General features: G+C 29.4%; 120 protein-coding genes, 1 tRNA gene, 1 other RNA gene and 1 pseudogene (1 of these 123 running past the window's edge). 62 read left to right on the top strand and 61 right to left on the bottom strand.

What is annotated here, in order from left to right:
• The 5 genes from L8V77_RS00615 to L8V77_RS00595 form a co-directional block, all read left to right on the top strand.
• On the top strand, positions 1 to 448 hold the 3' portion of the coding sequence (locus L8V77_RS00615) for a 2-oxoglutarate:acceptor oxidoreductase, gamma subunit (protein ID WP_039626146.1). Its footprint begins 110 nt before the window's first position; the window shows 448 of its 558 coding nt (coding positions 111-558); its start codon lies off the left edge, out of view; the stop codon is at positions 446 to 448.
• 83 nt (positions 449 to 531) lie between these two features.
• Positions 532 to 2,241, top strand: coding sequence for an acetolactate synthase large subunit (locus L8V77_RS00610; protein ID WP_263706211.1), 1,710 nt, complete (start codon positions 532 to 534; stop codon positions 2,239 to 2,241).
• A complete protein-coding gene (gene ilvN / locus L8V77_RS00605) occupies positions 2,238 to 2,705 on the top strand; it encodes an acetolactate synthase small subunit (protein WP_263706209.1) in 468 nt (155 codons plus the stop codon). Before L8V77_RS00610 ends, ilvN begins: the two co-directional genes overlap by 4 nt.
• Entirely contained in the window at positions 2,702 to 3,661 is a 960-nt protein-coding gene (gene lpxD / locus L8V77_RS00600) for a UDP-3-O-(3-hydroxymyristoyl)glucosamine N-acyltransferase (protein WP_263706208.1), read from the top strand. Before ilvN ends, lpxD begins: the two co-directional genes overlap by 4 nt.
• The gene (locus tag L8V77_RS00595; protein ID WP_039618362.1) at positions 3,654 to 3,878 is read left to right on the top strand and encodes a hypothetical protein; all 225 of its coding nucleotides are present in this window, start codon (positions 3,654 to 3,656) and stop codon (positions 3,876 to 3,878) included. Before lpxD ends, L8V77_RS00595 begins: the two co-directional genes overlap by 8 nt.
• Position 3,879: 1 nt before the next feature.
• On the opposite strand, the gene ccsA is transcribed toward L8V77_RS00595, so the two are convergent.
• The 6 genes from ccsA to ftnA form a co-directional block, all read right to left on the bottom strand.
• The gene (gene ccsA / locus L8V77_RS00590; RefSeq protein ID WP_263706206.1) at positions 3,880 to 6,579 is read right to left on the bottom strand and encodes a cytochrome c biogenesis protein; all 2,700 of its coding nucleotides are present in this window, start codon (positions 6,577 to 6,579) and stop codon (positions 3,880 to 3,882) included.
• A 9-nt stretch (positions 6,580 to 6,588) separates the two neighbouring features.
• Positions 6,589 to 7,188 (bottom strand): SoxW family protein, encoded by a 600-nt coding sequence (locus tag L8V77_RS00585; RefSeq protein WP_263706205.1) that lies wholly within the window; start codon positions 7,186 to 7,188, stop codon positions 6,589 to 6,591.
• Positions 7,189 to 7,244: 56 nt separating this feature from the next.
• Positions 7,245 to 9,263, bottom strand: coding sequence for a rhodanese-like domain-containing protein (locus tag L8V77_RS00580; RefSeq protein WP_412175125.1), 2,019 nt, complete (start codon positions 9,261 to 9,263; stop codon positions 7,245 to 7,247).
• Positions 9,264 to 9,358: 95 nt separating this feature from the next.
• Entirely contained in the window at positions 9,359 to 11,296 is a 1,938-nt protein-coding gene (locus tag L8V77_RS00575) for a cytochrome c family protein (RefSeq protein ID WP_263706203.1), read from the bottom strand.
• Between the two features lie 181 nt (positions 11,297 to 11,477).
• Positions 11,478 to 12,113 (bottom strand): helix-turn-helix transcriptional regulator, encoded by a 636-nt coding sequence (locus L8V77_RS00570; protein ID WP_120759114.1) that lies wholly within the window; start codon positions 12,111 to 12,113, stop codon positions 11,478 to 11,480.
• Positions 12,114 to 12,219: 106 nt separating this feature from the next.
• Entirely contained in the window at positions 12,220 to 12,714 is a 495-nt protein-coding gene (gene ftnA, locus L8V77_RS00565; protein WP_263706201.1) for a non-heme ferritin, read from the bottom strand.
• Positions 12,715 to 12,820: 106 nt separating this feature from the next.
• On the opposite strand from ftnA, the gene L8V77_RS00560 reads away from it, so the two are divergent.
• Complete coding sequence (locus L8V77_RS00560; RefSeq protein WP_263706200.1) at positions 12,821 to 14,869, top strand: KAP family NTPase; 2,049 nt, start codon at positions 12,821 to 12,823, stop codon at positions 14,867 to 14,869.
• Positions 14,870 to 14,917: 48 nt separating this feature from the next.
• Positions 14,918 to 17,349, top strand: a pseudogene (locus L8V77_RS00555) (hypothetical protein).
• Here L8V77_RS00555 and L8V77_RS00550 read toward each other — a convergent pair.
• A complete protein-coding gene (locus L8V77_RS00550) occupies positions 17,338 to 18,573 on the bottom strand; it encodes a sensor histidine kinase (RefSeq protein ID WP_263706199.1) in 1,236 nt (411 codons plus the stop codon). The pseudogene L8V77_RS00555 and the gene L8V77_RS00550 overlap by 12 nt on opposite strands.
• Positions 18,574 to 18,629: 56 nt before the next feature.
• Entirely contained in the window at positions 18,630 to 19,289 is a 660-nt protein-coding gene (locus L8V77_RS00545; protein ID WP_263706198.1) for a response regulator transcription factor, read from the bottom strand.
• A gap of 84 nt (positions 19,290 to 19,373) precedes the next feature.
• Here L8V77_RS00545 and L8V77_RS00540 point away from each other — a divergent pair, with 84 nt between their 5' ends.
• The 15 genes from L8V77_RS00540 (at position 19,374) to msrA (ending at position 33,913) form a co-directional block, all read left to right on the top strand.
• Complete coding sequence (locus tag L8V77_RS00540; RefSeq protein WP_263706197.1) at positions 19,374 to 20,357, top strand: substrate-binding domain-containing protein; 984 nt, start codon at positions 19,374 to 19,376, stop codon at positions 20,355 to 20,357.
• Between the two features lie 14 nt (positions 20,358 to 20,371).
• Positions 20,372 to 21,286: a phosphate ABC transporter permease subunit PstC gene (gene pstC / locus L8V77_RS00535; protein WP_263706195.1), complete on the top strand. Its 915-nt coding sequence runs from the start codon at positions 20,372 to 20,374 to the stop codon at positions 21,284 to 21,286.
• Positions 21,283 to 22,365, top strand: a complete 1,083-nt coding sequence (gene pstA, locus L8V77_RS00530; RefSeq protein ID WP_263706193.1) for a phosphate ABC transporter permease PstA — start codon at positions 21,283 to 21,285, stop codon at positions 22,363 to 22,365. The genes pstC and pstA overlap by 4 nt, the downstream gene beginning before the upstream one ends.
• A gap of 1 nt (position 22,366) precedes the next feature.
• Entirely contained in the window at positions 22,367 to 23,107 is a 741-nt protein-coding gene (gene pstB / locus L8V77_RS00525) for a phosphate ABC transporter ATP-binding protein PstB (protein WP_263706192.1), read from the top strand.
• Between the two features lie 167 nt (positions 23,108 to 23,274).
• Positions 23,275 to 24,591: an MATE family efflux transporter gene (locus L8V77_RS00520; RefSeq protein WP_263706191.1), complete on the top strand. Its 1,317-nt coding sequence runs from the start codon at positions 23,275 to 23,277 to the stop codon at positions 24,589 to 24,591.
• Positions 24,567 to 25,232 carry a M48 family metallopeptidase gene (locus tag L8V77_RS00515; protein WP_263706190.1) on the top strand — a complete coding sequence of 222 codons (666 nt, stop codon included), beginning with the start codon at positions 24,567 to 24,569 and terminating at the stop codon, positions 25,230 to 25,232. Before L8V77_RS00520 ends, L8V77_RS00515 begins: the two co-directional genes overlap by 25 nt.
• A gap of 73 nt (positions 25,233 to 25,305) precedes the next feature.
• Complete coding sequence (pepE, locus tag L8V77_RS00510) at positions 25,306 to 26,127, top strand: dipeptidase PepE (protein ID WP_263706188.1); 822 nt, start codon at positions 25,306 to 25,308, stop codon at positions 26,125 to 26,127.
• Positions 26,128 to 26,228: 101 nt separating this feature from the next.
• Positions 26,229 to 27,743, top strand: a complete 1,515-nt coding sequence (locus L8V77_RS00505; RefSeq protein WP_263706187.1) for a hypothetical protein — start codon at positions 26,229 to 26,231, stop codon at positions 27,741 to 27,743.
• Entirely contained in the window at positions 27,724 to 29,922 is a 2,199-nt protein-coding gene (gene hypF / locus L8V77_RS00500) for a carbamoyltransferase HypF (protein WP_263706186.1), read from the top strand. Before L8V77_RS00505 ends, hypF begins: the two co-directional genes overlap by 20 nt.
• Positions 29,923 to 29,985: 63 nt before the next feature.
• Entirely contained in the window at positions 29,986 to 30,720 is a 735-nt protein-coding gene (gene hypB / locus L8V77_RS00495) for a hydrogenase nickel incorporation protein HypB (protein WP_263706185.1), read from the top strand.
• A complete protein-coding gene (locus tag L8V77_RS00490; RefSeq protein ID WP_039618343.1) occupies positions 30,720 to 31,001 on the top strand; it encodes a HypC/HybG/HupF family hydrogenase formation chaperone in 282 nt (93 codons plus the stop codon). Before hypB ends, L8V77_RS00490 begins: the two co-directional genes overlap by 1 nt.
• Positions 30,988 to 32,079, top strand: coding sequence for a hydrogenase formation protein HypD (gene hypD, locus L8V77_RS00485; protein WP_263706184.1), 1,092 nt, complete (start codon positions 30,988 to 30,990; stop codon positions 32,077 to 32,079). Before L8V77_RS00490 ends, hypD begins: the two co-directional genes overlap by 14 nt.
• A 1-nt stretch (position 32,080) precedes the next feature.
• Positions 32,081 to 33,052: a hydrogenase expression/formation protein HypE gene (gene hypE, locus L8V77_RS00480; RefSeq protein WP_263706183.1), complete on the top strand. Its 972-nt coding sequence runs from the start codon at positions 32,081 to 32,083 to the stop codon at positions 33,050 to 33,052.
• Entirely contained in the window at positions 33,052 to 33,417 is a 366-nt protein-coding gene (locus tag L8V77_RS00475) for a hydrogenase maturation nickel metallochaperone HypA (RefSeq protein WP_039641489.1), read from the top strand. The genes hypE and L8V77_RS00475 overlap by 1 nt, the downstream gene beginning before the upstream one ends.
• Positions 33,407 to 33,913 carry a peptide-methionine (S)-S-oxide reductase MsrA gene (gene msrA, locus L8V77_RS00470; RefSeq protein WP_263706181.1) on the top strand — a complete coding sequence of 169 codons (507 nt, stop codon included), beginning with the start codon at positions 33,407 to 33,409 and terminating at the stop codon, positions 33,911 to 33,913. The genes L8V77_RS00475 and msrA overlap by 11 nt, the downstream gene beginning before the upstream one ends.
• On the opposite strand, the gene L8V77_RS00465 is transcribed toward msrA, so the two are convergent.
• From L8V77_RS00465 to L8V77_RS00435, 7 genes are read right to left on the bottom strand one after another with little or no spacing between them, the layout of a single operon-like run.
• Positions 33,910 to 34,110, bottom strand: coding sequence for a DUF2892 domain-containing protein (locus L8V77_RS00465; protein ID WP_012661495.1), 201 nt, complete (start codon positions 34,108 to 34,110; stop codon positions 33,910 to 33,912). The two genes, msrA and L8V77_RS00465, sit on opposite strands and share 4 nt — an antisense overlap.
• Positions 34,111 to 34,167: 57 nt before the next feature.
• The gene (locus L8V77_RS00460; protein ID WP_263706180.1) at positions 34,168 to 34,773 is read right to left on the bottom strand and encodes a Crp/Fnr family transcriptional regulator; all 606 of its coding nucleotides are present in this window, start codon (positions 34,771 to 34,773) and stop codon (positions 34,168 to 34,170) included.
• Between the two features lie 39 nt (positions 34,774 to 34,812).
• The gene (gene tpx / locus L8V77_RS00455; protein ID WP_012661493.1) at positions 34,813 to 35,337 is read right to left on the bottom strand and encodes a thiol peroxidase; all 525 of its coding nucleotides are present in this window, start codon (positions 35,335 to 35,337) and stop codon (positions 34,813 to 34,815) included.
• Between the two features lie 54 nt (positions 35,338 to 35,391).
• Complete coding sequence (locus L8V77_RS00450) at positions 35,392 to 37,419, bottom strand: ATP-dependent helicase (RefSeq protein ID WP_263706179.1); 2,028 nt, start codon at positions 37,417 to 37,419, stop codon at positions 35,392 to 35,394.
• A 7-nt stretch (positions 37,420 to 37,426) separates the two neighbouring features.
• On the bottom strand, positions 37,427 to 38,668 hold the full coding sequence (locus L8V77_RS00445; RefSeq protein ID WP_087700579.1) for an ArsS family sensor histidine kinase: 1,242 nt from the start codon (positions 38,666 to 38,668) through the stop codon (positions 37,427 to 37,429).
• Positions 38,665 to 39,339, bottom strand: a complete 675-nt coding sequence (locus L8V77_RS00440) for a response regulator transcription factor (RefSeq protein ID WP_120759067.1) — start codon at positions 39,337 to 39,339, stop codon at positions 38,665 to 38,667. The genes L8V77_RS00445 and L8V77_RS00440 overlap by 4 nt, the downstream gene beginning before the upstream one ends.
• Before the next feature lie 12 nt (positions 39,340 to 39,351).
• Positions 39,352 to 40,770 (bottom strand): DegQ family serine endoprotease, encoded by a 1,419-nt coding sequence (locus tag L8V77_RS00435; RefSeq protein ID WP_263706176.1) that lies wholly within the window; start codon positions 40,768 to 40,770, stop codon positions 39,352 to 39,354.
• A 150-nt stretch (positions 40,771 to 40,920) separates the two neighbouring features.
• Between L8V77_RS00435 and L8V77_RS00430 the strand changes: the two genes are divergently transcribed.
• The 17 genes from L8V77_RS00430 to L8V77_RS00350 all read left to right on the top strand — a co-directional run bounded on the left by L8V77_RS00430 (position 40,921) and on the right by L8V77_RS00350 (position 55,890).
• On the top strand, positions 40,921 to 41,793 hold the full coding sequence (locus L8V77_RS00430; protein ID WP_263702619.1) for a J domain-containing protein: 873 nt from the start codon (positions 40,921 to 40,923) through the stop codon (positions 41,791 to 41,793).
• A gap of 12 nt (positions 41,794 to 41,805) precedes the next feature.
• Complete coding sequence (locus L8V77_RS00425) at positions 41,806 to 42,180, top strand: heat shock protein transcriptional repressor HspR (RefSeq protein ID WP_039668403.1); 375 nt, start codon at positions 41,806 to 41,808, stop codon at positions 42,178 to 42,180.
• 24 nt (positions 42,181 to 42,204) lie between these two features.
• Entirely contained in the window at positions 42,205 to 43,830 is a 1,626-nt protein-coding gene (locus L8V77_RS00420) for a cation:proton antiporter (protein WP_263663303.1), read from the top strand.
• Complete coding sequence (locus L8V77_RS00415; protein ID WP_263682261.1) at positions 43,827 to 44,159, top strand: hypothetical protein; 333 nt, start codon at positions 43,827 to 43,829, stop codon at positions 44,157 to 44,159. The genes L8V77_RS00420 and L8V77_RS00415 overlap by 4 nt, the downstream gene beginning before the upstream one ends.
• Positions 44,156 to 44,782, top strand: coding sequence for an HAD family hydrolase (locus L8V77_RS00410; protein WP_263706173.1), 627 nt, complete (start codon positions 44,156 to 44,158; stop codon positions 44,780 to 44,782). Before L8V77_RS00415 ends, L8V77_RS00410 begins: the two co-directional genes overlap by 4 nt.
• A 4-nt stretch (positions 44,783 to 44,786) precedes the next feature.
• A complete protein-coding gene (locus L8V77_RS00405; protein WP_039618310.1) occupies positions 44,787 to 45,050 on the top strand; it encodes a DUF2018 family protein in 264 nt (87 codons plus the stop codon).
• Positions 45,051 to 45,079: 29 nt separating this feature from the next.
• On the top strand, positions 45,080 to 45,487 hold the full coding sequence (locus tag L8V77_RS00400) for an exporting protein (RefSeq protein WP_263679458.1): 408 nt from the start codon (positions 45,080 to 45,082) through the stop codon (positions 45,485 to 45,487).
• Between the two features lie 47 nt (positions 45,488 to 45,534).
• Positions 45,535 to 46,428: a polyprenyl synthetase family protein gene (locus tag L8V77_RS00395; RefSeq protein ID WP_263706172.1), complete on the top strand. Its 894-nt coding sequence runs from the start codon at positions 45,535 to 45,537 to the stop codon at positions 46,426 to 46,428.
• The gene (gene hemA, locus L8V77_RS00390; RefSeq protein ID WP_263706170.1) at positions 46,428 to 47,735 is read left to right on the top strand and encodes a glutamyl-tRNA reductase; all 1,308 of its coding nucleotides are present in this window, start codon (positions 46,428 to 46,430) and stop codon (positions 47,733 to 47,735) included. The genes L8V77_RS00395 and hemA overlap by 1 nt, the downstream gene beginning before the upstream one ends.
• Positions 47,722 to 49,422, top strand: coding sequence for a proline--tRNA ligase (locus tag L8V77_RS00385; RefSeq protein WP_263706390.1), 1,701 nt, complete (start codon positions 47,722 to 47,724; stop codon positions 49,420 to 49,422). The genes hemA and L8V77_RS00385 overlap by 14 nt, the downstream gene beginning before the upstream one ends.
• Positions 49,419 to 49,814 (top strand): FxsA family protein, encoded by a 396-nt coding sequence (locus L8V77_RS00380; protein WP_263706168.1) that lies wholly within the window; start codon positions 49,419 to 49,421, stop codon positions 49,812 to 49,814. Before L8V77_RS00385 ends, L8V77_RS00380 begins: the two co-directional genes overlap by 4 nt.
• Complete coding sequence (gene hemC, locus L8V77_RS00375; protein WP_263706167.1) at positions 49,805 to 50,731, top strand: hydroxymethylbilane synthase; 927 nt, start codon at positions 49,805 to 49,807, stop codon at positions 50,729 to 50,731. The genes L8V77_RS00380 and hemC overlap by 10 nt, the downstream gene beginning before the upstream one ends.
• On the top strand, positions 50,732 to 52,525 hold the full coding sequence (locus L8V77_RS00370) for a menaquinone biosynthesis decarboxylase (protein WP_263706166.1): 1,794 nt from the start codon (positions 50,732 to 50,734) through the stop codon (positions 52,523 to 52,525).
• Positions 52,526 to 52,646: 121 nt separating this feature from the next.
• Complete coding sequence (locus L8V77_RS00365) at positions 52,647 to 52,988, top strand: FlaG family protein (protein WP_263706164.1); 342 nt, start codon at positions 52,647 to 52,649, stop codon at positions 52,986 to 52,988.
• A gap of 2 nt (positions 52,989 to 52,990) precedes the next feature.
• Positions 52,991 to 55,288 carry a flagellar filament capping protein FliD gene (fliD, locus tag L8V77_RS00360; protein ID WP_263706162.1) on the top strand — a complete coding sequence of 766 codons (2,298 nt, stop codon included), beginning with the start codon at positions 52,991 to 52,993 and terminating at the stop codon, positions 55,286 to 55,288.
• Positions 55,289 to 55,306: 18 nt separating this feature from the next.
• On the top strand, positions 55,307 to 55,678 hold the full coding sequence (fliS, locus tag L8V77_RS00355) for a flagellar export chaperone FliS (RefSeq protein WP_263663313.1): 372 nt from the start codon (positions 55,307 to 55,309) through the stop codon (positions 55,676 to 55,678).
• Positions 55,654 to 55,890: a hypothetical protein gene (locus tag L8V77_RS00350; RefSeq protein ID WP_263706161.1), complete on the top strand. Its 237-nt coding sequence runs from the start codon at positions 55,654 to 55,656 to the stop codon at positions 55,888 to 55,890. The genes fliS and L8V77_RS00350 overlap by 25 nt, the downstream gene beginning before the upstream one ends.
• Here L8V77_RS00350 and rnpB read toward each other — a convergent pair.
• The 8 genes from rnpB to L8V77_RS00310 all read right to left on the bottom strand — a co-directional run bounded on the left by rnpB (position 55,885) and on the right by L8V77_RS00310 (position 62,141).
• An RNA gene (gene rnpB / locus L8V77_RS00345) (RNase P RNA component class A) lies at positions 55,885 to 56,209 on the bottom strand. The two genes, L8V77_RS00350 and rnpB, sit on opposite strands and share 6 nt — an antisense overlap.
• Positions 56,210 to 56,235: 26 nt before the next feature.
• On the bottom strand, positions 56,236 to 56,775 hold the full coding sequence (locus L8V77_RS00340; RefSeq protein ID WP_263706160.1) for a hypothetical protein: 540 nt from the start codon (positions 56,773 to 56,775) through the stop codon (positions 56,236 to 56,238).
• A complete protein-coding gene (locus L8V77_RS00335; protein WP_263706159.1) occupies positions 56,738 to 57,748 on the bottom strand; it encodes a hypothetical protein in 1,011 nt (336 codons plus the stop codon). Before L8V77_RS00335 ends, L8V77_RS00340 begins: the two co-directional genes overlap by 38 nt.
• Positions 57,738 to 58,610: a GTPase Era gene (era, locus tag L8V77_RS00330; RefSeq protein WP_263706158.1), complete on the bottom strand. Its 873-nt coding sequence runs from the start codon at positions 58,608 to 58,610 to the stop codon at positions 57,738 to 57,740. Before era ends, L8V77_RS00335 begins: the two co-directional genes overlap by 11 nt.
• The gene (gene hslU / locus L8V77_RS00325) at positions 58,607 to 59,926 is read right to left on the bottom strand and encodes an ATP-dependent protease ATPase subunit HslU (protein ID WP_263663317.1); all 1,320 of its coding nucleotides are present in this window, start codon (positions 59,924 to 59,926) and stop codon (positions 58,607 to 58,609) included. The genes era and hslU overlap by 4 nt, the downstream gene beginning before the upstream one ends.
• A complete protein-coding gene (gene hslV / locus L8V77_RS00320) occupies positions 59,923 to 60,465 on the bottom strand; it encodes an ATP-dependent protease subunit HslV (RefSeq protein WP_133318899.1) in 543 nt (180 codons plus the stop codon). The genes hslU and hslV overlap by 4 nt, the downstream gene beginning before the upstream one ends.
• Complete coding sequence (rplI, locus tag L8V77_RS00315; protein WP_263679411.1) at positions 60,465 to 60,908, bottom strand: 50S ribosomal protein L9; 444 nt, start codon at positions 60,906 to 60,908, stop codon at positions 60,465 to 60,467. Before rplI ends, hslV begins: the two co-directional genes overlap by 1 nt.
• Before the next feature lie 12 nt (positions 60,909 to 60,920).
• Positions 60,921 to 62,141, bottom strand: a complete 1,221-nt coding sequence (locus L8V77_RS00310) for an argininosuccinate synthase (RefSeq protein ID WP_263706155.1) — start codon at positions 62,139 to 62,141, stop codon at positions 60,921 to 60,923.
• Positions 62,142 to 62,254: 113 nt separating this feature from the next.
• Between L8V77_RS00310 and L8V77_RS00305 the strand changes: the two genes are divergently transcribed.
• The 5 genes from L8V77_RS00305 to L8V77_RS00285 are packed head-to-tail and all read left to right on the top strand — an operon-like array spanning position 62,255 to position 65,496.
• Positions 62,255 to 62,503: an RNA-binding S4 domain-containing protein gene (locus tag L8V77_RS00305; protein WP_039618276.1), complete on the top strand. Its 249-nt coding sequence runs from the start codon at positions 62,255 to 62,257 to the stop codon at positions 62,501 to 62,503.
• Entirely contained in the window at positions 62,500 to 62,907 is a 408-nt protein-coding gene (tsaE, locus tag L8V77_RS00300; RefSeq protein ID WP_263675275.1) for a tRNA (adenosine(37)-N6)-threonylcarbamoyltransferase complex ATPase subunit type 1 TsaE, read from the top strand. Before L8V77_RS00305 ends, tsaE begins: the two co-directional genes overlap by 4 nt.
• Positions 62,900 to 63,625: an LPS export ABC transporter ATP-binding protein gene (gene lptB, locus L8V77_RS00295; RefSeq protein WP_039618272.1), complete on the top strand. Its 726-nt coding sequence runs from the start codon at positions 62,900 to 62,902 to the stop codon at positions 63,623 to 63,625. The genes tsaE and lptB overlap by 8 nt, the downstream gene beginning before the upstream one ends.
• Entirely contained in the window at positions 63,625 to 64,872 is a 1,248-nt protein-coding gene (locus L8V77_RS00290; RefSeq protein WP_263706152.1) for an RNA polymerase factor sigma-54, read from the top strand. Before lptB ends, L8V77_RS00290 begins: the two co-directional genes overlap by 1 nt.
• A 6-nt stretch (positions 64,873 to 64,878) precedes the next feature.
• Positions 64,879 to 65,496: a YggS family pyridoxal phosphate-dependent enzyme gene (locus L8V77_RS00285; RefSeq protein ID WP_263706151.1), complete on the top strand. Its 618-nt coding sequence runs from the start codon at positions 64,879 to 64,881 to the stop codon at positions 65,494 to 65,496.
• Here L8V77_RS00285 and L8V77_RS00280 read toward each other — a convergent pair.
• The 9 genes from L8V77_RS00280 to L8V77_RS00240 all read right to left on the bottom strand — a co-directional run bounded on the left by L8V77_RS00280 (position 65,489) and on the right by L8V77_RS00240 (position 72,607).
• Positions 65,489 to 66,520 carry a UDP-N-acetylglucosamine--N-acetylmuramyl-(pentapeptide) pyrophosphoryl-undecaprenol N-acetylglucosamine transferase gene (locus L8V77_RS00280; RefSeq protein WP_263706150.1) on the bottom strand — a complete coding sequence of 344 codons (1,032 nt, stop codon included), beginning with the start codon at positions 66,518 to 66,520 and terminating at the stop codon, positions 65,489 to 65,491. The genes L8V77_RS00285 and L8V77_RS00280 overlap by 8 nt on opposite strands.
• The gene (cysE, locus tag L8V77_RS00275; RefSeq protein WP_263706149.1) at positions 66,517 to 67,122 is read right to left on the bottom strand and encodes a serine O-acetyltransferase; all 606 of its coding nucleotides are present in this window, start codon (positions 67,120 to 67,122) and stop codon (positions 66,517 to 66,519) included. The genes L8V77_RS00280 and cysE overlap by 4 nt, the downstream gene beginning before the upstream one ends.
• The gene (gene speA / locus L8V77_RS00270; protein ID WP_039628312.1) at positions 67,119 to 68,948 is read right to left on the bottom strand and encodes a biosynthetic arginine decarboxylase; all 1,830 of its coding nucleotides are present in this window, start codon (positions 68,946 to 68,948) and stop codon (positions 67,119 to 67,121) included. The genes cysE and speA overlap by 4 nt, the downstream gene beginning before the upstream one ends.
• Positions 68,945 to 70,171 carry a histidine--tRNA ligase gene (hisS, locus tag L8V77_RS00265; protein WP_263706147.1) on the bottom strand — a complete coding sequence of 409 codons (1,227 nt, stop codon included), beginning with the start codon at positions 70,169 to 70,171 and terminating at the stop codon, positions 68,945 to 68,947. Before hisS ends, speA begins: the two co-directional genes overlap by 4 nt.
• Complete coding sequence (gene tmk / locus L8V77_RS00260; RefSeq protein WP_263706145.1) at positions 70,164 to 70,748, bottom strand: dTMP kinase; 585 nt, start codon at positions 70,746 to 70,748, stop codon at positions 70,164 to 70,166. The genes hisS and tmk overlap by 8 nt, the downstream gene beginning before the upstream one ends.
• Entirely contained in the window at positions 70,739 to 71,218 is a 480-nt protein-coding gene (gene coaD / locus L8V77_RS00255) for a pantetheine-phosphate adenylyltransferase (protein ID WP_080956334.1), read from the bottom strand. The genes tmk and coaD overlap by 10 nt, the downstream gene beginning before the upstream one ends.
• Complete coding sequence (locus L8V77_RS00250; RefSeq protein WP_263706144.1) at positions 71,218 to 71,796, bottom strand: UbiX family flavin prenyltransferase; 579 nt, start codon at positions 71,794 to 71,796, stop codon at positions 71,218 to 71,220. The genes coaD and L8V77_RS00250 overlap by 1 nt, the downstream gene beginning before the upstream one ends.
• The gene (gene flgA / locus L8V77_RS00245; protein ID WP_263706142.1) at positions 71,793 to 72,461 is read right to left on the bottom strand and encodes a flagellar basal body P-ring formation chaperone FlgA; all 669 of its coding nucleotides are present in this window, start codon (positions 72,459 to 72,461) and stop codon (positions 71,793 to 71,795) included. The genes L8V77_RS00250 and flgA overlap by 4 nt, the downstream gene beginning before the upstream one ends.
• A 71-nt stretch (positions 72,462 to 72,532) precedes the next feature.
• A tRNA-Gly gene (locus tag L8V77_RS00240) sits at positions 72,533 to 72,607 on the bottom strand.
• A 110-nt stretch (positions 72,608 to 72,717) separates the two neighbouring features.
• Between L8V77_RS00240 and L8V77_RS00235 the strand changes: the two genes are divergently transcribed.
• Positions 72,718 to 73,014, top strand: a complete 297-nt coding sequence (locus L8V77_RS00235) for a hypothetical protein (RefSeq protein ID WP_087700600.1) — start codon at positions 72,718 to 72,720, stop codon at positions 73,012 to 73,014.
• Between the two features lie 30 nt (positions 73,015 to 73,044).
• Here the strand turns inward: L8V77_RS00235 and L8V77_RS00230 are convergent, their stop codons facing one another.
• Together L8V77_RS00230 and murA are read right to left on the bottom strand one after the other, a co-directional pair.
• Entirely contained in the window at positions 73,045 to 74,205 is a 1,161-nt protein-coding gene (locus tag L8V77_RS00230) for a molybdopterin molybdotransferase MoeA (protein ID WP_263706141.1), read from the bottom strand.
• Positions 74,202 to 75,458 carry a UDP-N-acetylglucosamine 1-carboxyvinyltransferase gene (gene murA, locus L8V77_RS00225; RefSeq protein WP_263706140.1) on the bottom strand — a complete coding sequence of 419 codons (1,257 nt, stop codon included), beginning with the start codon at positions 75,456 to 75,458 and terminating at the stop codon, positions 74,202 to 74,204. The genes L8V77_RS00230 and murA overlap by 4 nt, the downstream gene beginning before the upstream one ends.
• Positions 75,459 to 75,544: 86 nt before the next feature.
• Here murA and L8V77_RS00220 point away from each other — a divergent pair, with 86 nt between their 5' ends.
• Complete coding sequence (locus L8V77_RS00220; RefSeq protein ID WP_263706139.1) at positions 75,545 to 76,402, top strand: DMT family transporter; 858 nt, start codon at positions 75,545 to 75,547, stop codon at positions 76,400 to 76,402.
• Between the two features lie 2 nt (positions 76,403 to 76,404).
• Here L8V77_RS00220 and L8V77_RS00215 read toward each other — a convergent pair whose 3' ends face one another.
• The 3 genes from L8V77_RS00215 to L8V77_RS00205 are packed head-to-tail and all read right to left on the bottom strand — an operon-like array spanning position 76,405 to position 78,569.
• Entirely contained in the window at positions 76,405 to 76,773 is a 369-nt protein-coding gene (locus tag L8V77_RS00215) for a hypothetical protein (protein WP_263706136.1), read from the bottom strand.
• Between the two features lie 45 nt (positions 76,774 to 76,818).
• Positions 76,819 to 77,886 carry a tyrosine-type recombinase/integrase gene (locus L8V77_RS00210; protein WP_263706134.1) on the bottom strand — a complete coding sequence of 356 codons (1,068 nt, stop codon included), beginning with the start codon at positions 77,884 to 77,886 and terminating at the stop codon, positions 76,819 to 76,821.
• A complete protein-coding gene (locus L8V77_RS00205; protein ID WP_263706133.1) occupies positions 77,886 to 78,569 on the bottom strand; it encodes an aspartate/glutamate racemase family protein in 684 nt (227 codons plus the stop codon). Before L8V77_RS00205 ends, L8V77_RS00210 begins: the two co-directional genes overlap by 1 nt.
• Before the next feature lie 94 nt (positions 78,570 to 78,663).
• On the opposite strand from L8V77_RS00205, the gene L8V77_RS00200 reads away from it, so the two are divergent.
• Positions 78,664 to 78,861 (top strand): molybdenum cofactor biosynthesis protein, encoded by a 198-nt coding sequence (locus L8V77_RS00200; RefSeq protein WP_263679393.1) that lies wholly within the window; start codon positions 78,664 to 78,666, stop codon positions 78,859 to 78,861.
• A gap of 421 nt (positions 78,862 to 79,282) precedes the next feature.
• Here L8V77_RS00200 and L8V77_RS00195 read toward each other — a convergent pair whose 3' ends face one another.
• Complete coding sequence (locus tag L8V77_RS00195; RefSeq protein ID WP_263706132.1) at positions 79,283 to 79,774, bottom strand: SixA phosphatase family protein; 492 nt, start codon at positions 79,772 to 79,774, stop codon at positions 79,283 to 79,285.
• Entirely contained in the window at positions 79,771 to 80,301 is a 531-nt protein-coding gene (locus tag L8V77_RS00190; protein WP_263706131.1) for a rhomboid family intramembrane serine protease, read from the bottom strand. Before L8V77_RS00190 ends, L8V77_RS00195 begins: the two co-directional genes overlap by 4 nt.
• A 114-nt stretch (positions 80,302 to 80,415) precedes the next feature.
• Between L8V77_RS00190 and L8V77_RS00185 the strand changes: the two genes are divergently transcribed.
• The gene (locus L8V77_RS00185) at positions 80,416 to 80,826 is read left to right on the top strand and encodes a PepSY-like domain-containing protein (protein WP_263663340.1); all 411 of its coding nucleotides are present in this window, start codon (positions 80,416 to 80,418) and stop codon (positions 80,824 to 80,826) included.
• Positions 80,827 to 80,830: 4 nt separating this feature from the next.
• Here L8V77_RS00185 and L8V77_RS00180 read toward each other — a convergent pair whose 3' ends face one another.
• The gene (locus L8V77_RS00180) at positions 80,831 to 81,799 is read right to left on the bottom strand and encodes a DUF3298 and DUF4163 domain-containing protein (protein ID WP_263706130.1); all 969 of its coding nucleotides are present in this window, start codon (positions 81,797 to 81,799) and stop codon (positions 80,831 to 80,833) included.
• Entirely contained in the window at positions 81,800 to 82,213 is a 414-nt protein-coding gene (ybeY, locus tag L8V77_RS00175; protein WP_263706129.1) for an rRNA maturation RNase YbeY, read from the bottom strand.
• Positions 82,214 to 82,265: 52 nt separating this feature from the next.
• Here ybeY and queC point away from each other — a divergent pair, with 52 nt between their 5' ends.
• Both queC and L8V77_RS00165 read left to right on the top strand, forming a co-directional pair.
• A complete protein-coding gene (gene queC, locus L8V77_RS00170) occupies positions 82,266 to 82,931 on the top strand; it encodes a 7-cyano-7-deazaguanine synthase QueC (protein WP_263706128.1) in 666 nt (221 codons plus the stop codon).
• Between the two features lie 62 nt (positions 82,932 to 82,993).
• Positions 82,994 to 83,566, top strand: a complete 573-nt coding sequence (locus L8V77_RS00165; RefSeq protein ID WP_263663344.1) for a YceI family protein — start codon at positions 82,994 to 82,996, stop codon at positions 83,564 to 83,566.
• Positions 83,567 to 83,609: 43 nt separating this feature from the next.
• Here L8V77_RS00165 and L8V77_RS00160 read toward each other — a convergent pair whose 3' ends face one another.
• The 6 genes from L8V77_RS00160 to mobB all read right to left on the bottom strand — a co-directional run bounded on the left by L8V77_RS00160 (position 83,610) and on the right by mobB (position 88,789).
• Positions 83,610 to 84,353 carry a substrate-binding domain-containing protein gene (locus L8V77_RS00160; RefSeq protein WP_263663345.1) on the bottom strand — a complete coding sequence of 248 codons (744 nt, stop codon included), beginning with the start codon at positions 84,351 to 84,353 and terminating at the stop codon, positions 83,610 to 83,612.
• Positions 84,354 to 84,415: 62 nt separating this feature from the next.
• Positions 84,416 to 85,357: a hypothetical protein gene (locus tag L8V77_RS00155; RefSeq protein ID WP_263706127.1), complete on the bottom strand. Its 942-nt coding sequence runs from the start codon at positions 85,355 to 85,357 to the stop codon at positions 84,416 to 84,418.
• Positions 85,358 to 87,244, bottom strand: a complete 1,887-nt coding sequence (gene metG, locus L8V77_RS00150) for a methionine--tRNA ligase (RefSeq protein ID WP_263706126.1) — start codon at positions 87,242 to 87,244, stop codon at positions 85,358 to 85,360.
• 13 nt (positions 87,245 to 87,257) lie between these two features.
• Complete coding sequence (locus tag L8V77_RS00145; RefSeq protein WP_263663348.1) at positions 87,258 to 87,452, bottom strand: hypothetical protein; 195 nt, start codon at positions 87,450 to 87,452, stop codon at positions 87,258 to 87,260.
• Entirely contained in the window at positions 87,452 to 88,300 is an 849-nt protein-coding gene (locus L8V77_RS00140) for a class 1 fructose-bisphosphatase (protein ID WP_263706125.1), read from the bottom strand. The genes L8V77_RS00145 and L8V77_RS00140 overlap by 1 nt, the downstream gene beginning before the upstream one ends.
• 9 nt (positions 88,301 to 88,309) lie before the next feature.
• Positions 88,310 to 88,789 (bottom strand): molybdopterin-guanine dinucleotide biosynthesis protein B, encoded by a 480-nt coding sequence (gene mobB, locus L8V77_RS00135; protein ID WP_263706124.1) that lies wholly within the window; start codon positions 88,787 to 88,789, stop codon positions 88,310 to 88,312.
• A gap of 86 nt (positions 88,790 to 88,875) precedes the next feature.
• Here mobB and L8V77_RS00130 point away from each other — a divergent pair, with 86 nt between their 5' ends.
• Positions 88,876 to 89,370, top strand: coding sequence for a hypothetical protein (locus tag L8V77_RS00130; RefSeq protein ID WP_263706121.1), 495 nt, complete (start codon positions 88,876 to 88,878; stop codon positions 89,368 to 89,370).
• Here L8V77_RS00130 and L8V77_RS00125 read toward each other — a convergent pair.
• The 3 genes from L8V77_RS00125 to gltX are packed head-to-tail and all read right to left on the bottom strand — an operon-like array spanning position 89,258 to position 92,480.
• On the bottom strand, positions 89,258 to 90,895 hold the full coding sequence (locus L8V77_RS00125; RefSeq protein ID WP_263706119.1) for a lytic transglycosylase domain-containing protein: 1,638 nt from the start codon (positions 90,893 to 90,895) through the stop codon (positions 89,258 to 89,260). The genes L8V77_RS00130 and L8V77_RS00125 overlap by 113 nt on opposite strands.
• Complete coding sequence (locus tag L8V77_RS00120) at positions 90,896 to 91,183, bottom strand: YggT family protein (protein ID WP_012661430.1); 288 nt, start codon at positions 91,181 to 91,183, stop codon at positions 90,896 to 90,898.
• Between the two features lies 1 nt (position 91,184).
• Positions 91,185 to 92,480, bottom strand: a complete 1,296-nt coding sequence (gene gltX / locus L8V77_RS00115; protein ID WP_263682298.1) for a glutamate--tRNA ligase — start codon at positions 92,478 to 92,480, stop codon at positions 91,185 to 91,187.
• 133 nt (positions 92,481 to 92,613) lie between these two features.
• On the opposite strand from gltX, the gene L8V77_RS00110 reads away from it, so the two are divergent.
• Positions 92,614 to 93,036 carry a PepSY-like domain-containing protein gene (locus L8V77_RS00110; RefSeq protein WP_263706116.1) on the top strand — a complete coding sequence of 141 codons (423 nt, stop codon included), beginning with the start codon at positions 92,614 to 92,616 and terminating at the stop codon, positions 93,034 to 93,036.
• Between the two features lie 20 nt (positions 93,037 to 93,056).
• Here L8V77_RS00110 and L8V77_RS00105 read toward each other — a convergent pair whose 3' ends face one another.
• From L8V77_RS00105 to L8V77_RS00085, 5 genes are all read right to left on the bottom strand, one after another.
• Positions 93,057 to 93,590, bottom strand: a complete 534-nt coding sequence (locus L8V77_RS00105; protein ID WP_263706115.1) for a HyaD/HybD family hydrogenase maturation endopeptidase — start codon at positions 93,588 to 93,590, stop codon at positions 93,057 to 93,059.
• On the bottom strand, positions 93,587 to 94,279 hold the full coding sequence (gene cybH, locus L8V77_RS00100) for a Ni/Fe-hydrogenase, b-type cytochrome subunit (RefSeq protein ID WP_263663354.1): 693 nt from the start codon (positions 94,277 to 94,279) through the stop codon (positions 93,587 to 93,589). The genes L8V77_RS00105 and cybH overlap by 4 nt, the downstream gene beginning before the upstream one ends.
• 15 nt (positions 94,280 to 94,294) lie before the next feature.
• On the bottom strand, positions 94,295 to 96,010 hold the full coding sequence (locus L8V77_RS00095; protein ID WP_263706113.1) for a nickel-dependent hydrogenase large subunit: 1,716 nt from the start codon (positions 96,008 to 96,010) through the stop codon (positions 94,295 to 94,297).
• Positions 96,011 to 96,012: 2 nt separating this feature from the next.
• The gene (locus L8V77_RS00090; RefSeq protein ID WP_263706112.1) at positions 96,013 to 97,152 is read right to left on the bottom strand and encodes a hydrogenase small subunit; all 1,140 of its coding nucleotides are present in this window, start codon (positions 97,150 to 97,152) and stop codon (positions 96,013 to 96,015) included.
• Between the two features lie 159 nt (positions 97,153 to 97,311).
• Entirely contained in the window at positions 97,312 to 99,885 is a 2,574-nt protein-coding gene (locus L8V77_RS00085; RefSeq protein ID WP_263706111.1) for an ATP-dependent Clp protease ATP-binding subunit, read from the bottom strand.
• A 207-nt stretch (positions 99,886 to 100,092) separates the two neighbouring features.
• Here L8V77_RS00085 and L8V77_RS00080 point away from each other — a divergent pair, with 207 nt between their 5' ends.
• From L8V77_RS00080 to L8V77_RS00035, 10 genes are read left to right on the top strand one after another with little or no spacing between them, the layout of a single operon-like run.
• Positions 100,093 to 101,409 (top strand): S41 family peptidase, encoded by a 1,317-nt coding sequence (locus tag L8V77_RS00080; RefSeq protein ID WP_318529526.1) that lies wholly within the window; start codon positions 100,093 to 100,095, stop codon positions 101,407 to 101,409.
• Position 101,410: 1 nt separating this feature from the next.
• Positions 101,411 to 102,124 carry a phosphoribosylaminoimidazolesuccinocarboxamide synthase gene (purC, locus tag L8V77_RS00075; protein WP_149062286.1) on the top strand — a complete coding sequence of 238 codons (714 nt, stop codon included), beginning with the start codon at positions 101,411 to 101,413 and terminating at the stop codon, positions 102,122 to 102,124.
• A gap of 8 nt (positions 102,125 to 102,132) precedes the next feature.
• Positions 102,133 to 102,369 carry a phosphoribosylformylglycinamidine synthase subunit PurS gene (gene purS, locus L8V77_RS00070; protein WP_263706110.1) on the top strand — a complete coding sequence of 79 codons (237 nt, stop codon included), beginning with the start codon at positions 102,133 to 102,135 and terminating at the stop codon, positions 102,367 to 102,369.
• Complete coding sequence (gene purQ / locus L8V77_RS00065) at positions 102,366 to 103,016, top strand: phosphoribosylformylglycinamidine synthase subunit PurQ (protein WP_263706108.1); 651 nt, start codon at positions 102,366 to 102,368, stop codon at positions 103,014 to 103,016. The genes purS and purQ overlap by 4 nt, the downstream gene beginning before the upstream one ends.
• Positions 103,010 to 104,215: an SH3 domain-containing protein gene (locus L8V77_RS00060; protein ID WP_263663359.1), complete on the top strand. Its 1,206-nt coding sequence runs from the start codon at positions 103,010 to 103,012 to the stop codon at positions 104,213 to 104,215. Before purQ ends, L8V77_RS00060 begins: the two co-directional genes overlap by 7 nt.
• Entirely contained in the window at positions 104,193 to 104,882 is a 690-nt protein-coding gene (locus L8V77_RS00055) for a lysophospholipid acyltransferase family protein (protein ID WP_263706106.1), read from the top strand. Before L8V77_RS00060 ends, L8V77_RS00055 begins: the two co-directional genes overlap by 23 nt.
• Positions 104,879 to 105,247 (top strand): fluoride efflux transporter CrcB, encoded by a 369-nt coding sequence (gene crcB, locus L8V77_RS00050; RefSeq protein ID WP_263706105.1) that lies wholly within the window; start codon positions 104,879 to 104,881, stop codon positions 105,245 to 105,247. The genes L8V77_RS00055 and crcB overlap by 4 nt, the downstream gene beginning before the upstream one ends.
• Before the next feature lie 11 nt (positions 105,248 to 105,258).
• Positions 105,259 to 107,088 carry a molecular chaperone HtpG gene (htpG, locus tag L8V77_RS00045; RefSeq protein WP_263706104.1) on the top strand — a complete coding sequence of 610 codons (1,830 nt, stop codon included), beginning with the start codon at positions 105,259 to 105,261 and terminating at the stop codon, positions 107,086 to 107,088.
• A complete protein-coding gene (locus L8V77_RS00040; protein ID WP_263675485.1) occupies positions 107,085 to 107,420 on the top strand; it encodes a rhodanese-like domain-containing protein in 336 nt (111 codons plus the stop codon). The genes htpG and L8V77_RS00040 overlap by 4 nt, the downstream gene beginning before the upstream one ends.
• A 2-nt stretch (positions 107,421 to 107,422) precedes the next feature.
• Positions 107,423 to 107,797, top strand: coding sequence for a rhodanese-like domain-containing protein (locus L8V77_RS00035; protein WP_263706102.1), 375 nt, complete (start codon positions 107,423 to 107,425; stop codon positions 107,795 to 107,797).
• 12 nt (positions 107,798 to 107,809) lie between these two features.
• Here the strand turns inward: L8V77_RS00035 and mog are convergent, their stop codons facing one another.
• Genes mog through L8V77_RS00005 form a run of 6 tightly spaced genes read right to left on the bottom strand, consistent with a single transcriptional unit; the run spans position 107,810 to position 115,179 of the window.
• Positions 107,810 to 108,337 (bottom strand): molybdopterin adenylyltransferase, encoded by a 528-nt coding sequence (gene mog, locus L8V77_RS00030; protein WP_263706100.1) that lies wholly within the window; start codon positions 108,335 to 108,337, stop codon positions 107,810 to 107,812.
• 2 nt (positions 108,338 to 108,339) lie between these two features.
• Positions 108,340 to 109,938: an AAA family ATPase gene (locus L8V77_RS00025; protein WP_263706099.1), complete on the bottom strand. Its 1,599-nt coding sequence runs from the start codon at positions 109,936 to 109,938 to the stop codon at positions 108,340 to 108,342.
• Complete coding sequence (gene mtaB, locus L8V77_RS00020; RefSeq protein WP_263706098.1) at positions 109,928 to 111,184, bottom strand: tRNA (N(6)-L-threonylcarbamoyladenosine(37)-C(2))-methylthiotransferase MtaB; 1,257 nt, start codon at positions 111,182 to 111,184, stop codon at positions 109,928 to 109,930. The genes L8V77_RS00025 and mtaB overlap by 11 nt, the downstream gene beginning before the upstream one ends.
• Entirely contained in the window at positions 111,181 to 112,710 is a 1,530-nt protein-coding gene (locus tag L8V77_RS00015; protein ID WP_318529525.1) for a mechanosensitive ion channel family protein, read from the bottom strand. The genes mtaB and L8V77_RS00015 overlap by 4 nt, the downstream gene beginning before the upstream one ends.
• Positions 112,707 to 113,765 (bottom strand): 3-dehydroquinate synthase, encoded by a 1,059-nt coding sequence (aroB, locus tag L8V77_RS00010; RefSeq protein WP_263706097.1) that lies wholly within the window; start codon positions 113,763 to 113,765, stop codon positions 112,707 to 112,709. Before aroB ends, L8V77_RS00015 begins: the two co-directional genes overlap by 4 nt.
• Before the next feature lie 7 nt (positions 113,766 to 113,772).
• Complete coding sequence (locus L8V77_RS00005; protein WP_263706095.1) at positions 113,773 to 115,179, bottom strand: COG3400 family protein; 1,407 nt, start codon at positions 115,177 to 115,179, stop codon at positions 113,773 to 113,775.
• Between the last annotated feature and the right edge of the window lie 164 nt (positions 115,180 to 115,343).

Raw genomic sequence — 115,343 nt, 5'->3', positions numbered from 1 at the left:
TACTTATACTTCTCAAGTTAGAGGTGGACCAACTAAGGTTGATATTATCATTGATGAAAGTGAAATCTTTTTTCCTTATGCAGTAGAAGGTGAAGTTAGTTTTATGCTTTCAACTGCTGATAAGGGTTATCATAGTTTCAAAGATGGTGTTTGTGATGGCGGTGTTATAGTTGTAGAGCCAAATTTAGTTCATCCAAGCAAAGAAGATTATGCTAGATGGAAAATTTTTGAAATTCCTATTATTACTATAGCTAAAGAAGAAGTAGGGAATGTAGCCACTCAATCAGTTGTTGCTTTAGCTATAGCTGCTTATATGAGCAAATGTATTGATATTGATGCATTAAAACAAACTATGCTTGATATGGTACCTGCAAAAACTAAAGAAGCAAATGCAAAAGCTTTTGATTTAGGTATAGAATACGCTAAAAAAGCACAAGTAGTTTCTTGATTTTTCAAGAAACTCTCCTTATAAAATAATATTTATTAAATTATCGTTATAATATTTTCCATTTTAAGCAAAAAGGTAAAATAATGAAAGAGCTAAATGGCTCGCAAATGATTTGTGAAGCATTAAAAGAAGAAAATGTTAAAGTAGTTTTTGGTTATCCTGGTGGTGCGGCTTTAAATATTTATGATGAAATTTATAAGCAAACTCATTTTAAACATATCCTAGTTAGACACGAGCAAGCAGCCTTACATAGTGCTGATGCTTATGCTAGAATGAGTGGTGAGGTTGGTGTGGCAGTAGTTACAAGTGGACCTGGTTTTACCAATACAGTTACAGGCTTGGCTACTGCTTATAGTGATTCTATACCTTTAGTTTTAATTTCAGCTCAAGTTGCAAATTCTTTAATAGGAACCGATGCTTTTCAAGAAATCGATGCTATAGGTATTTCAAGGCCTTGCGTAAAACATAATTATTTAGTAAAAAATATTGAAGAATTACCTAAAATTTTAAAAGAAGCTTTTTACATTGCAACAACAGGTAGAAAAGGGCCTGTGCATATTGATATACCTAAAGATGTTACTGCAGCTATAGGTGAATGGCATTATCCTAAAGAAATTTCTATGAAAACTTACAAGCCAACCTATAAAGGAAATATTAAGCAAATTAAAAAATTAGTAAGTTTGATTAAAAATGCTCAAAAACCTTTATTTTACCTAGGTGGAGGTTGTGTAGCTTCTAATGCTAGTGATGATTTAAGAGAATTAATTCATTTTTGTCAAATTCCTGCAGTTGAAACTTTGATGGCTCTAGGGACTTTAAGAAGTGATGATGAACTTAATTTAAAAATGGCAGGTATGCATGGGAGTTATTGTGCAAATATCGCTTTAAGTGAGTGTGATTTACTTATTGCTGTGGGTGCTAGGTTTGATGATAGGATTACTGGTAAAACAAGTGAGTTTGCTAAGGGTGCAAAAATCGTTCATATTGATATAGATCCAAGCTCTATTTCTAAAATCATCGAAGCGCATTTTCCTATAGTTGGGGATATTAAAAGTGTTATTTTAGATACCTTAGAAGAATTAAAAAAAGAAAGTTTTGATAATACAAAATACCAAGAATGGTTTAAAACTTTACAAAGATATCAGCAGTTATATCCTTTAATCTATGAAGATAGTGATGAAGTTTTAAAACCTCAATGGGTTATAGAAGAATGTGCTAGATTAGCTCCTGATGCAAGGATAATTACTGATGTAGGACAGCATCAAATGTGGGTAGCACAATTTTATCCTTTTAATTATGCAAGACAACTTGCAACAAGCGGTGGGCAAGGAACTATGGGTTATTCTTTACCAGCTGCACTTGGAGCTAAATTAGCTGTGGGTGAAGAAGTGGTGGTAAATTTCGTAGGCGATGGTTCTTTTTTAATGAATATACAAGAGCTAATGACAGCAAGTGCTTATGGAATTAAAGTGATTAATATTGTTTTAAATAATTCTTTTTTAGGTATGGTAAGACAATGGCAAAGTATGTTTTATAAAGAAAGATTTTCTAATACAGATTTAACAAGTCAACCTGATTTTATTACTATTGCTAAAGGTTTTCATTGCGAGGGTTGTAATGTCTCTAACAAAGAAGAATTTCAAAAAGCTTTCAAAGCAGCCTTAGAATCTAAAAAAACTTACATTTTAAATGTGGCTATAGATCGTTATGAAGATGTATTACCTATGGTGCCTGCAGGTGGAGCTATTTATAATATGATTTTACCTAGCTATAAAAACAAGGATAAAAAATGAAAAGAAGAGTAATTTCTGTCATTGTATTAAATGAGCATGGGGTATTATCACGCGTTGTTGGGCTTTTTTCGGGGCGTGGTTATAATATAGAGTCTCTTACAGTTGCACCACTTGATGATAAAGAATTCTCAAGGATAAATATCGTTACTTTAGGCGATGAAAAAGTTTTTGAGCAAATTATTAAACAACTTCATAAACTCATACCTACTTATAAGGTAATTGATTCTAGTGATTTTATAGAAAAAGAAACAGCTTTGGTAAAGATTGCTTTAAATGAAAATTTTGCAGGCTTAGATGCTATATTAAAAACTTATAATGGCAGTGTGACTTATAGTGATGATGAGTTTATTATAGTAATGGCAAGTGATGATGCAAAAAATATCGATAACTTTTTAAAAACTATGAAAAAGTATAATCCTATTAGTGTAGTTAGAAGTGGTTCTATTTTAATGGAGGTAAAATGAAAATTAGTGAAATTGCTAAATTTTTAGGTATAGAATATTGTGGAGAAGATATAGAAATTACAGCTTTAAATTCGTTAAATAATGCAAGTTTTACTGAACTTAGTTATTGTGATGGAGAAAAAAACTCTAAAAAAATCGCAAGTAGTGGAGCTGGGGCTATATTAATCTCAAAAGAATTTGAAAATTTAGTTTCAAAAGATTGCATTAAGTTAGTCGTTGATAACCCACATTTATCTTTTGCGCTTTTAAGTAAGCTTTTTGCTAAACCTTTAATCTCTAGTGAAAAGAAAAATTCTAAAATCGCTAAAAGTGCTAAGATTATGCCAAATGTTTATATAGGCGAAAATGTCCAAATAGCTGATCATGTAGTGATAATGGCAGGTGCTTATATAGGCGATAATGTAAGTATAGGTGAATATACTATAATCCATCCAAATGCTGTGATTTATAATGACACTAAAATAGGTAAAAAATGCCATTTGCTGGCAAATTGTGTTATAGGTAGTGATGGTTTTGGTTATGCGCATACAAAAAATGGCGAGCATTATAAGATTTATCATAATGGAAATGTTATTTTAGAAGATTTTGTAGAAGTTGGAGCTTGTACGACTATTGATAGAGCAGTTTTTGAAAGCACTATCATAAAGCAAGGCACAAAGATTGATAATCTTGTTCAAGTAGGGCATAATTGTGAAGTAGGGGAGAATTGTCTTATAGTAGCTCAAAGTGGAATTTCAGGTTCAAGTATTTTAGGTAAAAATGTCACTATGGGTGGACAAAGTGCTACAAGCGGGCATTTAGAAATAGGAGATTTTGCAACCATAGCCGCAAGAGGCGGGGTCACTAAAAATTTAGAAGGTGCTAGGGTTTATGGTGGTTTTCCTATCATGCTTCAAAAAGATTGGTTAAAATTTCAAGCAAAAATTATCACAGCTTTTAGGGATAAACATGAGTAAAAAAGTATTTAAAACTATAGAATTACATGGTAGTAAAAGTGGAGAAATAAGCCTTTGTAATCTTTCTAATCCTTATGGTATAGGAAGCAATGATGTCTTAAGTATAGGTGTGGCTTTAAAAAAGGAAAATGGAATAGATTGGAAAGTTCATATTCCTTATGAAAATTTAAAAGATCTTATCCTAGCACTTCAAGAAATAGAAAAAAGCAAAGCCTAGTTTAGAAACTAGGCGTATTTAAATCCCGTTTTCTTCCTGCGCTAATAATTAAAACAAAATTAAGCACAATCAAAACATATATAAAAGTTGGTATAGGGAAGGCGTCGCCATTTGCATAAGAATGAAGCCCAGAAAGGTAAAAATTTACTCCAAAATAAGTCATTAATATACTATAAAAGGCTAAAACACTAGCACTTGCAAAAACAAAAATAAAATAAGTTTTGAAAATAAATCTTAAATGTAGTACCATGGTATAAACTACAATAGAAATCAAAGCCCAAGTTTCTTTTGGATCCCAACCCCAATATCTTCCCCAGCTTTCATTAGCCCAAACTCCGCCTAAAAAATTTCCTATCGTAAGCATTGCAAGTCCTATTATCATAGACATTTCATTAACGCAGTGTAGTTTGGTGATATTTAAATCTATATTTTTATTTTTACCTCTTAAAGTAAAAAGAATTAAACTCAAAATCCCTATAATAAAACAAAGTGCTAAAAATCCATAGCTTGCTGTTATAATAGAAACATGAATATTAAGCCAATATGATTTTAAAACAGGTATTAAATTTCCAATTTGAGGATCCATAAAGCCAAGATGAGCTACAAAAAGCGAAATGCCTGCTAAAAAGCTCGCACCACATAAGGCTAAGAGTGATTTCTTAAAAAATATCACAGCACTTATCGCACAAGCAAAAGCTATGTAAATCATGCTTTCATAAGCATTACTCCAAGGAGCATGCCCACCTACATACCAACGAATGATTAAAGCTAGTGCATGTATGATTACACACATGCTTAAAATGATGTAAAAAAATCTATATACAAAAGTCGACAAAGAGATATTTTTTAATATAGTATAAAAACTTAAAAAGAAAAACACTAATGCAAAGCTAATATAAACAAAAGTTAGATTATCAAAGATATTATAATGATTAAGCAGTATTTCAAGATCTAATCTTTCTTTTGGCGGTAAAACACTACTTCCATAGTGATTTTGAAAATCTTTTAAAGATTGCAAAAATTCATTTGCATCTTGCCATTGATTATTTTCAACACCATTGCGAACTTGTAAAAAATAGCTAACTAAAAGCATTTGTAAACGCTCTACATCTTCTTTTGCAAAAGGTAAAATTTGCACCGGAGAATACCACTTTAAACTTTGCTCATTAATATCAGGAAAAATAGTTAAAGCTTGACCGCTATAAATATAATATGCATGATTTATTTTTTCATCTAAGGCTAGCAAATCTTTATCGAAGTTAGTTCTTAGTGAGGGCTTTTTGCGGTTAGCTTCCTCAACATAATTACTAAGTTTATATACTCCATTATCAAACACATTATCAAATGCTATGTATTTTTCATTTATATCTGCGCCTATTAATTCTCTTAGCTTGCTTGTTTTTGTAGCTATCATTTTGATTTTTCTAAATTCTTTAGGATAAATCATCATTGCTAGAAAAATTTGATCATAGTGAAGATTTAAAAATTTTTCTTTTTGAGTGATTTTATAAACAAATTCCATTGCCAAAGTATCTAAAGGTTTGATTCTACCATTATGATCTTGCACAAGTAATCTTGCAAAATTTAAAGAATGTTCATAGGAATTTTTTTGCAAATTTGAGATTAAATTTAAAATTTCATTTTTATTTTCTTGTGCAAAAAGCGAAGTTTGTAAATTTGCAAAAAGCAAAATAAACAATACAAAACTTTGGCCTTTTTTTAAATAAATGCTTAAACGATGAAATCTTGAGTTTTTGTCAAATAAAACCCATAAAAATCCCAAAATCAATAAAGTATAACCTATATAAGTAGGGATTTTACCAGGATCTTTATTGACTGAGAGTATAGTGCCTTGCTCATCTTGATCATAAGAACTTTGAAAAAATCTATATCCACCATAATCAAGAACATTATTCATAAAAATATCATAATCTAACTCAATATTGTTTTGCTTATCTATGATTTGAATTTTTGAAGTATAAGAAGATGGACTCATAGAGCCTAAATAACGCTCTAGTATAAAATCTTTTAAGTGTAATGCAAAAGGAAGTTTGATTTCTTTAGGCCCCCAATTGATAGTAAAATCTTTTCCCTGTAAGTTAAAATGCATTGCTTGTTTGTTTGTAAAATTTGGATTTAAGATTATTTGTGTATTTGCTTTTTGATAATTAATGTTTAATTTTAAGCTAGCAGGTGTAATAGAATCTTTTTGCGGAGTGTATTTGATGGAGCTTATGATTAATTTTTCACCATTTAAGTCTATAGTTTTTTCAAAATGCTTTTGAGTTAGCGGGGTAAAGCTAATAGGAAATTCAAAACTAGCATTAGTATCAAAATCAGTAATTTTTATAAATTCTTCCCTAGTAACTATGGTGTTAGAGCTTTGATTTTCTCTTATATGCATTCCACCTTCTAAGCCAAAATATCTAGTAAGTCCAGCACCGATTAAAATCACTATAAAAGATAAATGTAAAAGCAAGATAGAGTATTTTTTCTTTTGAAAAAGCTTGTTATAAAATATTACTCCGATTAAATTTAAACCTAGTAATAAATGTAACATATCAAACCAAGCATTATTATAAATCAAAGCTTTAGCCGCGCTAATACCAAAATCATTTTCTATAAAGGTCGCCACAGCACAAGCTATGGCGTATATACTCATTAGCAAAAAACTCATTGCAAAAGAAAAAAAATACTGCATTTTTAACCCTTAAATATTATTTTCTTTATAAAAATGTATAAGTTTTTGCGCTATGGCTGCTTCATCTAAATTTTGATTTTCTTTTTGGTTTAAAAACTCCATTGTAGCGCTTAATCTTTTTGCGCTAATAAAACCAGGATAATTTAGCAAAGTTTGGCTGTTTTTGTTTAAAATTACAATGGTAGGGGTGGCTACTATATTATAAATACTAGAAAGTTCAGCTGTACTTAAGTCACTTTTATGGTTTTTATAAAATGTATGAATTTTTTTATAGCTTATATTTATATAATATGAGCTGTATTTTTCTTTTATAAGTTCTTGTATTTTTTTATCATTTTTAATTTCTTCTTTTAATTTATCACAATAAAGGCAGTGATTTGCGCTAAAAATGATTAAAATATTTTTATCATCACTTTTTATATTTGTATTATCTTTAAATAAATGAGCTATTTCTTCATAAGATTTTTTATCTAAATCATTTGCTTTTTGCAAATTTTCTTTAGAAAATTGTGTGCCACTTGAGATTAAATTAGAATCAAGTTTTTCTTCATTAGAACAAGCTATAAAAAAAATACTTAAAAAACTAAGTGTGAGTATTGTTTTAAACATTTAAAATCCTTGAAAAAGTTAGGAAAAGTCCTTATTCGCTATTATAGCGAATAAGGTTATAAGATAGTGTTAAAGAAAGTATAAAGCATTAAAAATAAAAATACCAAACCAGTGATTAGCATTGCAAATCCTGCAAGTTTAGCTAGCCATTGATATGCTTTGAAGTTACTTTTATTTTCATATAAAGTGCTTAATTTTCCACTTTCTTTTAAGCGTTTATACCATACGCTTCTTTCTTGTTTAATCTCTTCTTCACTAACATTTCCTGAGAAAATCACCATATCCATAGGGAAGCGATCTGCTCTAAAATGTGTATTAAAGAAGTGAATTGCAAAAATAAATCCTGTAGCAAGTAAAGCTTCATCAGAGTGAAGTAGGGTTGCTAAGTTGATTGCTTCACCTGGTAAAAATTTACCAAAGAAAGCAGGAAACCATAAAATAAGCCCTGAAATACCAATGATAAACATACCCCAAAATACTGCTAAATAATCAAATTTTTCCCAATAAGTCCAGCGATCAAATTGCGGTCTTGGACCAAAGCCAAAGAACCATTTAAAATGATCTTTCATATCTTTAAAATCTTGCCAATTTGGCATTAAAGAATCAGGCCCAAAAGTAGCTTTTAAAACTTTCATAAAGCTTATTTTACCAGTGATTGGATCCCTTGCTATATCACGGCGTTTCCAATTTACGATGATGATTTCTCCAATGTGAGAGAAAAATACTGCAAACATTACTATGGCTGAAATATGATGTATGGTTGCTGCGTTAATGATATCTCCACCCATTAAATCAATCATAGGCTTAGCCCACGCTGAATCATAGAATTTTTGCGGTAAGCCTGAGAATGCAAGACCCAAAAAGCTAGCTGCCATAAAGAAATGCTGAATTCTATGGAAAGTGCTAAATCTTCTTACTCTTACTTTATCTTCATGTGCTGCTTTTCTTGCTTCTTTCCATTCTTTAGGATATTTTATACGCATAGCAATTAAACGCAAGCACCAAAGTATAGTATGGGCTCCAAAGAAAACAAACACAGAAATTACCAAAATAGTCATGAATATATAAGCACCATGCAACCCAGGATATTTTTCGCCATCGCTATGATCAGCATGTGCCATCCAATTTACGAAATTTTCATTTGCATTTGGATGGCATGATTTACAAGTTTGAACACGATTAATTGGCGAGAGAGTTGAGCTTCTTTCACTTGATTTTAAAATATTGTGTTTGCCATGACAATCAGAACAAGTAGCAACACTTGGAGTTTCACCTGGAGTGCTTAAAAACATGCCTTTACCATGGAAAGTCATATGAAAAGTCGCGCTTTTTTGTTTATGGCATTGTGCGCATTTTTGATCGACTAATTGTTTTTGTGAATAAATTCCTGAATGTTTTGGGGTAATATGAATAGAGTGACAAGTCGCACAAGATGGTTTTTCTTTTTTCTTTTGCATATCTTGAGCAGGTAAAAACTCTTGCACTCCATGAGCGCTTTTTGCTAAAGCATTGCTTGCTTTTTCATGGCAAGTTGCACATTTTTGATTGATTAAGTTTTTACTTGCTGCAATATCAACTCTAATGCCTTTGCCTTTTTGAGCATGACAATCACGACAAGATGGGGTATTGCTAAATTTAAATCTTGAGTGAATAGTATCTTTAAACTCGATAATTTCTTTAGCTTTTTCCCATTTAACTGTGTCTATTTTTTCAACTTTTCTACCTGAAGTTATCCATGATTCAATGCCATCAAGCATTACAATAGAGTTCTTATAGCCAAGTTCTATAGCAACTGCAGCAGCTTGAGAAGCTTCAAATCTAAAACGATTTAAACCATAAAATACTAAATTTGCATTTTTATCATTAGGTAGTAAATTTTGCCAATTTTCCACATAGGTTGATATGGAATTAGGTATATAGCCATTAGCTTGTCTATCTTGCTCTGAATTGACATCAAAAAAATAAGTATTGTTTTGATCTAGCATTTCTTGAGCTTGCGCTAAGCTAATGCTTTTTACACCTTCTATTGAGCCTATTTCTCCATTAGCCTCAGCAAAAATAAATCCTGATGGCATAAAAAGAGTAAAAAGGACAATAAAAAGTCGAGTGATTAAATTTTTCAAGACTAGCTCCTTATTTTAAGGAAGAATTTTTCATTCTTCCTTTGTTTTTATTTACCATTTAGGATATTTTGTGCTTCTTGGATGTAAATTAAAGCTTCTTCTATGATTTTCTTAGAATAAGCAGGTCCATGAACACCCCAAGAACCATCTTTTTCTAGTCTATCAGCTATGGCTTGAGCTTGATTAGTTAAGCTTAGCACTTTTGATTTTTGCTCTACTGAAAGTTTGGTTTTTTCAGCAAAAGTTTTATCAATATTTGCTATGCCTTTTCTGATTTTCTCATAGCCTTCTTTAACAGGGTTTTGCCACTGCATTACTTTATCATAAATCATTTCTTGATTGCTAAAGTGAAGTTTTTCAGGCAAGGTTGATTGCACAGGGCTATGACAACCACTTGCACCAGGACCCATTAGATTAATATCACTAAAACTAGTTCTACCACAACTCCACATTAAATCAAGGAAAAATCTACCTTCATCATCTCTAGCTATAGTCCAACCACCAACTTTAGGTGATCTTTCTTTGCCTTCTGGTGGGTTAAGTGTTTTTGCGGTTTTGTCTACTTTGATATTCCAAATATGTGAAGCTCTAACATTATCAAAACCACCTTTGTCAGGGTTTTGAACTGCTCCAAAGTTTTCACAACTCATCATATTTGGCATGTGACAAGCTGTACAGCTATCTTTTGCGTGAATTCCACCTTTTTTAAAAAAACTAGCTTGGGTTTCATGGCAATCTTTGCAAGTTTTTTTAAGTTTTGTTTTAGTATAACCGCTTTTCCAATCATTAAAAGTTACTTCGTGTGGATCATGACAAGTATTACATCTCATACCCTTATCATAGTGTGCTGAAGAATACATTTGAGCACCTTCTGTACCACATGCAGGACAACTTGATTTAAAATACGCATTGAAAGGTTTTCTAGGATTGATTTTAGCATCGGTTTCATTATATGAAAATCTTTGATGACATCTTTCGCAATTTGATGGCATCCCCGCACCTCTTGCTCCATAAAGATGTGCTCCAGCTCCGTGGCATTCTTCGCAAGTAATACCTTTTGAGATGGTATGTTTTTGAAGTTCTTTTGGATTACCTAGTGCTTTGTAAAATTCTTCCTTGCTTTTAAAGTCAAATTTAAAAGTATGACATGTTTCACAATATGCAGTAGCAGGCTGGAAAACTGCTTTTTCTTTATAAGTTGCAGCATAAGAGTTTGTCCCCCATACTTGAGAACCATTTCCTCCAAAATCTTCCATTTTGGTAGGAAAACCAGGTGCAAATGCAGCTATTTTTTGTGCCATTTCAGGAGTTAAAAACTCACTCCAAAGTCTTGAAAATTGATTGCCTCCAGCGGTTAATTTACCACTTAAATCACTCAAATTTCCATCTTCAACATGGTAGGTTCCACGCACAAGCCATCTATCTATAAAACCATATTTTGTTCTTGGTGTTCCAATGAGAGCATAAACATCATTTGGATAAATTCCATCAGGTAAAATAGTAGCTTGAGAGTTATACATAGGTTTTTTTAAACCTTCAGCTCCACCAACTTCTTCCATTTCATGCGGAAAACGCACGGTTTTTGCATGGCGAGAACGCTCCCAAGAAGCATATTGAGCAGGGTGACACTCACCGCATTTTTTTGGGCCTACAAATTTGTTTGGAAAATCCAAAAAAGATTCATAAGGCAAGTGATAAGTAATAGAAGCTTGTTTTAAATCATGCTCAGTAGCAAATTTAGCCCCATTTTGATTTAAAACCCAGTTTTCTGTTCTATCACTATGAGTAAATTTACCTACCAAACGCCCTTCTTTTTCATATTTAAAAATAGGGTGATGTTTGTAAAGATAGTCAAAAAATGCATCCTCTTGAGCTACATAACCATCAAGAGTTCTAGGCTCTGAAGAAGCAAAAGCTTGCGAACTTAAACTTATACCTAAGGCTAAACAGGCATAGGTAGCAACCTTAGCTAATTTGTGTTTCATAACTTCCCTTTCGCGTGTTTTGTTAAAAGATAAAAATACTCTTATTTATTATCTATTAACTATTAAAGTATAATTGTGACTATTTTTTAATAAAAATTAACTTAAAATATATTTATATTTATTTTTTATTAATTTAAATAATAAAAATTATCATATAGAAAAAGAAGATATTTGCTACATACTAAATTCTACTTATAGTCCCCACTACCTTACCCACGATTAAAAAATCGCCATTTTGATAATGTACATCTGCATAACTTAGATTAAAAGAGTGTAGATAAACTCCGCCTTTATTGCTTTTAAAAATTTGTTTGATGAATAAACCATCTCTAGTATTTACTGCAAAAACCCCACCTTCTTTAAAGCTTTTGCTTTTATCTACTAAACACAAAGAATCATCTTTGATTTCAGGTTCCATGCTATCGCCTATACATGGGATGATATCACAATCTTTTGAGCCAAAAAAATCACTGAGTTTTTCATCTATAATCACTTCAGAAAAACTTACATTATCATTTAAAGCCCCACCTCCCATAGAAGCATTAACATCATAATATTTTAAAACATTATAGTTTAGATCAAGTGATGGAGTATTGCTCTCAAGAGAGTCTTCATAAAAAAATGCATTGATATTGATATTTCTTTCATTTAAAAAATGAAGTATTTGTTTATAAGGTATGGAATTTCTAAATTTCATACTATAAAAGGTATCAGGATTGATATTTAGCATTTTGGCTACATCAGAATCTTTGGCATTTTTTATGCCTTCTTTTTGGAGTATAAATTTAAGTTTATCAGTAATTTCATTCATTTGCATAAAAATCCTTTTAAATAAAAAGTATTTTAGCAAATTTACTTTTATTTTGCAAGAATTATTTTAAATTAAAAGATATTTAGCTTCCAAATTCATGGAAGCTAAAAAATTATTTATTGATTAAGCTTTTGATGTATTGATCTACCATATATAAGCCATTGCCATTGTCGCTTATGAGTTTGATTTTATCTACTATACCTCTAAAAAGTGCTTCTTCTTCGTGTTGTTCGCTTACATACCATTGCAAGAAATTAAAAGTTGAATAATCTTTACTTGAAAGCATAAAATCTACAAGATTATTAATAGAAGCGGTAATGCTTTGCTCATGCTCAAAAGTTTTTTCAAACACATCAAGCAATGATTTAAAATCATTATCAGGTTTTTTAACTTCTTTTAATTCTACTTTAGAATCAGTTTCATTCAAATAAGTGATGAGTTTTCTAGCATGATCACTTTCTTCTCTTGCATGCTCAAACAAAAATGCCCCAGCACCATCAAAACTATGCTCATAGCACCATGAACTCATACTCAAATACAAATTTGCTGCATACATTTCTTTATTAATTTGCTCATTTAATAAAGCTACTACTTCTTTAGATAGCATTTTTTTCTCCTTTTTTAATAATGATTTTATAATGATATATTTTAAAGTTTAATTTATACTAAATTTATATTTTATGTATAATTACGCTAAAAAATAAAGAGTAAAAATGAAAAATAAAACTTTTAAAGTTGATAAAGCTATCACAAGCAAAAATGAAGACTTGTTTGGTAGAAAAAAAATCGCCATGGCGTTAGCAAGAACTATAAAATATTATAAAGATAAAGACAGTGTTTCTATAGGTATTATAGGGGATTGGGGTAGCGGGAAAACTTCATTTATAAATATGGTTTTAGAAGATTTTAATGATGATAAAAAATTCATTATAATAAATTTTAACCCTTGGAATATTTCCACTAGAAAACAGCTCATTAGTGATTTTTTTACAAAACTTTCTATTGAAATTGGAAGAAAAAATACTTCTAAGCGGTATAAAAAATTGAGCAATGGTTTAAAAGTTTTATCTTATACATTTAAACCATTTAAATTTATACCTGGATTAGATGCTTTTGCTAGCATTGCTTCTGAAATAAGTGATAATATTAGCAATGCTCTTCAGGAAATAGCTGAGATGGCAGAAAAAAATTTAGATACCACCAAAGAAGAAATCAATAATGCAATTAAAAAAATAGATAAAAAAATTATTATAGTTATAGATGATCTTGATAGATTAGCCGATACAGATATACAAGAAATTTTTCAACTTGTTAGATCTATAGCAGATTTTAAAAACACCATGTATATTCTTGCTTATGATAATGAAATAGTCACTAAAGCCTTAGACAAAATCCAAAAAGATAAAGGCGAAAGATATATAGAAAAAATAGTGCAAGTTCCTATAGTGCTACCTAAATTAAATAAAGCTAATTTAACAGCGATTTTTATGCAAAAAATCGAACAATTTAACTTTACTTATGAAAAATTCGATAAGAATGAATTTATAGAGAATTTAAATACAAATAATTTTGTAGGTGCTTTTGAAAATATAAGAGATATCAATAGATACTTAAATGTTTTAAAATTTGAAATGAGCGCTATAAAACAAGAGTTATATTTGTATGATTTTGCCGTGATTACTTTGTTTAAAGTTTTTGAACCAAAATTTTATGGGTTTATTTATAATCACTTTGAGATTTTTGCTGGAACTGCTTTAGCTAGTTATGAGATCGACAGAGAAGAACAAAAATATATATATGTTAAAATGATTGATGAACAAATGGAAAGTTTAAATAAACTAAATAAAGAAATTGTTAAAAATTTATTAATTTTTGTATTTCCTAGAATAGAGCAGTTATACAATAGATTTTATACTTCAAAAAATGAAGTAGAATATACATACAAAAATAGGATAGCTTCGCGGAAACATTTTCAAGATTATTTTGTGTTAAATTTTGCAGAAAATGTTATTAGAAAAGAAACAATAGATAAAATTTTAAAGGCAAATTCACACCAAGAGTATGATGATATTTTTAATGAGTATGATTTAAAAGAACTTGAAAGATTTAAACAATTAACTTTTAAAATGAGCATTTATGCCAAAGACTTTAAAAGCAGTGAATTTATTTATTATCTTTGGAGTATTTTTGATGAATTTTATGAAGAAAAAGATTTTTATTACTTTAATAAATGCAGAGCTTATTTGGAGATATTTTTTATTCTTAAAGAAAAGGAAAATATAGTTAGCGATAAATTGCTTGATGATACCTACTCACTAGATGCAAGAATGTTATTTATATATAGTTACAATTATTTTATGAAAGAAAAAGAGTATTTATGTGAGAAAGAATTAAAAATATTATTAGACAAATTACTTCAAGAAGATAGTGAAAAAGTAAAAGAAAAAATATCAACACATGTCCGTGTTTGTGAGAAAAAATATAACAAATATTTTGAAAATACTTTTAAAATTTTTGTACAAAATTCAAAAATATTTTTCTTGATTTTGGAAAAATTTGCGAGAAAGGAAGATGGTGGTCAAAAATATATAAGTCAAAACTTATCAGATTATTTTACTAATTATAGTGAGCTAAAAACTATGATCGAAGAAGCTTTTAAAAATTCTACTGATGAACAAAAAGAGCTTATAGAATTTTATAAAAATGACTTGCAAAAAAAAGTTTTGCGGTATATTAATCCAAGAGGATATGTTGAAAAATAATATTCTTTTGTTTAAAATTGCAAATTTATTTATTATCAAAGGTTAAAAATGCAAGAATGGTTAAAAGTAGATGAAGAAACTTTAAAAAACAAAGTGCGTGAAGTGTATTTTTCAAAATTTTCTATAGTTGGTTCTAAGATAGATTTTATCATCACGCAAAAGCACAAAGACTTAGGCGAGATTAATTTATTTTGGGCTGAAGCTAAGCAAGGCATAAGTGATATTAAAAAATCATTCATTCAGCTTATTTTAACCATAGGAAAGCATAAATTTCACGCCGAGCAAACACCTGCTTTAATAGGTGCATTTGATGCTGAAAAAATCGCATTTTTATCTTTTTCTAAAATTCAAGAAGTTTTTTATAAAAACGACATAGATTGGAGTGTAATGCCAAGTGATCACACAAGCGAGCAGTTTTTAAAACTTTTAAAAGAATTAGATGAAATTTTAAACGAAGCTTTGATTTTTTACTATGAGAAAAATGATGAAGAATTAAAAAATTTCATAAAAGAAAATTTAACAAACGAAAACATAAGCAAATTTAAAATCGACAAAAACAACTTTGTAAGCATATATCACAAATGGAGCAAAAGTGTAAAAGAAAGCATAAGTATAGATTGGGACTTAGCCAAGAAAAACGGCATTATCGATGCGGACTTTTACCTAGCTGATTTACTCTCAAACGAAAATCAAACCATAGTAGAAAAGCTTTTTGCTATTTTAAATAAAGATCATTATGAATTTAATGCCAAAAAGACAGATCTAGGCTCTATCGCTACAGAAAAAACGGGCTTTAAAGACAATCAAAAAGCACATAAAGATTTTTGGGCTATTTATGAGCGTCCGCCTTTGGAGGAATTTTGGGATTATATGATAGAGCGTAGGGATTTGCTTGTAGATCAAGACATTAGAGAAAGAAAGGGGGCGTTTTTTACTCCAAGAATTTGGGTAGATAAGGCTTGTGAGTATTTATCAAAGGCTTTAGGCAAAGACTATGAAGAGAAATACTATATATGGGACTGTGCTGGTGGGACAGGAAATTTACTAGCAAATTTCACAAATGCAAAAAATGTTTTTTGCTCTACCATAGATAAAGCAGATGTTGATGTGATACATGAGCGTATAAAAAATGGTGCAAATTTATTTGAAAATCATGTTTTTCAATTTGACTTTTTAAATGATGAATTTTTTGATAAAGTAGATGATAAAGGCAATGTCATTTATAAATCAAAACTACCTTCAAATTTACAAGAAATTTTAAAAGATGAAAACAAACGCAAAAACTCATCATTTTTATAAATCCACCTTATGCAGAAGCGGCCACTTCAACTCAAATTACAAAAACTGGAAAAAATAAAGCAAAAGTGGCAAGAGAAAATAGAATTTGTGAAAAATACAAAGAAATCTTAGGTAAAGCTAACAACGAACTTTTTGCACAATTTTATATAAGAATATATTGTGAGATCGATGGAGCTGTACTAGCTACTTTTTCTACTTTAAAATATGTAAATAGTTCTAATTTTTCTAAATTTAGAGAAACTTTTAAGGCTAAATTTTTAAAAGGCTTCATAGCACCTTCTTATACTTTTGATAATGTAAAAGGAAAATTTCCTATAGGATTTTTAATATGGGATATGAGTCAAAAAGATGAGCTTAAAAAGGTAAGGCTTGATGTGTTTAATGAAAATGGAAATTTTTTAGGTAAGAAAATTTTTTATTCTTACGAGAAAAGTAAAAAGTTAAATGAGTGGTATAAAAATTTTTATGTTAAAAATAATGAAATAGCTATCATGAATACAAGAGGCAATGATTTTCAAAACACTAACTATATTAGAATTACAACACTAAACAATTACAACCATACAAATATAATTAGTTATCAAAATTTGATACAAACTTCCATTTATTTATCTGTGCGTCATGTTATACCTGCTACTTGGATAAACGATAGAGATCAGTTTTTATACCCAAACAAAGCATATCAAAACGATAAAGAATTTCAAAGTGATTGCTTAGCTTTTATGCTTTTTCATGGGCAAAATCGCATAAGTGCAAAAGAAGGTGTAAATCACTTCATACCTTTTAGCGAGAAAGAATTAGGCATTACCCAAGAAGCATTTAAGAGTGATTTTATGTATAAATTTATAAATGGCAAGATAAAAAATGAAGATGTTTTATTTGATGATACACTAGGCAAGGTGGAATTTTCTAATGAAGCAAAAGAACTTTTAAAAGCAGGTAAAGAGCTTTTTAAGTATTATCACACACATAAAGAAAAGGCAGGGTATTTAGTAAATGCTTCTTTGTATGATATAAAAGAATTTTTTCAAGGTAGAGATGAAAAGGGAAAAATGAACATGCCTAGCAAAGCAAAAGATGAGCATTATAAAATTTTACTTAGTGATTTGAATTTAGCTTTGGATGTTTTAGCTAAAAAAATCGAACCAAAAATTTATGAATATGGTTTTTTAAGAGAGTGATTGGCTAATACTAAAAGAAAATATGCTACCTTTTTGTGGACTAGATTGAATTTTTAAAGAGCTTTTGTGTAATGTGAGTATTTTTTTAACTAAAAACAATCCTAGTCCAAAAGAGTTATTTTGTGTTGAGTTTGCTTTGTAGAATTTTTTTGTTATAAATTTAAGGTGTTTTTCTTCTATGCCTACACCTTGGTCTATGATAGTAAAATTTTGATTTTTTATGATGATTAACACCTCTTTTTTGCTGTATTTTAAGGCATTGTCTATTAGATTAATGATAACTTGTTCTATGAGAAATTTATCCGCTATGATAAAGCTTGTTTGGCCTTGAATTTTCAACCTATCATCTCTAAAACTTTCTAATAAATTTTTACTTAAAGCATATAGGTCGAATTTTTCTAAATTTAAAGAATCAAAATTAAGATTAAAAACAAAATTGAGTTTATGTGTTAGTTGGTTGATTTTTACGCTTTGTTTGTGAATTTTTTCAAGTAAAAATAATTTCATATTTCCATCATTAGTTTCTTTTAAAGATTGCAAGCTCAAATCTATAACGCTTATAGGGTTTTTAAGCTCATGTGATATAGCGCTGATTACATTGCTTAATTGGGTGTTTTTGGTTTGAATTTTCTTAGCTTGTTTTTTGTTTTTTAATTCTTGCTTGATGAGTAATTTTTTAATTTTCAATAAGCGTAAATTTAAATTTTTTAATTCATAAACGAAATTATATTTTAAAATGAAATTAGTATTTGATTTTATACTTTTAACAAACAATAATAATTCTTGAAAATAATTTTTGAAAAAATAAAACACAACAAAATAAAACACAACAAGTACAAGTAAAAAGAAAGAAAAAATAATAATATTTTTAATCCAAAAATTTTGCACTAAAGAATGTATTTTAGGATATACAATGATGATGTATTGATAGTTTTTATAAGCATAAGCTTTAAAATAAATTTCTTTTTGCTTATAAAAATCATGGGTAAAATTAGACTTAAAATGTTTTAGAAAATAAGAATAATCTTTTAATGATGAAAAAATATCATCATTTTGTTTAATGATAAAATCTGCTCTAGTATTTTGAGAAAATTGCTTGATATTATTGGAATTTAGTGTATCTAATAACTGAAATTGTAAAACATCATTGAGTGTTTTTAGTTTTTGCTCATAAGTATTTTTTACCGTAGTATTGATATAGCTTTCATTGAAAAAATAAAACAATATAAAAAAAGCAATACAAAAAAATCCAAGTGTAAAAAGGAAAAATGTTTTTATTTTTAGCACAATTTATAACCCACCGAGCGCACTGAAATGATATTTTCCTTAATTTGTGGAATTTTTTGTTTTAATCTTAAAATAGCTGTATTGATTGTCTTATCGCTTGTTGTGTCATTTTTCCATACTTGCTCACTTAAAAATTGACGGCTTAGAAGTTGATTTTTGTGATTAAAAAAACACTTGAGTAGTTCTACATCTAGGGTTGATAAATTTTCAAATGTATTTGTTTGATAAATTAATTTTCTTTCTTCTATATATAAAGTAAAATCTTGATAAGAAATTTGTTCTTTTGGAGTTTTATTTCTTTTAGTTACAGCTTTGATTCTAAATAAAAGTTCATTAAAATCAAAAGGTTTGCATATATAATCATCACAGCCTTGCTCAAAACCTTCTAAAATATCTTTTTGTAAAGTCTTTGCACTAAGAAAAATCACAGGCTCCATATAACCTTTTTTTCTTAATTGTTTTATCATCTCTACACTATCGCCACTTGGTAAATTTCTATCCATGATGATTAAGTCTATTTCGTTTGTATCTAGAAAGGTTTCTAAGTCAAAAAAATCAAAATAACTATAAATTTTTATATTTTCTTGACTAAGTTTTAAACTAATTAACTCATTTAAATCTTTATCATCTTCTATCAAAATAACATTTAGCATATAAAATTATATCAAAAAATACATGTATCCAAAATGTTTCCAAGTTTTTTTAAATTTTCATTACTTTTTAACTAAGGAGAAAAAATGAAAAAACTTTTGGCTTTAAGTGTAGCTACTTTTGTTAGTCTAAACGCAGCAGAATTAAAAATAGCAGGTTCATCTACTGTCTATCCTTTTACTTCTTTTGTTGCTGAAGAATATGCTGTTATAAAAAATACAAAAACACCTATAGTTGAAAGTCTTGGCACAGGCGGTGGTTTTAAAGTGTTTTGCGAGGGAATTACTGATATTTCTAATGCTTCAAGAGCAATTAAGCCAAGTGAATTTGAAACTTGTAAAAAATCAGGTGTGAGTGATATAGTCGGTATTATGATAGGTTATGATGGCATAGTTTTAGCTCAAAATAAAATCAATGAACCGTTAAATATAAGCTTACATGAGTTATTTTTAGCTTTGGCCAAAGAAATTCCACAAGATGGAAAATTAATCCCAAATCCTTATACAAATTGGCAACAAATCAATAAAAATTTACCAAATAGAAAAATTACAATCTATGGTCCTCCATCAAGTTCAGGGACAAGAGATAGTATAGAAGAGCTTGTAATGGTAGATATTTCTAAAAAAATTCCTGAATACAAAGGTGCATATAAAACTATACGCCAAGATGGAGCATTTATACCAAGCGGTGAAAATGATAATTTAATTGTTTCAAAACTTTCTGTTGATAAAGAAGCTTTTGGGCTTTTTGGATACGGATTTTTAGCTAGCAATGATGATAAAATTAATGCTGCTTACATTGATGGTGTAAAAGCTGATGAGAAGAATATTTCCGAAGGAAAATATAAACTAGCTCGTTCTTTATTTATATATATGAATGCTAAGAAAAATCCAGAAGTATTTGAATTTGCAAAAATTTACATGAGTGATGATTTAGCTAAAAGCGGGGCAGAATTAGAAAAAATAGGATTAGTTCCTTTGGATGAAAAAACTTTAAAACAAACCCAAAAACATATAGAAGAAAAAGGTTTATTAACTGATGAGCTTGTTAAAGCAGGGAAAGTTTTTTGATTTAGGATGAAAAATTGATAAAAGAAAAAATAATAAAATTAACACTTTTTCTTTGTGCTTTTGTTAGCGTAGTAGTAAGCTTTGCTATTATGCTAACGATTTTAATCGAGGCTTTAAAATTTTTTCAAAAAGAAAGTGTATTAACTTTTTTATTCTCAAGTCAGTGGGCAGCAGATGCTGCATTTGTAGGTGCTGATGGAAGTAGTAAGCATGGGGTTTTTGGTGCTTTGAGTTTATTTTGGGGAACTTTTTATATTTCATTAATAGCAATGCTAACAGCCTTACCTTTAGGTGTAATGTGTGCTATTTATCTTGGAGTATTTGCAGGTAAAAAATCTAAAAACTATTTAAAACCTATTTTAGAAATCATAGCAGGAATTCCTACTGTAGTTTTTGGATTTTTCGCAGCCATAGTTGTAGCTCCTTTTATAGTGTGGTTTTTTTCTCTTTTTGGTATCAAAGCTAGTTTTCAAAGCGCCCTAGGTGCAGGTTTTATCATGGGTATTATGATAGTTCCTATAGTAGCTTCACTCTCACAAGATTGCATTGAAGCTGTAAGTTCAAAAAGGATAAATGGAGCTTATGCTTTAGGTATGACTAAAAAAGAAGTCGTATTTGCAGTAATTTTACCAGAAGCAATGCCAGGTATAGTTGCAGCTTGTCTTTTAGGACTTTCAAGAGCTTTAGGTGAAACGATGATTGTTGTTATGGCTGCTTCATTGCGTCCAAATTTAACAATGAATTTTTTAGAAGATATGACAACAGTGACTGTAAAAATAGTAGAAGCATTAAGTGGTGATCAAGCTTTTGATAGTTCTTTAGCTTTAAGTGCATTTTCTTTAGGGCTTGTGCTTTTTATTATCACATTAATCATTAATATTTTTAGCGTTTATTTGATCAATCGCTTCCATAAAAGGAAAAATTTATGAAAAGACTTTTTAAACAAAGAAAAAAAGCTTCAAAAAATTTCAAAAGATTCTGTAAAATAGGGCTTTATATAAACCTTATTTTTCTTTGTATTTTTTTATCAAGTGTAGGGTATCTTGGGATAGGAGCTTTTAAGCAAACTTACATTTATGCCCATGCTGATAGAAATAGCCCTTCATATGAGCTTTTATCGCGCGCTGAACAAAGGAAAATAAGAACTGGTCAAATCAAAGAAAAATCTTGGCTTTTAGCAAATTCTGAAGTTGATCAATATATGAAAAAAAATTACAATAAACTAAGCGATGAACAAAAAAAATTAGTTGATGAATTAGTTCAAAAGCAAGAAATTAAACTAAGTTTTAATACAAATTTTTTCCTTAATGGAGACTCTAAATCACCTGAAAATTCAGGAATTTTTGCTTCTGTGGTTGGAACTTTGCTTGTAATGTTAGTATGTATGGCTGTGAGTATCCCAATAGGAGTTGGAGCAGCTATTTATTTAGAAGAATTTGCTCCGCAAAATGTATTTACGCATTTTATAGAAGTATGTATAAATAATTTAGCTAGCATTCCTAGTATTTTATTTGGACTTTTAGGTCTTGGAGTGTTTATTAATCTTTTTGGCATGCCTCGTTCTAGTGCTTTGGTTGGGGGATTGACTTTGGCTATTATGAGCTTACCTATTATTATTGTTTCAACCAAAGCTGCTTTAAAAAGCGTGGATATTAATATGAAAAATGCAGCATATGCTTTAGGAATGACTAAAATTCAAATGATAAAAGGCATTATGCTACCTTTAGCAATGCCTATGATATTAACAGGTTCTATTTTAACTCTAGCAGGGGCTATTGGCGAAACTGCACCTTTGATGATTATAGGTATGATAGCTTTTATACCTGATGTGGTAAATAGTGTTTTTGCACCAACAAGTGTTTTGCCTGCTCAAATTTTTTCATGGTCAGCTATGCCAGAGCGTGCATTTTTAGAAAGAACAGCAGCAGGGATTATAGTGCTTTTATCTCTTTTGGTGATTTTAAATTTAGCAGCAATACTTTTAAGAAGATATTTTCAAGGAAAATAAAATGATAGCAAAAACAACAAATTTAAATTTATTTTATGGTAAAAAACAAGCTTTGTTTGATATAAATATGGAAATTCAAAAAAATAAAATCACAGCTTTAATAGGTGCTTCAGGCTGTGGAAAATCCACATTTTTGCGTTGTTTTAATAGGATGAATGACAAAATAGCAAAAATCTATGGTCTTGTTGAGATTGATGGAAAAGATGTTAAAAATCAAGATTTAGTTGTGCTTAGAAAAAAAGTCGGAATGGTATTTCAACAACCTAATGTTTTTGTAAAAAGCATTTATGATAATATTTCTTATGCTCCAAAACTTCATGGGATGATTAAAAACAAAGATGAAGAAGATGCTTTGGTGGAAGATTGTCTTAAAAAAGTAGGGCTTTTTGAGGAGGTAAAGGATAAACTAAAACAAAATGCTCTAGCACTTTCAGGTGGTCAGCAACAACGCCTTTGTATAGCAAGAGCTTTGGCTATAAAGCCAAAATTATTACTTTTAGATGAACCAACTTCTGCACTTGATCCTATATCTTCAAGCATTATAGAAGAGCTTATTAAAGAATTAAGTCATAATCTTTCCATGATTATGGTAACACATAACATGCAACAAGGTAAGCGCGTGGCTGATTATACTGCGTTTTTTCATTTAGGAGAACTTGTAGAATTTGGAGAGAGTAAGGAATTTTTTGAAAATCCTAAAGAAGAAAAAACAAAATCTTATTTAAATGGAGCTTTTGGATAATTTTTATTTATTTAGAAATTTTGATGATATAATTAATCAAAATTTCTAAAATACATTTGTTTATTCTTGAAATCAGCAAAATTAAAAATATATTCATCTTTAAAAAAGTAATTTTTAAGTAAAATTACTTTTTACTTTCAAAAAAAATATTAACAAAAAGAGCATTTATGGCAAACAAACAACTTTCGCTTAAACATCTTAGTATGCCTATATTACTTGAAATGTTTTTAAGGTATTTTTCTTTGATTATCAACACCGTTATGGTTTCGCAGTATTCTAACTTTTTAGTTGGAGCTATGGGTGCGGGTAATCAAGTAGCAGATTTATTTATCATCATTTTTAGCTTTTTAAGTGTGGGTTGTAGTGTAGTGATAGCCCAAGCTTTAGGGGCTAAAGATTATACTCTAGCAAGAAAGGCAATTCATCAAAGTTTATTTTTAAATGCTTTGCTTGGTTTTGTGTGTGGAGGTTTGATTTTATGGCATGGAGAGTTTTTACTCTATCTTTTACAAATTCCAAATGAACTTTTAAAAGACAGTGAAATTTACTTGCATATGCTTGGAATTTGTTTGTTTTTTGATGCTATGGGTATAGTTTTGGCTGCTATTATTAGGGTGTATAATATGGCTTATTGGGTTATGTTTACTACCTTATTGATGAATGTTGTGATATTTATAGGAAATTTTTATGTATTACATTTTACTAAGCTAGAGCTTTTTGGAGTAGGACTTAGTAATATACTTGGGCGTTTGGTAGCCTTTAGCATGCTTATAGCAATACTTAGTTTTAAGCTCAAAATTCATCTTAAAATTAAAGAGATGATAAACCTTGAAAAAGTGGTACTTAAAAAGATTTTTAATATCGGTGGTTTTGCAGCAGGAGAGCATTTGATATGGTTTATACAATACACCATAGCTTTTGCTTTTGTAGCAAGCTTGGGCAAAGAAAATTTAAGTGTTCAAACGATTTATTTTCAAATTTCTTTACTTATCATGCTAGTAGGGCAAGCTATAAGCGTAGCCAATGAAATTATCATAGGTAAATTAGTCGGCGCAAAATACTTAAATGTGGCCTATAAACATACATGGATAGCTTTATATTTTAGCGTGGTAGCAAGTGCTTTTGTAGCTTTACTTAATTATGTTTTGCAAGATTTTACCATGGGTGTGGTAAAGCTTGAAGAAAGTTTAAAAGAACTTATGATACCACTTTTTACTCTTTCAATTTTCTTAGAAATCTCAAGAACTTTTAATATAGTCATGGTGAATTCACTAAGAGCAAGTGGTGATGCGAGGTTTCCGTTTTTAAGTGGAGTTGTATTTATGCTTGGAGTTTCTTTACCGGTTGGCTATGTGCTTTGTTTTTATGCTGGACTTGGAATTTTAGGAGTTTGGATAGGTTTTTGTGCAGATGAGTTTTTGCGCGGTATAGTAAATTCATATAGATGGAAAAGTAAAAAATGGCAAGGCAAAGCACTAGTATAAAAGGAATTTTAGAATTTAAAGAATTTCGTTTTGCTTTTGAAAAGAAAAAACTTAAATATCTAAGACTTAGGATAGACAGGGATTTAAATTTCAAACTTAGCATACCGCTATATTATGAACAAAGAGATGTTTTAAGATTTTTAGAAAAAAATGAAAGCTGGATTAGAGCTAAAGAAAAAGAACTTTCTTTAAAAAGAGTAGTTTTAGCAAGTGATGAGTTGTATTTTTTAGGTAAAAAATACAAGTTAGTTTTTAACGAAAATCATAAAAAAGTTCTCATAAAAAAAGATAAAATCTTTGCAAAAAATCAAAAAGCCTTAGATCTTTTTTTAAGGCGTAGTGCTAGGGTGATTTTTGAATATCTTATAAAAAAATGGCAATTTATCCACAAGAGAAAGGTACAAAGAATTTGTATTAAAGAAATGATTTCAAGATGGGGTTCTTGCAATCATCAAAAAGCATATATAAACTTAAATTTAAAACTCATGCAAAAACCTATAAAAGTTATAGAATATGTGATTTTACATGAACTTACACATTTAATCTACCCACATCATCAAAAAGAATTTTATGATTTTTTATATAAATTTATGCCTGATTACAAGACAAGAGAGGTTTTTCTAAAAAGTCTTATTTTTTAACAAAAATTTATTTTAATTTAAAAAATCATTTATTAAAATAAATTGTTTTTAAATATCTTTTAAAGGAAAAACAATGAAAAGAAGAAATTTGTTAAAAGTAGGTGCTCTTGGTTTAGCTGCTATGCTTTTTAGCGGTGTGGCTTTAAATGCTAATGATGTGGTTGATTTTCCAAAAGATAAGCAAAAAGCTTTATTGCTCTCAAGTTCAGGCTATAAAGACACTGGGTATTTAAACCATGCTTTACCTTGGCTTAAAGAATTTGTTGAAAAAAATAACTTAAAAGGTAAAAAAGTAGCATTTATACCTTATGCAGGTGTTAGAAAAACTTATGAACAATATGAAGCACAAGTTGCTAAAGCTTTAGAAAGTTTAGGACTTCAAATAATTAGTGTACATAGAGGTAATGCTGTTGATATTGTTAAAAGTGCTGATGCTATTTTTGTAGGAGGCGGAAATACTTTTGAACTTGTAAATCAACTTTACAATAATAACCTAGTTGAACTCATTGCAAAAAGAGTAAGCGAGGGTGTGCCTTATGTTGGCTGGTCAGCAGGCTCAAATGTAGCAGGTGCAACTATGATGACAACTAATGATATGCCTATAGTTGAACCAAAATCATTCAACACTTTTAATATCTTCCCTCATCAAATCAATCCACATTTTATCTCAGGTAAGCCAGTAGGACATAATGGTGAAAGTCGTGAGGAAAGATTAGAAGAGTTTTTGATTGTTAATCCTAAAGTAGTTGTTTATGCTTTGCCTGAAGGTGTTGCATTGTTACTTGATGGCAAAAAAGCAAAAGTTTTAGGTATGGATAAAAATGCTCCACTTTTAAAACTTGAAAACAAAAAAGAAATTCAAAAAATCGCTATCGGTTCTGAATTTAACTACTAAAATAATAAGCTATCTATATTTTAGATAGCTTGTTTAAGCTTTCCTTAGAATTAAAATTGTTATATTTATGCTTTAAAAAATTTAATTTTAAGGTTTTTAACTTGCTTTTAGAAATTACTTTTGATTATAAATCTAAAAACGATATTTTTGAGTATTTGTTAGCTTATTATGCTAAAGATTATGTGTATGATTATGAGCAAAAAGATGAAAAAATCATCATTAAAATTAAAGGCGAAAAAGATGAAATTCAAGCCTTTTGTTCTAATTTAGAAAATATCAGCCATAGTGTTTTTTTAAACAAATTTGACTTAAAAGTTATAGAAGAAGATTTTACACCTATAAAAAAAGAAAAAACTTTCACCAAAAGAAGTTTTTTAACAAGACTCAATGCAAATGCTTATACTAATGGCGAGCTTGTAGAAAATGAATGGGATGTTTTTGTAGAAGAAGAGTTTAAGATAGAAGAGGATTTTATAAAAATCACTAAAGAAAATTTCTGCGATAATTTAAAAAAAGCCTTGGAAAAATTAAAAAACAAAGAAAAAATATATTTTAAAAACTCAAAAGGAATATATGCTTTTGAAATTTTTAATGAAGCATTAGATGATTTTTTAATGCCAAGCGATCCAAAGCATATCAATGTGTTTTTTTCTTGTAATAACGAGCAGTTTAAAATTTTAGCAGGGGTTGAAAAACCTCTAATGAAGCTTAAATTTAATGCTATTTTTAGACAAAATCATCAATTAAATCATGAATATTTTAAAATAAAAATATATGATAATCTTTTCTTATTTGCCTTATGTTTTGAGCTTGAAAAAGAAGGAATTAAGTTTTTAAATTTTAAAAAGCTAGAACATTTTGAAGATGATTTTGAAGTGGCTTTAATCGAAAATGAGCTAGTAGTTTGTAGGGGTTATGATTATATTTTACCTGAGTTTAAAAATTTGATTTTTCAAAAAGAAGATAAAAATTTTGCAAGAATTTCTTGTATATTGTCTGATTTTAAAGACAAAAAGCCTTTGCTTTTAGAACTTAGTAAAAAATATGATGATATTATTTTACTCGATAAAGAAATCAATCTTTTAAAACTAAATTTACCAAAAAGCTTTGATGAGTTTTATGAAACTATAAGTCAAGATGATGTTGCTAAGAGATTATTAGCTAATTATGAAAAAGAATTTATCCTAGTGCGAAAAGAACTAAATATGGCTAATAATTTTTTTAATCTTTTTGGCATGGTAGGGATGATTTTAGAGCTTGGTGAAGACGAGAAAAAAGCAGCATTAGCGCTTTTAGCTTTAGCAGATGAGAGTAAAATGGCAAAAGGTGTTAGGATAGATTTTAAGCTTAATGAGCAAAAAGAATTTGATTATACTAAGACCTTAAGAAGCGTGATGAGTTTTAAGCTTGCTGGAGTAGAAAATCAAATCATAGCCTTAGGTGTTGTTGAGAGTTTGGCGTATTTTTTAAGAGATTTATTTGATGATTTAAAGGCTAAAGAGCAAGTTGATTGTGCCGTGCTTAGTGGGAGCTTGTTTGAACATAAAAGCCTTAGTAAAAATGTATTTAAACACATACCATTTTTTAAGTTAAGCGATGTCCCACTTTGGATATGAAATTCACATTAAAGGGCTAGTGCAAGGCGTTGGCTTTCGTCCTTTTGTTTTTAATATAGCTAAAGAGCTTAATTTAAAAGGTGAAGTTTATAATAATAGCTTAGGCGTTGTTATAATCCTTGAGTGTAGCAATGATGAATTAGAAATTTTTAAAGAAAAACTTTTTGCTAATTTACCACCTTTAGCTAGGATAGATGATTTTAGCTTTTCTTATAAAAAACTTCAAAAAACTTATAATGAATTTAGTATAAGTACTTCACAAGATAGTGAAAAATTTAGCCCGATTTTAAGTGATTTTGCTCTTTGTGAGGATTGTTATAATGAATTTTATGATGAGAAAAATCCGCGTTTTAAATATCCTTTCATCACTTGTACAAATTGTGGGCCAAGATTTTCTATTATAAAAAAACTTCCATATGATAGAGTTAATACGACTATGGATGAGTTTAAAATGTGTTCTTTTTGTCAAAGCGAGTATGAAGATCCTACTAATCGTCGTTTTCATGCCCAACCACTCTCATGCCCAAAATGTAAAATTACTATTTTTTTAAAAGATAAAAATCAAAATATTTTAGCCAAAGATGAAAAAGCTTTTATCTTGCTTGCAAAGCTTTTAGAAGAAGGTAAAACCATAGCTTTTAAAGGTATGGGTGGGTTTCATTTAATTTGTGATAGTACAAATGAAAATGCTATAAATGAACTTAGAATACGTAAAAATCGCTCTAAAAAGCCTTTTGCTATTATGGTAAAAGATCTTAAAATGGCTCAAGAATTAGCTTTTATTAATGAAGCTGAGGCAAAACTTTTAACTTCAAATTTAAAACCCATAGTTATTTTAAATAGCAAAAATATCCATAAAAGCTTAGCACCAGATACTAATAAAATAGGTATTATGTTAGCTTATATGGGAACGCATTTAATGCTTTTTGAACATTTTAAAAAACCTATCATTGCAACAAGTGCCAATTTAAGCTCACAAAGCATTATTTATGAAGAAACAAAACTTTTAGAGCAACTTAGTGATGTGTTTGATTTTTATCTTGATTATGATAGAGCAATACACAATTCAAGCGATGATAGCATTGCTCAAGTTATTGGTAAAGAAGTAATGTTTTTAAGGACTTCAAGGGGTCTTAACCCACTTTATATCAATACAGCAGATATTTTTAATGCAAAAGAAAATATTCTAGCTCTAGGAAGTGAGTTAAAAAACGAATTTGCTTGTTTTTTTAAAAATCAAATTTTCATTTCTCCTTATATAGGCGATATGAAAAGTTTAGACATACAAGAGAGATTTTTTAAAATTTTAACTTTCTTTCAAAACTCTTATAAACTAAATTTTGATCAGATTTTAAGCGATAAACACCCACAATTTAACTATGTAAAAGAATTTAAAGATTATAAAAATTTTCGCGTGCAACATCACTATGCACATTTGTGTGCTTGTTTATTTGAACACAAAATTTACAAAAATGATGTTTTAGCTTTTGTTTTTGATGGAACAGGTTATGGAAATGATGGAAAAATTTGGGGTGGTGAGATTTTTAGAGCGAATTTAAAAAACTATGAAAGGTTAAATCATTTTAAAAATTTCAAACTAATTAATGCAGATATTAAAAATATCACAAATTTAGCTTTAGCTTTGATTTTTGATTTTAATTTGGAAAACAAAGCTAGCGAGTTTTTAGCTAATTTTTCTCAAGTAAAATTAAACAATCTTAAAAAAATTCACACTCAAAGCTCTTTATATACGAGTTCTCTTGGCAGGATCATCGATGCTTTTGGCGCTTTTGCTTTTGATATACAAAAGCTTGATTATGAAGCACAAATTGGACTTTTGATGGAAAAATATTATGATAAAAATCTTGATTATAGTTACAAATTTGATATCCATGAAAAAGAAATTTGCTTTAAAAATGCCTTTTTGCAAGCTTTAGAAGATAAAGATAAAATTAAAATTAGCACAGGTTTACTTAATGGCATTGCAAATTTAATTATAGAATATTCAAAAGATTTTAAAGAAGAAGTGCTTTTGTGTGGTGGGGTATTTCAAAATAAAACCTTACTTGAAATTTTAGATCGAAAAAAATTCACTTATAAGACTTCTTTGCAATTTCCTTGCAATGATAGCTCTATTGCACTTGGGCAACTTGTGCATTATTTATCTTTAAAAACTTAATAAAACTCATATTTTTTTAATACTTTTTTATATACAATAAAATAAAAATATAAAGGAAAGATTATGTGTAAAGATTGTGGCTGTTCTATTAATGGACATGAACATCATCATGATCACCATCATGAAAATCCAGCTTTAAAAGATGAAAAAACTATTAATGTTATTAGTAAAATTTTATCAAAAAATGATCATCAAGCAGCTCATAATAGAGAGCATTTCAATAAGTATAATACTCTTTGTATTAATCTAATGAGTTCTCCAGGAAGCGGTAAAACAACACTTTTAGAAGAAACTATAAAAACTTTAAAAGGTGATTTAAAAATAGCCGTGGTTGAAGGGGATTTAGAGACTAATAATGATGCAAACCGCATTATCAAAGCAGGAGGCTTAGCTCATCAAATCACCACAGGACAAACTTGTCATTTAGATGCTTTTATGGTGCATGAAGCTTTACATCATTTTAAACTTAGCGAACTTGATATAGTATTTGTTGAAAATGTGGGAAATTTAGTATGTCCTGCAAGTTATGATTTAGGCGAACATTTAAATGTAGTTTTACTTTCAGTAACAGAAGGTAGCGATAAGGTAGAAAAATATCCAGTGATGTTTAGAAAGGCTGATTTATTAGTCATTACTAAAGCCGATTTAGCTCAGCATTTTGACTTTGATTTCAAAGCAGCTTCTATGGCTGCTAAAAGACTAAATCCTAAAATAGATATTATGATTTTAGATAGCAAAACAAAAACAGGATTTGATCTTTGGATAAATTATCTAAAAATGAAAAAGGAGCTTAGCTAATGTGTCTTTCTATACCTTCTAAAATTTTAGAAATTGATGAGCTAAATTCAGCTATAGTAGAAACTTTAGGGGTTAAAAGAAGGGTGAGTTTAGACTTGATAAGCGAACCTTTAAAGGTAGGCGATTATGTGCTTATACATGTGGGTTTTGCTATGGAAAAAATCGACACTCAAGCTGCGCAAGAGAGTTTAAAAATTTATACTGATATAGCAGAGAAAATGCAAAATGGGCAAATTGATGAAAACGAAGGCGATATGGGGTTAAAAAATGGATTTAATTAATGATTTTAGAGATAAAGAAAGAATTTTAGCCCTAAAAGAACTTATTGCTTCTAAAATTACTAAGCCTATTAATATCATGGAAATTTGTGGTGGACATACGCATAGTATTATGAAATTTGGTTTGCCTGATTTATTACCCAAAGAAATTAATTTTGTTCATGGCCCAGGCTGTCCTGTGTGTGTTATGCCAAGAGAGCGTATTGATGTGGCTTTAAAGCTTGCAAGTATGCCAAATGCTATCTTTTGTGTATTAGGCGATATGCTTAAAGTGCCAGGAAGTTATGAAAGCTTAATTGATCTTAGAGCTAAAGGGGCTAATATTAGAGCACTTTATACACCTTTGGATGTGATAGATATAGCCATAAAAAATCCTGAAAAAAATATAATCTTTTTTGCCATAGGTTTTGAGACAACTACACCTATGAGTGGGGTGATTATAGAAAAAAGTATAGCCTTAAATTTAAAAAATCTATTTTTTCATATTAATCATGTATTAGTTCCACCTGCAGTAGAAGCTATCATGCAAGATGAAAATGTAAAAATTGACGCCTTTTTGGGGCCTTCTCATGTAAGCGTTATCACAGGGTCAAACATTTATGAACCTATTGCTAAAAAATACAAAACTCCTATAGCAGTGAGTGGTTTTGAGCCAGTTGATATAATGCTTAGTGTGTTAAATATAGTAGAGCAAATGAATGCAAATACTTTTGAAGTTTATAATGAATATCACAGAGTAGTTAGTAAAGAAGGAAATTTAAAAGCTAAGGCTTTAGTAGAAAAATACTTTAAACCTTGTGATTTTGAATTTAGAGGTCTTGGAGTGATTGTAAATGGTGGGCTTTGTTTAAAAGATGAATTTGCGCACTTAGATGCTAGCAAAGTGTTTGATTGTAAAGTGCAAAGTAAAGATGAGAGTAAAGCTTGTATTTGTGGTCAAATTTTAAGAGGCTTAGCTAAGCCTTATGATTGTAAGGTGTTTGCAAAAGCTTGCACTCCAAAAAATCCTATAGGTAGCTGTATGGTTTCTAGTGAAGGAGCTTGTGCGGCTTATTATAAATACTATCAAGATAAGGCATAAAATGAAACAAATTACTCTAGCCCACGGTGGTGGTGGCGAAGAAATGAATGCTTTGATAAATGAAATTTTTTCTATTTTTGAAAATGATGTTTTAAAAGAAGCAAATGACGCTGCTATTTTAGATGATTTAGCTTTTAGCACCGATTCTTTTGTACTAAATCCTATCTTTTTAAAAGATATAAATATAGGAAAATTAGCAGTTTGTGGTAGCGTAAATGATGTATTAATGGTGGGAGCAAAACCGCTATATTTATCACTAGCTTTGATTTTAGAAGAGGGTTTTGAGATAGAAAAGTTAAAAATTATACTAAAATCTATAAAAGAAGAATGTGATAAAGCAGGAGTAAAACTAGTTTGTGGGGATACTAAAGTTGTTCCTAAAAATAAAGGCGATGAAATATATATTAATACTTCATGTATAGGTAAAAATATACAAAAAATCAATACCAAAGAATTAAAAAGTGGTTGTAGTATCTTAGTTTCAAGGGATATTGGAGCTCATGGTTGTGCGGTTTTGGTTGAAAGAAATAATTTAGAGGCAAATATCCAAAGTGATTGTAAAAGCTTAAAAGATGAAGTTTTAACACTTTTAAATGCAGATATTTCTATAAAAGCAATGCGTGATGCTACGCGTGGTGGACTTAGTGCGGTTTTAAATGAATGGGCTAAATTAAGTAATTTAGAGCTTTTAATATATGAAGAAAAAATTCCAGTTTATGATGAAGTTTTAGGGGTTTGTGAGCTTTTTGGATATGAGCCTTATGAGCTTGCAAATGAAGGAACTTTTATTATTTGTGTAGATAAAAAAGATGAGCAAAAAGCATTAGAAATTTTAAAACAATTCAATGCTAATGCAGCTATTATAGGTGAAATCACAGCTAATGAAAAAGCAAGAGTGGTTTTAGAAAATGCTTATAGAGCAAAACGCATTTTAGAGGCTCCAAAAGGCGAACTTTTACCAAGAATTTGCTAATGCATGAGTTAAGTATTACAGAATCATTACTAGAGCTTTGCGAAGAATATGCTCAAGGAAAAATTATTGAAGAAGTGCATGTTAAAATAGGGCGCTTAAGTGGGGTTGAGCCTCCACTTTTACAAAGAAGCTTTGAAACTTTTAAAGAAAATAGTCCCTTATGTAAAAATGCTAAATTTATTATGCATATTCAAGAAGTAGTAGTTGAGTGTCAAAAATGCCATTTTAGTGGAGTGCTTGAAAATAATATCTTTTGGTGCCCAAAATGCGAAGATAAAGATTTAAAAATCATAGATGGGGAAGAACTTTATCTTATGCAACTTGTTTTAAAAGAAAACGAGGATTTAGAAAACAATGACAAATAAAGAAATCATTTTAGGTGCAGGTTGTTTTTGGTGTACTCAAGCTGTGTTTGATGAAATTAAAGGTGTAGTTTATACAGAAGTAGGTTATAGCGGTGGTAAGCCAAATCCAAGTTATAAAAGCGTGATAAATGGCGATGGAAATATAGAAGTAGCTAAGATAATTTATGATGAAAAACAAATTTCATTAGAAAAAATCTTAGAAATTTTTCTCAAAATGCATGATCCAACAAGCCTAGATAAACAAGGTGCTGATAAAGGGATGCAATATAGATCAGTTATTTTTTATCAAACTAATGAGGAGTTAAAAATCATTAGTGATTTTTTACAAAAAGTACAAAAATATTACACTAAAGCCATAGTTACACAAATTTTAAAATTAGAAAAATTTTATAAGGCTGAGGATTATCATCAAAAATATTTTAAAAATAATCCCAGCCAAGCTTATTGTAGATTTGTTATTACACCAAAGCTAGAAAAACTAGTAAATCATTCCTAATTTTTCTTTTTAGAAATAGGGCAAACCCCAAGTGGACAAGCTTGTTTTCCACTAAGCACTCTTATAGGACAAACAGCAAAAATACCTGTTAATAAAGGAATTAAACCCAATAATCCCCACCAAGTTGAAAAATAAACTCCTAAAGAAAACGCCACTATGGCTAAAGCTATTCTTAGCACTCTTTCTAATTTACTCATAATTTCTCCTTTTTGTTGATATTATAAATAAATTTTAAAAGTATTTCTGTGATAAAGTTACAAAGAAATTAGTATTATTTTAGATCTTTCAAGTTTGATTTTACCTTCTTTTTCTAATTCTTTTAAAATTCTTGAAACGGCTTCTCTGGCGCTTCCTAAGTGATTAGCTAAAGCTTCATGGGTAATTTTTAAAGTATTGTTGCTAGCATTTTCTTTCAAAAAATCACAAATTCTAGAAGATAAAGGCATAAATAAAGCTTGTTCTAGAACTTTGATTAAGGTATTAAAACGCTTGGTGATTAAACTTAAAACATAATTATTAATTTTTGGATATTTTTCTTTTAAAATTTGAAAAGTTGAAGAGGGGATGATGGCTATACTTGTATTTTGAGTACTTTGTATAAAAACATCATAAGATATGCCATCCATATTACACTCAGAGCAAATAACGCATTCGTCATTTTCTTTAAGGTGAAAAAGTGTTATTTCTTTTGCATTTGGGGTTAAAATAAAAGCTCTAAGCTCACCTTTTAAAATTTTTATAAATCCTAAACATTTATCATTGACCTTAAAGTCTTTTTCGATGTTTATTATTTGTAAGTGCTCTTGTATAAGTTTGAGATCTTGTTTTTCTATTTCAAAACGAGAAAGAAAATTTTTCATGTTTTTAAATTTTAAAAGCCTATAAAAGGCTTTTAAATTTTAGTGGCAACCACAACCACCACATCCACAACTTTGACCAAAGAAGCTTTCTAAAGCTTGCATATTTGGAAGTTCTGTTACTTCATTTACTAATTCTTTATAAGCAACCACACCATCTTTAACTACAAACACTGCTCTAGCTAAAATTCCCTCAAGTGGACCATCAGCCATTAAAACACCATATTTTTCACCAAATTCTTTAGAAACAAAATCACTTGCAACAGTTAAATTATCTATACCTTCAGTTGAGCAAAAACGACCCATAGCAAATGGTAAGTCCATACTAACTACAATTACTTCTACACCGCTTGCTGCTGCTTTTTTATTAAATTCTCTAGCTTCAGTTGCACATACTGGAGTATCAAGGCTTGGTACGCTGATAATAATTTGAGTTTTGCCTTTTGGGGCAATTTCAACACCTGAAAGATCTTTAGCTTTTAAGGTGATATTTGGAGCCATATCGCCAACTTGGATGTTGTTTCCTTTTAGATTTACTTTATTTCCTTTGAATAATACACTATTCATCTTTTCTCCTTGAATGATTTTTATTAATCATAATATAAAAAGATTAATAAAGTCTTATTTTTGTTCTTCTTTGCATATACCTGCTTCGATTAGAAAACACGAGGGTTGATAATTGCTTTTTTTAATCTTGTCATATTTTGCATAGCTTAAGTATAAAGTATCCTTAGCTCTAGTTACAGCTACATAAAAAAGCCTTCTTTCTTCTTCCAAACTTCCACCCATGCTCATGAGTTTTTGATTAGGAAATCTTCCTTGTGCAAGATCAATTACAAATACAAGCTCAAACTCAAGCCCCTTACTAGCATGTATGCTTAAAAGATTAACCCCGCTACCACTACTCATTTCACTAGCACCAAGAGTAAGAAAATTATAATATTTATAATTATCACTGTAATTTTTAGCAAGTTCTTTTAATACAAACATTTTTGCATTGATTTTTTCTAAAATTTCATTTTTTTTATTTAAATCAACATTGGAGTTTTTATTAGTCGCTCTCTTGGTTGCTAAAATATCACAAATTTCTTTAAAATAATCATTTTCTAAGATTAAATTTACAAGCTGAGTTGAAACCTTACACTCGCTTGCTTTTTTAATAAAAAGATAAATTTTTTCAAGATTTTTCGCACAAAGCTCGTTGATTTTAGGAAGGCTTAAAATAGGGTGGGTGTTAAATTCACTTTTTAGATTAAATCTTGAAGGCGAGGCTAGCTCCTCAATATCATCAAAAAGTCCTAGTTGGTAACTTTGTTTTTTGTATTTTTTTAAACTCACACTATTATCAGGATTTAAAAAACCTTTAATCAAACTAGAATGTCCCAGTTTTAATAAAGCGTCAAAAATATCTTTTGCTAAAACCCCACCAACCCCTTTGGTGTATTCAAGTAAATGTATAAAAGCCATGATATCTTTTGGATTAAGCACGATTGCAAGCATAGAGCAAAAGTTTTTAACTTCCAAGCTTTCAAAAAAGCTTCCCCCACCTTTTCTTTTGCTTGCTATACCAAGTTCTCTTAAGGCAACTTCTACTCCATCTGCACTAGAATTGTTTCTAAAAATAACAGCGATTTCATCAAGATTAACCCCACTTTGTAAGATTATTTTTGCTATGGTAGAGTATTGATCAAATAATTCATTAAAAGTTAGCAAACTTGGCGCTTTAAAATCTCCTTCTCTAGTTACAATCAATTCTTTAGGATATAATCTTTCATTGTTTAAGATTACCTTATTAGCTAGCGCAAGTATATTTTTACTAGAACGATAGTTTTTATTTAAAGTAAAAATATTTGCATCGACAAATCTATCTTTAAAACTTCCTATAATAGAAATATCAGCTCCATTAAAAGCATAGATACTTTGATCATAATCCCCCACACAAAATAAACTTTTACTTTTAAAAGCATCAATTAATGAACCTTGTAAAGTATTAGTATCTTGGTACTCATCTACTAAAATCTCATCAAATTCAAAATGATGTGAAGCTAAAACATGTTTTAATTTGATCAATAAATCATTAAAATCCACATAGTTAAAACGTGCTTTTTCTTCTTCGTATTCTTTTAAAATATCTTCATAAATTTCAGCATAAACAGCTTGTTCATCATAATTTTGACAAAACCAATTATAAAATTCATCTAAGTTTGCATTAGTATTTTGAAATAAAGAATACACATCATACAAATAACTTGGCATATAAGGTTTAGTATCACTTAAATGATGAAAAGTACGTTTTTCAAAAATGGAACGCAAAAGAATTTTAAGCTCACTAGCAGGTTTTAAAATAATATCATGATTTAATTCTTTAAGCAAAGAATAAGCAGTGCTATGAAAAGTTCCTGCTGTGATTTTTGAAGTAATGCTTTTATCAAAATACCTGCCAAGTCTTTCTATCATTTCTTTACTAGCTTTGTTTGTAAAGGTTAAAAGCATAATTTTTTCAGGCTTTATACCATTTTGAAGTAAAAAGGCTATTCTTGCAACTATGGTTGAAGTTTTACCTGTGCCTGCACTTGCTATGATTAGATTGTGCCCAAAAGGAGCACTAGCAGCTTTGTATTGTTCTTCATTTAAACGCGATAAGGGCATGAGCTTCCTAGTTTAAAATTATATTTTGTATATCATTAAAATAAAAATGATTGATACCATCTTTATATTCATAATAAAGCGTAAGTTTATGAGAATCTAAAATAGTCTTAACAATATATAATCCAAGTCCAAAACTATCTTTGTTTTTCTTTCCTTGCGTAAAGGCTTGAGTGTAGTATTTTAAGTCTTTATCTAAGGCTTTTCCTTTGTTTTTAAAGCAAAGATAATCTTTAGTTATTTCTATAGTAACGCAATTTTCATCAGAGTATTTTGTTGCATTATCTATCATATTTTTCATCGCAGTAGTAAAAAGTTTAAAATCCACATTGACGCTAAAACTTTCTTTGATACTAATTTTTACCTTTTCATCATCACTCATAGCTATATCTTTAGCTTCATCTAAAAGATCTAAGATATTGTATTTTTTTAAATTAATCAAACCAGCACCTGAAGTAATTTGTTCAATGGCTGCAAATTCATTAATCAAAATTTCCAAACGATTAAAAGCACCCACTAATCTTTCTTTATATTTGCTATCTTCAAGCATTTCTAAAGTAATTAAACCTTTAGTAATAGGTGTTTTTAACTCATGCATAATATTTCTTAAGAAAAATTGCCTTGAAGTGTTTAGTTTTTGAATTCTCAAAATAGACTCATAAAAGGCTGTTGCTACTTGAGAAATTTCATCATTGCCTTTACTGACATTTTGAATTTCATTGAGTTTATTTTCGCCAAATTTATCTATTTGTCTTTTTAAAGCTCTAAGTGGTTTTAATTTTCTAATGATAAAAATATATAAAATCAATAAAACCATTACCACTATACTAGCAATAAGCTTAATCACAAAATAACGATAACCTTGATATTCTAAATCTTTGTACAAATAAAGCTTACCATCAAAAATGATTTTTAAATATACATTATCTTCTAAAGTAATGATTTCAACTACACCTGTGCTAGTTTGAGCGCGTGCTATGGTTTCAGCTTTGTAGATGATTTTTCTTATAGAAGATGGGGTTGTTAGTTCTATCATTTTGTAATTTTTTGTTTGCTCATAAAATTCTTTTTCGCTAATTACATGGTTAAAATACAATAATCTTGCATTAGCTATAAAAGAATATTTCGCATTAAGCTCATTAGTGTAATTTTGCTGATCATATTTTATAAGCCATAAAAATGCCAAAATCACACTAACACTAGCAAGCAAAAAAACAAAGGTTATGGTATAAAAAATTGATGATTTATTCATTGAGTTAATTTATACCCTATACCTCTGATTGAATGAATGTATTTTGGAGTTTTAGGATCATCTCCGATTTTTTGTCTGATTCTGCTAATGATTACATCTATACTTTTATTGCTAGAATCTTCACTAATAGAGCTACAATTATACACAAGTTCTTCACGACTCACCACTCCACCTTCTTTTTTAATTAAATAACTCAAAATATCAAATTCAGCATTGGTAAAGCTAATTTCTTGATCTTTCATAGTGATAGTATGTTTATATTTATCATATACAAGATCTTTTTTAACTTGAGCTTGAGCGGTTTTTGTATTTGAAATTCTTCTTAAATGACTTTTAATCCTTGCTTGAAGCTCTTGAGGATTATATGGTTTTGGTAAATAATCATCTGCACCCAAATCAAGAGCTGTAACCTTATCACTAATATCATGTCTTGCACTTGAAATGATAATAGGTGTATCATATTTTTTACGAATTTCTTCACACACTTCAAGTCCATCAAGTCCAGGCAAGCTTAAATCTAAAATGATTAAATCATAAGGATTTAAAGCAAGTCTTGAAAGACCTATATAAGGTTCATGAGCAATATCTACTTTCATATCAAATTGCTCTAAATATTCAGCTATAATCTCAGCTAATTCTAAATCATCTTCTATCATTAAAATATTTGTCATTTTCTTCCTTTCTTAAAAAAGTAAAGCTCTAACCATACCACCTCTATTAATCCAAATTTTAACATATTCTTTGCCTTTATTTAATTCTAAAGCCTTAGATAATTCTTTAAAATTTGAAACTTCATATTGATCAATACCTATAATAATATCACCTTGCTCAAAGCCTATTTTTTCTGCTTTTGATTTTGGAGTAACTTCAGTGATTAAAATACCACTAATATTTTCAGGTATGCGGTATTGTTGTTTATTTTTAGAATCAAGCTCTACTAATTTTAAACCATCAATATAACCTTTTTCATATTGTAGCGATTTTTCATCTGTTTTTAGCATAAATTTAGCTGTTTTAACTTTATTATCTCTTTCATAAGTTACCTCTATAGCTTGTTTTGGATCAATACTTCCTATATAATTTTTTAAATCCATAGGGCTTTTAATCGCAGTTTTATCTACTTTTATAATCAAATCACCTCTTTTTAATCCCGCATTATAAGCTGCTGAGTCTTTTTGAACTTCTGTTATTAAAGCTCCTTCTTGATTAGTATAAGCTTTTTTAATATCTTGAGTTAAAGCTCCTATAACTACACCTAAATATCCTCTTTCAATTTTTCCATGTTCTATAAGTTTTTGTGCAATAGATTTTGCCATATTAGAAGGGATTGCAAAGCCTATGCCATTATTTCCACCACTTCTTGAAAGTATGGCTGAATTTATCCCGACTAAAGCCCCTCTGCTATCTACTAAAGCCCCACCTGAATTTCCAGGATTAATTGAAGCATCCGTTTGAATGAAATTTTCGTATTGATTTAAACCTATATTGTTTTTATTTAAGGCCGAGATAATCCCACTTGTAACACTACTTCCAACACCAAAAGGATTACCCAAGGCAAATACTACATCACCTTCTAATAATTTATCCGAATCAGCAAAAATCACAGCAGGTAAGTTTTTTGCTTCTATTTTTATCACTGCTAAATCTGTTTTAGGATCAGCCCCGATTAATTTAGCTTTATATTCAGTGCTAGAATCAGGTAAATTTACAGTAATTTTTTCAGCATCTTCTATAACATGATTATTTGTTATAATATAACCATCGCTTGAAATAATTACACCAGATCCAAGCGAACTTACTACTTCTTTTTTATTTTTTTTACTTTTTGGAGCTTGTGGAAAATCAAAACCAAAAAATTGTTTAAAATAAGGATCATTGAAAAAATCATCAATCCCAAAGGAATTACTTTGAACGGTTTTAGAAGTTGAAATATTCACAACTGAATTTTTAACTTTTTGTATAGAATCATGGTAAGAAAGTATAGTATTTTGATTATCAGTTGGTAAAGATCTTTTTACATTATCATCTGCTTGTTTAAAATCAATACTAGCACTAAAAAGACTAGTTGCTAATGCCAAAGAAAGAACCATAGTTTTTTTCATGTATTATCCTTTGTAAAATCAATTTACACAAGTATAAAATTTTATTTTTACGCAATTGTAAATAAAACCTTTAGTTTTAAAACTTATAAAACTTGATTGACTAAGACTAAAGTTTATGGTATAATCTTATAAAAAATAAGGAATAAAAAAATGAGTAATAGTTTATATGAAACACTAGGTGTTTCGCAAAATGCTAGCGCAGATGAAATAAAAAAAGCTTATAGAAAATTAGCAAGACAATACCACCCAGATATCAATAAAGAAGCAGGTGCTGAGGAAAAATTTAAAGAAATTAACGCCGCTTATGAAATTTTAAGTGATGAGAAAAAAAGAGCTCAATATGATAGATATGGTGATTCTATGTTTGGTGGGCAAAGTTTTCATGATTTTTCAAGAAATGCAGGCGGAGCTGATATCAATGATATTTTGAATAATATTTTTGGCGGAGGCTTTGGGAGTTTTGGCAGAGGCTTTAGCTCTAGTAATAATTTTAGAAGTGGTTTTGGGGGTTTTGGGGGTTTTGAAGAGGATTTAGACTTACAAGCAAGTGTTAAAATTCCTTTTGAAAAAGGAATTTTAGGTGGTGAACATACTATAAATATCAATAACGAACAAGTTAAAATCAAAATTCCACATGGTATAAAAGATGGCGAAAAGCTACGCATACGAGGTAAGGGAAAAAGCTTTCAAGGACAAAAAGGAGATTTGATTTTAAAGGTAGAGCTTGAAAAAAGTGATGAATACGAAAGAGAAGATGATGATTTATACAAAAAAGTTGAAATTAGCTTAAAAACAGCACTTTTTGGAGATAAAATCAGCATACATACCCCAAGAAAAGAAGTTAAAATCACCATACCACCAAATTCAAAAAACAATCAAAAAATCAGACTTAAAGGCTATGGGGTGCAAAATAGAAAAACAGATCTTTATGGAGATATGTATTTAATTTTAAATGTAAAAATACCTGATATTAATAGCCTTGATCCTGAATTTGTAAAAATTTTAGAAGAAAAATTACCTTAAAAGGAGTATGCAATGGAGCATAGTTATGATGAACCAGTGTATCTTATAAGTGTTGTTGCAAAGGTTTTAAGCATACACCCACAAACTCTAAGACAATATGAAAAAGAAGGTTTGGTTGAACCAAGTAGAACCGATGGCAAAATGAGACTTTATTCTCAAAAAGATATAGATAGAATCAAAATGATTTTACGCTTAACAAGAGATCTTGGAGTTAATTTAGCTGGTGTTGATGTGATTTTAAAACTAAAAACAAAAATTGATGAGTTTGAAAATACCATTGAAGAATTAAGATTAGAACTTGATAGAAGAGATAATCCTTCAAAATCAAGAGCAGTAGTAAAACACAGAAGCAATTTTGACTTAATTTTTTTAGAAAAAATAAAATAATAAAACATTACAAAAGGTTGGTGAGTGGATGCTTTTATAACTTTATTTTTAACTGCAGTAGCAGTTGCTGTCGTACTTAATGTTATACTTAAAAAATTTGGAATTCCAACCATTATAGGCTATATAGCCACAGGTTTGTTTGTGCGTGAATTTTATGGTTTTAGCACGAATGAAATCATTATCCATGTGGCTGAGTTTGGTATAGTTTTTTTAATGTTTACCATAGGGCTTGAATTTTCATTTAAACACCTTTTAGCAATGAAAAAAGAAGTGTTTTTAAATGGAAGTTTGCAAATGCTAACTTGTGGCTTGGTTTGTACTTTGCTTGTAACTTATATTTTAGGTATAGCAAACCATATAGCAATGATAGCAGGTTTTGCTCTAGCTTTATCTTCTACAGCTATAGTTTTAAAAATACTTAATGATAGTGGCGATATCAATGAAGAATATGGCCGAAAAGCTTTGGGAATTTTGCTTTTTCAAGATATTGCTGTGATACCACTGCTGTTAATGATTGATATATTTAGCTCTCAAAATGCTGATATTTCAAAGCTTTTATTTACAACCTTAGTCAGTGCTGTGATTTTACTTGTTTTGCTTTATTTTATAGGCAAATACCTTTTTACTTATGTTTTAAAATTTATCATTAAGACCAATGCAAATGAAATTTTCATCGCTACTATACTTTTTACCGTAATAGGAGCAAGCTTTTTAGCGCATTCTTTTGGTTTTTCTTACTCGCTTGGAGCATTCATAGCTGGAGCTTTGATAGCTGAAACTAAATATAAACATAAAATAGAAGCAGATTTGGTTCCTTTTAGGGATTTACTTTTAGGGTTTTTCTTTATCAGTGTTGGCTTGCAAATTGATTTTCATATAGTTTTTGAAAATTGGTTTTTGATTTTTGTTTTTGTAAGCTTGGTGTTATTGATAAAATTTGTAGTAATTTATGGTCTTTTAATCCTTTATACGAGAAAAAGAGTAGCTTTAAAAACTGCTTTGAGTATTTCTCAAATTGGAGAATTTGCTCTAGCGGTGTTTTCACTAATGCAAGTAAATTCGCTTATAGATGAAAAAACAGCACAAATTTTTATTATAGTTTCTATCATCACTATGGTTGCAACACCTTTTATTTTAAATAATCTTAGAAAAATAGCCAACGCAGCCGAAGGTGAGCAAAATGATATGGCTAAATTTTATCTATGTGATCAAAAAATGAAAGATCATTTTATCATTTTTGGTTATACAAGATTAGGTCAAGAAGTGGTGCAAAAGATCAAAAAAACAGGTATTCCATATCTAGTTTTAGAAAGTGATTTAAATTTAGTTGAACTTGGGCGTAGCAGAAATGAGAATGTTTTTTTTGCTAGTGTAGCGCAAGTAGAAACACTAAAGGTAGCTAATATAGAAGAATGCTCAGTTGCTATTATAACCATAAGCAATGAAGCTAAACTTGATATGCTCTATCAAGTGCTTTCTAATTTCAATAAACCCATACAAACGGTTTTAAAAACAAGTGGTACAGGTGCTAAGATCATTTTCCCACACACTGATAAACATTTACACATTGTAGATGCTGAAGCTTCAATAGCTAGAAATTTAGTACAAGAAGCATTACAATGTAGAATCAATACAAGTGCAGCAGAATGAAAAATGATGAAAAAGCTTTGAGAGTTAAATATGTAAGAGCTTTAGAAAAATTTACCAACTCTGCTGTGAATGCTTTAAAAAGGGAAGATTTTGATTTAACACTTTTTAGAGAAAGAATGCAAAAAAATGCTAAAATCTTTGAAAAAGTTCAAGCGGTGTTTTTGGATTCTACTTATACTAAGGCTTTAGAGCTTTTTGTAAATGAGTGTTTAGATGAGAGTTTGGATCAAAAAACCTTAACTTCAAAAGCCAATGCCTTATATAAGCTAAAAAATAATCAAAGTTATAAAAAAGACAAACATAAAATTAAATTTAAGGATGAATATTGATAAATGTAATTTTTGATATGGATGGCACGCTTATAGATAGTGCTAATGCTATAGTATGTGCGGTAAATGAAATAAGAGCGGATTTAAATTTAGAACCTTTAAAAAGAGAGTTTATTTTAGATACTATCAATACTCCTGGGCAAAATTATGCTAAGATTTTTTATGGGGTTGATACTTACTCACATACTAGTTTTAAAGAAGGTTATGAGAAATATTTTATTAAGCATTATGATCAAAGTGTGGTGCTTTTTGATGGTGTGCTTGAGGTTTTGGAATTTTGTAAAAAAAACGATTGTTATCTGGCTATAGCTACTAATGCACCTCAAGAAAGCTTGGTGCCTATTTTAAAAAAACAAAATATTCTTTCATATTTTGATAAAATACTAGGTGTTAGTTATGGTATAGAAGCTAAGCCTGATCCTATGATGCTAAGATTAATTGCAGATGAAGCAAAATATGAAAAAAGTATTTTTATAGGCGATAGTTTAAAAGACAGACTTTGTGCTAAAAATGCTAAGATGGATTATATACATATTTCTTGGCAAAAAGAAACTAAAGACTTAGATGAAGTTAACGATAAAATTACTTTAATAGAAAAAATTCAAACTCACATGAAAGGTTAAAAAAATGGATATTTTTGATGAAATGTTTGCAAAAAGCCCTAAAGAAAAATTTATTGAAACAATAAAATATGCAAATTTAGGTGCATTGGAAAATGTTTTAGAAAAATTATTAGCCGATCATATCGCTATGATAGAGCTTTTAGAAAAAAATAATTTAAATGAAAGCGATGTAGCGCAATTTCAAATGGAAAATTCACTCTTAATAGATGAGAGAAAAAATGATTTTTACATAGGCTTAAGTGCTGAAATTTTAGGGCATGAGGGTTGATTTTGCGTTTACTTTTATCTTTATTTTTGATGTTTAACTTTTTAAAGGCTGAAGTATTTTTTGATTATACTTATAAATTTACCCTGAGTAAAGATGAAAAAGCAAGTGTAAAAATAAAAGAAATTGACTATCCTGATGAGATTTATTATTTTGACTTCTCATGGACTTTATTTGATCAAACTAATATCATTGTTCATTCAAAGTATAAAAAATACCCTAGACAATTTGTGATGTCTTTAAGAAGAAATTTAAACTGGGTTGATCAAACCTTAGTGCCTGATTATAAAAATCCTCATATAGATAGAGCAAGATTGATACTTGAATTTAGTGATTTTAAAAAAGGTGAGGCTATTTTTACTGTGTATATAGAAGATAGAGATAAGAAATTAGAAGTAGAATTTTTAGACCCTAGAAAAGCCACTCTTAATCAAAACTAAAGTAAAATTTAATAAAATATAATTATAAGAAAACTAAGGAAAGCATAGTGCAAAAGATCGATCAGTATATGCATGAATTTTTATCTGAATTAAATTATGAGCCTATTTTAACCATGAGTTCAAAACTTCAAGGTGGTAAAAAATTACGCTCAAAACTACTTTTAAAAATAGCTGGGGAAAGTGATATTAGCTATAAAATCTGCGCTATTATAGAGTTAATTCATGCTGCAAGCTTATTGCACGATGATGTGATTGATGAAGCAAAATTAAGAAGAGGTGTAAAGTCTATCAATGCACAATTTGGAGCTAAAAATGCTATCATGCTTGGAGATATTTTATACTCAAAAGCCTTCTATGAACTTTCTTTGATTGATTTAAAATTAGCAAAAATTATCTCTAATGCCGTTGTAATGCTTTCTGTTGGTGAATTAATGGATGTAAATTTAAGCAAAACTTTCAATACTAATAAAAACGCTTATTTACAAATGATATATAATAAAACAGCCATTTTAATCGAAGCTAGTGCAAGGTGTGGGGCAATACTTGCTAATTTAAATGAAGATGATTTTGCAGAATATGGTAAAAATTTAGGTTTAGCTTTTCAAATTGTAGATGATATTTTAGATATCAAAGGTGATGAGCAAACTTTAGGTAAACCTGCTATGAATGATTTTAAAGAAGGTAAAACCACTCTTGCTTATATGTATTTACATGAAAAATTAAATCCACAAGATCAAGAAATACTTAAGTCTTATTACAAGAAAGATTTAAGTGTGAATGAGCTTGCTTGGATTAAAAAGCAAATGCAAGAGCATGAAATTTTTAATCAAGTTGGCCAAGAACTAAACACTTATGCAAATAATGCACTAAAAGCTATAAAAAAATACAATATAAAAGATTTAGAAGATATTATTAAAAGCATGATAGAAAGGGAATTTTAATGCATTATTACTGCATCAGTTTTACACATAAAAATACAGATATTGCTACTAGAGAAAAACTTTCCTTTTCTAATGAAGATAAAAAAAGAGAATTACTAAAGCTAATCCATACTAATAATAAAATTTTAGAAAGCTTAGTGCTTAGTACTTGCAATAGGGTTGAAATTTTTCTTTTTGTTGGGGATGTTGAAAGCATTAATGAGCATATTTTAAAAACACTTAGTTTGCTTTGTGGAGTTGATAGAGAAAATTTAAGCATCAAGGCTGATTTTTATGAAGATAGCGGAGCCATCCATCATTTATTTTCTGTGGCAAGTTCGCTTGATAGCTTGGTTATTGGTGAAACACAAATTGCTGGACAATTAAAAGATGCTTATAAATTTGCTCTGCAAGAGCAAAGATGTGGTGTGCATATAACTAGAGCAGTGCATTATGCTTTTAAATGTGCGGCAAATGTTAGAAATCAAACTGAAATTTCTAAAAATCCTATTTCGGTTGCTTCAGTGGCGGTGGCAAAAGCTAAAGAACTTGTAAATTTAGAAAATAAAACTGCTGTTGTAGTAGGTGCAGGTGAAATGAGCGAACTAGCCTGTAAGCATTTATTAAATGCCAAGGCTAAAGTATTGATATTAAATAGAGATATACAAAATGCCCAAAAGCTTTGCGAGGATTTAGGTGAAAATGCAAGCTATGAAAGTATTGCAAATTTAAAAGAAGCATTAAATCAATATGAGATATTTTTTAGCGCCACAAACGCTCCACATGCTATCATAACCAATGATTTACTAGAAGAAAAAGATTATAAAAGATATTTTTTTGATATAGCAGTGCCTAGGGATATTGATGTAAAAGCAAATGAAAAAAATATAGTTTATGCTGTTGATGATTTAGAAGAAGTTGTAAGAAAAAATTTAACTCTAAGAGAACACCAAGCCCAAATTGCTTATTCCATAGTAGGTACTATGACAAATGAGTTTTTTCAACATCTAAGCAAACTAGCAACCTTGCCTTTAGTTAAGCAATTACGCTTACAAGCTGATGAAATCGCTAAAGAACAATTACAAAAGGCTATAGATAAAGGATATTTAAAGCACTCAAACCATGAAGAAGCAAGAAAGCTTATAAGACAAGTAATGAATGCATTTTTACATCATCCTAGCGTAAATTTAAAAAAACTAAGCGGAACTATGCAAAATGATTCAGTAATTAATGCTATGCGTTATGTGTTTGATTTAAAAAATGAAAATATGGAAGGTTTAAACCTTTATAAATGTGAATTTAATTTGGAGAATAATCATGAAATTTAGTAAATTTTATGCCATAAGCACAAAAGAAAATCCAAAAGATGCTACTTTACCAAGTCATATATTTTTAGTTAAAGGTGCCTTTGTAGAACAAATTGGAAGTGGTTTGTATAATTTTTTACCTTTAGGAAAAAGAGTTTTAGATAAGATTAAAAATATCATCAAAGAAGAAATGGATAAAGCAGGGGCTTTAGAAGTAAATTTAAGTTTTAATACCCCAGCTGAACTTTGGAAAGAAAGTGGGAGATTTAATGTTTTTGGTAAAGAGCTTTTACGCTTTAAAGATAGAAAAGAAAATGATTTTGTTTTAGGGCCAACCCATGAAGAAGCTATGGTAGCTTTAGTAAGAAATAAAGTAAATTCTTACAAACAACTTCCTTTACATTTGTACCAAATAGGACTTAAATTTAGAGATGAAGCTAGACCTAGATTTGGACTTTTAAGATGCAGGGAATTTTTAATGAAAGATGGCTATAGCTTTCATACTAGCGAAGCTGATTTAGACAAAGAATTTAATCTTATGCATGAAACTTATAGTAAAATTCTTACAAGATTAGGACTTGAATTTAGAGCTGTTGAAGCTGATAGCGGGGCTATTGGTGGCAGTGGTTCAAAAGAATTTATGGTTTTGGCTAAAAATGGCGAGGATGATATATTATTATGTGAGCATTGTGATTATGCTGCAAATATTGAAGCAGCAAAAAGAGCTAAAAAAAGTTGTGAAGATGAAAGGCCAGAAGCTGACTTTGCTACACAATTTCACACTCCAAATGTAAAAACTATAGAAGAATTAGCGGAATTTTTTAAAATTAACCCTTACTATACTATTAAAGCTATTGCTAAAAAAGCTATTTATGAAAATGAAGAAAAAATTGTAGTATTTTTTATACGCGGTGATGATGAATTACAAGAAGTTAAAGCACTAAATGCAGCAAATGCACTAGAATTAGTTGATGCAAGTGAAGAAGAATTAGAAAAAGCAGGTTTAGTGCCAGGATTTATCGGCTTTGTAGGATTAAATGGCGTTGATTTTTATATTGATCATGAGCTTGAAAATGAAACAAATATGATTATTGGTGCAAATAAAAAAGATTATCATTTAGTCGGAATCAATGTTGTAAATTTAAATAAAGAACGCTTTAAAGATCTTGTAGCAGTTAAAGAACATGATCTTTGTCCAAAATGTCAGCACAAGCTTAAGCAAAGCAAGGGTATTGAAGTAGGCCATATTTTTAAACTTGGAAATAAATACTCAAAAGCAATGAATGCAAGCTATTTAGATGAAAATGGTAAAGCTCAATTTTTCACTATGGGTTGTTATGGTATGGGAGTGAGCCGTTTAGTAGCTGTTGCTACAGAAGCAAGCCATGATGAAAAAGGTTGTATTTGGAATAAAACTTTAGCTCCTTTTGTTTTAGATATTATCGTTTCTAATATAAAAGACACAAAAGCTATGGAATTTGCTGAACAAATTTACACACATTTTAGTGATAAAGAGATTTTATTTGATGATAGAAATGAGCGTTTTGGTGTAAAGATTAATGATTTTGAATTAATGGGCTTTCCTTATGCTTTAGTTGTAGGCAAGGGCTTAGAAAATGATGAAGTAGAGTTGATCCATAGAAATACCTTAGAAAAACAAGTTTTGAAAACCCAAGAAGTAATTTCACACTTAGAGAAAATTCTATGATGGTAAAAACAAATTTAAGTGCATTTTTGATTTTAGAATTAATTGCTAGTATTTTATTTATAGCCTTTTTTGGTTTTTTAAATTTTTTTATGATAGTTTTTGCAAGTATGTTTTTAGGAGCAATGTTTTTAGCAAAGACTTGGACAAATCTCATCACTATGCAAAATACCAATACAAATTTATTTGGTATGATTAAATTATTTTCTTTAACTATAGTAGGAATTTTGCTTTTAATACCAGGAATTTTAAGTACATTTTTAGGAATTTTACTCTTATTTTTCATGATGATATTAAAATTATTTACAAAACAAAAAAGAAAATATCATCAAACGAACAACGAAGAAGAAATCATAGATGTAGAAATCATACAGGAGCATAAAAAATGCAATTAATCATCGCAACAAGAAAAAGCCAACTTGCATTATGGCAAAGTGAGTATGTAAAAAATAAATTATCTCAAACACATCCTGAATTAGAAATTTCTTTAGAGGGTTTTAAAACTAAAGGCGATGTTTTACTTGATTCACCTTTGGCTAAAATAGGTGGAAAAGGACTTTTCACAAAAGAACTTGAAGAAAGTATGCTTAGGGGTGATTCGCATTTAGCTGTACATAGCTTAAAAGATGTGCCTAGTTTTTTCCCAAAAGGTTTAGTTTTGGCTGCTATTTCCAAAAGAGAAGTGGTAAATGATGCTTTTTTAAGCGAGTATTATGAGAGCTTAAATGCCCTCCCAAAAGGTGCAAAAGTAGGCACTACAAGCCTTAGAAGAAGAATGCAACTTTTAGCGTTAAGGCCTGATTTAAACATCATTTCTCTAAGAGGTAATATCAACTCGCGCTTAGAAAAACTTAAAGCTAAAGAATTTGACGCTATTATTTTGGCTTTAGCTGGTATTAAACGCTTAGGTTTAGATAAAGAAATAAAATACATTAGAGCTTTTGAGCTTGATGAGATGATACCCGCAGCTTCCCAAGGAGCTTTAGGTATAGAAAGCATTGATGATAAACAAATTTTAAAATACCTTGAATGCTTAAATGATGAAAATGCCTTTATAGAAACCCATATAGAAAGAGATTTTATAAAAACTCTAGAAGGTGGCTGCCAAGTACCTATAGGTATTAATGCAAAAATCATTGATGAAAAAATAGAAATTCGCGCCATAGTAGGCTTACCTGATGCAAGTAAAATTCTCAAAGAAAAAAGAATGATTGATAAGCAAGATTACGCAAAAGTGGGCGAGCTTTTAGCTAAAGAAATGATAGCAAAAGGTGCAAAAGAAATTTTAAAAGAAGCAGAGAGTATGATATAAATGCAAAAATTCATAGAGCTTTTAGAAAAAAATAATTTATTAAAAACCATTCATGAGCCCATTGATGTTGATCTTGAAATGGCACATTTAGCTTATATAGAAGTTAAAAAAGAAGATTCAAAAGCCTTACTTTTTACTAATGCAGTCAAAAATGGTAAAAAATACGATTATCCTGTTCTTTTAAATACTTTTTGTAATGAAAAAGCTTTAAAATTAGCATTTGAAAAAGACTATGAAGATATAGCTAAAGAAATTAGTTCTTTACTTAAAATGCATATACCACAAAGCTTTGGTGCAAAATTAAATTTTTTCAAAACCTTACTTGATTTAAAAAATATCCCACCAAAACGCATTAAAAAAGATGGAGAATTTAACTACAAAAGTTTAAATTCATTATATGATATGCCTATTTTAAAAACTTGGGAAAAAGACGCTGCGCCTTTTATCACCATGGGACAAGTTTATACTCAAAGTATAGATGGAAAGCAAAATAATCTTGGAATGTATCGTTTGCAAGTAGTTGATGAAAAAACCTTGCTTATGCATTGGCAAATTCACAAAGATGCGAGCCATTTTTTCCATGAGTATAAAAAAGCAAATCAAAAAATGCCAGTAAGCATAGCCATAGGTGGAGATCCTTTATATATTTGGTGTGCTCAAGCGCCTTTGCCAAAAGGAATTTTTGAACTTTTACTTTATGGCTTTATCAAGAAAAAACCTGCCATTTTGGCAAAATGCAAAAGTAATCATCTTTATGTACCTTATGATAGTGACTTTGTAATTGAGGGCTTTGTAGATCCAAATGAATTCGCACCTGAGGGACCTTTTGGAGACCATACAGGTTTTTATACCCCTGTTGAACTTTGTCCTATTTTAAAAGTAGAAAAAATCTTTGCTAAAAAAAATGCGATTTATCAAGCTACTGTTGTAGGAAAACCACCCTTAGAAGATAAATACATGGGACTTGGAACAGAAAGAGTTTTTTTACCTTTACTTCAGACAAATGCTCCTGATTTGATAGATTATAACATGCCTGAAAATGGGGTTTTTCATAATCTAATCTTGGCTAAAATAGAAGCAAAATACCCAGCTCATGCAAAACAAGTCATGCATACTTTTTGGGGAGTAGGACAAATGAGTTTTGTAAAACATGCTATTTTTATTGATGAAAATGCGCCTTGTTTGAAAGATTATGACAAACTCATACCTTATATACTCAATCGCTTTGATGAAGAAAAATTACTTATTAGCGAAGGAATTTGTGATCAACTCGACCATGCTTCAAGCACTTATTGTTATGGTGGCAAAGCAGGGCTTGATGCATGTGGTGATGAGAAAAAAGTTGAACTTGAAATTCTAAGCGATGAGGCTTTACTTTCACTTTTTAAAGAAAAAGATCAAAGTATTTTAAAATTAAAGCAATTTTACACTCAAACCTTTGCTCCAGTTTGCGTGATTTTGATAGATAAAAAAGAAAAAATAACTCAAGTTTTTGAAAAATTACAAACTTATAAAAAACATTTTAGAATTTTAGTTTTTTTAGATACAGATGCTATTTTAGAAAATCCTTATATGCTAATTTGGCGTGTGGTAAATAATATAGATGCAAAAAGAGATATATTTATCAAAAAAGATTGCGTTGCGATTGATGCAACAAATAAAGGATCATTAGAAGATTATCATAAAGAATGGCCTTTAATGACAAATTGCTCTAAAGAAGTCATAGATAGACTTATTACAAGAAATTTACTTCCAAATGATGAAAAATTATTCAAAAAGTTTGAAATTTTTTAATTTTAAGCTTTTTGAGAACACTTTTTGCTTATTAATAATATAGAGATTTTTAATCTAAATATTAAGTTTTTTAAAATTATGTCGATAGAGTATTTTAAAGTCTTTTAAAAAGGAGTTTAAAATGGACATTGGAAATATTCAAAGGGATGCAAACACAGCACAATTTAATACAAAAAATACTGGAAAAGTATCTCAAGAAAATCAACAGCAAACTAATTTAAATAATCAAGATGAGAATTTAAATGAAAAATTGAAAAATGCAACAGAAAAACTTAATAATCAAATGGAAACACTAGAAACAAACGTACGTTTTGCATATAATGATAAAATCAATGAAATGTATGTTAGTGTAACCGAAAAAGATACTGGTAGGTTAATACGTAAAATTCCTAGCGAGGAAGTTATGAAGCTAATAGAACATTTTCAAGGTGTTATTGGCACTATTTTTGATAAGGAGAGTTAATTATGGCAGTAGGTAGTTTAGGAAGTTTAGGAATAGGCTCAGGAGTTTTAACAAGCGATACATTAAACAAGCTAAAAGAAGCAGAAATGAATGCACATTTAGGTCTTTATAACTCACAGCTTGAAACTAATACTTCAAGACAAAAAGACCTAGCAGAACTTGAAGCTAAGCTACTTGCGTTTCAAACAGCCGTAAATAGCTTAGGTGATGCTTCACAATTTAACAAGAAAAAAGTATCACCTAGCGTAAGTGGAGATAGCGCTGCTGCAAGCTTAGTAGTAGGATCTTTATCTAACCTTACAAACATGAAAGTTATTGTTGATCAACTTGCACAAAAAGACGTATATCAAAGTAATGGATTTAAAGATAAAACTGCTACTGTAATGGGTAGTTTAGGTATAGAAGGTGTAGATGGTAAAACTTCTTTTACTATTACCCAAGATGGAAAAGATTATAAAATCGATATTGATGAAAGCACTACTGTATCTCAGCTTGCAGAAAAAATAAATGCCGCAACAGGTGGAAAAGTAGAAGCTAAAATAGTCAATACAGGAGATAGAGATAATCCATACCGCTTAGTAGTACAAAGCACTGAAACAGGAACTAAAAACAATATTTCTTTTTCAGGTGATGAAGATCTATTAAATGCTATGGGTTGGGGACTTGATAAAGATAGCATTAGCGCTGGTGGTTTGTATGGTTTTAGACCAACAGGTGCTGGAGATACTGATAAAGATAAAATAACTGGAACTATAGGTTCTTTAGAAGATAAAAAGCAAGAAAAACTATTAAATCAAGGTGAAAAAACTTCTTTAACTTTTGTTATTAAAAATGGTGAAAGATATGATAGATTTACTATTGATATAAATGATCAGACAACCTATGAGAGTTTAGCAGAAGATTTAAAAAAACAAACTAATGGAAAAGTTGAACTCGATCTTAAAACAGGTGGGTTTAGAGCTACCAATGGTGGACAATTAAGCGTATTTGATGGTGGTTATGCAACTGATGCTGAAGGAAATATTGACCAAGCTAATTATGCTAGAGATGAAAAAGCTACTTCATTATTAAGTAGTAAATTTGGCATTACTCTAGATACTAGCACTCCACAAGGCTACAATGTAGCTTCAAACAATGAAAATCATATCCAAAAAGGTATGGATGCTATCTTTAGTGTAGATGGTGTTAAAATGACAAGACCAACTAATACTATCACTGATATAGCTCCAGATGTTACCTTAGAGTTAAAACAAAAAGGAGAGATAACTTTTAACGTTTCTCAAGACACTGAAGCACTTGCGCAATCTTTAGAAAGTTTAGCTACTGCTTATAATGATTTAATGATAAATCTTAACGCAGCAACAAAATATGATCCCGATGCAGGTACAAAAGGAAATTTCGTAGGTGTTAGCGAAATTTATAATATAAAATCTGAAATAAACAATATTTTACTTCAAACTATAACAGTAGATGGAACTGTTACGGTTGGTGATAGTGAAAGTTCAGAAGGGATTGAAGTTTCCTCTAAAGTAAGTTTATCTTTGGCTGATTATGGCTTAACGCTAAACGATGGTGTTTTATCTTTTGATTCAGGAAAATTTAACTCTAAATTTAACGAAGATCCTGAATTAGCTGAAAAATTTTTCGTAGGAAGTAATGGTTTTGAAGATATTGATTTAGCTGGTGATAGAGTAAGTAATCTTGGCAGTGAAAATATAGAATTTAAAGAAGGTAGTTTTACTATCACTTATAATGATACAACCATAGATTTAAGCAAAACTCCAAATGGAGATCCTTTTGTATTAACAGGTGCAGATGATATTGAAAAAGCTAAAAATTTGGTTGATCATATAAATAGTTTTGGCTTAGAAGGTTTAGAGGCTAGCTTTGAAATCATTAACCAAGGTAATCAAAATCAACAAATTCAATTTAAAATCAAAGGAACTTCAGGCAGTAACTTAGAAATTCAAGGTGATAATGAATTTTTGAAAAAATTTGGTTTAAGTTCTAGAACCTTATATTCAGTTTATAAAGAAGAAACTGGAACTTTTGGTATGCTAAAAAATACCATGGGTGAAATAATGAGTTCTGAAGGTTCATTTGGAGGTTATAAAGAATCTTTAACAAAAGAATCAAAAAATCTAAATGAAACCATAGAAAGCACCAAAGCTTCCATAGAAAGTAGATATGATACAATGTGGTCAAGATGGGCAGCATATGATGGTATCATTGCAAAACTAAATAACCAAGCAAGTGTTATTGCAAATATGATTAATGCAGCAAATAATCAAAATTCTTAAAATAAAGAAAGGGTTTAAATGCTAAATAGTGCAGTTTATAGCGCATATTCACAAAATCAAACTGGTGTAGAATCCCAAGAGAAACTTATAGAAATGCTATATAGTGGGATTTTACGCTTTTCAAGTAGGATAAAAATAGCTATACAAAATGAAAATATAGAAGAAAGAGTGTATTATGTAAAAAGAGCTAGTGCTATTTTTATTGAATTGTTAAATTGTCTTGATTATGATAAGGGCGGTGAAGTAGCACATTATTTAAGTGGCTTATACACTAGAGAATTACAACTTCTTTCTTTAGCAAACATAGAAAACAGTGAAGCAAGAGTAGATGAAGTAATAAATGTAGTAAAAGGCTTATTAGAAGCTTGGAGAGAAGTACACCAAAAATGAGTGAAAAAAAATGGATTGATGAGTTTAAACTAGCTGTTTATACTGAAGATGTAGAAAAAATAGTTAAACTTATGGAAAAACCGGATTATAAAGATTGCCCCAATGAGGCTTTAGCGCTAACTAATGAAGCGATAGCTTTTATGAAAAAAAAGCAAGATGAAATAGCTATTAATTTACAAAAACTCAAAAAAGCTTCTGCTTATATAAAGTAAAACATGGCTATAAGCCGAGTTCTGTCAAGAACGATCATTTATCTAGACTTGTTTTTACAAACAAGTTCAAGCGAAGGGTTATATTATAAGACAAAAACCACCCCTTCTTGCTGCAGATTGGGTTTACATAGCTAGCTTTGTTACCAAAGCTACTGGTAGGCTCTTACTCTACCGTTTCACCTTTTCCATATAAAATATGGTAGTTTTCTTTCTGTTGCACTTTCCCTTAGGTTGCCCTAGCCATCCATTAGATGGAATCCTTGTCTTATTGCAGCTCGGACTTTCCTCTTCAAAAAGAAGCGATCGCTTGCCATGTTTAGAGAAATTCTACCAAAAAAAATATTTTTATACCAGAGCAAAAACAAGATTTAATGTAATTTTTAATTTATTTTCATATTTTACAAGTTCTAAATTTTTAACTTTTATATAAGGATCTAATTTTTGCAAAAACTGCGTTAAAAAAATAAAATCGCCAACAAAACTTAATCTTAATTCATAATAAGCAAAATATTCATCTTGACTTTTGTAACTTTGAATTTGCAAAGATTGAACTCCATTAAGATTCTTTTCTATATCCTTTAAAATACTTTGATAATCTTTATTTATGCTTAAAAACGAGTGATCATTATAAGATATATTTTCATCTTCTTTTAAATCAGAAATCACTTCTTGTTTTTGCTCGTATTTTGTTTGTAAAATATATAGTTCATCTTTTGACAACTTCATTTGTTTTTCAAAATAGTCAAAAACACCCATATAAACCATGAAAAAACCAAAAACAAAAACAACTATCAAAGACAATATAAATTCACGCTCAGATAACTTAGCAAAGATATTTTCTAAATTTTTATAAAGATTTTTCAAAAACAAGAGTGATTTTTCCATTATTAACTTCTTTATTTTTTAATACAAAATGATACTTTTTAAAATCTTCATAAAATTCATAGTCATTTTTAAGCTCTATAATAAAATCATTATTTTTAACATGCAAAGCCTCTATATAAGCTTGATGAGAATTTAAAACTTTTAAAAAATTATAAAAATCTTTATAACAAAGTGTATTTGTATAAAATTTTTGCAACAAATCAACCTTTAACTCATTTTCTTCTTGTAGTTTTTTAAACTCTTGATTTTGCTTTTGATTAATTTTTACCTGTTCTAAAATATCATCTTGTTTTTTTATTAAATTTTCATATTTTGTTTTCTCATTTTCATAAAATGATTTTTGTGTATACAAATACAAAGGATAAGCTAAAGCTAGTAAAACTCCACAAACAAAAGCCAATAAAATCTTAAAACTAAAAGATTTTAAATGATTTATTTTTTCTTTGTTGGTAAAATTAATCTTGACTTGATCGCAATTTTTTAGTAATTTTTGATAAAAAATATTACTATTAAATTTATCAAAACTACTAAGATTTTGAGTATCATCTATGCTTATAATGTGCTTATAGGTATTCTTTAATTTTTCATTATATATTTTATCATAAACATTTAATGGTATAACTTTACAATTTTGAAAATCACACCCCAAATACTCCACTAAAACTATGTATTTTTCTTTAAACAATAATGCAAGATTTTCACTATTTACATCGTTCTTAAAATACACTTCAAAAAGCAGGGGTTCAGGTATTATATAATCGATATCTAAAATATCTTCATACTTGCACAAGAATACATATGCAAAAGATTTATCTTGAAAATACTTTAGCTTATAAGAAAAATCATCTTTAAGACCAAGCTCCTCAAAGCTCTTTTTTAAAATTTCATCTTCGTTAATAGGATTTGCAAATTTAATATATAAAAGCTTTTCATAAGCAAGAAAATCTTTTAGAATAGTTTTCTTACTCATCATAAAGGATTTTCTTAAGGTTTTGCTCGTTTTTGTGCCAATTTTTCTCAAGTTGAACGAATAATTTTAGCATTACCTTTTTTTGTGCTAATTTTTCTATTTTCACTCTAGCTTCTTTACCTATACGCTTAATTGTAGCACCATCTTTACCTAATATCATTCCTTTGTGAGAATTACTATCTGTAATGATAATGGCATTGATATAATAAATTTGCTCTAGTTCTTTAATTTTTTCTATTTTTACTTCAGTGCTATAAGGAATTTCATCACTTAAATTTTCATATATAGCTTCTAAGATAAAATCTCTATAAATATCCTTTTCATTTGTAGTAGTAATAAACTCAGGATCAAAATAATACGGATGTTCAGGCAAATACTTAATCATCTCATCTAAAAGAATTTTTTTATAAAATTTTTGCTTTGCAGAATAGGGGATAATAGCACTAAAATGTGAGCTAAACTGAGAATACTCGCTTAATTTTTTAAGCAAAACTTCTTTTTTTACTAAATCAACCTTATTAATCAACACAATATGCGGTACTTTAGGGTTTAAACTTAAAAAATTTTCATAATCTTTAATATCATCATAAATACTAGCTACAAATAAAATCACATCACAATCAGCAATGCTTTTAATCGCCAAATCAATCATAAGCTGATTCATAGCTTTAGAGCTTGCATGCAAGCCTGGTGTATCTATAAAAATAAGCTGATGATTCTCATGCATTATAATTGCATTAATCTTTCTTCTTGTAGCGTTTTGCTTATGAGAAACCATAGCAACTTTTTCTTCTAATAAAGAATTTAGGATAGAACTTTTTCCTGCATTAGTTCTACCCACTATGCTTATAAAGCCACTTTTCACAAGATATACCTAGCTAAATCTTTATTTTCTATGATATCTCCAAGCTTAACTTGCACTTTAAAATCGTCTATTTTATATACCTTACCTGCGTATTCATCTGCTTCAAAACTAATATCTTCTAAAAGTTTTTCCACTACTGTATGCAAACGTCTTGCACCAATATCTTGCATTTCTTCATTAGCCTTGCTTGCTATTTTTGCTATTTCTCTAATAGCCTCATCTTCAAAAACAAGCTCTACATTTTCAGTTTTTAAAAGCTCAATATATTGCGTTAGTAATGAATTTTTAGGTCTTGTTAAAATAGCATATAAAGCATCCTCATCTAGCGAATCAAGCTCAACTCTTAAAGGAAAACGCCCTTGAAGTTCAGGGATTAAATCACTTGGCTTACTTAGATGAAAAGCACCTGCAGCGATAAATAAAATATGATCAGTTTTTAAAGGTCCAAATTTAGTTTGTATAGTACTACCTTCAACTATAGGAAGTAAATCTCTTTGCACCCCTTCTTTACTTGGATCTTGGCGGTTTGAATTGGAGCTTGAAACTGCTACTTTATCTATCTCATCGATAAAAATAATCCCTTCATTTTCTGCTCTTCTTAAAGCCTCGCCTTTAATACTTTCCATATCAAGAATTTTCTCACTTGCTTCTTGAGCTAGAGCTATTCTTGCATCTTTTACTTTCATTTCTTTTTTAACTTTTTTATTACCCACACCAATAACTTTTACTATATCTTGCATAGCACCCATTTCAGGTGGTAAATTTGGATTAGCATCAAACACGCTTTGTGAAATTTCAACTTCTATTGTACTATCATCTAAATCACCAGCTTTTAATTTCACGCGCATTTTTTCTAAAGAATTTTGATACTCTTCTTGTTTTTCTTCGCTAACACCCTTTGGTAAAGGCGGTAAAAGTTTTTCTAAAATCTTATTTTCTATAAATTCATTAATCTTTTCTTTATTTTTTTCTTTTTCTTCATTTTTTACCAAATTTAAAGCAGCATTAGCTAAATCTCTAACCATGCTTTCTACATCACGCCCAACAAAACCAACTTCAGTATATTTACTTGCTTCAACTTTTACAAAAGGAAGTCCCATCATCTTAGCAAGGCGTCTTGCAATCTCTGTTTTACCAACTCCAGTTGATCCTATCATTAAAATATTTTTTGGCATGATATCATCTTGAAGTTCAGGACTAAGCTGCATTCTTCTATAGCGATTTCTTAAAGCAATTGCTATGATTTTTTTAGCATTTTTTTGTCCAATTACATAATCATCTAAAAATTTCACAATCTCTTTTGGAGTTAAATTCATTTATCATCCTCAATTACATAAGTTTTAATATTTGTATTAGTATAAATGCAAATTTCACCAGCTATTTGCAAGCTTTCTTTGACTAATTCTTCTTCATCTAAATTTGAGTGTTTAGCTAAAGCTCTTGCAGCAGAAAGTGCATAATTACCCCCACTACCAATAGCTGCTATAGCGCCATCTTCAGGCTCTACTACATCTCCAGTTCCTGAAAGTAAAAATATATGATCTCTATCTAATACTAGCATCATTGCTTCAAGTTTTCTTAGATATTTATCCTTACGCCATTCTTTTGAAAAATCTATTGCAGCTTTTAATAAATCACCCTTAGAACTAGAAAGTAATTTCTCAAACATATCAAAAAGATTAAAAGCATCAGCAGTGCTTCCTGCAAAGCCTGCTAATACTTTTCCATTGTTTAATTTTCTAATTTTAACTGCATTGTTTTTTAAAACAGTATTTCCAAAACTTACTTGTCCATCTCCGCCAATTACAGACTTATTTTTACCTTTATAAGCTAAAATTGTAGTTGCGTGAAACATTATTCTCCTTTAACTTCTAGCTTAAATACAGCATGAATCGCATGGCCTAATTTTGCTGAAATTTCATGCATGCCAAGTTCTTTTATAGTATCACATTCTAGGCTTTTTTTATCAAGCTCTATGCCTTTTTGTTCTTTTAGCGCATGAGCGATTTCATCTTTAGTAACCCCACCAAACAAGCTTCCATTAGCTCCCACAGGCTTAGCTATACAAATAGTGATTTTAGATAATTCCTCTTTTAATTTTTCCAAATTTGCAAGCTCAAATCTTAAATTTTCTGCCTTTTTCTTTTGCTCTGCTTCATATTGTTTTAAAACTTCATGTGTAGCAGCCTTAGCAAAACCTTTGGCAATTAAAAAATTTTGTCCATATCCATCTTTTACTTCTTTAACTTCTCCTGCTTTTCCTAAGCTTTTTACATCTTTAATCAATAATACTTTCATTGTTTTCCTTTTTTAAAATTTTCTTCCATTTTTACCTGCGATGATAAATCTTAAAGCATTTAATCTTATAAAACCTGCTGCATCTTTTTGATCATACACAGCATCTTCTTCAAAAGTACAATAAGCCTCACTAAATAAACTATCATTCGCACTTTCTCTGCCTATTACCATTACATTACCTTTATATAATTCAAGTTTAACTTTACCATTTACATATTTTTGTGACTCATCAATTAAGGCTTGAAGCATTAATCTTTCAGGTGAGAACCAATAGCCATTATAAATCAAACTTGCATATTTTGGCATCAATTCATCTTTCAAATGCGCTGCTTCTCTATCAAGAGTGATACTTTCTATAGCACGATGTGCTTTTAAAAGTATACTTCCACCTGGAGTTTCATAGCAACCTCTACTTTTCATACCCACATAGCGATTTTCAACAATATCAAGACGACCTATACCATGTTTTGCACCAAGTTCGTTAAGTTTTGCTAAAAGCTGTGCAGGAGTCATTTTTTCTCCATTAATAGTACACAAATCGCCTTTACTAAACTCAAGCTCTATCACTTCACTTTCATTTGGAGTTTCTTTTAAATCTTTCACCCAGCGCCACATATCCGCTTCAGGTTTAGCCGCAGGATCTTCAAGCACTAAACCCTCATAAGAAATATGCAATAAATTTGCATCCATAGAATAAGGTGACTTACCTGGCTTTTTAGCTATATCAATACCATGTTTTTGCGCATAAGCTAAGAGTTTTTCACGGCTATTTAAATCCCATTCTCTCCAAGGAGCAATAATGGCTAAATTTGGATTTAGCGCCAAAGCACCTAATTCAAAACGCACTTGATCATTTCCCTTACCAGTTGCACCATGGCTAATAGCATCTGCTTTTGTTTTATTTGCTATTTCTACTAAAGCTTTTGCTATTAAAGGTCTTGCTATACTTGTACCTAGTAAATATTCTCCCTCATAAATAGCATTTGCTCTAAACATAGGAAATACATAATCTTTTACAAATTCATCTTTTAAATCTTGAATAAAAATATTTTCTTCTTTTACACCCAAAGAAAGTGCTTTTTTTCTAGCAGGCTCGAGCTCTTCACCTTGTCCAATATCTGCTGTAAAAGTTACCACTTCACATTTATACTCATCTTGTAGCCATTTTAAAATTATACTTGTATCAAGTCCACCAGAATATGCTAAAACCACTTTTTTGATATCTTTTTTCATTGTCTTTCCTCTTTGTAAAAATAATTTTAAAATTTAACGAATTTAGCTTAATATAATGTAAAATATTTAGACATTTTATAACATTTTCTTGTATTTTTTGATAAAATATTTTTATGAGAATAGATAAGTTTTTAAATGTAGTTAATATTACTAAGCGTCGTGCTATTTCAGAGGATATGTGCAAAAGTGGCGTAGTGAGTATAAACAATCAAGTGGTTAAAGCTAGTAAAGAAGTAAAAATTGGCGATGAAATAAGCATTAAATTTATAGAATATACCAATATTTATAAAGTTTTAGACATACCAACAACCAAAAGCATACCAAAAGCTATGCAAGAAAAATATGTGGTAAAAATTCAATGAAAGAAATGATTTTAAGTCAAAATGAGCTTTATAAGCTTTGTGAAATTTTACCTAAAAATGGAGTTATTTTACTTCAAGGGGATTTAGCAAGCGGTAAAACTACTTTGGTGCAAAATTATGCTCAATTTCTTGGAGTAGAAAAAACGCTTAATTCTCCTACATTTTCTATCATGCAAGAGTATGATTTTCAACAAGGTAAAATATATCATTATGATATTTATCAAGAAGGTTTTGATGGACTTTTAAAAAATGGCTTGATTGAAAATTTTTTTGAAGAGGGTTTGCATTTGGTAGAGTGGGGTGATGAAAAATTAAAAAAATACTTAGATAAATATCAAATTTTTAATATAATTTTACAAATCATTCCTTATGAAAATAAAAGAAAGTATATAATACATGAGTAAGCTAGAAGCTAGAAATTTAGAAAAAATCATTAAAAAAACAAAAATCATACACGATGTTTCACTAGAAGTACAAAGTGGGGAAGTTGTGGGGCTTTTAGGGCCTAATGGAGCAGGAAAAACTACGAGTTTTTATATGATATGTGGGCTTATTTTGCCAACAAGTGGACAGGTGTTTTTAGACTCACAAGATATCACAAAAGAACCGCTTAATAAAAGAGCAAAACTTGGCATTGGGTATTTACCTCAAGAAAGTAGTGTTTTTAAAGACTTAAGCGTAGAAGAAAATTTACTTTTAGCCGCCCAAGTAATATATAAGGATAAAAATTTATTAGAACAAAAGATAGAACAAATGCTAGAATTACTTAGCATAGAACCTATTAGACATAGAAAAGGTATGAGTTTAAGTGGGGGTGAAAGAAGGCGTTGTGAGATAGCAAGATCACTTATGTGTGATCCTAAATTTTTACTTCTTGATGAACCATTTGCTGGGGTTGATCCTATCGCAGTGAGTGAAATTCAAAGCTTGATTAATGACTTAAAAGCTATGAATATAGGTGTTTTAATCACCGATCATAATGTAAGAGAAACTCTAGCAATTTGCGATAGAGCTTATGTGATTAGAAGTGGAAGGTTGCTAGCTAGTGGCAATGCTAATGAAATTGCGCATAATGAAGATGTTAAAAAATACTATCTTGGAAGTGAGTTTAGACTTGAATAATGCTTAAACAAAAAACCTCTATAACACAAAAAGCAAAACTATCACAAACCTTAAGATCTTGGCTTCCTATATTGCAAGCTAACATTGAAGATCTAAAAGAAAGCTTAGATGAATTTGCTAAAGAAAATCCTTTTATAGAGATCAAAGAAAACTCAAGCATTACAAACAATCAAAACAAGTATTATCAAGAATATTTTAGTAAAAATACCACCACGCAAATGATTGATGCAAAAAGCTTGGAAGTAAAAAATGTGTATGAACTTTTAAGCGAGCAAATCATACCACCATTTTTTCCTACTAAAAAATCCCAAACCATTGCTGAAAAAATCATAGAATGTTTAAATCATGAAGGTTATTTTGAGTATGATGAGGAAATTTTAGGTGAATTTAATCCTTTAGAAGTAGAAAAAATCAGACAAAGATTTAAATATCTTGATCCCGTTGGAGTAGGAGCAAAAGACAATCAAGAAGCTTTTATTTTTGCATTAGAGCATTTTGACTTAGATGATGAGCTTTATGAGTTTTGCAAAATGTTGATTTTAAATTTAGAAAATGCAAAAGATTTTATCAAAGATCCTTTGTATAAAAAGGCTATAGCGATAATTAAAAAAATCTCTATTCCACCTTTTTTAGAGTATTTTGAAGAGAGCATGGAAATCATTCCTGATATATTTATTTATCAAGAAAATGGTGAAATTAAAATTAAAATCAATGATGATTATTACCCTGAAATTGCTTTTGAAGCAGATGGTTTAGATCATGAGTTTTTAAGTACTTATTTAAAAGATGCTAAAAATTTAATCGATGCATTAGCTATGCGTAAAGCTACCCTTTATAAACTAGGGCTTATGATTATAGAATATCAATATGATTTTTTCATGGGCGGAGATATTAAACCTATGCAGCTTAAAGACTTAGCACAAGATCTTGAAAGAAATGCTTCTACCATCTCAAGGGCAATTGCAAATAAATACTTAAGTTGTGATAGAGGTTTAATACCCTTAAAGTCTTTCTTTACCACCGCAGTTGATGATGGTGAAACTTCTAATGCAACTATTAAAGATTTTCTTAGTAATTTAATTAAAAAAGAAAATCCTAAAAAACCTTTGAGTGATTTGAAAATTCTTGAACTCACTCAAAAAGAATTCCCAAGTGTGCAACTAGGGCGCAGAACTATCACTAAATATCGTATGCAACTTGGTATAGGAAGCTCAAGTGAGCGTAAAAAATTATATGAATTAATGTAGGAAAAGATGAATTTAGAAAGTATTTTTGAAAAAACCATAAAACAAAATGTGCGTTTAGTAGCAGCTAGCAAGTATGTTCAAGATGAACAAATTCGAGAGCTTTTTAAGCAAGGTGTTGTAGAGTTTGGAGAAAATCAAGTCCGGGCTTTAGCTTTAAAAAAAGAAAAACTTCAAGATTTAGAAATCAAGTGGCATTTTATAGGTAATCTTCAAAGTAATAAAATCAACCTTTTAATCAAACAAAACCCGTTACTTTGGCAATCTTGCAATGGCTTAAAAAGTGCCAAAGCTGTAGATAAAAGACTTGATTATAAATTAGATACTTTATTAGAAATAAATACTGCCAATGAAAGTTCTAAAAGTGGCATAGAGCAAAATAAGGCCATAGAAGAGTATTTGCAAATACAAGAAGAGTGTAAAAATTTAAATCTAGTAGGCATTATGTGTATAGGCTCTATGGATGAGGAAAAAGTTCAAGAAAGTTTTGAGCAAACTTTTAAAATCTATGAAAATTTACAAAAACACGGGGCAAAAATTTGTTCTATGGGCATGAGTGGGGATTTTGAGCTAGCTATAAAATGTGGCTCAAATATGGTGCGTTTGGGGAGTATTTTATTTAAATAAACCCCATTTGTTTTGCTTTTTCTATCATAAAATCTGCACCATTTTCACTTTTTAACTCTTGCAAGGCTAAAGATTTTTCTTCTAGTGAGAAATTTTCTACCAAATTTAAAAATTGATGTTTTTCTTCTTGAGTTAAAATTTCACACAAATTACGCTCTTTTAAATACAAAGCATTGAAATACTGATGATTTTTAGCCGCATATAGATAAGGAATAAAAATACAAGGAAGCAAATTTGCACTAAGCTCAAAAAGACTACTTGCACCTGATCTTGATATAGCTAAATCTGCTTTAGAAATTTTATCTATAATGTTTTTATCAAAGTCAAAAAGCTCTACATTGACATTTAAATCTTTATAAGCTTTTTTACATCTTTCATAATCATTCTTACCACATTGGTGAATGATATTTATGCCTTTTTCTTTAAAGTATAAAGCATTTTCTAAGGCAAGATCGTTAATAAATTTAGCCCCTTGAGATCCACCAAGAAAAATAATATTTTTTAATTCTTTTCTCACTCTTGCTTTTTGTGAAAAAATATCACTAATAGGATAAGGACAAAAGAAAGTATTTGTTTTATTAATTTGATCATCAAAAGCGGTAAAAAAAGCTTTAGAAAAAGGCTTTAAAAGTGAATTTAAACTTCCCATTTTTGAATTTTGCTCATGGATTAAAAGTGGGATATTTGCCATTAAAGCACCAAAAGCGCCTGGAGCACTGCTATATCCACCCACACTAAAAACTACTTTAATATTATGTTCTTTTAAAATTTGTTTTGTTTTTCTTGCAAGTTTTACAATATGCAAAAACGATTGAACCTTAGCCAAGCCTTTTTTATTAACAACGCCTTGAGAACTTAGAAAGTATTTTTTATAAAAACCATCTTCATTTTCAAACCAAAGTCTATCTTGGCCATTTTCACTTCCTATGTAAATACATTCTATGCCTTGTTTTCTTGCACTTTGCAATAAACATCTAGCTATAGCTAAATGTCCTCCTGTGCCTCCACCTGTAATTGCTATCATTTATCCTCTTTATTTAGCTTTTCTTCCAAAATAGCAAGTCTTGCTTCTAATTTAGCGATTTTTTCTTCATAATCAATCTTACCATGTTCTTTAATATAAGCAGGTATGCCAATAGCTGTTAAATTTGACCCAACATCTTTTAATACAACTGCATTTGAGCCTATTTTTGCATTTTTACCTATAGTAATATTACCTAAAATTTTAGCACCAGAACCTATAATCACGCCATCTTCTATAGTAGGGTGTCTTTTGGTATTTTTATCTAAACTCGTTCCACCTAAAGTAACACCTTGATAAATCAAAACATCATCACCTATAATAGAAGTCTCACCAATCACAACCCCACTTGCATGATCTATAAATATCCTTCTACCTAGCGTAGCTCCAGGATGCAAATCAACTCCAGTAAGAAACTGTGAAATTCCACTAATAATCCTTGCTATTTTTTTAAAACCATTTTGATAAAAAAAATGCGCAAAACGATAATTTACCACAGCCCAAACACCAGGATAGTTAAAAACTAATTCCACCCAAGATCTATATGCAGGATCTTTTTGTTTTGGCATAGAAAAATCTTCTTTGATTAGTTTAAAAACACTCATTTAGAACCTATGCTTTTTAAATATCCATTATCGTTTAAGAATAAATAAATTTCACCCAAAATATGCTTTTTTTGATTTTCATTAACAAGTTTTGAAGCATAAATTTTTTCATTAATATTATCCATAATTGCATGAATATCATAATCAAGATCTTCTAAGGTATCTAAAATAGATTGAGCCTCTAGTACGCTTTCTACTTCAAAACCCTTTTCATTGATACTTATGCAAGCTTCGGTTGGATGTGTAAAAAGATTATGCTTCATACCAAGGACTTCTTGATAAGCTCCCACTAGGAAAAATCCTAAAAAATAATCTTCAGCTTCTACATCAATATCATGTAAAAACAAAGGATTATCTTTAGAATAAGAAATTTCTCCATCACTATCACAAGTTATATCCCATATACTTGCGCTTCTTGTAGGTTTTTTATTGAGTCTATCAAGTGGCATGATAGGGAAATTTTGCTCCAAACCCCAAAAATCAGGTAAAGACTGAAATACTGAAAAATTCACTAAATATTTTTCTTGTACTTCATTTTGCAAACTCGACAAATCAGCTTGATCACCCACTAAAGAAATAGCTTTTCTCATAATCAAATGCACTAAAATTTCACTATTTGAGCGATCTTGTAAATCCACATAACCCAAATCAAACAAGGTTAAAATACTCTCCATATGATCAATGCTATCATGTAAATACTCAAGCGCATTAGAAGCTTTAATGTTTTTATACAAATCATAAAGCTCATCGATAAGTTTTGGATTTTTATCTTTTAATAAAAGCTTACTTTCTGTGTATTCTTGGGAAAAAAGCTCTAAAACAGGCGCTACTAAAACAGCATGATTAGCTGCTACAAAACGCCCGCTTTCTATAAAAATATCAGGTTCTAAATCTTTTTTTTGTTCTGCTATGCTTTTTAAAATAAACACAACATCGTTTGCATACTCACTTAAGGTGTAATTTCTGCTTGTTTCATTTTTAAACTGAGAGTATTCTACTGCTAAACCCCCGCCAAGATTAATAGCTTTTAAATTTTTTGCCCCCATTTTTCTAAGCTCAGTGTAGATATTGCCCGCTTCATTTAAAGCTTTTTTCAAAGGATGAATTTCAGTAATTTGTGAGCCTAAATGAAAATGTATCATAGTAAATTGATCTAAAAGCTTATTAGCTTTTAAAAGATTTACCGCTTCAATAAGCTCAGTAGAAGTTAAACCAAATTTTGAATTTATACCTCCACTTTTTGCCCAAATTCCTACTCCAGCTGAATGCAAACGCACCCTTAAGCCTATATTTGGCTTTGGCTTAAAACGATTTTTAGCAATTTCAATCATTGCTTCAAGCTCATTAAGCCCTTCCATAGTTAAAGTGATATTATGACCCATTTCACACGCTATAAAGCCCATATTTATGAGTTCTTTATCTTTAAAACCATTGACTGTTATAGGAGCGCCTTCATTATTATAAGCCATAGCTAGTAAAAGCTCAGCCTTACTTCCTGCTTCTAAACCATAGTTATATTCTTTACCTAGATTAACTAAATTTTTTACAAAACCTGGGTATTGATTGACTTTTAAAGGATACACAGCATTAAAAGAACCTTTATAGTTAAATTCTTTTTTTGCTTTGGCAAATTTATTATAAATTTGCTCGATTTGCTTATGGATTAAATGGGGAAAACGAAGCAATAATGGCCCCTTATAGCCATCATCACGCAAAGTATTTACTATATCTATAATGGCAGGTTTTTTACCATGATTTACACATACTTTGCCATTTTCAATGATAAAATTATTTGCACCCCAAATATTAATACCATAATCAATCATAACTCATTCTCCAAATTTGCTAATTTTATATTTTTATTTTCTTTACTATCTAAATTTTTATAAAAAATCTCTTCTTTTTGCATTTCATCTTCACCTATACACAAAAAGATTTTAGCATTAGCATTATCTGCTTGGTTTAAATGCTTTGCAAGTTTTTTTGCTTCATAGCTTAAATATACCTTATGTTTTTTTCTTAAAGTATTTGCTAATTTAAAAATAGTATCTATATAAGCTTCATCCATAGCACAAAGATAAATTCCTTCTCTAGCTTTTATGCTTTGTTTTTGCTCTAAAATAGCCATAATCCTTTCTATACCCATAGCATAACCCACACCATAACCACTTTTACCATCTAAGTATTCAATCAATCTATCATACCTTCCACCACCTGCCACAGCAGCCTTTGCACCGATTTCATCGCTAACAAACTCAAATGCACTTTTAGAATAATAATCAAGCCCACGCACTAATTTCTCATCACATTCAAACTCAACATCATTTTCTTTTAAAAGTTTTTGTAATTTTTCATAATCTTTCTTACAACATGAGCATAAATTTTCACTTAGTTTTGGTGCATTTTCGATTAAACTTTGACAATGATCATTTTTACAATCAAGCACTCTAATAGGATTTAAGTCTTTTCTTCTTAAGCAATCTTCGCAAAAACCTTCTTTAGAATTTAAAAAAGCTATGAGTTTTTCTTTATATACACCCATACATTCTTTACAGCCTAAAGAATTAATTTTCAAACTTGTGTGAATTTCTAAGCGTTTAAAAATTTCATTTAGCATTAAAATAATACTCGCATCCTCATACACACTTGCTATACCAAAGCTTTCTACACCAAATTGATGAAATTCACGCAATCTTCCTTTTTGTGGTCTTTCATAGCGAAACATAGAACCATGGTAAAACCATCTTTTAACACTTTGAGCCTTATCCATTTTAGCTTCTATGTATGATCTTACCACTCCAGCTGTCCCTTCAGGCCTCAAACACACATCATTGCCTGCTTTATCAACAAATTCATACATTTCTTTGCCAACTATATCAGAGCTTTCTCCAACACTTCTTTTAAAAAGCTTAGTAAGTTCTAAATGCGGACAATTAATAAAAGTAAAACCATAGTTTTTAACTACTTCTTCACAAGTTTTAACTACTTTTTCATAAAGAACAGCTTGGTCATCTTGTAAATCTTTCATTCCTTTTAAAGCATTAATCATCTATAAATTCCTTAATCTTTTCATGTAAATTTTCAATACTCAAAGAAGCATCTAATTTTAAAATTTTTATATCTATTTTAGTTTTTAAAAACTCTAAAGTTTCTTCTAAAGCTTTTTGTATATTTAAAAAATACTCAATCCCTCTTTTTTCAATACTATCTAAATCTTTTTTAGAAAGTCTTTGCTCAATAAGCTCTTTAGAACCATGTAAAAACACAACCTTTTGTGGAAAAACTCCACCTGTGGCAAAAGAATTTAACTCAAATAAAATATTTTGATCAAAATCACATCTTGCATAAGCCATATTAGAAATAAAACTACGATCTGAAATGATAAATTTGTTTTTATTTTGCGCTAAATGCATGTCGATTAAATTTGCTCTATCTGCTAAAAAAAGCAAAAGCTCAGCCTTTTTAGAAAATTGCATTTTACTTTCTAATAAAATTTTTCTCAAATGCACTCCAAGCTCACTTCCACCTGGTTCTTTAGTAAAAAATGCATTATGAAAATATTTTTTCAAAAGCTCTATTTGCGTGCTTTTGCCTACACAATCAACCCCTTCAAAAGCTATATACAATCTCTCTCCTTTAATAAAGGTATAATTTCTTTTGGCACAAGCTTACTCACATCGCCATTATGCATACAAATTGATCTTACTATGGAGCTTGAAATAAAAGAATTTTTTAAATTTGGCATAAGATATATAGTTTCAAAATCTTCCCAAAGCATGTGATTTGCATAACCAAGTTGTAATTCATACTCAAAATCACTCACCGCTCTTAAGCCTCTTATAATGATATTTATTTGCAAATTTTTAGCAAGATCTACTAGTAAGTTATCAAAAGTTGTAATTTTAACATTTTTTAAGTCTTTTGTAGCAATTTTTACCATTTTTTCTCTATGCTCTAAGCTAAACATAGGCTTTTTACTCTCACTTTTAGCTATGGCAACAACTACTTCTTCAAACATCTTGCTAGCTCGAATGATTACATCTAAATGTCCATTAGTGATAGGATCAAATGTCCCTGGGTATATACAACTAGCCATCATTGCCACCTTTGGTATAAATTATGCTCAATATTTGCTAGATCAAGCCATTTTCCTATGATAAATTCATATAATTTTTCCAAATTATCAATCTTAGCATAACTTGCCATTACAGGAGGAGCGATGATAACTCCGTAGCTAGAAAGTTTAGCCATTTGTTCTAAATTTAAAGTAGAATAGGGCATTTCCCTTACCCCAAGTATGAGTTTTTTACGTTCTTTTAAAGCCACTCCTGCAGCTCTTGTAAGTAAAGTATCATTTATACCACAAGCAATTTTTGCCAAAGTATTAATCGAGCAAGGCGTGATAAAAGTTGTTTCTATGCCAAAAGATCCGCTTGCAACGCATTGACTAATATCTTCATTATCTAAAAAATTTACATGTTCAAGCTCAAATTTATCTTTTATGTGTTGCAAAAAGTCTATATTTTCTAAAAGAGAATTTTCTTTTGCAAAGCTTATTTTTGCATTTTTGCTTATAATGGCATAAATTTGCCCTTTTTCTTTTAAATGTTTTAATAATAAAAAGCCAAGTTCACAAGAACTAGCCCCGCTAATACCTACTAAAATTTTTTTCATTTTAGCTCCACATAATTTTTACTAATGACTTTACCATGCACGACTTTTCCATCTTTGTTTTTAAGGCGAATTCTTTGGTTTAAATTTCCACTTTGCAAGGCTTTTAATTCTATTATCATGCTTAAATCCCCATCTTTGATAACCCCATAAACAGAATCATTTCTTTGTATAAGGGTTTTGGTTTTAAACATATTATATTTTAAAATCATATTTTCTCTTATATTGCTTTTGGCTATTAAATTTGCGATTTCATCTTTTTTTAATACACCTTGAGGAGCTTTATCAAAAGGAATTTTTAAAATTTTAAAACTAGCAGGACTTAAATTTTCATTACGCACAATAGGGCGCGTAGTTTGTAAAACTTCTAATTTTGCCTTTAAAAAATACTTAAAAAATATATTTTTTTTAAACTGCTCTGGAGTTTTAAATTCAGCCTTTACAAAACCATCTGCTCTATCAAAATTATGATTACCCAGCTTTAAAAAAATGTATTGATTAAAATCAGCAGGCAAACTTGATTGAGTGTTAAGATCTAAAGAAATGATTTCTAGTTGCGGATAATTTGTCTTAAATTCTTTAATCAAAGCTAATTTTACTTCATCAAAATTCGAAGCAAAGCTTAAAGTGTAGAAAAATAAAACTAGAATGATTTGCTTAAAAAACAATACAGCGACCTTTTATAAAAATATATTAATCGTATAATACATTAAAAAAGTTTGATTTTAGTTAAAAGAAGTGGAGCGGGAAACGAGATTCGAACTCGCGACCCCAACCTTGGCAAGGTTGTGCTCTACCCCTGAGCTATTCCCGCATTTTGAAAGTAGAGCGTGATTTTATCAAAACTTTATTTTATTGTCAAGTTTTTTAAAATTAAGGAATGTTTTTTGCTTATAGTTATTAAATTTTAAAAAAGGAGTTCTCATGCAAGTAAATGATAAAAATAGTCCGCTAGCCCTAAATAATATGACAAAAATCAAAGAAAAAAACACATCTTCAGATGAATTTCAAGCTACACTTAATGCACTTAAAGACAAAGAAGAAAAAGAGTATAAAAAAGATAGCAACAATGCTTTTAGTAATACAGATTTAAATATAGGTTCGATTTCTAAAGATTATAGCGTATATGCTTGGGAGAAATTACGCCAAAGCAAATACCAAAAAAATGAAGAAAATATCTTAAATAATCTTTTTAAAACCTTAGATAAAGCAAGAAATTAATCATTCAAAATAGGGTAGTGTAATACCCTATTAAATTTTTAAAACTTTAACTTCTTGATCTTTTGCTAATTTTGTATCATCAATTTGCGTGATTAAAATATGTGTGTTTTCACATAAAGGTTTTAGCATACCTGAGCCAAATTTAGCTTCGCTTGGTTTAAAATAACCATCAACTAATTTTCCAAAAGCAAAATCATTTCTTTGACCTTTGAAATTTAAATCTTTAGTCAATCTTGCTTTATCAAATTCCAAAAGTTCTTTACTATAAAGTAAATTGAGTATATTTTTTGCAAAAATATGTGTTGAAACTAAAGAGGCTAAAGGATTTCCTGGTAGGGCTAGAAAAAGCATATCGCTTTTGCTAAAAAGTTTTACATGCTTGCAAAGTTTAGCATTGACTTTTTCAAAAATAGGGTTAAAATCACACTCAAGTAAAGCTTGTTTGATAAAATCAGCCTCACCCACGCTAGCTCCACCACTGCTTATAAGTATATCAAATTCTTTATTTTCTAAAAGCTTTTTATATGCATTTAAATCATCTTTTATAAGTCCTAAATACTCAACATCAGCATAATCTTGCAAAATAGCATAAATACCAAAAGCATTTGCATTGTATATGCTGCATTCATCAGCATTTTCCCAAGGTTCTACAAGCTCATCTCCACTTGAAAAAATTCCAATACGCATTTTCTTAACGACATTTAACTCATAAATTCCTTGAGCAGCAAGCATAGCTACCATACCTGAAGTGATTTTTTGTCCCTTTTTAAACAAAAGCTCTCCAAGCTTTGCTTCCTCGCCTTTAAAGCGGATGGCATTGTTTTCTTTAGCGTTTTTAGCATTGAGCTTTTCATCTTCAAACAAAGCTTCTTCAAACATTAAAATGGTGTTTGCATTTTGAGGAATTTTAGCTCCTGTCATGATTTTATAGCATTCATTTTTTTCTATAATATAATCATTTTTATCGCCTGCTAAAATGCTTCCTTTTATTTCTAGCAATTCATTCTTATGTGTATAATTTAATGCATAACCATCTAGGGCAGAATTATCAAAAGCGGGTAGGTTTTTTTTCACAAAAACATCTTCATATAAAATACACCCCAAAGCTTGCGTCAAATTTACTCTTTGAAATTCATTTTTTGCTTTGATTTGTTCTTTTAAAAAATCTAAAGTTGTAAAAATATCTCTCATTCTTCAAGCCTTCTTATATTTGCGCCTAGTTTTTTAAATTTTTCTTCTAAATTTTCATACCCTCTATCAAGATGATAAATTCTATGAATTTTACTTGTGCCTTTAGCTGCTAAAGCCGCTAAAATCAAAGCAGAAGATGCGCGCAAATCAGTAGCCATAACATCAGCTCCCAAAAGCTCTTTAGTGCCATTTATAGTAGCAATATGCCCGTTTAATCTTATATCAGCTCCCATTCTTAAAAGCTCACTTACATGCATAAAACGATTTTCAAATAATCTCTCATCAATAATACTTGTACCATTTGCTTTTAAAGCTAAAGCCATAAATTGTGCTTGCATATCCGTTGGAAAACCTGGATATTCGCTAGTTAAAATTTCAACTGGTTTGATTTCTTTAGCAGGATTTATACTAATACTATCTTCATTAATATCAAAGCTAAAACCCATTTGCTCTAGCTTTGCCAAAACTGCGCTAAGATGGCTTGCATTGACTTTTTTTAGAGTGATTTTTGAGTTAGTGATAGCTCCTGCACACAGATAAGTTCCTGCTTCAATACGATCAGGAATGATTTCAAAAGGTTTAAATTCTAAAAGCTCTCCACTTGTGCCATAAATTTCAAGCTCAGAAGATCCTATGCCTTGTATATCAAGCCCAGCTCTAGCTAAAACCTCACAAAGTTGCACTACTTCAGGCTCTTTAGCAACATTTAAAAGTCTAGTTTTACCATGAGCTAGAGCTGCTGCCATGATGATATTTTCACTACCTGTAACAGTGATTTTATCAAACATCACATCAGCACCCCTAAGCCCTCCGCTAGCTACCACATAACCTTGCTTGATCTCAATATTAGCTCCCATTTTTTCTAAAGCTAAAAGGTGCAAATCAATAGGACGTTGGCCTATAGCACAACCTCCCGGTAAAGAAACTTCGCAATTTCCAAATCTAGCTAGTAAAGGTCCTAAGGTAAGTATAGAAGCTCGCATTTTACGCACGATGTCGTATTTTGCTATGGTTTTATTTAAATGTTTTGTATTTATTTTTGCAAAATTGTCTTTAAAAGTATAATTTGCTCCTAAATTTTCAAGCAAAGAAAGTAGGGTACAAATATCTGCTACATTTGGTAAATTTGAAATTTGCACTTCATTTTTAGCTAAAATACTTGAAGCTATCAAAGGAAGTGCTGCATTTTTTGCACCGCTTATTATCACTTCTCCGTTTAATTTTTCAACACCATCAATCTCTAAATAAGTCATTAATTTTCCTTAAAATACATACATTTAATGATATAATAATATTTTACTACAAATATTATATAAATTAATAAGATTAAAGGTATTTTTTGGGAGTTTTTCTAGTCATACTTGGTGGGATATTTTGGGCTGTAAGTGGAGTTTTGGCTGAGTATTTGTTTAAAAATCATTATTCTGCTGAATGGGTGAGTTTTTATCGTTTGCTTTTTACAGGCATTATTTTAATAATTTTGGGTGCAAAAAATTTCAAATTAAAACTACTAAAGCAAAAACAAGAACTTAGCTCTCTTTTGATTTTTTCTATCTTTGGTTTATTGATAACTCAATATGGTTATTTTAAAGCCATTTATTATACCGATGCAGGAACTGCCACGATGATACAATACAACGCACCATTAATCATAATGCTTTTTATGTGTTTTAAAAATAAAATTTTACCTAAAAAAATAGAGCTAATCGCTTTGCTTTTAATACTTTTTGCCTTATTTTTACTTATAACAAATGGAGATATTAACAACTTAAAACTTGATATAAGAGGTGTTATTTGGGCTTTTTTTGGAGCTCTTGGAGTGGCATTTTATTCTTTGAGTACTAGACTTATCATAGCAAAATATGGCTTATTTTTAATCATGGGTTTGGCTAGTTCATTTGCTTCTTTTTTGCTTTTTGTATTATTACAAGGAAATATCCCAAAACATGATTTTTCTTTAAATTCCTTTTTGGCTATGAGCGCGATTGTATTTATAGGCACAATAGGGGCTTTTTGTTTATACTTAAAAGGAGTTGAATTAATAGGAGCTTTTAAAGCTAGTATGATAGCTTGTATAGAACCTGTGGCTGCTGCTTTTATGAGTTTTTTATTTTTAGGAACTATTTATAGCGTGATTGATCTTTTTGCTTTTGCTTTGATTATTCTTAGTGTGTTTTTAAATGCTAAAAAACATTAAAATCATTGCATACTTTGCATGGCTTGAGAAAGTATTTGCATGATTTGGCCATATATACTTTGCATTTGTGCATTTAAACCTTGAATTTGAGAATTAATCATTTGAGCTTTTTGCGGATCTTGACTTGATTGTAATTTTGCATTTAATTCTGCAATTTTAGCTTGTATCTTAGCTAACTCGCTATAAAGCTTGCTTAATTGATCTTCAGATTCACTGTTATTTTGATTATCTTTAACACTTTTTTCAAGCTCTTTCACACCTTGTGTAAACTTAAATTCTATAAAATTCTTATTCTCTTTACTTTCTTTTTCTTCTTTTTGAGTGTTTAAAATATAAGGATTAATTTTACTAGCATAATCATTTATTTGCATGATATATCCTTTCTTTAAGGATATATCGGATTTTTTTATAAAAATTTAAGTTCTATCGTGAAGTTTTTTTGCTACTTCTGCAGCTAATTTTAGTTTTTCATTGTCAAAGTGTGTGTAAATTCTTGAAGTATTTAAACTTGCATGGCCTAGTGCTTCTTGGACTAAAACTAAATCTTTTTGTTTTTTATAAAGTAGGGTAGCAAAAGTGTGTCTTAGCATATGTGCTCCGTTTTTTTGCTTGCGAATCCCTGCTTTAAATAAAATTTGTTCTACTATACGCGAAACATAAGCTTGGGTTAGGGCTTTGCCATTGCGATTGACAAATAAAAGTCCATCACAAGAAAGATAATTTACCCTTACATCTTTTAAAAGATGTTCTATAAGCTCTTTTTTAATCATCACAACGCGGTATTTATTGCCTTTAGCTCTAATACGTATGATATAAAGATCATTTTCTTCGCTAATGTCTTTTAATTTTATATTAATAGCCTCACTAACCCTAATTCCTGTAAAAATGATGATTTTAATAATCAAACGATTGCGTATAGTGTTGCTTTTAAAATCTGTATTATCAATAGCATCTAAAAATTTACTCACTTCATCTTCGTTCATATATTCAGGTAGTTTAACTCCTTTAGAACCACTTATACCCGCCCAATTTTTAAGATTAATATCAAAAATATGCGCTTTTTGATCTTCTTCATTTTGTTTATCTAAAAATGCAAAAAAATTAATCACGGCTATGCGATAATTTTTCTTACTCGCATCAGATAAAGAAGCGCTAATACTTGCTAAAATTTCCACTAAAAGCTCTTCATCGATTTGTTTTAGCGAATAAAGCTTATAAAATAACAAATACTCATAAAGTTTTTTCAAAGGATTAAAATACGTATTTACACCACTAAGTCCTGCATTTCTTGCTTTTTTTACATAAGCATCAAGCTCTTGTATATTTTTAACACCCTTACTTAAAGCTAAATTTACTACAGCCAAAGCTTGAGGGTCTTTTAATTCCTTATTTGATAAAGAATTAAGCTTAAATTTCACATATCTACAAAGCCAAAATAAAAAGGACTTTTCAAAATTTTCTTCACAATCTAGAGGATATTTCATCACTCATTCTCCAAGGCTTTCAAAGTAGCCATTTTTGCATGAATATATGCACTATCAAATAGCTTTTTAGAGCTTTCTTTTACAATTAAACCAAGTTCAGTACAACCCAAAATTACTCCTTGAACCTCCGGAAATTGAGTAATCAAATCATCTAGATATTTTTTTGAGTCTTTATTTATAATACCTTTGCAAAGCTCATTAAAAATAATATCACTAAGCTTTAAAATATCATCATTTTTGGGAATAAAAACTTCGATCTTTGAATTAATTAAAAGTTGTTTATAAAAATCTTCTTGCATAGTGTATTTTGTCCCTAACAACAATACTTTATTGATATTTTGCTCTTGAAGCTCTAAAAGCATAGCTTTAGCTATATGCAAGATAGGAATTTGAATGTTTTTTTGTATATTTTCATAACATTTATGCATAGTATTAGTACAAATTAATATAAAATCAACTCCGCATTTTTGCAAAAGTAGGGCATGTTGGGTTAAAATTTCACTTGCTTTTTGCCAATCATTCTTGCGTTGACATTCTTCTATTTCTTCAAAATCAACGCTAGTTAAAACTATCTTAGCACTGTGTAATTTTCCTAATTTTTCATTTGTTAATTTATTGATTATTTCATAATAGCTAAGTGTGCTTTCATAACTCATTCCACCTATTAAACCTATGGTTTTCAAACTTTTTTTCCTTTAAAATTAATATAAAAATTATAAAAAAATCTTACTTAAAAAATATCAAGCTATAATTATAAAAACAAAATAGGGTGATAATATGTTTTTTAAGAAAAAAACCGCGCAAAAGCAAGCAAACCAAAGCAATACCTCAAAACAAAATAATACTTCAAATGACTTTGCACAAGAAAAAAGACTTTATGAATTTAGAGAAAATATGAAAAAACTTAGCAAAGATGAAAATAGTGCCAAACTTTTAGCAAGACAACTTTCAAGATTAATCCAAAAATCCAAATAAAACCAAAAATTCCATACAAGCTAAACTTTTATATTTATTTTCCTTTTTACTCATCATTTTAGCTTTTTTAGTCTATAAAAATATTTTAACTTAAACTTAATATATATGTAAAATTATATGATAAATAGTAAAATCTTGAAATTATATATATTTTGTATTGAAAACTATAATTTTCAAACTTTTATATTTATCTGTTCTTTCATAAGTAAAATATATTTTAAAATACCTATATTATAGTATTTTAAAGCATTTTAATTTTTGAGTGAACATAACTTATCCATAAAAAAATAAGTATAATTTTTTGAAAAATATTATAAGTTATTTTATGTAGCTATGAAAGACTAAAGATGTATATTTTTTATTTCAACTAAATCTTAGTTTGTATTTTTACTTAAATAAAATTGAAGTTTAAAAATGTAGATTAGTTATTTTCTTGACTTTTAGGATAATCAAAAAACACAACTTCCCCGCTGTGTTCTTTTATATCTTTAAATTCTTTTATATCAAATTGCATACATAAAATAGCAGAAGTTGGAAAGTTTTCTAAATCTATATGGGCTAAATATTCACAAAGTTCTTGCAATAAAGGATTATGCATAATTAGCACTACCCTACTCTCTTTTAATTCTTTTATAAAATTTAATACATCTTCTAAATTACCATCATAAAAGTTTTTTTCTATCTTGATATCTTTTTCTTTTAAAGAAAAGCTTTTGCAGAGTTTTTGCGCTGTTTTTATGCAACGCCTAGCAGGACTTGAAATGATACTTTGGGCTTTAAATCCTAAATCTTTAATCCTATAAATCATAGTTTTTAAATCATCTTTTCCACTAGAACTAAGCTCTCGTTGTAAATCTTGTTCATAGTTTTCTTTTTGAGCCTTAGCATGACGGATAAAATAGATATATTTCATTTTATAACCTTAAATTTACCCAAAAGATATCCGCATATAAAGCCAAAAATATGTGCATACCAAGCTATATTTACACCCATAAAAATAGGTATAAAACTCATTAATAATATAGCTACGATAAGTCCTTTAGTGGCGGTTTTATCCAAATATGCATAATATCCCATTAAAACACATATAGTACCACTTGCGCCCACTACGTTTACAAAACTACCATCAAAACTTAAATACACATAAAAAACACTAAGCAAAGAGCAAAGAATTCCGCCAATTAAATAAAGCAAAGCAAATTTAAAGCTTTTTAAGTATTTTTCCAGCATAGAGCCAAATTGAAAAAGCACTATCATATTTAAAATCAAATGAGGCCAATTTCCATGCATAAACATTGAGCTTAGAATTTGCCAGTAAAATCCTTGAAAGAAAAATAAATTTAAACCCAAAATAGCATCTAAATTTAAGGATCCAAAATAAAGATAATTCACAAAGACAAATATCACAATATTTAAAGCGATTAAAAAGGAAGCTATCATTACCCTACTTTGTATTTTTAATAATTATAACAAAAAGCTATTTAAATTCTAGCTTACACATAAAATTCACACTAATAAGATACAATATCGTCAAAAAATAAAATAAGGTTAAAAATGAAAAAACTAGCTTTTGCTTTTTTGATCACTCTAAATACCCTTAATGCAGGTATAGTTATAGCACCTGATTCTTTACCGGTAAATATCAAACAATTTATCAAAGATTATTTTAATGCAGAAATAGGCCTAGTAGAACAAGATGGTTATTCTTATGAGATTTATTTAAGCGATGGAAGTGAGATTGAGTTTTCACTTAATGGAGAATTTAAAGAGGCTGAAAATTTTAGCTCGTTAAATTATGCGATTTTACCTTTAACAATACAAAATACCATCAAAAATATCTACCCTAATACAGCAATCATAGAAATAGAAAGAAAAATTTCTTATTATAAAATCAAACTAAACAATCAAATGAAGCTTTACATAGACGATAATGGAACAATTTTAAGACAAAAATTTGATGATTAAATGCTTATTTGATTTTACTCAAATAAGCAAGTTTTGAATTTTTCTTCCAAAAAGGTTTTAATTCATCAAAACTTATAAAAACTTCAACTGCTCCTGTTGAATATGGAGCTATCTCATAAGGTTCCCATATAAAATTTAATCCATCTTTTCTTACTTCAAAAATTTCACTCATTTTAAGTTCTTTAATATCAAATAATTCATTTTCACTGTATAAACTTAAAATCTTTTGCTTAATCATATTCTGAAAATCTTCACTTTCTATTTTTAACTCATTTTTTATATTTATAAGTTTCATATCATCAATACTATAAGTTTTTCTTAAAAAATTAGTCATACCATGAGCACCACCTTTATATTCATAAATATTTTTTCCTAAAGAGATAATATGCTCATCTTGATAAAACATATAAGCTTGAGAAAAAAACTCATTATTAGAAATGTTTTCTTTACTCCATTTTTCAAAGCTTTCTTTTGCTTTTTGTTTTAATGAATTTTTATCTAAATTCTCATTAAAGTCATCAATAATTTTATTTAATTTTTCATTTTTACTTGTTAATTTTAAAATATCCTCACTAAAGTCAAATTCTATAGTTTTATTAGCATCTAGTTGTTTTTGTTCTTTAAGTGATAGCTGATTAATCATCATATTTGTCTTGCTGGCTAAAAAACTAAATTCTTTTTTTGCTTCATCTATTTTACATAAAGCATCAAATTTATTTTTATGCATATCTTTTAAAACGCAAGTTCCAAAATCTGCTATATCTATATAATATTCATCATTCTTAGCACTACCCCAAAAACTGTATTGTTTTTGTTTTGTTTGGACAAAACCATAACTAGTGTTACTTTTAATGGAACTATATAAGTGAATATCAAATTCCTTTCCTTCTAAAATATTTAATGTAAATGTATTTTCATTATATGCATATAAACTCGCACATAAACCTAAATTTAATATTATTTTTTTAATCATTCAATCCCCTTCTTGTGTTCTTATAATTAAACTTTTTGGTAGTTTAAAATACTCAATCCATTCTTGTTCTTTTTGTCTCATTTGTCCTTGATCTACCTCATGATCATAACCTTGCAAATGAAGCATAGCATGTATAAAAAGCAATGCCATCTCTTCTTCATTGCTGTGTTTATATTCCATTGCTTTTTTACTTACTTCATCTAAATTTATCACAATACTACCAAGCAAATTTTCACAATTTGGCACTAAAGGAAAAGACAAAACATCTGTAGTTTTATCTACTCCTCTTTGGTTAAGATTAATTTCATGCATGGTTTTTTCATCTACCAAAACAAGTTCTATATTTTGATCACTCATTTTTTGAGCAATTTTTTCAAGAAAAGAAATATCCATTTCTTCTTCGCAAAAAATCATTATTATCCTTTTGATTTTATAATTTCAAATTATATCAAAATTAAGGAAAAGTATGAAAAAAGCTCTTTGTATTATAAGTGGTGGTATGGATAGTACTTTATGTGCATATTTAGCCAAAAAAGAAGGATATGAAATCATTGCTTTGCATTTTGATTACAGTCAACGCACCATGCTTAAAGAAAGAGAATGTTTTAATAAAATTTGTGAAAAACTTAATATAAAAACAAAATATATTTTAGATGTTTCATTTATAGCAAATATTGGTGGTAATTCTTTAACGGATTTAAATTTAGAAATTCCTAAAGAAAAGCTACACGAAAAAGAAGTTCCAAATACTTATGTTCCTTTTAGAAATGGCATTTTTTTATCTATTGCAGGAGCCATAGCTGAAAAAGAAAAATGCGAAAGTATTTTCATAGGAGTAGTGCAAGAAGATAGCAGTGGTTATCCTGATTGTAGTGCAAATTTCATACAAAAAGCAAGTGAGTTTATCAATGAAGGCACAACAAAAACTTGTAATGTTACAATTAAAACCCCATTAGTTCATCTAAGCAAAGGACAAATAGTTGAATTAGCCTTAAAAGAAAAGGTAGCCTTAGAATACACTTGGTCTTGCTATGAAAGAGAAGATAAAGCTTGTGGTAAATGTGATAGTTGTTTATTAAGATTAAAAGGCTTTAAAGAAGCCAATGTGAAAGATTTTATAGAGTACATTTAAAATTTACTTTCATTTTATTTTTGTTTGTATAATAGATTTTACAAATTAAAAAAGGAGAATTAATGAAAAAAATACTACTTGGTTCATTTTTAGCTGCTTCAATTTTAGCAAGCAATGCTTTAAGTAAAGAATTTATTCTAGATAAAGCTCATACAAATGTAGCTTTTAAAATCAAGCATTTACAAATTAGCAATGTAAATGGAAATTTTAAAGACTATGATGCAGTGGTTGATTTTGATAGTACTAAATTTGAATTTAATAAACTTCAAGCAAATGTAAAAGTTGCTTCTATAAATACTGAAAATAAAGCAAGAGATGCTCATTTACAACAAGATGATTTTTTCAAAGCAAAAACTCACCCAAACATCACTTTTACTATGAGCAAATATGAAAAAATTTCTAATGAAAAAGGTAAGATGTATGGCTCTTTAAATATTGCTGGTGTAAGTAAAGATATTGTTTTAGATACTGAAATTGGTGGGGTTATTAAAACAGATAGTGGTAAAGAAAAGGCAGGATTTACTTTACAAGGACAAATTAAAAGAAGTGATTTTAAATTTGCTCCAGATACCTCTAGTTTGACACTTAGTGATGAAGTGCAAATAAATATAGAAGCAGAAATTAACGAAAAATAATTTAAAAAGCATTTTACAATAAAGTAAAATGCTTTAATTTAATTTATTTAGCTAACCAACCTTCTTTTTCCCATACTTTTTGCGCTTCTTTGCTTTGTGTAAATTCTATAAATTCAGCTACTTTTGGATTTTTTAAACCTTTTTGTGTTGGTACTATTTCAGCAGCTCTATAAATAATTGAGTTTTTATCTGCTTTTATAAATTTATTTTCTTTCTCACCAACTGCTTTAATCCAATGTGTCCAAATGATTAAAGCATCGATATTTGGATTATTTTTCCACTCATCAACTGCTGCTTTTGAATTCTTAGCATACACTTTGATGTTTTTTCTAAGTTTTTCTAGGTTTTCGATTTTTCCTGTTTTTAAAGCCATATCTTCATACAAGCCAACCTGCCCTGCTCCATCAACTACCATAACATTAACACCATCTTTTAAAAGGTCTTCAAATTTTTTAATTTTTTTAGGGTTATTAGCTCTTACTATCATACCTGATCCTCTAGCATTTAAAACCTGAACATCTTGTATTTTGATTTGTTTTGACATAGCTTTAACAAATCCATCCATCATAGATGTGTTACCAGAATAAATGATATCAGCATCCATTTTGGCTTGTTTGATCCATTTAGGTGTTGGCCCTGCATTAACGATAACTTTTTCTCCGCTTTTTGCTTCAAATTGTTTAGCAAGTTCTTTTAAAACAGGAGCTGGACCGCCTGGGCCATAAACTAAAATTTCAGCATTCAATGCAGCTGCAGCAAATAAACTTAAAAATAAAAATTTTTTCATATTTTTTCCTTTAAATTAATAAAATAAAATTAGAAATATAGCTTTTTAAAGTATATATTTTTTTAATCAAATAAATTAATATTTTTTTCATAGACAAAAAAACATTCTAAAAAGTCTTCTATGTTTTCTTTTATCAAGCAATATCTAAAGTCAAGAAAATTTTTTAATTCTTTTAAATTTGTATAAGAAAAATCACAAAATAAAGAATTTTTTAATGCGGTTTTAAAACCCTTAGTGTCTTGAAGTTTTTGTGCTATAAAGTCAAAATCTTCATCATTTTCCACGAGTAAAATCACCCTAGAGCTACCTCCAAAAACACAAATTTCATTTTTTGAGTTTAAAAAATAGGCTTTAAAAAGTTCTAATTTTTTATCATTAAAACTAAAGGGTAATTTTTGACTTTCTATAAATTCAATAAAACTAGCAAAAATATCTGCATAAAAAAATGCAAATTTTAAATCCTTAAAATACAAATTTTTACAAAGTAAGCTCGTTTGAAATAAAGATTTTGAGCCTAAAATTTCATATTTACAAGCTTTTAAGGTATGAAAATTTGATTTTAATTTTAAAATAAATTTTTCATCATCAGAACAAAAGAAAGTTTTTTCTTTAGAATTTTTTAAAAGATCAAAATCTAATAAAATATTTGAATTTAAGACTTTAAAATTAAAGGCTTTTGCAAATTTTAATTCTACATGATTGCAATATATAAATTCATAAGATTTTTCTTCACATAAAAATCTAAAAAGCCTAAAAATAGCTTCTTCAAGATCATCAACTTGAAGATAAAACACATCTTTATCTTCAAGATTTAATTTCTCCTCGCTTACTATAACATAAGCTCCAAGTTTTATAGCAAAACTAGCTTGTTCATTATTCTTAGCAAAAAATACACTTGCTTGTTTGACTTTGTTTAAATCTATACTAAAATCATAAACACTAGAAGTTGCTCCATAGTTTAAAACTTGGGCATTAACAAGCTCAATAAAATTAGAAATATTCATCTAGCCTATTAAAGCTCCATTTTCGATAAAGCTTTGTGGGCTAATTAAAACTAATTTACCATTTTTTTCTGCACTTAAAATCATACCTTGGCTTTCATGGCCAAAAATTTTAGCTTTTTTTAGATTGGTAATGACACAAACTTGCTTACCTATTAACTCACTAGCTTTATAAAATTTAGCAATACCCGAAAGCACTTGTCTTAGTTCGCCATTTTCAAGTTCAAGTTGAAATTTTAAAAGCTTTTCACTGCCTTCTATATTTTGACAATCTTTTACTAGTGCTACTTTAATTTCAATTTTTTTAAAATCATCAATTTTAATTTGAGCTAAACTTGGCTTCTCTTCTACTTTTTCTTCTTTTTTGTTTTCTTGTGTTAATTCAACTTTTGGAAATAAAGCTTCACATGCACTTGATTTTAAATCGCATAATTGATTATTTAAAATTAGTTTTTGATAGTTTTCGTTTGAAATTTCAAAATTTAAAGCTTTGGCGATTTTTAAAGCTGTTTTTGGCATAGTAGCTGAAAGTAAAATAGTAACTTTTGTTAAAATATTAGCACATAAAGCTACTAAGGCATTAGCTTTTTGCATTTGATCATTTTTAATTAAATTCCAAGGCTCATACCTACTAATACTTAAATTTGCTAAAGATAAAGCCTTAAAAAGTTCTTCTAAATAGCGATTTGGCTGGATATTTTCTAAAGCATTGATTGCATTATCTAAATACTCTTTACATTCATTTAATTCTTGATTAAAATACAAATTCACATCTTTACAATCAATAATATTTTGAGAATACTTAGCACTCATGCCGATAATTCTATTTAATAAATTTCCAAGCTCATTGCTTAATTCTGCATTGATTCTAGTGATTAATGCTTTTTGTGAAAAATCCCCATCATTGCCAAAAGGAACTTCTCTGAGTAAAAAATATCTAAAAGCTTCTAAACCGAAAGTATCTGCTACTTCTTTAGGTGCTACTACATTGCCTTTAGATTTGCTCATTTTTTCACCATCTTTAGTCCACCAGCCATGCGCTGCTACAAATTTAGGCAAAGGAAGTTCTAAACTCATCAAAAACGCAGGCCAATACACTGCATGAAAACGCAAGATATCTTTACCTACAAAATGAATATGAGCAGGCCATAGATCCATATTTTTATCATCAAGTCCATAACCCAAAGCACTCACATAATTCATCAAAGCATCAAGCCAAACATACACCACATGTTTTTCATCATTTAATTCTTTTGGAAGCTTTATACCCCACTCAAAACTCGTTCTTGTAATAGAAAGATCTTTTAAGCCACCTTCTACAAAATGAATCAACTCATTAGCCTTATTTTTAGGTAAAATCGGCTCTTTTTCTTTATACCATTTAAGAATTTGATCTTGATATTTAGAAAGCTTGAAAAAATAACTTTCTTCTTTTAAAAGCTGTGTTTTTTTACCACAATCTGGACAATGACACTCATTTACAAGCTGAGTTTGGGTAAAATAACTCTCACAAGAAACACAATAAAAACCTTCATAAGTTCCTTTATAAATATCACCTTTATCAAACATTTTTTTAAATGCTTTTTGTACGCTTAATTTGTGATTTTCATCTGTAGTTCTAATGAAATAATCATAAGAAATTTCAAACTCATCCCAAAGTTTTTTGAACTTAGAACTAATTTCATCTGCATATTCTTTAGGGGTAAAATTTCTAGCACTAGCAGCTTGCTCTATCTTTTGGCCATGTTCATCTGTACCTGTTAAAAAGAATGTTTTTTCTCCTTGCAAGCGATAGAATCTAGCCAAAGTATCTGCTATAATCGTAGTGTAAGCATGACCAATGTGAGCTACATCATTTACATAATATATCGGAGTAGTAATATAACGCATTTTCAACCTTTAATTAAAAATCAAATCCACCTTCTTTACCTTTAGACATACTCTTATAAACTGCATCAATATACTCTTTTCTTAAAGAGCACTCAAAAATCATAGAGCAAGGTAAACAAGATTTTAAGTTTTTATCGTTTTGACAAGCTTGAAGTTCATTTTTTTTAGCTTCTAAAGCTAGTTCAAATTCATCTTTAACTTCAGCCATTAAAGCCCTTTATAAGCTTGTTTTAGTTTTTCAATTTCATATTTTGAACCCAAAAAGCATGGCGTACTTGCATGGATTTTTTCAAATTCTAAATCAAGCAAAGAATCATTTTCTCCATTAGTAGAAAGCCCTCCTGCTTTTTCAAAAATAAAAGCAAAAGGAAATACCTCAAAATATGCTCTTAATTTTCCATTTGGCGCATCGCTTGTTGCAGGATATGAAAATAATCCTCCACCTTTGAGTAAAATTTGGTGTAAATCACTCACCATAGCACCTGAATATCTTAAGCGATATCCTTCATCAAATAAAGCTTTTATAAAAGCTCTATGAGTATTTGACCAATTTTTTTGTGTCCCGCCGCTTGCATTTAATTTGCCTTTTTCGTTTAATTTTAAATCCTTAACAAAAACAAATTCATCATTTTCATTTAACCTATAAAGCTTAGGAGTATCTATGCATACTATAAGCTCTAAACGCACACCATAAATAGCATAAACTGCTGCTTTTAGATTTTTTGCACTAGCCTTTTGCTCATAAATAGCAAAAATAGAACCTATAGCAAAATTCACATCTACCAAAGATGAGCCATCTAAAGGATCATAAGCAACAATGTATTTTTCATTTTCATTGATTAATAATTGTTCTTGTTTTTCTTCACTAATTAAGCTTTTTATACCTTTACTTTGCTTTAAAATTCTAGTGATAATCTCATCGCTTTTTACATCAAGTTTTAATTGATTATCTCCAGTAGCATTTTGAGAAGTAGTATAATCAAAATCTTTTAAATATCTAAGTTCTTTTGAAATTTCAATCACTGCTTTTTGTATATCGTTAATTAATTCTTGCATATTTTACCCCTATACTTTTTTTGAATTTTTTAATATAAAATCACAAATACTTTCTAAATCATCCAAATAAAGCCAAGTTAAATTTTTATTTTCGATTTTCTCATAGCTTGCAATAGCCTTAGAATAAGTAAAATAGCTCTCATCCACTTCTTTGCAAAAAACACTAATTCTTGGCATATCTAAGGTTTTTAAGCCCTCTATAAATAAAAAATCAAAATTCCCTAGTTTAGAAATAGCTTCATCTAAAGTGCTTGGAGAATGTGTAAATAAAGTTGTCCTTGTAGGACTTAAAACCATTACATCAGCACCGCTTTGAAAAAATTTAAAACTATCTTTTTTTGCTATATCAAAACTTGCTTTATCTTTTGGATCATGTTTTATAATACATACTTTATAATTTTGCTCCATAAAATACTTAGCAACTTGAGTTATTAAAGTTGTTTTACCTGAATTGGAAGGCCCGCTAAAAGCCATTGCTAATCTTTTCATAACTTCCTTAAATCAAAGAAAATAAACAAAATTATATCTTTTTAAAAGTTAAAAGCTTATAATTATAAAAAAATTAGGAATAAAATATGAAAAAAATTTATATGATTATTTTTTTAACACTTATTTTTACTGCATGTTCAAACAAAACCCAAAAACAAAGTGAAATCGATTTAAAAAGCCAAACTCTTATGTATGCACAAAAAATCAATTTTAATTATAAAGATAATCGAGTAGTTGCTTTGTTAAGTTATCTAAATCCTGTATTAGATGAAAAAAGTCAACAAGAAGTTTTTGTGCTTAGTTTTTTACCAAATATCAATATCAAACAAGAACAAATTTCAATACTCATAGATGGAGAAAAAACTAACTTAAAAACCTTAGATCAAAATGATGAGTTGTTTAAATATATCATCAAAAGTGATTATGCAAGTTATTACAAAATCACCCTTGATGAGTTGGTACAAAAACCTATTTTAAAACTTGATTTGTGTTTTGAGAATCAGTGTTTTGAGTTAAAGTTTCAAAAAATTTCGAAATCGGTGTATTATCGTTCAGAAGATGCAAATACACAATATAATTAGCTAAAACCTTTTTAGCATACACCCTACTTTCTGCATAAGGAACAAGTTCCATAGATAAAAATGGCTCGTACTTTCCTGCTCTAAACATATCTTCTCTTTTAAGCATTCTAGTAGTAAATCCTATACCTCCATTATAAGCATAAGCCACAAATACTGGAGAATTAAGTTTAGATTCTAAATAATCTAAATGATGATTTGCAAAAGTATAGGCTGTTTTTGGATCAAAAAGCATATCTTGGTCAAAATTTGGAATTTGCAATTCTTTATTGCCTATATGATTAGCTAAAAATGGAATAAATTGCATAATACCTAAAGCATAAGAGGTTGAAATAGCTGTTGGGATAAAACGGCTTTCTTGTCTAGCTAAAGCTAAAATCATAGCCTTTCTTTGTGTAGAATAATCTTTTAAATACTCAAAATAAGGCATAATGAAATAATGTTTTTTAAAACCCTCAGCTCTTTCTTTAATATAAGCATAAATAGCGATATTTTCTTTAGTATAAAAATCTTTTGCAAGCTTTTCTAACTCATTAGGAGTACCTTTTGCAATTTCTTTTGCAAGTTTTTGCCAAGCAAAAGGATCTTTCATATCAAAATCATTTTTTTGTTTTTTTGGACTTAATTCTTCTATTTTAGGCAAAGGCAAGCCCTTTAACTCCCTTGCATAAAGACTATAAATATTTAAAGAATCACTTTGAGCAAGCTCATCAAGATACTTTTTATCTTGAGTGATTAAATAAATCCAAAAATTTGCATTATCTACTAAAGGCTTACTTTTAAAAGTATCTTTTGCTACTTGGAAAAATTCCAGTGCTTTTTTATCGTCATTTTCTAAAATAGCATTCACACCTAAGTAAAATGCATTATCTTGAAAAGTTAAATTTGCATCTACATTAACCAAAGATTTTCTTATCAATGGACTTTTTTTCTTAATGATAATTTCTTTTACAAAATTTGTAAATTCTTTTTCTTTTGCTAATTCATTTACAAAATCTTTTTCTAAGAAAAAATCCTTTTTATCTTTTAAAAAGCCATAAATTTTATAAAAATTTGCACTATCATAATTTAAAACCGCATAACTTAGAGGATCTTTAGCATTAAAAGCTTCTAAAAGCTTTACTAAATTTGGGTTATCCTGTGGGATAATTTTTTTCATCTCATTACGCGTTGAAGCATTAAGATCTTGTATAAAAGTTAAACTGTTTAATCTTATAAGCTGACAAGTAGCATTAGCATCTAAGATATTTTGCGTATTAAATTTATAACAAGCTTCATATTCTTTATTATATCCCAAAGGTGGAACAATCGTTTCAATAGCATTTTTAATACGCCCTGCATAACGATAAATATGCTCTTTTAAACCTTCAACTTCTTCTTTTCTAAATTCATTTTTTTCCAATAAACGATATAAATAATAATCCTTAGCTAAAGAATTTGGTCTTTGCTCTAATTCTTTATAAGAATACATCGCACTATTTGCAAAAACTACTCCGGCTAAAAGTAATACCACGCTTTTTTTCAACACTTATAAACTTCCTAAAATTAAATTTGATAAAAATATTTGGATAAATTTTAATCCTAAAATAATAATCAAAGGTGCTAAATCAATACTTCCTATAGTAGTAGGGATAAATCTTCTTACAAAAGCATAAGCAGGATTAGTTAAACGATATAAAATTTGTACTATAGGATTATATGGATCAGGCCTTACCCAAGAAATTAAAGCAGCAATAATTATAATCCATACATAAATTTCAATCACTAAAGAAAAAATTTGCACCAAAGATACAATCAAACTTGTTCCAACTCCCATTTTACTCCTTTATAATTTCTTTAACAAAAGGCTTGATTAGAGTATAAATTTCACTCATTTCAGGTCCATGGGTAACCCCTGTTAATACTAAACGCAAAGGCATAAAGAAATTTTTACCTTTTAAATTTGTTTTTTCCATCAAAATCTTTTTAAACTCATCATATTCTTGAGGTAAATCCAAATCTTTTAAAATCTCTTTAATCAACTTACACTCATTTTCAAATTTATTATAATTTTTAACTGCAAAAATGGCTTGTATTTTTTCTCTTATCTCATTTAGTGTGCTAGCTTCTTGAGTATAAAATTTTGCAAGCTCCGCTACATCTTTGCCTAAATTTAACAAAGAATTTAATTTATCATTATCAAGCATTTTTATATGCTCACGATTAATTTGCATTAAACGCTTAGTATCAAATCTAGCAGGAGATTTTGAAACTTTTTTCAAATCAAACCATTCTATAGCTTCTTCTAAAGTAAAAATCTCTTTTGGAGTTTTATTGCCTAAAAGGATTAAATAATTTGCAATAGCACTTGCTAAATATCCATTATCAAGCATCCATTTTACACTAGAATGAGCCTCTCTTTTACTCATTTTAACACCCTCTTCATTTAAGATGATAGGTAAATGTGCATAAGTCATGCTTTTATCATAACCCAAACTTGCTCTAATATGCTCTTGCTTAGGAGTATTTGAAACATGATCTTCTCCCCTTATAATACAAGTAACACCTTCTAACATATCATCAACCGCACAAGCAAAATTATAAGTTGGGGTTTTATCCGCTCTCATAATCACAAAACTATCAATATCTTCAGGATTAAAACTAATCTCACCTTTAATATAATCAGTAAATTTCATTTGAGATTGAGGTTTTTTAAGACGAATTACAAAAGGTTTCTCACAATTTAACACATCAATATCTGCTAATTTTTCACAAGTGCCATCATATCTATATGCTTGATTTTTACTTTTAGCTAATTCTTTTTTATGCGCTAACTCATCCTCAGTACAAAAACAAGCAAAAGCTTTTTTTTCACTTACTAGCTTTAAAGCCATTTGACGATGAAATTTCAAATTTTCACTTTGTACATAATAATGCTGCCAAGTTATACCAAATTCTTTCAAAATAGCTTTTATTTCTTCTTCTTTTCCAGCAATATTTCTAGCATTATCCGTATCTTCAATACGCAAAATAAAATCTGTATTTTCTTGTCTTGCTTTAATATAATTAAACAAAGCTGCTCTTAAATTTCCAATATGCATATCTCCAGTAGGCGATGGTGCAAACCTATACATTATTTATCCTTTTAAAACTTTTTTATCATTATACAATTAAATACTTGCTATTTATTTTAAAAAAACAAAGTTCACACAAAATTCACTCAATATTTATATGATTTCACAAATAATTCAATTTAAAGGATAAAAAATGAAATTAAAAATAGCTTTAGTGGCATTAACTCTAGCAAGTTGTGTTTTTGCAAGAGATATGGTTGTAGGTGTAAATGCTTTACCGGCAAATTCTAAAAATTTTATACAAAAACATTTTACAGGCTCAAACATAGCTTTAGTTAAACAAGATATTGATAGTTTTGATGTTTATTTAGACAATGGAACTGAACTTGAGTTTTTCATCAATGGAGATTGGAAAGAAATTGATGCAAAATACAGACCAATTGATACTTCTTTTTTAAATCCAAATATTTTAACAACGATTAAAAAAATGCATCCAAACGCAAGTATAATTAAAGTTGAAAAAGAAATTCAAGGTTATAAATTTAAGCTTAATAATATGATGGAAATTTATACTGATGTAAATGGAAATTTCTTAGGGCAAAAATTTGATGATTAAAAATTAAGCTAAGCTTTTGCTTAGCTTTTATAAGAATTTAGAGCAAGCTCTTGTATATTATAATTAGCAACTCTCTCATAAGTAAAGCCTTTTTTCTCCAAAAAATCAAGTAAAATTTTCTCCATTTTTTCTAAAGCATTTAAGACTTCTTTTGAAAGTTTAAAACTCAATGGTTCTATGCGCTTTGGCACACAGGCTAAAATTTGAGTTTTAGGCAAATCTCCCATAAGCTCCATGTATTGTAAAGTTTGAAGCATTTCAACCTCATGTGCACTACCACTCCAATTAACTTTTTTGGGCATTGCATCATAAGGAAAGAAAAAAATATCTCCGATCTTAGCATCATCTGCTGCAATACAATCAATCACAACCATTTCATCATATTCAGCTATAATATAACTAAGTTGTAAAGCCAAAGTTCCACCATCTACAAAGCTCACTGAGTCTTTTTCGTGATAAAACTTATAATTTTTTTCTAAAAGTTTGCAAAGATGAACGCCTAAGCCCTCATCTGCAAACATAATATTACCAATACCTAAGATTAGAAGTTTCAATGATTTTCTCTTACAAATTTATAACCACTAAAGATAGCATCTAAAGCACCATCTTTGCCTTTAACTGAGTTAAACACAGCCATATAAATATGCACTGGAACAAAAATCAACACAATCCACATTAAAATTCTATGGTAGGTTCTAACATCGGCTAATCCACCTAACATTACTTCAATAGGTCTTAAGATATTGTATAAAAATCCACCCAAGCCTTCATGATATACATGCATATAAAGGATTAATCCTGTTAAGATAAGTCCAAACATAACAAGATAAAAGAAAAAATAAGTTACAAATTGCAAAGGATTATATACACCTTGCAAATGCGGGTGCTTTCCTAAGAAAATGTAAAATTTAATCTGCTCTATCCATAATTTTACATTAAAAATATCTTTTATGCTTTTTCTCTCACCATCACTTTTTGAATCAAAAAAGAACAAATATGTTTTAAAAATCACACAAGCTATTAAGATAAATCCAAAAATTTGGTGTACCATACGGTATTTTGCCTGCATAAATAAAGTTGGTTCAGATGAAATAGATGGAGATTGAAATACATAAGAAATATAATATCCAGTCCCTACTAAAATCACGATCGCAACTGCTCTTAACCAATGTGTAAAACGAAGGCCAATACTAAATTCGTATTCAGCCTTTCTATTTGATTTTAAGGAATGTTTGGAATCCATACTAAAGTCCTTTCCTTATAAATTTACATTAACTTTATACTCGCTAAGATTATTGCCTTTAGTATCCATTACATGTACAGCACATGCTATACAAGGATCATAAGAGTGAATAGCTCTTATTACTTCTAAAGGTTGTTTAACATCAGCTAGTTTCATACCGATAAGACATTGCTCATAGCTACCGCCTACTCCATTTGCATCTTTTGGACTTGCATTCCAAGTAGAAGGTACTACTGCTTGCCAATTTTCAATTACACCATTTTTAATTCTACACCAATGACTCAACGCACCACGAGGCGCACTTCCCATAAATCTACCTTTGTATTCTTTATTTTTATCGATTACATAAGTAGCACAAGTGCTTTCATCTGTTTTTAAATTTTCGACTAAAGAATTAAATGCTTTTAAACCATGATCAGCAATGATTTTAGCTTCAATCGCTCTAGTACCTGTTCTTCCTAAAGTACTCATAAGTGCTTTAAGTGGTAAATTTGTGGTTTTTAAGAACGAATCAACTGCTTCTACTACGATTTTATTACCCTTAGCATAATTTACTAAAATATTTGCTAATGGTCCAACTTGCATAGGTAAATTTTCATATCTTGGAGCTTTAATCCAGCTGTATTTACCTTTAGTATCAAATACCTTACTATGAACCATATTACCTTTATCATCAATGCTTTCACCATCAATTAAGCCTGTATAGTTTGGATTAGTTTTGCCATCATAAGGATGTAAAGCTTCATTGTCTGCATACCATGATCTTGTAGCTTCTTCAGTAATTTTAGCTTCATCTACTTCTTCAACCTTGCTCAAATCACCATTTCTAATAATACCACCTTCAAACAGCCACTCATCGCTAGAAACTTGGAATTCTTTTTCAGTGTAGAAATTATTTACCCCTACATCATTTAACACACTTGCTTCTTTAGAATAAGCTTTTGCAGCCATTATGATATCTGGATAATAAGCACGATTAATAAAATCAGCTACTTCTTGGAATTTAGTCATATATTCAGCCATTCTTGATGGGTTTAAAAGATCCATAACACAAGTCACACCACCTACTGTTAAGCTTTGTGGATGAGGATTTTTAGCACCAAAAATCGCCATAGCTTGAGCTATTGTTCTTTGAATTCTTAAACATTCTAAATAATGTGAAAGCGCAATAAGGTTTTGCTCAGGAGTAAAGCGATAAGTTGCGTGTCCATAATAAGCATTTGCAAATGGTCCAAGATTTCCTTTATCTACAAAGGTTTTTAGTCTTTGCTGTACTTCTAAAAGTTTATCTGCACCTGTTGCATAAGGCATATCGGTATATTTAAATGCTTCATCACTTGCTTTTTTTACATCAGCACTTAAAGCACTTACAACATCAACAAAATCAAGCCCATGAAGTTGATAAAAATGCACCACATGATCATGCATGTATAAAGCTGCATTCATTAAAGTTCTAGTTAAAACAGCATTTAATGGTGGGGTAATACCTAAAGCATTTTCTACCGCAATAATCCCTGCCCTATAGTGTGAAAAAGTACAAACACCACAAATTCTTTGAGTTAAAAAGCCTGCATCTCTTGGATCACGACCTTTTACAATAGTTTCCAAACCTCTCCATAGAGTTGATCCTGAATATGCTTCTTTAATGACATTATTTTCATCAACCACCACTTCAACTCTTAAGTGTCCTTCTATTCTAGTAAGTGGATCTATAATAATTCTTTTTGACATTCTTAATCCTTATTCTTTTCTAATGAAGCAATTACAGCGTGCGCAGCAACAGCAACACCTGTTACACAAAGCACACCTATACCAATTTTATCTGAAATACTATCAGCACCCAAACCATAAACAGTATCAAATAATCTTCCTGCCATCACTTCTTCAAAAGGCCCCATAGTATCCCAAAAATCTGGTTCAGAACAACCTATACAACCATGTCCAGCTTGGATTGGCCATGAAGTATGCTGATTAAATCTTTCTCTTGAGCAATTATTAAAAGTATAAGGTCCTTTACAACCTACCTTATAAAGACAATATCCTTTTTTTGCCCCTTCATCACCAAATTGTTGCACAAACTCACCCGCATCAAAGCGTCCTCTTCTTTCACAAAGATCATGAATTCTTAATCCATAAGCCCATTTTGGTCTATTATAAGCATCAAGCGCTGGCAATGTTTGATACAATATATAATGAATCACATTACCTATAATGTTTTTCTCGCTTGGAGGACAACCTGGAACGTTAATAACTGTTTTATTTGTAACTTTACTTAAACTCACAGCATTACTTGGATTAGGTCTAGCAGCTTGAATACCACCAAAAGCTGAACAGGTGCCTATAGCAAAAATAGCCAAAGCATTATCACAAGCTTGAACTGCTATTTGCTTACCTGTTTTGCCGTGTGGTCCTATGGTTAAAAAGTTTTCTGTAGCACCTGTTGGTATACCACCTTCTACCATTAAAATATATCTACCTTTATATTTTTCCATAGCAGCTTCAAGATTATGCTCAGCCTGCCAACCTGCTGCACCCATTATAGTTTCATGATATTCTAAAGAAATATGATCAAAAATTAAACTATCAATAGTAGGGGCATCACTTCTTAATAAACTCTCAGAACATCCTGTACATTCAGCCATATGAAGCCAAATCACTGGAAGTCTATCACTAAGCTCAGCAGCTCTTGCAACTACTGGAGTAAAGCTAACAGGTAGTGCTAAAAATGCAGTCATTGCACTAGCCCATTTCATAAAATCTCTTCTTGAAAAACCTGATTGTTCTAAGGCTTTAGAGATAGAAATCTCATTTTTCAAAAGAGGAAGTTTTTCTAATGCGTCTAAACGGCGATTAAAAATATCTAAATCACTCATTTGTTGTTCCTTAAATATAGAAATATCATTAAAGATTTTAAAACATTTATTGTTAAGAATAGATAAAAAATAATATTTTTTTAAACAAATATACGAAGTATTTACAATTTAATGTTAATAGGATAATTTTACTCTAAAATAAGCAAGTATTGCACTTGCTTATTGTTTAATGATGACAATCTCATCATCTTTAGAATCTATAATAATCTCATCATTTTCATTTAATTCATCAGATAATATCATATCACTTAATTTATCTTCTACCATGTCATATAAAGCTCTTTTTAATGGTCTTGCACCAAAATCAACATCAAAACCAACCTTTGCTATTAACCTAGCAGCATTATCGCTCAAGCTTGCTTTAATACCTCTATTTTCAAGACTTTTTTGCAAGGTATTAAAAAGCAATTTAACTATTTTTTCAGCTTCACTTTCTCCCAAAGGATTAAAAGTAATAATATCATCCAAACGATTTAAAAACTCAGGTCTAAAAAAGCTTCTAAGAGCTTCTTTAATAGCTTTTTCTCTTTCTTCGCCCTTTAACTCCATAATAAAATTTGCACCTATGTTAGAAGTTAAGATAATAATAGTATTAGTAAAATCAACCGTTACGCCTTTACTATCTGTAGCTCTACCATCATCTAAAATTCCCAAAAGTATATTAAATACATCTTTATGAGCTTTTTCTACTTCATCAAACAAAATCACACTATAAGGCTTTCTTCTAACAGCTTCGGTTAGCTCCCCGCCTTCTTCATGCCCTATATATCCTGGAGGTGCACCTAAAAGTCTTGATATGCTGTGTTTTTCCATAAATTCACTCATATCAAAACGCACCATAGCTTTTTCATCATCAAATAAAAATTTAGCCAAAGCCTTAGCACTTTCTGTTTTACCTACTCCAGTTGGCCCTAAAAATAAAAAGCTTCCTATAGGCTTAGTTGCTTGATTTAGCCCTGCTTTATTACGCTTAATAGCTTTAGCCAAGGCACTTAAAGCCTCATCTTGCCCTATGACGCTTTCTTGTAAATACTCTTGAATGTGTAAATATTTTTGCTTTTCAGAAGTAAGCATTTTTTGCACGCTAATACCTGTCCATTTGCTTAAAATACCTGCTACTAAATCCTCATCTACTTGATTTTTAAGCAAAACTCCTTCTTGGGTCATTTGTTTCCATTTTTCTTCTAAATTTAATACCTCTTTTTCGCACTCTAAAATTTTGCCATATTCTATTTCAGCAGCTTTTTGGAAATCTCCTTTATTTTTAGCTAAAACAGCTTCATTTTTTAAAGTATCGATTTCTTTTTTCTTTGCACTTATACCATTAAATACTGCTTTTTCATTTTCAAATTTGGCATTAAGTTTGATTTGCTCTTCTTTTAAATTTGCTAATTCTTTTTTAATCTCTTCTAATCTTTTTTCATTAGTTTCATTTTCTTCCATTTTTAAAGCTTCATTTTCTACTTCTAAGCTTTCAATTTGTTTTCTAACCTTTCTTAAAGAATTTGGCTCACTTTCTATTTGCATTTTTAATTCTGCCGCGGCCTCATCAATTAAATCAATCGCCTTATCAGGTAAAAATCTATTAGCTATATAACGCTTAGATAGTTTTGCAGCTGCTACCAATGCACTATCATTAATAGTTACATTATGATGAATTTCTAATTTCTCTTTTATACCTCTTAGCATTGCTAAAGCTTCATTCACGCTAGGCTCAGCTACATTTACAGGTTGAAATCTTCTTTGCAAAGCCGCATCTTTTTCAAAATATTTTCTATATTCTTTTAAGGTTGTAGCGCCTATAGTATGAAGCTCACCTCTTGCTAAAGCAGGTTTTAAAATATTTGCCGCATCCATACTTCCTTCATTTGCACCTGCACCTACAATGGTGTGAATTTCATCTATAAATAAAATTATATTTTTGTGTTTTATTACTTCATTTACAACAGCTTTTAATCTATCTTCAAATTCACCTCTGTATTTTGCTCCTGCTATTAAAGCACTCATATCCAAGGCTATGACTTTTTTATTTTGCAATGAAGTAGGAACATCTTTTTTTACTATTCTTTGTGCTAAAGCTTCTACTACAGCAGTTTTTCCTACCCCTGGCTCACCTAATAAAATAGGATTATTTTTAGTTTTTCTAATTAAAATTTGCATTAATCTTTGAATTTCTTCTTCCCTGCCTATGACAGGATCAAGTTCATTGTTTTTAGCTTTCATAGTTAAATCAATACCAAATTTAGACAAAGAATCAAGCGTTTCATCGCTTGTTTTGGTTTCTATTTTAGCTCCAGCTCTAATAAATTCTAATTCTTTTTTAAATTCATTTAAATCTACAAATTTAGATAAAAGTTCTTTAATAACCCCACTCGTACTTTCTGAGACAAGCCACATATCCACAGCCAAATAGCTATCTTTGTTTTCTAAAGCCAAGCCTTTTGCTTTTTCTAAAGAATTAATAAATTCATTTGAAAATTTAATATTATCTTTATTTACATTTGAGCTAGTAGGAAAAGATGAAATTTTACTTTTTACTTCTAGCTCAAATGCCTCTTTAGAAACATTTAGTTTATTAAAAACTTGATTTAGCAAGCTTGAACTATCAACACTTAAAGCCCATAATAAATGCAAAGGTTTTATTTCACTATTCTTAGAATGAATGGCCAAAGAAATCGCACTTTCTATATTTGAAAGCATAGAATCTGTTAAAAAATCTTGTATATTTGCCATTTTTACTCCTTTTTTACTTTTATGTGAGATGTATTATATAACTTTAGTCTATTATTGTCAAGTTTATTTAGTTATATTTATAAATAATTTTTTATATAAACACACTAATATAATAAAAATATTTACTTTATTTACGATTTTTTAAGCAAAAATAACTAAAATTAGATAATTATTTTATGAATTCATATTTATTTTGGAGTTTTTCCTTTGAAGACAAAAAGAAATCTTATTATCGCAGCTAGCATTTGTAGTTTAGTAACCGCTTCTTTTATTTTTACTAATTTACAAGCTAAAAACCCCGCTCCTAGTGAAGCAGAAAAGAAAATAGAAGCTTTATCTAAACTCACAAGAACCATGTCCATCATAGAACAATACTATGTTGATGATGTTAATTATACAGATTTGGTTGATAAATCCATAGCAGGCTTACTAACAAATTTAGATGCTCATTCTTCTTTCTTAGATGAAAAAGGTTATAAAGAACTTAAAGAGCAAACTAATGGAGAATTTGGTGGACTTGGCTTTACTATTACGCAAAAAGATGGAGCAATTAGCGTTGTAGCTCCTATAGAAGGAAGTCCAGCAGATAAAGCAGGCATTAAAACTGATGATATTATCTTAAGAATTAATAACGAATCAACCTTAGGTATGACTTTAAATGAAGCTGTTTCTAAAATGCGCGGAGAACCTAAGACAAAGGTCACTCTAACTATCTATAGAAAAGGCGATGCAAAACCATTTGATGTCAATTTAAAAAGAGATATTATAAAAGTAGATAGCGTTTATACAAAATTAATCGAAAATGAAAACTTGCTTTATTTAAGAGTAACTAATTTTGATAAAAATGTCGTAGATGAAGCTAGTAAAGCTATCAAAAAACATTCTAATGTAAAAGGAATTATACTAGATCTTAGAACCAACCCAGGTGGTATTTTAAATCAAGCTGTAGGTTTGGTAAATCTTTTCATAGATAAAGGAGTCATTGTCTCACAAAAAGGAAAAATAGAAAATGAGAATGTAGAATTTAAAGCAAATCCTAGTAAAAAAATCACCAACGCACCTTTGGTAGTGCTTGTAAATGGTGGTAGCGCTAGTGCAAGTGAGATTGTAAGTGGGGCTTTACAAGATTTCAAACGCGCTATTATCATAGGCGAAAAAACCTTTGGAAAAGGTAGCGTACAGCTTATATTACCTATGGATGAAAAAGGTAAAGAAGGCTTAAGACTTACTATAGCAAAATATTATCTACCAAGTGGTAGAACCATACAAGCTGTCGGGGTTAGTCCTGATATAGAAGTATTCCCAGGAAAAGTAAGTAAAGAAGAAAATCATGGCTTTGAAATCAAAGAAAGCGATCTAAAAAAACACTTACAAGCTGAACTTGATAAAATCGGACATCAAGAAAAGAAAAAAGATAATAAAGAAGATAAAAATATCATCACCAAAGAACAAATTGATAATGATATACAATTAAAAACTGCAATAGATGCAATCAAAATTTTAAACATCACAAAAGGAGAGTAAAATGGCAACAAAACTAGATCTTTTATACGAGGGAAAAGGTAAAAAAATGTTTAAGACTGATGATGAGAATTTACTCATCACAGAATTTAAAGATGACTTAACTGCCTTTAATGCAGAAAAAAGAGGTAATGAAGCAGGAAAAGGTGCGTTAAATTGTAAAATTAGTACTGAAATTTTTCATCTTTTAGAAAAAGAAGGTATTAAAACACATCTAGTAGAAACTATCAGCGATAAAGAACAAATTGTAAAAAAATGCAATATTATACCTATTGAAGTTATTACTAGAAATGTAGCTACAGGATCTTTAACAAAAAGATTGGGCATTAAAGAAGGTACGATTTTACCTTTTGCTGTAGTTGAGTTTTGTTATAAAAATGATGATTTAGGCGATCCTATTATCAATGATGAGCATTGTTTGATTTTAAATTTAGTAAAAAGTGAAAAAGATTTAGAATTAATAAAAAACATTGCAAGACAAATCAATTCTATCTTGGTTAAATTCTTTGAATCTAAAGGTTTAAGATTGATTGATTTTAAATTAGAATTTGGTATTGATAGTGAAGGAAATATGATACTAGCTGATGAAATTAGCCCTGATAGTTGTAGATTTTGGGATAGCAAAACTAATGAAAAATTAGACAAAGATCGCTTCAGACAAGATCTAGGTAATGTAAAAATGGCCTATGAAGAAGTATTAAAAAGAATTTTAAGTTAGGAAAAATAATGAAAGTAATTGTAAATATCACACTAAAAAACGGGGTTTTAGATCCTCAAGGCAAAGCCATAGAAAAGGCTTTGCATTCTTTAGATTTTAATAACATATCAAATGTTAAAACCTCAAAACAAATTAGTTTTGATATAGCTTGTGAGGATAAAGAAGAAGCTTTAAAACATGTTGATTTAATGTGTAAAGAATTGCTTGCAAATACTGTGATAGAAGATTATGAGATAATATTATGAAAGTAGCTATTATTCGTTTTCCCGGAACTAATTGCGAGTTTGATACAGCTTATGCTTTTGAAAAACTAGGTGTAAAAACTGAAATCATTTGGCATGAAAGACAAGATTTTAGCGCAGATTTAATTGTTTTACCAGGTGGATTTTCTTATGGAGATTATTTAAGATGTGCAGCCATTGCAAAACTTGCTCCTGCTATGAAAACACTTAAAGAACATGTACAAAAAGGTGGATATGTCCTAGGTATTTGCAATGGTTTTCAAATTTTATTAGAACTTGGTCTTTTAAAGGGAGCTATGAAACATAATAATAGCTTAAGTTTTATTTCTAAAATGCAAGCATTGCAAGTAGTATCAAACAATAATGCTTTTTTGAAAAATTTCCAAAAAAATGACATTATAGAATTACCTATTGCTCACGGAGAAGGAAATTATTTTAATAACAAAGATGGTATTAAAATGCTAGAAGATAAAGATATGATTTTATTAAGATATATCAATAATCCAAATGGCTCCTTAAACGATATAGCTGGAATTTGTGATGAGAATAAAAAAGTTTTTGGACTTATGCCGCACCCTGAAAGAATGTGTGATGATATACTTGGCTCAAAAGTAGGACTTAAAATGTTTGAAGGATTTTTAAATTGCTAAAAACCTTCAAAGTTTTTTGTGTTTTTTTACTAGCGTTTAATTTATATGCTCAAGAAAATAGCGTTTTTGAAGATTATAACACCCTAGAAAAAAATTACAATCAATTAGACGATCAAGCTAAGCAAATTTATCAAACTATCGCTCCAAGTGATGAGAGTAATTATGAAAGTAAAATCAATGATGAAAATTTTATTCCTCAAGGTTCTTTAGTATTAAACGCAAAAGAATACACTGATGAAGCTTACATAGATGAAGCTTTTGCTATAGATCTTGAGGTTATCACCACAACTAATGTAAGTTTTGATTTAAATGTGAGTTTTGAAAAAAATGATGATATGCTTTGGATTAATCCTAATCCTATTTGGGAGCAAAAAGCTAATTCATATCACACAAAATTATGGTTTGAAGCAAAAAGTTTAAATGCCAATTTAAATAAAATCATCGTTTCTTTAAGCAGAAATGATCATATTTTTCAAAGCTCATCACTAATTATAAAACCTATTAGACTTAAAAAAATCGACGCTCCTTCTAACAAATACTCACACATAGTTGCAAGTAATTTAGAAGTAAAACAAGTAAAAGCAAGCCATTTTGATAATGATAATATGATTTTATTTATAGAACTTGCAGGAGAAAACACAAATCTAGCAAGTTTTAATATAAAAGATATTCAAAAACAAGGTGTAGAGGCTATTAAAGGCGATTTTGAAAAACAAAGCGGGTTTTATTATGCTATTTTAGATAAAAGCAAAACACGCTTTGATTTTTCTTATTTTAATTTAAATTCTAAAGAATTAAAAGATTTTTCTTTAAAAATAGAACTTAAAGAAGATAGCATTAGCACACAAAGTGATTTAAATCCAAAAACCAATGACTTTAATTTTTACAAACAAGTATTTTTGTGGAGCTTGTGTGGTATTTTTGCTTTATGGTTTGTATTTAAGAAAAGCTATGTAGCTTTAGGCTTAGCAATTTTGGCTCTAATAGCAAGTTTTTTAGCCCAAAATAACATATATAAAGCTATATTAAAGGCTGAAAGCAAAGTGCAAATTTTACCAACTCTTAACTCAACTCATTTTTATTCTGGAAAATATAACCAAGAAGTAGAAGTGTTAGATTCAAGAGATGAATATAAAAAAATTTTATTTAATAATGGAAAAATAGGCTGGGTAAAAAGTGAAGATTTATCAAAGATTTAAAGCTTTAGTATTTTGGACTGAATTTATTTTATCTATTATATTTTTATGCATTGCCTTTTTATTATTGCAATCACAAGAAAAAATTTGGAAAATCAGAAAAGCATGGTCAAAATTGCAAAAATATGTAATAAATTATAAAATCCAAACTCAAGGTTCTATACACCCTCAAGCTAATTTACTTTTAATCAATCACCAAAGCTTGTTAGATATAGTTGTTTTGGAAGATTTATGTCCAAAAAATATATCTTGGATAGCAAAAAAAGAACTTGGTGAACTCCCCGTTTTTAAAACTTTGATTAAAAAACCTAAAATTATTTGTATAGATAGAAGTCCAAAAGGTCTAGTAAAACTTTTAAAAGAAGCTAAAGAAAGACTAAAAGAAGATAGAATTTTGGCTATTTTTCCAGAAGGTACAAGATCTAAAACACAAAAACTTTTAAAATTTAAAGTTGGAGCTAAAATTTTAAGTGAAAAACTTAATCTAAAAGTCCAACCTGTGGTAATTGTTGATTCAGCTAAAATTTTAGACACACAAAACTTTAGTGCAAAAAGTGGTGTTTTAAAAGTAGTATTTCTTGATCTTGTTGATATAAGTAAAGATGATTGGCTTGAGCAAACTAGAGAAAAAATGCAAACAATCTTAGATAACGAAAGGTCACAAGCTTGATTAGCACGATTTTAGCTGTAGGTTTTGGTGGCTTTTTAGGGGCTATATCTAGAATGCTTACTAGTAGCTTTTTTAATAAAATCATTCCACATGATTTTCCCTATGGTACTTTACTTGTTAATATCATAGGATCTTTTTTAATGGGCTTGTTTTTTTCTTATGCAAACTCTAAAGATGTGCATATTTTTACTAAAAGTTTAATTAGCACAGGTTTTTTAAGTGCTTTTACGACTTTTTCAACTTTTTCTTATGAAAATTTGCTATTTTTGCAAAGTGGTGATTATTTTCACTTTTTTCTAAATATTATTTTAAATGTTATCCTTTGTCTTTTGGCAGTATGGATTGGTTTTTTAATTTTTAAATAAAGGAGATATAAATGCAATTTCAAACTGAAGTTAACCAACTTTTACAACTTATGATTCATTCTTTGTATTCAAACAAAGAAATTTTTTTAAGAGAGCTTATTTCTAATGCAAGCGACGCACTTGATAAACTTAGTTATTTAAGCGTGAGTGATGATGCTTATAAAAATTTAAAATTTGAACCAAAAATTCAAATCAACTTCAATCAAGAAGCAAAAACCCTAACCATAAGTGATAATGGTATAGGTATGAATAAAGAAGATTTGATCAATCATCTTGGAACCATTGCTAAAAGTGGTACAAAAAGCTTTTTAGAAAACTTAAGTGGTGATGCCAAAAAAGACTCACAACTTATAGGACAATTTGGTGTAGGCTTTTACTCTGCTTTTATGGTTGCTTCTAAAATAGAGGTTTTAAGCAAAAAGGCATTAGATGATAAAGCTTATCTTTGGACTTCTGATGCTAGTGGTTATGAAATAGAAGATGCAAATAAAGATGAGCAAGGCACTTGCATAACCTTACATTTAAAAGATGAAGAATTTTTAAACTCATACCGCATTGAAAGTATAGTAGAAAAATACTCAAACCACATACAATTTCCTATTTTTATGGAAAAAGAAGAATATTTGCCATTAGAAGAAGGTGAAAAAGAACCTAAAAAAGAATTAAAAAACACTCAAATTAACACAGCAAGTGCTTTATGGAGACAAAATAAAGCCAGCTTAAAAGCTGAAGATTATGAAAGATTTTATGAACAAAACTTCCATGACTCAAACAAACCTATGCTTTATATCCACACAAAAGCTGAAGGTTCTATAGAGTATAATTCTTTATTCTTTATACCTGCACAAGCTCCATTTGATTTATATAGAATAGATTATAAAAGTGGTTTAAAACTTTATGTAAAAAGAGTTTTTATCAGCGATGATGATAAAGAATTATTACCAACTTATTTAAGATTTGTGCGCGGGATTATCGATGTAGAAGATTTACCGCTTAATGTAAGCCGTGAAATTTTACAAGAAAATAAAATTTTAAAAAGCGTTCAAGAAGCAAGTGTTAAAAAAATCCTAGCAGAACTTAAAAAATTCAAAGAAAAAGATAAAGAAAACTATCTTAAATTCCATGAGAATTTTGGAAAAGTTTTAAAAGAAGGTTTATATGGTTTTGGCGAAAATAAAGACGCTATAGCTAAGCTTTTATACTTTAAAAACTCAAATAAAGAAGAATTAATTGATCTTGAAGAGTATAAACAAAACTTAGCTGAAGGACAAAATGAAATTTTTTATATTAGTGGAAAAAATGAAAAACTTTTAAGAAATTCTCCTCTTCTTGAAAGTTATAAACAAAAAAATATCAATGTTTTATTGCTTGATGAGGAAATTGACACCGTAGTTATGCCTATGATGAATGAATTTGAAGGTTTAAAATTTAGCGCTATCAATCATTTAGCTAGTGAAGAAACTAGCGAAGAACAAAAGGCTGAATTTGCAAGCTTACTCATCAAAATAAAAGAAGTTTTAAAAGATGAAGTTGAAGAGGTAAAACTTAGCCAAAGACTTTCAAATAGTCCAAGTTGTATTGTTTATGATCAAAATAAACCTGATTTTGCTATGCAACAAATTCTTAAACAAATGGGGCAAGAACAGCAAGTTAAACCTATACTTGAAATCAATCCTAATCATGAAATTTTAAAAGCCTTAAAAGAAAATGATACCTTAGCTAATGAAATGGCACATATTCTTTTAAATATGGCTAAACTTAGTGAAGGTATGGGTATAGATAACCCTAGCGAATTTAACAATGCCTTAAGCAAAATCGTTTCTAAGGCTTTAGAAAAATGAAAAATATAGCTATTTCTAAAGATATTTTGCACGAATTTTGTATTATAGATGTAAGAACCCCAAGCGAATGGAAAAGCGGAGTCATAAAAGAAGCTATACTCATCGCACTTTGCGATGATAATGGCTTTATGAATGAAAATTTCATCCAAGAGTTTAAAGAAAAAGTAGATTATCAAAATAAAAACATAGCCTTTGTGTGTGCTACAGGCTCAAGAAGCAAACACACTGCTATGATGATAGAAGATGCTCTAGGTATAGAATGCACCAATCTAGATGGTGGCATGGTAGCACTTTTATCACAAGGCTATGAAGCTACGAAAAAGGAAAGTTAATTATGAAGAAAATATTTTTATCTTTGGTACTTTGTGCTAGTTTTGTTTTAGCAGAAGTGAAAAATATCGATATTAATGCGGATATTTTGGAAAATTATCAAGTAATTGATGTTAGAAAACCTAGCGAATGGGCGCAAACTGGTACAATAAAAAATGCCATTAAAATTAGCTTTTATAATGAAGATGGCAGTGTAAATAAAAATTTCGTTGAGGAAATTAAAAAGATTTCAAGTAATAAACCTATCGCTATAGTTTGTAGAAGTGGTTCAAGAAGCGCTAAAGCTTCTGCTTTACTAGATCAAAATGACATAGAAGTTACTAATTTAAAAGGCGGTATGAACGCACTTTTATCACAAGGCTATGAAACCTCAAAGTAAGTCTAGTTAGACTTACTTTTTCTTTGGCCTAAATACAGAAATTACCTCTTCATTATTTTCAATATAAGCTCCACCTATTAAATCCACACAATAAGGAATAGCAGGAAATATAGGCTCAATGCATTCTCTTATAGCTTTTGGATTACCCGGTAAGTTGATAATCAATGATTTTCCTTTTATACCCGCACTTTGTCTTGAAAGTATAGCTGTTGGTATATATTCTAAGCTTTTTGCACGCATTAACTCCCCAAAACCTGGAAGCATTTTATCGCACACTGCTTGCGTTGCTTCTGGTGTCACATCACGCAAAGCAGGCCCCGTACCTCCTGTAGTAAAAATCAAATCACATTTTACATCATCAGCCAAATAAGCTAATTTTTCTATAATTAAATCATACTCATCAGGAATTAGCTCATAATAAAAACTTTTTTCATTTTTTATATAAGAATCTAAAATTTTTTCTATCTCTACTCCGGATTTATCTTCATAAACTCCACTGCTTGCCCTATCTGAAAGTACTAAAATTCCTATTTTTACCATTTTTACTCCATTATGATTTTTTCTACATCTTGTTTTTCTATTTTTTCATTTTCTAAAAGAATGCTAGCCAATATCACTACTTTTTCCTTCATTAATTCTAAAAATTCTTTCACTTCTTGCTTTTGCTCTTGCAATAAACCCTCATTTGCCATAGCAAAAGTTTCCATGAAAGTAAGCAATTCTTTAACCTTTAAAAGATCACTTTGTGCATTAGTATAGCTTTCATTAAAAATAAGCTCCATAGCAACTGAGCCTGCTAGAAAAACTTTTATTTTATTTAATAATTCTGATTTTGATTTGATAGTATTTTCATACTCTTTAAATCTATCTTCTATTAAGGTAATTTTTTCAAATTTAACATCAAAATAAAAAGCACACAAAGCTTTAGCTGCTTGGTATGTGGCTTGAATTTTTCTTTCCTTATCACTTAGAGAGAAAATCTTTTTTTTACCCATTAAAACTTTATTAAGCACTGCAAAAAAATCATTTTCTTCTATTAAATATGATTTTCTTCTTATAGCATTAATGGCCGCTTCATTAACTAAAGTCTCTAAAGCTGCTCCGCTAAAACCCACACTAGCTTTTGCGATTTTTTCTAAATCTACGCTAGATTTTTTTTCTTTCATATAATTTTGCAAAATATGCATTCTATCTTTAAAATCAGGCAAAGATATAAAAATTCTTCTATCAAAACGCCCTGATCTTAATAATGCATTATCCATAAGATCGATTTTATTTGTAGCGGCCATCACTATAACACCACTATTATCTTCAAATCCATCCATTTGAGTTAAAAGTTGATTTAGAGTATTATCTCTTTCTACATTAGAAAAATCCCCCCTACTTTTACCAACTGCGTCAATTTCATCTATAAAAATAATACTTGGAGCTTTTGATTTAGCTTTTAAAAAAAGCTCTCTAACTCTTTTTGCGCCCATACCTACATAAATTTCTACAAAACTAGCTCCACTTTGATAAAAAAATGGCACCCCAGCCTCGCCTGCTACTGCTTTTGCTATCAAAGTTTTACCCACTCCAGGAGGGCCTACTAGTAAAACGCCTTTTGGCATTTTCACGCCAAAATCTTTATATTTTTGAGGATTTTTTAAAAAATCAACGATTTCTAAAAGCTCTACCTTGGCCTCATCAACCCCTGCTACATCTTTAAATTTAACTTCACTTACTACATCTTGTATAGTACTATTTTGTTCATTTTTTTCTAAAATATTTTTTTCTAAAGAAAGTAAATTTTGTCTATCTCTATTTTTTTTATTAAGAAAGAATAAAAAACATACAAGAAAAGCAAACAAAATAAATATCAAAAAAAACTCACTTAAATTATAATCTTTAGCATATTCTAAAGGAATTTTTTGCCACAAAGCATTTAAATCCACTACATCTTTAGCAATTAAAAAATTTCCTTCTTTGCTTTTTAATAATATTTCATTATTTTCTACTATGGCTTTTTGGATTAAATTTTGCTCTAAAAGCTCTTCATAAGCAGCCTTGCTAATATAATCAGGTTGATTTTTTATAAACGCAACTATTACAAAAACACAAAGCAATAAAAATGAAGCTAAGATAATCTTTTTATTTTTCATCCCCTAACCTTACATAGTTACAATCTTCTTTGCATTCATATTTTTCAATATTTATCCATTGTTTAGCAATATCTTCTTTGCTTGTAATTTTGATTTTATTAAAAAATTGATCATAGCCTTCATAAAAACCATCTTTTTTACTCTCAACTAAAATTTCTAAAGTATCTTTTTGATTTTTTCTAAACTCATAATTATTTTGCGCGACTATATCTTTTAAAATATTTAATCTTTCTTTGGCTATATCACCATTGATTCGCTCACTCATAGAAGCAGAATGCGTTCCATCACGCGGTGAGAAAATAAAAGCATGAATATGCGTAAGTTTAAATTGCTTAAAATTTTCTAAAGCTTCTTGCCATATTAACTCACTTTCTCCAGGGTGTGCTACAATAAAGTCTGTTCCTAAAGCAAAACCTTTTTGACTTAACTCATTAAACAGTGCTAAATCATTTTGCGTATGCGATCTTCTACGCATTATGCGTAGCATTTTTTCATGGGTATGTTGTAGGGCAATATGCAAATGCTTTTCAAGCCAAGGCTCATCTAAAATTTCTTTAAAACTCTCATCAATTTGAGCAGGCTCCAAACTCCCAAGTCTTACTCTTTTTATGCCACTAACCTTGCCTATTTCTTGTAATAATTTTCCAAGTGTAGTTTTATCTTTTAAACCATAACTTCCTATATTCGTACCCGTTAAAACCACTTCACTATAGCCATTTTGCGCAAGAAGTTTGATTTGTTTTATTATTTCCTCACTTGGCATACTTCTTGATTTACCCCTAACACTTGGGATTATGCAATAGCTACAAGCAAAGTCACATCCTTCTTGAATTTTTACAAAAGCTTTAGTGTGATTTTCATAATTACTTACGATTTTTGTATCAATAAAGCGTAAATTTCCAAGCTCATAAAAGGCTTTATCTTGCGAGATTAGCTCATTGATTTTATCTTTATTAGAAGCCCCTAAAACTCCAAAAATTTCTTTTTTATCAAAAAAATCCTTTCCCTTGCTCACAGCACCACAGCCTGTAAGTATAACCTTAACTCCATTTTTCTTTACACCATTAATATAGCTTCTAAGCCCGCTATCAGCACCATTTGTAACGGTACAAGAATTTATCACTATCACATCAGCTTCTTGCTCATTTTGTGTGACAATATGATCTTTAATATAAGTTTTTAATAATTGCGTATCATAAATATTAGTTCTACAACCAAAAGTTTTAAAATATACCTTTTTTTTCAAATATCTTCCTTATTTTCTATAAATTCATGTTTTGCCATATATAAATTTTGCGATGGATAAGCTATTTTTATATCATCATGCTTATTAAATTCATTAATGATTTCTTTGCTAATATTACTTCTTAAAATCAAAGCCGCATAAGAATTTGTCATATACCAAGCAGAAATTCTCATGCCATAACCTTCTAAAAATGTAAAAAACCTAGGCTCTACTTTAGGATTTCTAATGCTGTATTCATTTCTTAATTTACTCATAGATTCTTTTGCAATTTTTGTATAACCTTTAGAAGCTTTTATAACGATTTCTTCCACTATTTCTAAGGCCTTTTGATGATTTGAATCAAAAGTCAAAGTAATATCAAGTCCATCCCAAACTGTCTTCATACCATGATGGGTATAATTTGATATGAGATTAGTAAATATAAAATTATTTGGTATAAAAATTATCCTACCACTTCTTCGATTATCTGTATAAGTTAGCAAAGAAATATCTTCATATAAGGTTATTCTTAAAAACGAAATGTCAATTATATCACCGATATAATGTGTATTGTTTTGAAAAACTCTAACTCTATCACCCACTCTAAAACTTCCACCAAAAACTATCACACACCAACCAAGCATAGACATAAACATATCTTTCATAGCAATAGCTAAACCAGCAGAAGCAAAACCAAGCACAGTCACTAAGTAACTAATATTTTCAATATATCCAAAAAGCAAAATCAAAATAATCACATTGATATTAATAAAATTAATGATTTTATTTGCTGTATAAAAGCGATCATTATCGCCTATGTATTTTCTAGCTATAAATTTGAGTAAAAATGCTATGGCTATAACGATAATAATAGCCAAAACTATATTAAAAGCTCTTACACCTTGAATTTTAATAGAAGCTGTTGTTTTTTCAATTTCTTCTTGTATTTTTTTCTCATAAACAGAATAAGAAATTTCTCCAAAACGCAAGGTTTGTGAAAAATCTCTTACCATTTGATTAGATATTTTTAAATACTCATCATGTTCTTTACTAGGGGCTAATTTAGCTATCTCAGCCACTAAAACATTTTCTTTTATAAGCTCATCCAAGGTTTGCTTAAAACTATTTAAAAGATTAATATATTCTTCTTTATCACGTCTTAGTTTTTTTATGTGTGAGTATGCTGAAATGATGGCTAAAGGATTAGTTAGTTTATCTATTTTATCAACTTCTTCAGGAGCTAAAACCATCTTGGAAAAATTTGCACTTTTATACTCACTTAAAAGCTCTAATCTTTCTTTTAAGATTAAAATTTGCCTTTCTATAATGCTTTTATTGCGCTCATTAGCCTTTAAGCTTTCTTTTTCTAAAGCTAAAATTTCATTTTGAGTTTTTCTGTAAATATTAAAATTATTATATTTAATCACCCAAGTATTATATGTTAAATTATTATGCAATTCATTGAGTTTTTGCTCTAAATGCTCTATATCATCTTGTGCTAAAAGCATCAAAAAAGGTAAAAATAAAAGTAAAAAAATCTTTTTCATGCAAACACCTCTAAAGTGCGTAAAATATCTTCTTTAGATATATCATTTTTTATGCAAGCTTTTCCCAAACCGCAAGCTAAAATAAAATTGATCTTTTGGAAATGTGTCTTTTTATCTAAGAAAAAGGCATTATAAAACTCTTGTGTATTTGAAATTTTATAAGATATAGGTAATTTAAATTTCACAAGTAAATTTTGTACTCTTTGGCATTCTTGTTCATTTAATAATCCTAAATTTAATGCTAAAATATTTGCCATATTCATACCTATAGACACAGCTTCACCATGTAAGTATTTTTTATACCCTGTTTGATTTTCTATAACATGAGCAAAAGTGTGCCCATAGTTTAAAAGCATTCTTAAGCCACTTTCTTTTTCATCTTGTGAAACCACATTAGCTTTAAGCTCTATGCTTTTTTGGATGATTTGAGCCAAGGTAATATCATCTAATTTAGCATTTAAAAATTTATCCTCGTTCAAATTTTCTAAAAAAGATAAAATTGCTTCATCAAAAACCACGGCCATTTTGATAAATTCAGCCATGCCCGCAGCTAGTTCTCTTGAAGGCAACGTTTTTAAAAACTTACTTTCACAATACACCGCTTTTGGCTGATAAAAAGTGCCTATTAAGTTTTTGCCAAATTTATTATTCACTCCAGTTTTACCGCCCACACTTGCATCCACACAAGCTAGTAAGGTTGTGGGAATATTGATAAATTCTATCCCTCTTTGATATATACTTGCTACAAAACCACCCATATCAGAGATAACCCCGCCACCAAAACTTATAAGCAAGCTTTTTCTATCTAGCTTATAAGCACACATTTGATCTAAGATATATTCTATAGTTTGTAAATTTTTATACTCTTCACCATCTTTAATTTTTATGATAAAAAGTTCTTTAGCTTGAATTTTTTCCAAAAGCATATCTAAATGCAGCTTTGCTACTAATTCATTAGTTAAAATCACTACTTTAGTATCAAAATTTAACTTTTCTAGCTCATTTATATAGACATTATAACTTGTATTATTTTCTAAATTTACCTTAACTTGCATTGTTTTCTCACAGCGATGGTATAAATAATTGATAATTTTTACTCATCTTATAATATATCGTATTTAAATCCGTTTTTAAAATTTTATTGAAATTACTTCCTAAAATTTTTTCATTAAATGGCACAAAATGCAATACATTTTGCTTATAAGAAAATTTATTGATAGGGTTATGTTCTTTTTCTTCTATTAAAAGTAATTTTTCATCATGGAGTTTTGAAAGGCTTTCAAAATATTGATGGTATTCAAAAATTTCAGCTTTATTTAGTTTTAAATCATAATAATACAAAGCAAGCCCTAGTTGGATTTGCTTATTTAAATCAAGCATAATAGAAGCAATACCTTCCACATCTTCAAAGTTTGAGCTTAAAACCACCGATGATTTTAAGTCAGCAAAATCCCCTTTACCTGCTTTTAACACAGGAATTTTTAAAGTAAAAAGAAAACTTTTTTCTTTCTCAAAAAGATAATCTTCCACTACAAGCAAACCTATGCTAGTATTTTCCACAAAAGGCTTAATATTTTTTACATTTGTACTTTCATAGTCAAATATCACTTCAGTACTATTTTTATGCAAGGCTTTAAGTTTATAATACATAGGAGTTAAAGTAGGATTAATCACTTTAAAATAAAGCTTTTTACTATTAATCCTTACATGTAAAAGTAAACTTGCAAAAATAAGCTTTTCTATAGCAAACTCACTCATTTTTTTCATATCTATAATACAAAGTATATTATCACCAAAAGGCGATGGAAAGCGTCCTAAGCTTGTTTTAACATTAGTAAAAACACTTTGTAAAACTTTAGGATCACCTACGATTAAAATACTATCATTTGGCATTAAAATAAGCCCAGGTCTTGCTAGGATAAATTCATTATTTCTATAAACCATTACAATTTTAAAGCGTTTTTGGCTAATAGAGCTTATATGTCTATAAGCAAAGCTTGATCCTGCAGGAATTTTTACCTCCATTATCTCACCTTGTCCAAGCCCTATAAATTGTGCCATAGAAGGCATATTATCTAAACAACCTGTTAATCTCGTGCTTAAAGTATCATAAATATTAATCACTTCGCAAAAATTATCATCAATTTGACTATTCCACAAATCCATGATAACTATGTTTAATCTTGGGTGTAATTTTCTTAAATTTTTATAGCAAGCTAACATATCTGCTTCTTCTTGCATATAGATGATAGCTTGATGGAATTCTTCCTTTAATAAATTTTCTAGTTTAACCAAACTTGTAGGATCAAATTTATAAAAAGATATTTGTTCATTTTCTAAATTCAAATCCACACTTTCATCATTATAATAAACAACACTCAAAGACTCTTTAAAAGTTTTATTGCTATGAATTTTCCTTAAAAAATCTTTAGCAAAAATCCCATCAGCTAGTAATAAAATTTTATTCATTTACACCTCTAAAATATAAAATACAATTATATCTTAGTTTATGCAAATACCGCTGAATTTATTTTATAAATATATTTTAACAAACTTTAAACAAATTTAATATATAATTCCAAACTTCAAATCTTATTTTAATTTCCAAAAGGAGTTTTAATGTTAAATTTTAT

Source organism: Campylobacter sp. IFREMER_LSEM_CL2127 (genome assembly GCF_025771745.1).
Lineage (GTDB): Bacteria > Campylobacterota > Campylobacteria > Campylobacterales > Campylobacteraceae > Campylobacter_D.
This window is presented reverse-complemented; position numbering and strand designations above follow the sequence as displayed.

Coding starts and splice junctions, on each gene's coding strand:
- L8V77_RS00610 (WP_263706211.1), top strand. CDS start 532: ATGAAAGAGCTAAATGGCTCGCAAATGATTTGTGAAGCATTAAAAGAA.
- ilvN (WP_263706209.1), top strand. CDS start 2,238: ATGAAAAGAAGAGTAATTTCTGTCATTGTATTAAATGAGCATGGGGTA.
- lpxD (WP_263706208.1), top strand. CDS start 2,702: ATGAAAATTAGTGAAATTGCTAAATTTTTAGGTATAGAATATTGTGGA.
- L8V77_RS00595 (WP_039618362.1), top strand. CDS start 3,654: ATGAGTAAAAAAGTATTTAAAACTATAGAATTACATGGTAGTAAAAGT.
- ccsA (WP_263706206.1), bottom strand. CDS start 6,579: ATGCAGTATTTTTTTTCTTTTGCAATGAGTTTTTTGCTAATGAGTATA.
- L8V77_RS00585 (WP_263706205.1), bottom strand. CDS start 7,188: ATGTTTAAAACAATACTCACACTTAGTTTTTTAAGTATTTTTTTTATA.
- L8V77_RS00580 (WP_412175125.1), bottom strand. CDS start 9,263: ATGCCATCAGGATTTATTTTTGCTGAGGCTAATGGAGAAATAGGCTCA.
- L8V77_RS00575 (WP_263706203.1), bottom strand. CDS start 11,296: ATGAAACACAAATTAGCTAAGGTTGCTACCTATGCCTGTTTAGCCTTA.
- L8V77_RS00570 (WP_120759114.1), bottom strand. CDS start 12,113: ATGCAAATGAATGAAATTACTGATAAACTTAAATTTATACTCCAAAAA.
- ftnA (WP_263706201.1), bottom strand. CDS start 12,714: ATGCTATCTAAAGAAGTAGTAGCTTTATTAAATGAGCAAATTAATAAA.
- L8V77_RS00560 (WP_263706200.1), top strand. CDS start 12,821: ATGAAAAATAAAACTTTTAAAGTTGATAAAGCTATCACAAGCAAAAAT.
- L8V77_RS00545 (WP_263706198.1), bottom strand. CDS start 19,289: ATGCTAAATGTTATTTTGATAGAAGATGATAAAGATTTAAATGAGTTA.
- L8V77_RS00540 (WP_263706197.1), top strand. CDS start 19,374: ATGAAAAAACTTTTGGCTTTAAGTGTAGCTACTTTTGTTAGTCTAAAC.
- pstA (WP_263706193.1), top strand. CDS start 21,283: ATGAAAAGACTTTTTAAACAAAGAAAAAAAGCTTCAAAAAATTTCAAA.
- pstB (WP_263706192.1), top strand. CDS start 22,367: ATGATAGCAAAAACAACAAATTTAAATTTATTTTATGGTAAAAAACAA.
- L8V77_RS00520 (WP_263706191.1), top strand. CDS start 23,275: ATGGCAAACAAACAACTTTCGCTTAAACATCTTAGTATGCCTATATTA.
- L8V77_RS00515 (WP_263706190.1), top strand. CDS start 24,567: ATGGCAAGGCAAAGCACTAGTATAAAAGGAATTTTAGAATTTAAAGAA.
- pepE (WP_263706188.1), top strand. CDS start 25,306: ATGAAAAGAAGAAATTTGTTAAAAGTAGGTGCTCTTGGTTTAGCTGCT.
- hypF (WP_263706186.1), top strand. CDS start 27,724: ATGTCCCACTTTGGATATGAAATTCACATTAAAGGGCTAGTGCAAGGC.
- hypB (WP_263706185.1), top strand. CDS start 29,986: ATGTGTAAAGATTGTGGCTGTTCTATTAATGGACATGAACATCATCAT.
- L8V77_RS00490 (WP_039618343.1), top strand. CDS start 30,720: ATGTGTCTTTCTATACCTTCTAAAATTTTAGAAATTGATGAGCTAAAT.
- hypD (WP_263706184.1), top strand. CDS start 30,988: ATGGATTTAATTAATGATTTTAGAGATAAAGAAAGAATTTTAGCCCTA.
- hypE (WP_263706183.1), top strand. CDS start 32,081: ATGAAACAAATTACTCTAGCCCACGGTGGTGGTGGCGAAGAAATGAAT.
- L8V77_RS00475 (WP_039641489.1), top strand. CDS start 33,052: ATGCATGAGTTAAGTATTACAGAATCATTACTAGAGCTTTGCGAAGAA.
- msrA (WP_263706181.1), top strand. CDS start 33,407: ATGACAAATAAAGAAATCATTTTAGGTGCAGGTTGTTTTTGGTGTACT.
- L8V77_RS00465 (WP_012661495.1), bottom strand. CDS start 34,110: ATGAGTAAATTAGAAAGAGTGCTAAGAATAGCTTTAGCCATAGTGGCG.
- L8V77_RS00460 (WP_263706180.1), bottom strand. CDS start 34,773: ATGAAAAATTTTCTTTCTCGTTTTGAAATAGAAAAACAAGATCTCAAA.
- tpx (WP_012661493.1), bottom strand. CDS start 35,337: ATGAATAGTGTATTATTCAAAGGAAATAAAGTAAATCTAAAAGGAAAC.
- L8V77_RS00450 (WP_263706179.1), bottom strand. CDS start 37,419: ATGCCCTTATCGCGTTTAAATGAAGAACAATACAAAGCTGCTAGTGCT.
- L8V77_RS00445 (WP_087700579.1), bottom strand. CDS start 38,668: ATGAATAAATCATCAATTTTTTATACCATAACCTTTGTTTTTTTGCTT.
- L8V77_RS00440 (WP_120759067.1), bottom strand. CDS start 39,339: ATGACAAATATTTTAATGATAGAAGATGATTTAGAATTAGCTGAGATT.
- L8V77_RS00435 (WP_263706176.1), bottom strand. CDS start 40,770: ATGAAAAAAACTATGGTTCTTTCTTTGGCATTAGCAACTAGTCTTTTT.
- L8V77_RS00430 (WP_263702619.1), top strand. CDS start 40,921: ATGAGTAATAGTTTATATGAAACACTAGGTGTTTCGCAAAATGCTAGC.
- L8V77_RS00425 (WP_039668403.1), top strand. CDS start 41,806: ATGGAGCATAGTTATGATGAACCAGTGTATCTTATAAGTGTTGTTGCA.
- L8V77_RS00415 (WP_263682261.1), top strand. CDS start 43,827: ATGAAAAATGATGAAAAAGCTTTGAGAGTTAAATATGTAAGAGCTTTA.
- L8V77_RS00405 (WP_039618310.1), top strand. CDS start 44,787: ATGGATATTTTTGATGAAATGTTTGCAAAAAGCCCTAAAGAAAAATTT.
- L8V77_RS00400 (WP_263679458.1), top strand. CDS start 45,080: ATGTTTAACTTTTTAAAGGCTGAAGTATTTTTTGATTATACTTATAAA.
- hemA (WP_263706170.1), top strand. CDS start 46,428: ATGCATTATTACTGCATCAGTTTTACACATAAAAATACAGATATTGCT.
- L8V77_RS00380 (WP_263706168.1), top strand. CDS start 49,419: ATGATGGTAAAAACAAATTTAAGTGCATTTTTGATTTTAGAATTAATT.
- hemC (WP_263706167.1), top strand. CDS start 49,805: ATGCAATTAATCATCGCAACAAGAAAAAGCCAACTTGCATTATGGCAA.
- L8V77_RS00370 (WP_263706166.1), top strand. CDS start 50,732: ATGCAAAAATTCATAGAGCTTTTAGAAAAAAATAATTTATTAAAAACC.
- L8V77_RS00365 (WP_263706164.1), top strand. CDS start 52,647: ATGGACATTGGAAATATTCAAAGGGATGCAAACACAGCACAATTTAAT.
- fliD (WP_263706162.1), top strand. CDS start 52,991: ATGGCAGTAGGTAGTTTAGGAAGTTTAGGAATAGGCTCAGGAGTTTTA.
- fliS (WP_263663313.1), top strand. CDS start 55,307: ATGCTAAATAGTGCAGTTTATAGCGCATATTCACAAAATCAAACTGGT.
- L8V77_RS00340 (WP_263706160.1), bottom strand. CDS start 56,775: ATGGAAAAATCACTCTTGTTTTTGAAAAATCTTTATAAAAATTTAGAA.
- L8V77_RS00335 (WP_263706159.1), bottom strand. CDS start 57,748: ATGATGAGTAAGAAAACTATTCTAAAAGATTTTCTTGCTTATGAAAAG.
- hslU (WP_263663317.1), bottom strand. CDS start 59,926: ATGAATTTAACTCCAAAAGAGATTGTGAAATTTTTAGATGATTATGTA.
- hslV (WP_133318899.1), bottom strand. CDS start 60,465: ATGTTTCACGCAACTACAATTTTAGCTTATAAAGGTAAAAATAAGTCT.
- rplI (WP_263679411.1), bottom strand. CDS start 60,908: ATGAAAGTATTATTGATTAAAGATGTAAAAAGCTTAGGAAAAGCAGGA.
- L8V77_RS00310 (WP_263706155.1), bottom strand. CDS start 62,141: ATGAAAAAAGATATCAAAAAAGTGGTTTTAGCATATTCTGGTGGACTT.
- L8V77_RS00305 (WP_039618276.1), top strand. CDS start 62,255: ATGAGAATAGATAAGTTTTTAAATGTAGTTAATATTACTAAGCGTCGT.
- tsaE (WP_263675275.1), top strand. CDS start 62,500: ATGAAAGAAATGATTTTAAGTCAAAATGAGCTTTATAAGCTTTGTGAA.
- lptB (WP_039618272.1), top strand. CDS start 62,900: ATGAGTAAGCTAGAAGCTAGAAATTTAGAAAAAATCATTAAAAAAACA.
- L8V77_RS00290 (WP_263706152.1), top strand. CDS start 63,625: ATGCTTAAACAAAAAACCTCTATAACACAAAAAGCAAAACTATCACAA.
- L8V77_RS00285 (WP_263706151.1), top strand. CDS start 64,879: ATGAATTTAGAAAGTATTTTTGAAAAAACCATAAAACAAAATGTGCGT.
- L8V77_RS00280 (WP_263706150.1), bottom strand. CDS start 66,520: ATGATAGCAATTACAGGTGGAGGCACAGGAGGACATTTAGCTATAGCT.
- cysE (WP_263706149.1), bottom strand. CDS start 67,122: ATGAGTGTTTTTAAACTAATCAAAGAAGATTTTTCTATGCCAAAACAA.
- speA (WP_039628312.1), bottom strand. CDS start 68,948: ATGATTGATTATGGTATTAATATTTGGGGTGCAAATAATTTTATCATT.
- hisS (WP_263706147.1), bottom strand. CDS start 70,171: ATGATTAATGCTTTAAAAGGAATGAAAGATTTACAAGATGACCAAGCT.
- coaD (WP_080956334.1), bottom strand. CDS start 71,218: ATGGCTAGTTGTATATACCCAGGGACATTTGATCCTATCACTAATGGA.
- L8V77_RS00250 (WP_263706144.1), bottom strand. CDS start 71,796: ATGAAAAAAATTTTAGTAGGTATTAGCGGGGCTAGTTCTTGTGAACTT.
- L8V77_RS00235 (WP_087700600.1), top strand. CDS start 72,718: ATGCAAGTAAATGATAAAAATAGTCCGCTAGCCCTAAATAATATGACA.
- L8V77_RS00230 (WP_263706141.1), bottom strand. CDS start 74,205: ATGAGAGATATTTTTACAACTTTAGATTTTTTAAAAGAACAAATCAAA.
- murA (WP_263706140.1), bottom strand. CDS start 75,458: ATGACTTATTTAGAGATTGATGGTGTTGAAAAATTAAACGGAGAAGTG.
- L8V77_RS00215 (WP_263706136.1), bottom strand. CDS start 76,773: ATGCAAATAAATGATTATGCTAGTAAAATTAATCCTTATATTTTAAAC.
- L8V77_RS00210 (WP_263706134.1), bottom strand. CDS start 77,886: ATGAAATATCCTCTAGATTGTGAAGAAAATTTTGAAAAGTCCTTTTTA.
- L8V77_RS00200 (WP_263679393.1), top strand. CDS start 78,664: ATGTTTTTTAAGAAAAAAACCGCGCAAAAGCAAGCAAACCAAAGCAAT.
- L8V77_RS00195 (WP_263706132.1), bottom strand. CDS start 79,774: ATGAAATATATCTATTTTATCCGTCATGCTAAGGCTCAAAAAGAAAAC.
- L8V77_RS00190 (WP_263706131.1), bottom strand. CDS start 80,301: ATGATAGCTTCCTTTTTAATCGCTTTAAATATTGTGATATTTGTCTTT.
- L8V77_RS00185 (WP_263663340.1), top strand. CDS start 80,416: ATGAAAAAACTAGCTTTTGCTTTTTTGATCACTCTAAATACCCTTAAT.
- L8V77_RS00180 (WP_263706130.1), bottom strand. CDS start 81,799: ATGATTAAAAAAATAATATTAAATTTAGGTTTATGTGCGAGTTTATAT.
- ybeY (WP_263706129.1), bottom strand. CDS start 82,213: ATGATTTTTTGCGAAGAAGAAATGGATATTTCTTTTCTTGAAAAAATT.
- queC (WP_263706128.1), top strand. CDS start 82,266: ATGAAAAAAGCTCTTTGTATTATAAGTGGTGGTATGGATAGTACTTTA.
- L8V77_RS00165 (WP_263663344.1), top strand. CDS start 82,994: ATGAAAAAAATACTACTTGGTTCATTTTTAGCTGCTTCAATTTTAGCA.
- L8V77_RS00160 (WP_263663345.1), bottom strand. CDS start 84,353: ATGAAAAAATTTTTATTTTTAAGTTTATTTGCTGCAGCTGCATTGAAT.
- L8V77_RS00155 (WP_263706127.1), bottom strand. CDS start 85,357: ATGAATATTTCTAATTTTATTGAGCTTGTTAATGCCCAAGTTTTAAAC.
- metG (WP_263706126.1), bottom strand. CDS start 87,244: ATGCGTTATATTACTACTCCGATATATTATGTAAATGATGTAGCTCAC.
- L8V77_RS00145 (WP_263663348.1), bottom strand. CDS start 87,452: ATGGCTGAAGTTAAAGATGAATTTGAACTAGCTTTAGAAGCTAAAAAA.
- L8V77_RS00140 (WP_263706125.1), bottom strand. CDS start 88,300: ATGCAAGAATTAATTAACGATATACAAAAAGCAGTGATTGAAATTTCA.
- mobB (WP_263706124.1), bottom strand. CDS start 88,789: ATGAAAAGATTAGCAATGGCTTTTAGCGGGCCTTCCAATTCAGGTAAA.
- L8V77_RS00130 (WP_263706121.1), top strand. CDS start 88,876: ATGAAAAAAATTTATATGATTATTTTTTTAACACTTATTTTTACTGCA.
- L8V77_RS00120 (WP_012661430.1), bottom strand. CDS start 91,183: ATGGGAGTTGGAACAAGTTTGATTGTATCTTTGGTGCAAATTTTTTCT.
- gltX (WP_263682298.1), bottom strand. CDS start 92,480: ATGTATAGGTTTGCACCATCGCCTACTGGAGATATGCATATTGGAAAT.
- L8V77_RS00110 (WP_263706116.1), top strand. CDS start 92,614: ATGAAATTAAAAATAGCTTTAGTGGCATTAACTCTAGCAAGTTGTGTT.
- cybH (WP_263663354.1), bottom strand. CDS start 94,279: ATGGATTCCAAACATTCCTTAAAATCAAATAGAAAGGCTGAATACGAA.
- L8V77_RS00095 (WP_263706113.1), bottom strand. CDS start 96,010: ATGTCAAAAAGAATTATTATAGATCCACTTACTAGAATAGAAGGACAC.
- L8V77_RS00090 (WP_263706112.1), bottom strand. CDS start 97,152: ATGAGTGATTTAGATATTTTTAATCGCCGTTTAGACGCATTAGAAAAA.
- L8V77_RS00085 (WP_263706111.1), bottom strand. CDS start 99,885: ATGGCAAATATACAAGATTTTTTAACAGATTCTATGCTTTCAAATATA.
- purC (WP_149062286.1), top strand. CDS start 101,411: ATGGCAACAAAACTAGATCTTTTATACGAGGGAAAAGGTAAAAAAATG.
- purS (WP_263706110.1), top strand. CDS start 102,133: ATGAAAGTAATTGTAAATATCACACTAAAAAACGGGGTTTTAGATCCT.
- purQ (WP_263706108.1), top strand. CDS start 102,366: ATGAAAGTAGCTATTATTCGTTTTCCCGGAACTAATTGCGAGTTTGAT.
- htpG (WP_263706104.1), top strand. CDS start 105,259: ATGCAATTTCAAACTGAAGTTAACCAACTTTTACAACTTATGATTCAT.
- L8V77_RS00040 (WP_263675485.1), top strand. CDS start 107,085: ATGAAAAATATAGCTATTTCTAAAGATATTTTGCACGAATTTTGTATT.
- L8V77_RS00035 (WP_263706102.1), top strand. CDS start 107,423: ATGAAGAAAATATTTTTATCTTTGGTACTTTGTGCTAGTTTTGTTTTA.
- mog (WP_263706100.1), bottom strand. CDS start 108,337: ATGGTAAAAATAGGAATTTTAGTACTTTCAGATAGGGCAAGCAGTGGA.
- L8V77_RS00025 (WP_263706099.1), bottom strand. CDS start 109,938: ATGAAAAATAAAAAGATTATCTTAGCTTCATTTTTATTGCTTTGTGTT.
- L8V77_RS00015 (WP_318529525.1), bottom strand. CDS start 112,710: ATGAAAAAGATTTTTTTACTTTTATTTTTACCTTTTTTGATGCTTTTA.
- aroB (WP_263706097.1), bottom strand. CDS start 113,765: ATGCAAGTTAAGGTAAATTTAGAAAATAATACAAGTTATAATGTCTAT.
- L8V77_RS00005 (WP_263706095.1), bottom strand. CDS start 115,179: ATGAATAAAATTTTATTACTAGCTGATGGGATTTTTGCTAAAGATTTT.